This window comes from Sphingobacterium endophyticum, assembly GCF_009733535.1.
In the GTDB taxonomy this organism is placed as follows: domain Bacteria; phylum Bacteroidota; class Bacteroidia; order Sphingobacteriales; family Sphingobacteriaceae; genus Sphingobacterium; species Sphingobacterium endophyticum.
The window spans coordinates 57,672-173,014 of the sequence record NZ_SMMI01000006.1 but is presented as its reverse complement, the minus strand read 5'-3'; the positions used below and the strand labels follow the sequence as shown (position 1 = coordinate 173,014).

The 115,343-nt window shown below is 38.2% G+C and carries 95 protein-coding genes, 2 tRNA genes and 2 pseudogenes (1 of these 99 only partly in view); 40 read left to right on the top strand and 59 right to left on the bottom strand.

Annotation, left to right across the window (positions count from 1 at the left end; translation table 11 throughout):
* The 4 genes in view from E0Y80_RS09905 to E0Y80_RS09890 are tightly spaced (at most 6 nt apart) and all read left to right on the top strand, a layout consistent with a single transcriptional unit that may run on beyond the window.
* Positions 1-855 carry the 3' portion of a CPBP family intramembrane glutamic endopeptidase gene (locus E0Y80_RS09905; protein ID WP_156307510.1) on the top strand. 72 nt of this gene lie to the left of the window's left edge, so only the last 855 of its 927 coding nucleotides appear in the window; the start codon falls outside the window, past its left edge; its stop codon occupies positions 853-855.
* Positions 836-1,048, top strand: coding sequence for a putative signal transducing protein (locus tag E0Y80_RS09900; RefSeq protein ID WP_156307509.1), 213 nt, complete (start codon positions 836-838; stop codon positions 1,046-1,048). Before E0Y80_RS09905 ends, E0Y80_RS09900 begins: the two co-directional genes overlap by 20 nt.
* Positions 1,049-1,846 (top strand): phosphatidate cytidylyltransferase, encoded by a 798-nt coding sequence (locus E0Y80_RS09895; protein WP_156307508.1) that lies wholly within the window; start codon positions 1,049-1,051, stop codon positions 1,844-1,846. It abuts the gene before it with no gap.
* A 6-nt stretch (positions 1,847-1,852) separates the two neighbouring features.
* Positions 1,853-2,515, top strand: coding sequence for a DUF2461 domain-containing protein (locus E0Y80_RS09890; RefSeq protein WP_231596009.1), 663 nt, complete (start codon positions 1,853-1,855; stop codon positions 2,513-2,515).
* Here the strand turns inward: E0Y80_RS09890 and E0Y80_RS09885 are convergent.
* Positions 2,509-3,702, bottom strand: a complete 1,194-nt coding sequence (locus E0Y80_RS09885; protein WP_156307507.1) for an anhydro-N-acetylmuramic acid kinase — start codon at positions 3,700-3,702, stop codon at positions 2,509-2,511. The genes E0Y80_RS09890 and E0Y80_RS09885 overlap by 7 nt on opposite strands.
* A gap of 74 nt (positions 3,703-3,776) precedes the next feature.
* On the opposite strand from E0Y80_RS09885, the gene gcvH reads away from it, so the two are divergent.
* Positions 3,777-4,157 (top strand): glycine cleavage system protein GcvH, encoded by a 381-nt coding sequence (gene gcvH, locus E0Y80_RS09880; protein ID WP_156307506.1) that lies wholly within the window; start codon positions 3,777-3,779, stop codon positions 4,155-4,157.
* 67 nt (positions 4,158-4,224) lie between these two features.
* On the opposite strand, the gene E0Y80_RS09875 is transcribed toward gcvH, so the two are convergent.
* The 3 genes from E0Y80_RS09875 to mqnB form a co-directional block, all read right to left on the bottom strand.
* A complete protein-coding gene (locus E0Y80_RS09875; RefSeq protein WP_156307505.1) occupies positions 4,225-4,959 on the bottom strand; it encodes a DUF6263 family protein in 735 nt (244 codons plus the stop codon).
* Between the two features lie 93 nt (positions 4,960-5,052).
* Positions 5,053-6,039 carry a pyruvate dehydrogenase complex E1 component subunit beta gene (locus tag E0Y80_RS09870; RefSeq protein ID WP_156307504.1) on the bottom strand — a complete coding sequence of 329 codons (987 nt, stop codon included), beginning with the start codon at positions 6,037-6,039 and terminating at the stop codon, positions 5,053-5,055.
* Positions 6,040-6,161: 122 nt separating this feature from the next.
* Positions 6,162-6,791, bottom strand: coding sequence for a futalosine hydrolase (mqnB, locus tag E0Y80_RS09865; RefSeq protein ID WP_156307503.1), 630 nt, complete (start codon positions 6,789-6,791; stop codon positions 6,162-6,164).
* Between the two features lie 51 nt (positions 6,792-6,842).
* On the opposite strand from mqnB, the gene E0Y80_RS09860 reads away from it, so the two are divergent.
* The 8 genes from E0Y80_RS09860 (at position 6,843) to E0Y80_RS09825 (ending at position 13,013) form a co-directional block, all read left to right on the top strand.
* Positions 6,843-7,256, top strand: a complete 414-nt coding sequence (locus E0Y80_RS09860) for a 6-pyruvoyl trahydropterin synthase family protein (protein WP_156307502.1) — start codon at positions 6,843-6,845, stop codon at positions 7,254-7,256.
* Between the two features lie 23 nt (positions 7,257-7,279).
* Positions 7,280-7,912: a GTP cyclohydrolase I FolE gene (folE, locus tag E0Y80_RS09855; protein WP_156307501.1), complete on the top strand. Its 633-nt coding sequence runs from the start codon at positions 7,280-7,282 to the stop codon at positions 7,910-7,912.
* Between the two features lie 272 nt (positions 7,913-8,184).
* Positions 8,185-8,820 (top strand): O-methyltransferase, encoded by a 636-nt coding sequence (locus E0Y80_RS09850; RefSeq protein ID WP_156307500.1) that lies wholly within the window; start codon positions 8,185-8,187, stop codon positions 8,818-8,820.
* A 21-nt stretch (positions 8,821-8,841) separates the two neighbouring features.
* The gene (locus tag E0Y80_RS09845; protein ID WP_156307499.1) at positions 8,842-9,348 is read left to right on the top strand and encodes a glycoside hydrolase family 73 protein; all 507 of its coding nucleotides are present in this window, start codon (positions 8,842-8,844) and stop codon (positions 9,346-9,348) included.
* A gap of 17 nt (positions 9,349-9,365) precedes the next feature.
* Complete coding sequence (locus E0Y80_RS09840) at positions 9,366-10,208, top strand: glucosaminidase domain-containing protein (RefSeq protein ID WP_156307498.1); 843 nt, start codon at positions 9,366-9,368, stop codon at positions 10,206-10,208.
* 102 nt (positions 10,209-10,310) lie between these two features.
* Positions 10,311-11,036 (top strand): hypothetical protein, encoded by a 726-nt coding sequence (locus E0Y80_RS09835; RefSeq protein WP_156307497.1) that lies wholly within the window; start codon positions 10,311-10,313, stop codon positions 11,034-11,036.
* Position 11,037: 1 nt separating this feature from the next.
* Positions 11,038-12,081 carry a DUF3078 domain-containing protein gene (locus tag E0Y80_RS09830; RefSeq protein ID WP_156307496.1) on the top strand — a complete coding sequence of 348 codons (1,044 nt, stop codon included), beginning with the start codon at positions 11,038-11,040 and terminating at the stop codon, positions 12,079-12,081.
* Between the two features lie 5 nt (positions 12,082-12,086).
* Complete coding sequence (locus E0Y80_RS09825; protein ID WP_231596008.1) at positions 12,087-13,013, top strand: N-acetylmuramoyl-L-alanine amidase; 927 nt, start codon at positions 12,087-12,089, stop codon at positions 13,011-13,013.
* Between the two features lie 27 nt (positions 13,014-13,040).
* Here E0Y80_RS09825 and E0Y80_RS09820 read toward each other — a convergent pair whose 3' ends face one another.
* From E0Y80_RS09820 to E0Y80_RS09795, 6 genes are all read right to left on the bottom strand, one after another.
* On the bottom strand, positions 13,041-14,747 hold the full coding sequence (locus E0Y80_RS09820) for a sodium:solute symporter family protein (RefSeq protein WP_156307495.1): 1,707 nt from the start codon (positions 14,745-14,747) through the stop codon (positions 13,041-13,043).
* 105 nt (positions 14,748-14,852) lie between these two features.
* The gene (locus E0Y80_RS09815; protein WP_156307494.1) at positions 14,853-15,050 is read right to left on the bottom strand and encodes a hypothetical protein; all 198 of its coding nucleotides are present in this window, start codon (positions 15,048-15,050) and stop codon (positions 14,853-14,855) included.
* A gap of 7 nt (positions 15,051-15,057) precedes the next feature.
* Positions 15,058-17,496 (bottom strand): PIG-L family deacetylase, encoded by a 2,439-nt coding sequence (locus E0Y80_RS09810; RefSeq protein WP_156307493.1) that lies wholly within the window; start codon positions 17,494-17,496, stop codon positions 15,058-15,060.
* Positions 17,497-17,792: 296 nt separating this feature from the next.
* Positions 17,793-18,050 carry a DUF6952 family protein gene (locus E0Y80_RS09805; protein ID WP_099369797.1) on the bottom strand — a complete coding sequence of 86 codons (258 nt, stop codon included), beginning with the start codon at positions 18,048-18,050 and terminating at the stop codon, positions 17,793-17,795.
* Positions 18,031-18,345: a thioredoxin family protein gene (locus E0Y80_RS09800; RefSeq protein WP_156307492.1), complete on the bottom strand. Its 315-nt coding sequence runs from the start codon at positions 18,343-18,345 to the stop codon at positions 18,031-18,033. The genes E0Y80_RS09805 and E0Y80_RS09800 overlap by 20 nt, the downstream gene beginning before the upstream one ends.
* A 68-nt stretch (positions 18,346-18,413) precedes the next feature.
* On the bottom strand, positions 18,414-19,046 hold the full coding sequence (locus tag E0Y80_RS09795; RefSeq protein ID WP_156307491.1) for a peroxiredoxin: 633 nt from the start codon (positions 19,044-19,046) through the stop codon (positions 18,414-18,416).
* Positions 19,047-19,356: 310 nt separating this feature from the next.
* Between E0Y80_RS09795 and E0Y80_RS09790 the strand changes: the two genes are divergently transcribed.
* Positions 19,357-19,428 (top strand) — tRNA-Arg (locus E0Y80_RS09790).
* A gap of 62 nt (positions 19,429-19,490) precedes the next feature.
* Here the strand turns inward: E0Y80_RS09790 and E0Y80_RS09785 are convergent.
* Genes E0Y80_RS09785 through E0Y80_RS09775 form a run of 3 tightly spaced genes read right to left on the bottom strand, consistent with a single transcriptional unit; the run spans position 19,491 to position 25,047 of the window.
* The gene (locus E0Y80_RS09785; protein WP_197091546.1) at positions 19,491-22,982 is read right to left on the bottom strand and encodes a PVC-type heme-binding CxxCH protein; all 3,492 of its coding nucleotides are present in this window, start codon (positions 22,980-22,982) and stop codon (positions 19,491-19,493) included.
* Between the two features lie 40 nt (positions 22,983-23,022).
* Positions 23,023-24,159 (bottom strand): Gfo/Idh/MocA family oxidoreductase, encoded by a 1,137-nt coding sequence (locus tag E0Y80_RS09780; protein ID WP_156307489.1) that lies wholly within the window; start codon positions 24,157-24,159, stop codon positions 23,023-23,025.
* Between the two features lie 18 nt (positions 24,160-24,177).
* On the bottom strand, positions 24,178-25,047 hold the full coding sequence (locus tag E0Y80_RS09775; protein WP_156307488.1) for a sugar phosphate isomerase/epimerase family protein: 870 nt from the start codon (positions 25,045-25,047) through the stop codon (positions 24,178-24,180).
* Positions 25,048-25,342: 295 nt separating this feature from the next.
* Here E0Y80_RS09775 and E0Y80_RS09770 point away from each other — a divergent pair, with 295 nt between their 5' ends.
* Positions 25,343-26,227, top strand: coding sequence for an AraC family transcriptional regulator (locus E0Y80_RS09770; RefSeq protein WP_156307487.1), 885 nt, complete (start codon positions 25,343-25,345; stop codon positions 26,225-26,227).
* Between the two features lies 1 nt (position 26,228).
* On the opposite strand, the gene E0Y80_RS09765 is transcribed toward E0Y80_RS09770, so the two are convergent.
* A complete protein-coding gene (locus E0Y80_RS09765) occupies positions 26,229-29,489 on the bottom strand; it encodes a PVC-type heme-binding CxxCH protein (RefSeq protein WP_156307486.1) in 3,261 nt (1,086 codons plus the stop codon).
* 167 nt (positions 29,490-29,656) lie between these two features.
* On the opposite strand from E0Y80_RS09765, the gene E0Y80_RS09760 reads away from it, so the two are divergent.
* The gene (locus tag E0Y80_RS09760) at positions 29,657-30,262 is read left to right on the top strand and encodes a hypothetical protein (protein ID WP_156307485.1); all 606 of its coding nucleotides are present in this window, start codon (positions 29,657-29,659) and stop codon (positions 30,260-30,262) included.
* Between the two features lie 34 nt (positions 30,263-30,296).
* Here the strand turns inward: E0Y80_RS09760 and E0Y80_RS09755 are convergent, their stop codons facing one another.
* The 7 genes from E0Y80_RS09755 to E0Y80_RS09725 all read right to left on the bottom strand — a co-directional run bounded on the left by E0Y80_RS09755 (position 30,297) and on the right by E0Y80_RS09725 (position 44,811).
* The gene (locus E0Y80_RS09755) at positions 30,297-33,407 is read right to left on the bottom strand and encodes a DUF5107 domain-containing protein (RefSeq protein ID WP_156307484.1); all 3,111 of its coding nucleotides are present in this window, start codon (positions 33,405-33,407) and stop codon (positions 30,297-30,299) included.
* An 11-nt stretch (positions 33,408-33,418) separates the two neighbouring features.
* A complete protein-coding gene (locus E0Y80_RS09750) occupies positions 33,419-36,415 on the bottom strand; it encodes a glycoside hydrolase domain-containing protein (RefSeq protein WP_231596007.1) in 2,997 nt (998 codons plus the stop codon).
* 1 nt (position 36,416) lies between these two features.
* Complete coding sequence (locus E0Y80_RS09745) at positions 36,417-37,907, bottom strand: aryl-sulfate sulfotransferase (RefSeq protein WP_156307483.1); 1,491 nt, start codon at positions 37,905-37,907, stop codon at positions 36,417-36,419.
* Between the two features lie 3 nt (positions 37,908-37,910).
* Complete coding sequence (locus tag E0Y80_RS09740; protein ID WP_197091545.1) at positions 37,911-39,485, bottom strand: RagB/SusD family nutrient uptake outer membrane protein; 1,575 nt, start codon at positions 39,483-39,485, stop codon at positions 37,911-37,913.
* A 13-nt stretch (positions 39,486-39,498) separates the two neighbouring features.
* The gene (locus tag E0Y80_RS09735) at positions 39,499-42,807 is read right to left on the bottom strand and encodes a SusC/RagA family TonB-linked outer membrane protein (RefSeq protein ID WP_156307482.1); all 3,309 of its coding nucleotides are present in this window, start codon (positions 42,805-42,807) and stop codon (positions 39,499-39,501) included.
* A 221-nt stretch (positions 42,808-43,028) separates the two neighbouring features.
* Positions 43,029-44,186, bottom strand: coding sequence for a FecR family protein (locus E0Y80_RS09730; RefSeq protein WP_156307481.1), 1,158 nt, complete (start codon positions 44,184-44,186; stop codon positions 43,029-43,031).
* Positions 44,187-44,244: 58 nt separating this feature from the next.
* Positions 44,245-44,811: an RNA polymerase sigma-70 factor gene (locus E0Y80_RS09725; RefSeq protein WP_156307480.1), complete on the bottom strand. Its 567-nt coding sequence runs from the start codon at positions 44,809-44,811 to the stop codon at positions 44,245-44,247.
* Positions 44,812-44,980: 169 nt separating this feature from the next.
* On the opposite strand from E0Y80_RS09725, the gene E0Y80_RS09720 reads away from it, so the two are divergent.
* Entirely contained in the window at positions 44,981-48,319 is a 3,339-nt protein-coding gene (locus E0Y80_RS09720) for a DEAD/DEAH box helicase (RefSeq protein WP_156307479.1), read from the top strand.
* Here E0Y80_RS09720 and E0Y80_RS09715 read toward each other — a convergent pair.
* A complete protein-coding gene (locus E0Y80_RS09715; protein WP_156307478.1) occupies positions 48,314-48,556 on the bottom strand; it encodes an Ada metal-binding domain-containing protein in 243 nt (80 codons plus the stop codon). The two genes, E0Y80_RS09720 and E0Y80_RS09715, sit on opposite strands and share 6 nt — an antisense overlap.
* A 1-nt stretch (position 48,557) precedes the next feature.
* Positions 48,558-49,271: a 2OG-Fe(II) oxygenase gene (locus tag E0Y80_RS09710; protein WP_156307477.1), complete on the bottom strand. Its 714-nt coding sequence runs from the start codon at positions 49,269-49,271 to the stop codon at positions 48,558-48,560.
* A gap of 195 nt (positions 49,272-49,466) precedes the next feature.
* Here E0Y80_RS09710 and E0Y80_RS09705 point away from each other — a divergent pair, with 195 nt between their 5' ends.
* From E0Y80_RS09705 to E0Y80_RS09690, 4 genes are all read left to right on the top strand, one after another.
* Positions 49,467-51,443 carry an ATP-binding protein gene (locus E0Y80_RS09705; RefSeq protein WP_156307476.1) on the top strand — a complete coding sequence of 659 codons (1,977 nt, stop codon included), beginning with the start codon at positions 49,467-49,469 and terminating at the stop codon, positions 51,441-51,443.
* A 278-nt stretch (positions 51,444-51,721) separates the two neighbouring features.
* The gene (locus tag E0Y80_RS09700) at positions 51,722-55,021 is read left to right on the top strand and encodes a SusC/RagA family TonB-linked outer membrane protein (protein ID WP_156307475.1); all 3,300 of its coding nucleotides are present in this window, start codon (positions 51,722-51,724) and stop codon (positions 55,019-55,021) included.
* A gap of 8 nt (positions 55,022-55,029) precedes the next feature.
* Positions 55,030-56,622 (top strand): RagB/SusD family nutrient uptake outer membrane protein, encoded by a 1,593-nt coding sequence (locus E0Y80_RS09695; protein WP_156307474.1) that lies wholly within the window; start codon positions 55,030-55,032, stop codon positions 56,620-56,622.
* A 125-nt stretch (positions 56,623-56,747) separates the two neighbouring features.
* Positions 56,748-57,689, top strand: a complete 942-nt coding sequence (locus E0Y80_RS09690) for a glycoside hydrolase family 43 protein (protein WP_156307473.1) — start codon at positions 56,748-56,750, stop codon at positions 57,687-57,689.
* A 4-nt stretch (positions 57,690-57,693) separates the two neighbouring features.
* Here E0Y80_RS09690 and E0Y80_RS09685 read toward each other — a convergent pair whose 3' ends face one another.
* Entirely contained in the window at positions 57,694-58,875 is a 1,182-nt protein-coding gene (locus E0Y80_RS09685; RefSeq protein ID WP_156307472.1) for an MFS transporter, read from the bottom strand.
* A gap of 244 nt (positions 58,876-59,119) precedes the next feature.
* Between E0Y80_RS09685 and E0Y80_RS09680 the strand changes: the two genes are divergently transcribed.
* From E0Y80_RS09680 to E0Y80_RS09645, 8 genes are all read left to right on the top strand, one after another.
* Positions 59,120-62,299, top strand: a complete 3,180-nt coding sequence (locus tag E0Y80_RS09680) for a S41 family peptidase (protein WP_156307471.1) — start codon at positions 59,120-59,122, stop codon at positions 62,297-62,299.
* Between the two features lie 158 nt (positions 62,300-62,457).
* On the top strand, positions 62,458-63,033 hold the full coding sequence (locus E0Y80_RS09675; protein WP_156307470.1) for a sigma-70 family RNA polymerase sigma factor: 576 nt from the start codon (positions 62,458-62,460) through the stop codon (positions 63,031-63,033).
* Between the two features lie 12 nt (positions 63,034-63,045).
* A complete protein-coding gene (locus tag E0Y80_RS09670; RefSeq protein WP_156307469.1) occupies positions 63,046-64,053 on the top strand; it encodes a FecR family protein in 1,008 nt (335 codons plus the stop codon).
* Between the two features lie 101 nt (positions 64,054-64,154).
* Positions 64,155-67,667, top strand: a complete 3,513-nt coding sequence (locus tag E0Y80_RS09665) for a TonB-dependent receptor (protein WP_156307468.1) — start codon at positions 64,155-64,157, stop codon at positions 67,665-67,667.
* A gap of 12 nt (positions 67,668-67,679) precedes the next feature.
* Positions 67,680-69,665: a RagB/SusD family nutrient uptake outer membrane protein gene (locus E0Y80_RS09660; RefSeq protein ID WP_156307467.1), complete on the top strand. Its 1,986-nt coding sequence runs from the start codon at positions 67,680-67,682 to the stop codon at positions 69,663-69,665.
* 675 nt (positions 69,666-70,340) lie between these two features.
* On the top strand, positions 70,341-71,903 hold the full coding sequence (locus E0Y80_RS09655) for a calcineurin-like phosphoesterase C-terminal domain-containing protein (RefSeq protein ID WP_156307466.1): 1,563 nt from the start codon (positions 70,341-70,343) through the stop codon (positions 71,901-71,903).
* A 184-nt stretch (positions 71,904-72,087) separates the two neighbouring features.
* The gene (locus tag E0Y80_RS09650; RefSeq protein ID WP_156307465.1) at positions 72,088-72,282 is read left to right on the top strand and encodes a metallophosphoesterase family protein; all 195 of its coding nucleotides are present in this window, start codon (positions 72,088-72,090) and stop codon (positions 72,280-72,282) included.
* Positions 72,283-72,498: 216 nt separating this feature from the next.
* Positions 72,499-73,107 carry a hypothetical protein gene (locus E0Y80_RS09645; RefSeq protein WP_156307464.1) on the top strand — a complete coding sequence of 203 codons (609 nt, stop codon included), beginning with the start codon at positions 72,499-72,501 and terminating at the stop codon, positions 73,105-73,107.
* Between the two features lie 11 nt (positions 73,108-73,118).
* Here the strand turns inward: E0Y80_RS09645 and E0Y80_RS09640 are convergent, their stop codons facing one another.
* Complete coding sequence (locus E0Y80_RS09640; RefSeq protein WP_156307463.1) at positions 73,119-74,060, bottom strand: GT-D fold domain-containing glycosyltransferase; 942 nt, start codon at positions 74,058-74,060, stop codon at positions 73,119-73,121.
* Between the two features lie 187 nt (positions 74,061-74,247).
* Here E0Y80_RS09640 and E0Y80_RS09635 point away from each other — a divergent pair.
* Positions 74,248-74,323, top strand: a tRNA-Lys gene (locus tag E0Y80_RS09635).
* 809 nt (positions 74,324-75,132) lie between these two features.
* Here E0Y80_RS09635 and E0Y80_RS09630 read toward each other — a convergent pair.
* The 21 genes and pseudogenes from E0Y80_RS09630 to E0Y80_RS09530 form a co-directional block, all read right to left on the bottom strand.
* Positions 75,133-75,831: pseudogene (locus tag E0Y80_RS09630) on the bottom strand (RteC domain-containing protein).
* A gap of 334 nt (positions 75,832-76,165) precedes the next feature.
* On the bottom strand, positions 76,166-76,522 hold the full coding sequence (locus tag E0Y80_RS09625; protein WP_156307462.1) for a nuclear transport factor 2 family protein: 357 nt from the start codon (positions 76,520-76,522) through the stop codon (positions 76,166-76,168).
* Between the two features lie 2 nt (positions 76,523-76,524).
* Positions 76,525-77,109 (bottom strand): FMN-dependent NADH-azoreductase, encoded by a 585-nt coding sequence (locus E0Y80_RS09620; protein WP_156307461.1) that lies wholly within the window; start codon positions 77,107-77,109, stop codon positions 76,525-76,527.
* Between the two features lie 35 nt (positions 77,110-77,144).
* Positions 77,145-77,993, bottom strand: coding sequence for a sigma-70 family RNA polymerase sigma factor (locus E0Y80_RS09615; protein ID WP_156307460.1), 849 nt, complete (start codon positions 77,991-77,993; stop codon positions 77,145-77,147).
* Positions 77,994-78,031: 38 nt separating this feature from the next.
* Positions 78,032-79,054, bottom strand: coding sequence for an alpha/beta fold hydrolase (locus E0Y80_RS09610; protein ID WP_197091543.1), 1,023 nt, complete (start codon positions 79,052-79,054; stop codon positions 78,032-78,034).
* A gap of 99 nt (positions 79,055-79,153) precedes the next feature.
* Complete coding sequence (locus E0Y80_RS09605) at positions 79,154-79,519, bottom strand: nuclear transport factor 2 family protein (RefSeq protein ID WP_156307458.1); 366 nt, start codon at positions 79,517-79,519, stop codon at positions 79,154-79,156.
* 25 nt (positions 79,520-79,544) lie between these two features.
* The gene (locus E0Y80_RS09600) at positions 79,545-80,213 is read right to left on the bottom strand and encodes a flavin reductase family protein (protein ID WP_093364784.1); all 669 of its coding nucleotides are present in this window, start codon (positions 80,211-80,213) and stop codon (positions 79,545-79,547) included.
* Positions 80,214-80,396: 183 nt separating this feature from the next.
* Positions 80,397-80,789 carry an antibiotic biosynthesis monooxygenase gene (locus E0Y80_RS09595; RefSeq protein WP_156307457.1) on the bottom strand — a complete coding sequence of 131 codons (393 nt, stop codon included), beginning with the start codon at positions 80,787-80,789 and terminating at the stop codon, positions 80,397-80,399.
* A gap of 56 nt (positions 80,790-80,845) precedes the next feature.
* Positions 80,846-81,442 carry a hypothetical protein gene (locus tag E0Y80_RS09590; protein ID WP_156307456.1) on the bottom strand — a complete coding sequence of 199 codons (597 nt, stop codon included), beginning with the start codon at positions 81,440-81,442 and terminating at the stop codon, positions 80,846-80,848.
* A gap of 32 nt (positions 81,443-81,474) precedes the next feature.
* On the bottom strand, positions 81,475-81,912 hold the full coding sequence (locus E0Y80_RS09585) for a carboxymuconolactone decarboxylase family protein (protein ID WP_156307455.1): 438 nt from the start codon (positions 81,910-81,912) through the stop codon (positions 81,475-81,477).
* 19 nt (positions 81,913-81,931) lie between these two features.
* Positions 81,932-82,567, bottom strand: coding sequence for a LysE family translocator (locus tag E0Y80_RS09580; protein ID WP_156307454.1), 636 nt, complete (start codon positions 82,565-82,567; stop codon positions 81,932-81,934).
* Between the two features lie 12 nt (positions 82,568-82,579).
* Entirely contained in the window at positions 82,580-83,032 is a 453-nt protein-coding gene (locus E0Y80_RS09575) for a DoxX family protein (protein WP_156307453.1), read from the bottom strand.
* 72 nt (positions 83,033-83,104) lie between these two features.
* Positions 83,105-84,007: an NAD(P)-dependent oxidoreductase gene (locus E0Y80_RS09570; RefSeq protein WP_156307452.1), complete on the bottom strand. Its 903-nt coding sequence runs from the start codon at positions 84,005-84,007 to the stop codon at positions 83,105-83,107.
* 25 nt (positions 84,008-84,032) lie between these two features.
* Positions 84,033-84,674 (bottom strand): hypothetical protein, encoded by a 642-nt coding sequence (locus tag E0Y80_RS09565; protein WP_156307451.1) that lies wholly within the window; start codon positions 84,672-84,674, stop codon positions 84,033-84,035.
* Positions 84,675-84,964: 290 nt separating this feature from the next.
* Positions 84,965-85,840 (bottom strand): helix-turn-helix domain-containing protein, encoded by an 876-nt coding sequence (locus E0Y80_RS09560; protein WP_156307450.1) that lies wholly within the window; start codon positions 85,838-85,840, stop codon positions 84,965-84,967.
* A gap of 246 nt (positions 85,841-86,086) precedes the next feature.
* The gene (locus E0Y80_RS09555; RefSeq protein WP_156307449.1) at positions 86,087-86,494 is read right to left on the bottom strand and encodes a RidA family protein; all 408 of its coding nucleotides are present in this window, start codon (positions 86,492-86,494) and stop codon (positions 86,087-86,089) included.
* Between the two features lie 205 nt (positions 86,495-86,699).
* On the bottom strand, positions 86,700-87,815 hold the full coding sequence (locus E0Y80_RS09550; protein ID WP_156307448.1) for an oxidoreductase: 1,116 nt from the start codon (positions 87,813-87,815) through the stop codon (positions 86,700-86,702).
* A gap of 61 nt (positions 87,816-87,876) precedes the next feature.
* Positions 87,877-88,461: a Crp/Fnr family transcriptional regulator gene (locus E0Y80_RS09545; protein ID WP_156307447.1), complete on the bottom strand. Its 585-nt coding sequence runs from the start codon at positions 88,459-88,461 to the stop codon at positions 87,877-87,879.
* A gap of 33 nt (positions 88,462-88,494) precedes the next feature.
* The gene (locus tag E0Y80_RS09540) at positions 88,495-88,905 is read right to left on the bottom strand and encodes a nuclear transport factor 2 family protein (RefSeq protein WP_156307446.1); all 411 of its coding nucleotides are present in this window, start codon (positions 88,903-88,905) and stop codon (positions 88,495-88,497) included.
* An 11-nt stretch (positions 88,906-88,916) separates the two neighbouring features.
* Positions 88,917-89,441: a TetR/AcrR family transcriptional regulator gene (locus tag E0Y80_RS09535; protein WP_156307445.1), complete on the bottom strand. Its 525-nt coding sequence runs from the start codon at positions 89,439-89,441 to the stop codon at positions 88,917-88,919.
* Positions 89,442-89,535: 94 nt separating this feature from the next.
* Positions 89,536-89,757: pseudogene (locus E0Y80_RS09530) on the bottom strand (conjugal transfer protein TraG); the annotation flags it as partial.
* Positions 89,758-89,930: 173 nt separating this feature from the next.
* Here E0Y80_RS09530 and E0Y80_RS09525 point away from each other — a divergent pair.
* Positions 89,931-90,326 carry a hypothetical protein gene (locus E0Y80_RS09525; RefSeq protein ID WP_156307444.1) on the top strand — a complete coding sequence of 132 codons (396 nt, stop codon included), beginning with the start codon at positions 89,931-89,933 and terminating at the stop codon, positions 90,324-90,326.
* A gap of 60 nt (positions 90,327-90,386) precedes the next feature.
* On the opposite strand, the gene E0Y80_RS09520 is transcribed toward E0Y80_RS09525, so the two are convergent.
* Both E0Y80_RS09520 and E0Y80_RS09515 read right to left on the bottom strand, forming a co-directional pair.
* The gene (locus E0Y80_RS09520; RefSeq protein ID WP_156307443.1) at positions 90,387-90,770 is read right to left on the bottom strand and encodes a diacylglycerol kinase family protein; all 384 of its coding nucleotides are present in this window, start codon (positions 90,768-90,770) and stop codon (positions 90,387-90,389) included.
* Between the two features lie 208 nt (positions 90,771-90,978).
* On the bottom strand, positions 90,979-91,371 hold the full coding sequence (locus E0Y80_RS09515; protein ID WP_156307442.1) for an LIC_13387 family protein: 393 nt from the start codon (positions 91,369-91,371) through the stop codon (positions 90,979-90,981).
* Between the two features lie 183 nt (positions 91,372-91,554).
* Here E0Y80_RS09515 and E0Y80_RS20995 point away from each other — a divergent pair, with 183 nt between their 5' ends.
* The 3 genes from E0Y80_RS20995 (at position 91,555) to E0Y80_RS09500 (ending at position 92,921) form a co-directional block, all read left to right on the top strand.
* Positions 91,555-91,908 carry an SdpI family protein gene (locus tag E0Y80_RS20995; protein WP_156307441.1) on the top strand — a complete coding sequence of 118 codons (354 nt, stop codon included), beginning with the start codon at positions 91,555-91,557 and terminating at the stop codon, positions 91,906-91,908.
* 79 nt (positions 91,909-91,987) lie between these two features.
* Positions 91,988-92,368 (top strand): hypothetical protein, encoded by a 381-nt coding sequence (locus tag E0Y80_RS09505; protein ID WP_156307440.1) that lies wholly within the window; start codon positions 91,988-91,990, stop codon positions 92,366-92,368.
* A 58-nt stretch (positions 92,369-92,426) separates the two neighbouring features.
* Positions 92,427-92,921 carry a hypothetical protein gene (locus E0Y80_RS09500; protein WP_156307439.1) on the top strand — a complete coding sequence of 165 codons (495 nt, stop codon included), beginning with the start codon at positions 92,427-92,429 and terminating at the stop codon, positions 92,919-92,921.
* Positions 92,922-92,934: 13 nt separating this feature from the next.
* Here the strand turns inward: E0Y80_RS09500 and E0Y80_RS09495 are convergent, their stop codons facing one another.
* Genes E0Y80_RS09495 through E0Y80_RS09465 form a run of 7 tightly spaced genes read right to left on the bottom strand, consistent with a single transcriptional unit; the run spans position 92,935 to position 103,182 of the window.
* Positions 92,935-94,161 carry an MFS transporter gene (locus tag E0Y80_RS09495; RefSeq protein ID WP_156307438.1) on the bottom strand — a complete coding sequence of 409 codons (1,227 nt, stop codon included), beginning with the start codon at positions 94,159-94,161 and terminating at the stop codon, positions 92,935-92,937.
* Between the two features lie 16 nt (positions 94,162-94,177).
* The gene (locus E0Y80_RS09490) at positions 94,178-95,242 is read right to left on the bottom strand and encodes a hypothetical protein (protein WP_156307437.1); all 1,065 of its coding nucleotides are present in this window, start codon (positions 95,240-95,242) and stop codon (positions 94,178-94,180) included.
* Positions 95,218-96,162, bottom strand: a complete 945-nt coding sequence (locus E0Y80_RS09485) for a dihydrodipicolinate synthase family protein (RefSeq protein WP_156307436.1) — start codon at positions 96,160-96,162, stop codon at positions 95,218-95,220. Before E0Y80_RS09485 ends, E0Y80_RS09490 begins: the two co-directional genes overlap by 25 nt.
* Before the next feature lie 5 nt (positions 96,163-96,167).
* On the bottom strand, positions 96,168-96,866 hold the full coding sequence (locus E0Y80_RS09480) for a FadR/GntR family transcriptional regulator (RefSeq protein ID WP_156307435.1): 699 nt from the start codon (positions 96,864-96,866) through the stop codon (positions 96,168-96,170).
* A gap of 28 nt (positions 96,867-96,894) precedes the next feature.
* Positions 96,895-98,547, bottom strand: a complete 1,653-nt coding sequence (locus tag E0Y80_RS09475) for a sialidase family protein (protein WP_156307434.1) — start codon at positions 98,545-98,547, stop codon at positions 96,895-96,897.
* A gap of 11 nt (positions 98,548-98,558) precedes the next feature.
* On the bottom strand, positions 98,559-100,013 hold the full coding sequence (locus E0Y80_RS09470) for a RagB/SusD family nutrient uptake outer membrane protein (RefSeq protein ID WP_156307433.1): 1,455 nt from the start codon (positions 100,011-100,013) through the stop codon (positions 98,559-98,561).
* A gap of 10 nt (positions 100,014-100,023) precedes the next feature.
* Positions 100,024-103,182, bottom strand: a complete 3,159-nt coding sequence (locus E0Y80_RS09465; protein WP_197091540.1) for a SusC/RagA family TonB-linked outer membrane protein — start codon at positions 103,180-103,182, stop codon at positions 100,024-100,026.
* A gap of 325 nt (positions 103,183-103,507) precedes the next feature.
* Between E0Y80_RS09465 and E0Y80_RS09460 the strand changes: the two genes are divergently transcribed.
* The 5 genes from E0Y80_RS09460 to E0Y80_RS09445 all read left to right on the top strand — a co-directional run bounded on the left by E0Y80_RS09460 (position 103,508) and on the right by E0Y80_RS09445 (position 108,964).
* A complete protein-coding gene (locus E0Y80_RS09460) occupies positions 103,508-104,482 on the top strand; it encodes an ABC transporter permease (RefSeq protein WP_156307432.1) in 975 nt (324 codons plus the stop codon).
* Positions 104,483-104,485: 3 nt separating this feature from the next.
* Positions 104,486-105,874, top strand: coding sequence for an ABC transporter permease (locus tag E0Y80_RS09455; protein WP_156307431.1), 1,389 nt, complete (start codon positions 104,486-104,488; stop codon positions 105,872-105,874).
* Between the two features lie 415 nt (positions 105,875-106,289).
* Entirely contained in the window at positions 106,290-106,583 is a 294-nt protein-coding gene (locus tag E0Y80_RS20615) for a hypothetical protein (RefSeq protein ID WP_197091539.1), read from the top strand.
* A gap of 582 nt (positions 106,584-107,165) precedes the next feature.
* Positions 107,166-107,336, top strand: coding sequence for a hypothetical protein (locus E0Y80_RS09450; protein ID WP_156307430.1), 171 nt, complete (start codon positions 107,166-107,168; stop codon positions 107,334-107,336).
* Positions 107,337-107,347: 11 nt separating this feature from the next.
* Positions 107,348-108,964 carry a hypothetical protein gene (locus E0Y80_RS09445; protein WP_156307429.1) on the top strand — a complete coding sequence of 539 codons (1,617 nt, stop codon included), beginning with the start codon at positions 107,348-107,350 and terminating at the stop codon, positions 108,962-108,964.
* Positions 108,965-110,084: 1,120 nt separating this feature from the next.
* On the opposite strand, the gene E0Y80_RS09435 is transcribed toward E0Y80_RS09445, so the two are convergent.
* Both E0Y80_RS09435 and E0Y80_RS09430 read right to left on the bottom strand, forming a co-directional pair.
* Entirely contained in the window at positions 110,085-110,489 is a 405-nt protein-coding gene (locus tag E0Y80_RS09435) for a response regulator (RefSeq protein WP_156307427.1), read from the bottom strand.
* A 12-nt stretch (positions 110,490-110,501) separates the two neighbouring features.
* On the bottom strand, positions 110,502-111,977 hold the full coding sequence (locus tag E0Y80_RS09430; RefSeq protein ID WP_156307426.1) for a PAS domain-containing sensor histidine kinase: 1,476 nt from the start codon (positions 111,975-111,977) through the stop codon (positions 110,502-110,504).
* 755 nt (positions 111,978-112,732) lie between these two features.
* Here E0Y80_RS09430 and E0Y80_RS09425 point away from each other — a divergent pair.
* Positions 112,733-112,954, top strand: coding sequence for a hypothetical protein (locus tag E0Y80_RS09425; RefSeq protein WP_156307425.1), 222 nt, complete (start codon positions 112,733-112,735; stop codon positions 112,952-112,954).
* 51 nt (positions 112,955-113,005) lie between these two features.
* On the opposite strand, the gene E0Y80_RS09420 is transcribed toward E0Y80_RS09425, so the two are convergent.
* Both E0Y80_RS09420 and E0Y80_RS09415 read right to left on the bottom strand, forming a co-directional pair.
* A complete protein-coding gene (locus E0Y80_RS09420; protein WP_156307424.1) occupies positions 113,006-113,269 on the bottom strand; it encodes a hypothetical protein in 264 nt (87 codons plus the stop codon).
* 547 nt (positions 113,270-113,816) lie between these two features.
* Positions 113,817-114,272 (bottom strand): helix-turn-helix domain-containing protein, encoded by a 456-nt coding sequence (locus tag E0Y80_RS09415; protein WP_156307423.1) that lies wholly within the window; start codon positions 114,270-114,272, stop codon positions 113,817-113,819.
* Positions 114,273-115,343: the final 1,071 nt, after the last annotated feature.

Below are 115,343 nucleotides of genomic sequence, written 5' to 3'. Positions count from 1 at the left end.
TTTGTATTGCAGCTCGTTGTTGTATTGGGAATTCTAATTGGAACTGGTGATATTAATAGTCTTGTCAATTCAGGAGGTTCAATTTATCCTGAGGATACAATGATGCTTTACCTTTTATTGGGAATAAGCAGTATAGCCACTTTTCTTTTGCCAGCACTTTTCCTTCAAATAATTGAAAAAAGACAGGTTGATTATTTCCCTAATGAATCAGCTCATTTCGGAAAGTATTTAGTTCTAAGCCTATTGTTTTTATTAGCATGTAACCCCGCTATGGAATTGGTTAGCAGGTGGAATATGGATATGACCCTTCCTGAGAGTTTTCAGGGAATGGAGGTTTGGATGCGAGGTAAAGAGGATGAAATGGCAGACTTAACAGAGAAGCTTGTCATGGTGGAAAGCTTGGAATATTTGCTATTAAATCTATTTGTAATGGCAGTTATCCCGGCAATCGTCGAAGAGTTTTATTTTCGGGGGGCACTGCAGAAGATATTTATTCGACTTTTCAAAAACGCCCATGTTGCCATTTGGGTAACAGCAATTATTTTTTCTGCTATCCATGTACAATTTTATGGTTTCTTTCCAAGAATGTTATTAGGACTGATTTTCGGATATGCATTTTTGTGGTCAAGAAACATTTGGGTTCCTGTTTTTGCCCATTTTCTAAATAATGCTTCAGTTACTTTAATCGCCTATTTCTATGCAAGGGAAGGCAAAACCTATTATGATTTGCAAAACAGCAATCCATATTCATTACCTCTTTATATTGGGAGTATAATTTTGAGTATTGGTATTGCTTATTATTTTTATATGATTTCTCAAAATAAAAACAAACAAAATGGACTCGAACTGGATTAAAATAAAGGTTTATAATCAATCTTTTGAAGCAGAAATTGTAAGAAATATGCTTGTGGAAAATGGAATTCCAGCGGTAGTATTGAATAAAAAGGATTCATCCTATCTATTTGGTATTATAGAGCTGTATGTTGGAAAAGAGGATGCAGATACTGCCCTTCAATTAATAAATTCTTTTGGGGAAGAGGAAGAATAAATGAAAACAAGAGCTATTACTGGTTTTTTCTTTGTTGTGGCATTGGTTTGTGCTACAATTTTTAATCCTTTTGTATTTGCCATATTCTTTAGTATAGTTGGCATTTTAGCTTCTAGAGAATTCTTTAATATCTGTAAAACTGAGGAAACCAATCCCTTAATGGAGCTTGGAATTTTAACTTCAGTTGTTCTAGCATCTTTATCCTCAGCTTATTTTTTAGGCATTTTACCGTTAGTTTATTTAATTCTAATTATACCGTTCATTTCGCTTCTTTTTATTGCTTCCTTATACCTGAAGCGAGAAAAGCCTTTTAATGATATTGCCTATACTTTATTGGGTATCTGGTATGGCACGGTTCCTTTCTTGTTTTTTATTGGATTGGGATTTTTAGAAAGTACATTTAATCCAAATATTCCGATGGGCTTTTTGATTCTCCTGTGGGCAAATGACACAGGTGCCTATCTTACTGGTAGGGCATTTGGCAGAAAGAAACTTTTTGAGAGAATTAGTCCCAATAAAACCTGGGAAGGGTTTATCGGTGGAGTAATTCTAGCCATGGGCATTGCTTATGGACTTTCGTATTGGTTTGGTACTCTTAGTAAAGTTGAGTGGGTTCTTATGGCTTCGATAATCGGTATTTTTGGAACGCTTGGAGATTTGGTTGAATCGATGTTAAAACGAAGCTTGGGAATTAAGGATTCTGGAAACATTCTTCCAGGACATGGAGGTTTCCTGGATCGGTTTGATGGCCTTTTGATTGCCGCCCCATTAGTTTATATTTTGCTTACCTTATTTTAAATGATTATGAAAATTGAAAAGGCAACCTTTGACTTCCTGAATAATCTAAAAGAAAACAATAATCGAGAATGGTTTCAAGACCATAAATCGGAATATGATGCGGCATTGCAAAATGTGACCTCATTTATTGAACAAATTATTGTCAAGCTATCGGGTTTGGATCCGCATATCAATCAAGAAATTTCAGCAAAAAAATGTCTTTTCAGAATTTATAGGGATGTGAGGTTTTCTAAAAATAAAGATCCATATAAATCCTGGTTTGCTGCGGGAATATCAGTTGATGGGCGAAAACTCGCTGGTCCGGAGTATTATATTCATATAGAACCTAATGGAACTTTTATTGCCGTGGGTTACTGGCGACCTGAAAAAAATCATTTAGAGGCCATTCGTCAAGAAATTGACTATAGTTCAGAGGAATTTTTTAAGGCATTGAAAAAGGGAGGATGGAAAGCAGAGGATCTTTCGTCAGAGGATAAACTTCAAAGGCCACCAGCTGGGTATGCTGCCGACAACGAACATATAGAGCTTTTAAAGCATCGAAGCTTTATTTTGTCCACTAACCTTAGCAGGAAGGAAATGGAGTCTTCCAAGGCGCTAGAAACCGTTATATCAAGCTATGCTACAATGATTCCGTTTAAGGAATTTATACATCAGGCATTAGATCAATAGGGAAGACTAATCTTACCCATACATACAGCAGGTGAGTCTTGTATTCTAGAAACAGAATAGGGGTCACCTGATAAAGTTTCGTTTGCCAAAACAGCAAACAAACAAGCCTCTTTAGCATCAGGGTTCAATCCTAAATCGTTGAATGACGTTACTTGCGATGGAAATCCCTGACGTAGCTGTTCCATCAATAAAGGATTGTGCAGCCCACCTCCGCTAACATATATACGAAAATCATCAATTCCATCTGTAGCTTTCCTTATCCCATTTATCATGGTTTGTGCTGAAAAGCTATTCAATGTTGCCATAATGTCCTCTGGACTCAAATCATTTAACCCAGATTTTGAAATAGCCATATTTAAATATTCTAAATTGAATAATTCGGGACCGGTTGTTTTCGGAAAGCCTAGTGTTAGGAAATGATTGTTTTCAAGCTCCTGAAGAAGACCATTATGCAGCTTACCTTTTTTCGCTATTTCGGCATCTTTATCCATTTCCAGGTTAAACTTCATTTCCATAAACTGATTCATCATGGTATTTCCTGGGCCCAAATCAGTTGCATAAGCCTTTAATGAAGAATCGGTTTTTGGGAGAAAAGTAAAGTTTGAAATTCCACCAATATTCAGTAGGATACGGTTTTCATTAGCTGATGAAAAAAGTAAATAATCACCATAAGCAGCTAATGGAGCACCTTCTCCACCTGCTGCCAAATGTTTTTGTCGGAAGTCAGAGATACAGATGATTCCGGTTTTTACAGCGATATGGTCACCGTCACCTAATTGAAGAGTACTGTTTGGTAAAGAGATATCCCCGGTTAAAGATTGAGGAGCGTGAAATACCGTCTGGCCATGACTAGCAATTGCATCAATGGATTGAGGTTGGATTGACCATTTTTTAAGGGCTTTTATAATAAGGTCAGCATGAACCTGAGCAATATAAGGGTTAAGACCGCAAAGTATCTGTTGGTCTATTGATCTTTTGGCGAAAACCTGTCGAATCCATTGCCTGAATGCTGGTTGATACTCCATTGTATCAAATTGCAATAAGTCGAGCTGGGTTGATGTGCCGTTGCCTTTGATTTTACATAAGGCGATATCTAGGCCGTCAAGCGATGTTCCCGACATTAATCCTATGATTAATCTATCTTCTTTTTGGGCAATATCTGATAGTTTGGCGATGCTTGGATTCATAGGATAAAAATACAATAACTTTTGTATTGTCCGTTCTTAATCCTATTTTTGGGGGAAAAACAAATAGAAAAGACATGAATTTTCCTTCAGAATTAAAATACACCAAAGATCACGAATGGGTTCGTGTAGAAGGTGATGAAGCGGTTATTGGTATTACAGACTTCGCTCAAAGAGAATTAGGTGATATCGTATTTGTGGACATCAACACAGTAGGTGATGAAGTTGCTGCAAATGAGGTTTTCGGTTCAGTTGAAGCAGTAAAAACTGTTTCTGATCTTTTTATGCCAGTTACAGCGACTGTATTATCAGTAAATGATGCAATCGACGCTAACCCTGAATTGGTAAACTCTGATCCTTATGGAGAAGGATGGATTATCCGTGTTAAATTGAACAATGCTGCTGATGTTGATGGATTATTATCAGCAGAGGCATACCAAGCAGAAGTTAACGCATAATCGCGAAAATGAAATAAACAAAAAGCCCGATATCTCAGATCTCGGGCTTTTTGTTTATTTGGATAAATTATTTTGTAACGGTCATGACCATATCCGTAATCACTTTCTGGCCTTCTACTTCCATATCCATTTTAATAGTTGCGGACTTGGTGAAGAATGTTTCTGAATCAACAATATAGTTGGCAGTAAAGCTGCCTATTTTTTTGTCAGCTTCATCAAATAATTCACCTATGGTTTCAACTTGATATCCTTCAGCAACTTTACCAATATACTTGTTGTTTGCTTTGGTCTTAACTCCTTTGGAGTCAGCTTCAGAAGGCCAAGTATCTCCGGGTTTAACTTTTTTGTCAGGGTAAGTAGCTGTCATACCTAAATTGTCAAAAGCACTGTCCATGCCTTCAATTCCTTCAGAACTAATTAATTTTCCTTTATCAGTCGTTACCATGATCATCTTCTTACCGATCAATTTTTCAAATTGGGCACCCATCATAGCACTAGATGGGTCATCGGAAGGGTTTTCAGAATCATAACTCAAAGTCATCATTCCTGCATCCATATCTACTTTAACAGCATCGGTTACATTTTCAAAAGTATAATTTGGTGATTCGAATTTGGTTGCGGTAATGGAACTCTTGGTAGACATATCCATAATCATACTTTGCTGCCCATCAACATCCATTTTCATTGTAGTAACCGCTTTGTATGGTTGGTTTAAAGGTAACTTCATTTTAAACTCTACCTCTTGTGCCTTTGTCGCTAAAACTCCTGAAGAAAGTAGGAATAATACTAATAGTTTTTTCATCTTTTTGATTTTAAATTAACTAAAAATACAAATTATTTGCACAAAAAAAACCTCAGTAAACATTTACTGAGGTTTTCCTATATTTTGGTTTTCTTATTTTTTAATGTAAGAAACTTCTTTTACAGCTTTAACTACTTTTGCAACACTTGGCAAAGCAGCTTCTACCAAAGTAGGAGCATATCCAAGAGGAACGTCTGCTGAAGTTACACGTATGATAGGAGCATCTAAATAATCAAATGCATTTTTCTGAACGTGGAACGTTACTTCAGAAGAGATTGAAGCCAATGGCCATGCCTCTTCTACAATCACTAAACGGTTGGTTTTCTTAACTGACTCCAGAATAGCAGGGAAATCAATAGGACGAACTGAACGTAAGTCAATTAATTCAACGCTAATTCCTTCTTTTTCTAATTCGTCGATAGCAGGAAGGACAACACGAGAAATCATTTTACCAAATGAAACGATGGTTACATCAGTTCCTTCTTTTACAATATTTGATTTTCCGATAGGGAGGTAATATTCTTCTTCGGGCACTTCTCCTTTGTCGCCATACATTACTTCAGACTCCATGAAAATTACAGGATCTGGATCGATGATAGAAGATTTTAATAAACCTTTTGCATCATATGGGTTTGAAGGAACAACTACTTTCAATCCTGGAGTATTAGCATACCAGTTTTCAAAGTTTTGAGAGTGCTGAGCACCTAATTGTCCAGCATTACCTGTAGGACCTCTAAATACAATTGGACAAGAAAACTGACCGCCACTCATCTGACGAAGTTTAGCTGCCGCATTAATAACTTGGTCGATAGCAACCAATGAGAAGTTGAAAGTCATGAATTCAACAATTGGTTTTAAACCGTTCATTGCTGCACCAACACCGATACCAGCAAAGCCTAATTCAGCAATTGGAGTATCGATAACACGTTTAGCACCAAACTCATCAAGCATACCTTGACTCACTTTATAGGCACCATTATATTCAGCGACTTCCTCGCCCATTAAAAAGATTGTTTCGTCTTTGCGCATCTCTTCGTTCATTGCTTCGCGAAGCGCTTCTCTGAATTGTATTTCTCTCATCAGTATTACAGATAGTGAATTTTGTTTAGATAGGCAAAAATACTATTATTTCTCGAATTTACGTAGGCACATTGTACTATTTTCGATGCAACCACTTCTACACAATCGATTTACAGAGGGTTTTATCCTGCATTCAATGTACGTACATAGCTTTGTAGCCAAATATTAAGCTCTTTTAATGCCAATGGTATATTCCAATTTTCAATATTTCTTTTCTCAACAAGATTGGAAATTGACCTAATTTGGACACAAGGGATTCTTAATTTATTTGCGGCATAGAAAAAAGCAGCCCCTTCCATGCTTTCTAATAGGCTGATTCCATATTCATCCATAATCTTGGAAACACTTGAGTCAGAACCATGCACTTTATTAACTGTAATAGCATCGATGTAAGGGATGTCGTAAAATTCAGAAGGTAAGGTTGTATTGGGTAGACTTTCAAAAAAAACAGAGCTGCCGAATCCCAATGTGTCAATAGGAATAAACTCTTGGTCACTTTCTGCTCCAAATTGGTAAACTCGATCTGTTTTCACCTTGAAAATAGATCCTAATTTATGGTAAGGGTTAAACGTTCCTGCAATTCCCACATTAATCAATAAATCATAGGATTTTCCTGAAAGGTATTGCCCCATTGAAAAAGCGGTGGCGACCATACCTACTCCTGTTATTAAGTAATCTGTTTTGGTTTCAACTAAAGTAGGGATTGATTCTGCAATTTCTAATTCTGTTGCAGCAACGACAAGAGTTTTCATATATGTACCTCAAAGTACTAATTTACGGTAATTTACTTTATCTTTGTCATTATGATTTATATTACACGACGCGAACGCTTTAATGCAGCCCACAAGCTCTATCGTGAAGACTGGTCAGCTGAGGAAAATGAGCGAGTTTTTGGAAATTGCTCCAACCCAAACTGGCATGGTCACAACTATGACTTATTTGTGACGGTTAAAGGTCATATCAACCCTGAAACTGGATTTTTAATCGATCTTAAATTGATGAAAGACATCATCATCAGAGAAGTTATAGATAAGTTGGACCATAAAAATGTCAATCTTGATGTAGATTTTATGAAAGATAAAATGGCGTCAACAGAGGTTATCGCCATGGAAATATTCCACATCCTTAAGCCATTTTTCGATCAAGAAAAGGTAATTCTACATGCGGTTAGACTTCATGAAACTGAAAATAATTATGTCGAGTATTTCGGCGAATAAATCACCCAAAACGATTAGTTAGAATGAGCAAATTTCAACAATTTGAAGAAGAAGAACAGGACGGTTATTTAAAAATCGACCAATACAACGAAAAGAATGTTGAACGTATTGCAGAACATTATAAAGATATTCTTCAAGCTATAGGGGAAGATCCAAACCGGGAAGGTTTGATCAAAACCCCAGAACGTGTTGCTAAGGCACTTCAATTTTTAACTCACGGATACGATGTAAACCCATCTGAATTATTGCGTGGTGCTATGTTCGAAGAAGAATATAGTCAAATGGTTGTTGTAAAAGATATCGAAGTATATTCTATGTGCGAGCATCATATGCTTCCATTCTTTGGAAAAGCGCATATTGCTTATATTCCCAATGGTCATATTGTTGGGTTGAGCAAAATACCTCGTGTAGTTGATGTTTTCGCAAGAAGGCTTCAGGTGCAGGAACGCTTAACCAATGAAATTCGTGATTGCATACAGGAAACACTAAATCCTGCGGGTGTTGCTGTTGTTATTGAATGTAAGCATATGTGTATGGCTATGCGTGGGGTACAGAAGCAAAACTCTGTAACCACAACTTCAGCTTTTACAGGAGCATTTCAAAACGATGTAACCAGATCAGAATTCTTAAGGCTGATTACGGCTTCTTTAGATTAAGATTTTAAATAGAAATTTACAAAGGCAACATTCAATGTTGCCTTTTTTTGTCTTCTTATTTTTTCAAATCATTGAAGATTTATCTCTTGAAATTGGTCAGAAATATGACGTAAATTAAATAAAAGGAAAAAAAGTTGACATTTTTCAAACTGCATTTAAAGGCTTTAAACAGTGTTTTAAGTATCTCATGTTACGAACTAATATGCTGATTAATAGCTGTTTGTAAAATATATCTTGTTTGGTTATGTGGCTAATATTTATCTTTGCGCAGTATGTTTGAAGAGTCTAATCCATTAAACAACTATCTGGAAGATACTACGGACGAAGAAAATCCGTTGTTAAAAAAGGTCAATAGAGAGACCTATCTGAAAGAGACTATGCCTCATATGTTATCGGGGCATTATCAGGGAAGAGTACTTGCTATGTTAAGCAAAATGGTACATCCCAAGTTGGCTTTAGAGATTGGTACTTTTACAGGATATGCGACCCTGTGTTTGGCAGAGGGGTTGGAAGATACGGGTGTATTGCACACTATTGATATAAATGAGGAGCAGCAGGAGAGGGTTCAGTCATATTTTGATGAATCGCCTTATGCAAACCAGATCAAATATCATATCGGAGATGCATCAGACGTTATCCCAACGATCGAAGGGACTTTTGATTTGGTATTTATCGATGCCGATAAGAAAAGAAACCTTTACTACTTTAATACATTGATTGATCGAGTTAGGCCGGGAGGTTTAATTTTAGTAGACAATGTTTTATGGAAAGGCAAGGTTTTTGATGAGAACCCGGACAAACAAACACAGCAAGTAATTGAATTAAATCAAACCTTGGCAGGGGATAAAAGAGTTGAAAAACTTATTCTGCCAATTAGAGATGGGCTTTTTGTGCTACGCAAAAAGTAGTGTTAAACTAAAACAAGTTTTATGCTAAATTATTGTAGAAAGATTTTCGTAGTATGTATACTTACTACTCTTTCAACATTAGGGCTTCAAGCTCAAGATTATACGACAAAGTCGTACATTGAGAAACATAGCCCGGCAGCTCAAACGCTAATGCGTGAAACAGGAGTTCCGGCTTCTGTAATCCTAGCAGTAGCAATTCATGAAAGTGCCTATGGCAACAGTAGAATTGCACGCTATTTGAACAACCATTTTGGAATCAAAGGTAAAAACAATAGCATGAAAATACGTTCCGCATATAAAGGATACGGTTCTGTATTGGACTCTTACCGCGATTTTGTTGGACTTCTGCAAAGAAGAAAAGCAACAAAACCATTGTTCGAAAATCACAATTCTGATGACTATAAAGGTTGGGTAAAAGGAATAGCTAAGTCAGGTTATTCTGAAACTGGAGACTGGTCGAGAAAAGTAATCTCTACCATCGATAGATATGACCTTGAAAAGTACGACGAAAAGACTAATCTTAACTAATCGCATTTATCAAGTAGATGAAGAAGGTTTTATTGGCCAGTTTAATATTGGCCTTATTTTTTGCTGCCTGCGGATCTAAAAGATCCACTGTATTAAAACATCCAAATGGAACCTCTTCGGGGTCTGTTAATAAGCCAAACTCTTCTTCATCTGGCAATAAAGGCACATCTGTCAGCGGAATTGCATATATCGACCGATATAAGGGAATCGCTATCGAGGAAATGAACAAGTATGGTATTCCTGCAAGTATAAAATTGGCTCAAGCAATTTTAGAGTCTGGAAATGGGAATAGTTATCTTGCCACCAATGCTAACAATCACTTTGGGATAAAATGCGGAGGAACTTGGAATGGAAAATCAGTAAATCGACCTGATGATACTGATAATGACTGTTTCCGCGTATATAACGACCCTGAACAATCTTTTCGCGATCACTCACAATTCTTACTTCGTAAACGGTACGAAAACCTCTTTACATTGAGGAAAGACGACTACAAAGGATGGGCTCGTGGGTTAAAGGCTGCTGGTTATGCCACAAACCCTCGTTATCCAGAATTATTGATCGATCTTATTGAACGGTACAACCTTCAACAGTACGATCAAGCCGAAGCTCCAGTTGAAGTAGTGGCAAGAGTTGAGAAAGTAGAAGAAGTTATTGAAGAAAAAGAAGTTGAAGAACCTCAAACTCAAGTTGAGGAAATAAAAAAGCCGGTTGCTATGGCTATCTATGAAGTAAAAGCAACTGATACCATGTATTCAATCGCTAAAAAATACAGTGTCACTGTGGATGCCATCAAGCAATGGAATGGCCTTGCGACCGATACAGTTTCCCTAGGTCAATTATTGGTCGTATCAAAATAGTTACAACCCCTATTAAAAGATGTTAAATATTAGCAAGGTATTCTTCTATAATGTAGTTTTATAGAAGTGAAAAATCTTGTCATTTTTTTTCTTTTTTTATCCATGTTCTGCCCAGTTTTGTTGTTTGCCCAACAGAACCTGGAAGGGATTGTATATGATAAAGATAGTAAGCGAAGACTTGGAGAAGTGCAGATACGTAACCTAAACACTCAAAAATACATTTATAACGATGCCCGTGGTGAGTTCCGAACACCAGCAAAGTCTGGCGATGTATTAGTTTTTAAAAAGTTGGGTTATTTCCCTGACACCATCATTTATAATAATCAAACCGCATTAATCATCAATTTAAAAGAGAATGTTTCGGCAATAGAGACGGTAACTGTTATCGGCAGGAAGAACCCAGAGGATGTGTTGAATGAGATAAAAAGAGATTATGGCAAGGCTTTTGATTTAGCAAAACCCGGTGATTTGTTTTCTGTTGGTATGACCGGAGCGGGATTGAACATCAATTCCCTTTATAATATGATCAGCAAAGAAGGTAAAAATGCGCGTCGATTCACACAGTTTATCGGGAAGCTGCATGAAGAAAATATCATAGATTTTCATTTTACACCAGAATTAGTACGGAATTTGATAGGATTAGAAGGTGAGGATTTAAAGGCATTTATGCAGCTGTTTAGGCCTACATACGAATTTGTATCCACCTCTAACTATTATCAAATGGTAAATTATATAAAAAGTAAGTATGAAGTGTTTAAACTACACCCAAATTTACGACCTTTGCGAGAATTGCCTGATATAAAATTAGATGTAAAAAAAGAAAATTAATATGAATATAAAACTTTACCTATTACCTGTTTTCATTTTTATTTTCGGAATCGTTATGGTTCAAGCACAGGATTTACGGGAATTACGCGTAAAACCGGACAGCACCATTTCTGAGGAAGCCGACGCTGAAGCTCTTGCTATTAAGAATATCAATGTTCCAATTCCTAAATTGGATCTTAAAGTTAATTATTGGAAACATTGGACCCGTTTGGGAGTAAACTTTAACCAAGCTGCTTTTAGTGACAACTGGAAGCTGGGAGGGTTAAATTCCTTTGCTATTGGAGGTCTCCTTTGGCATAAATCTGAATTTAATAGGAATAACTTCAACTTTACCACTGAGGCTGATATGAAATATGGTAAAGTGAAAAATGAGGGTCAATTAGCAAAACCTAATAATGACCGTATTTTTTGGGATAACAAACTTGCTTATAAATTGACTAAATCATGGGCGGTGTATGTTTCCTTGACCTATGAAACTCAGTTTGATAATGCGTTCCATTATGCCATGGTTGATGGAGAAGAAGTTATTACGGGTTTAAAATCTTCATTTATGGCTCCTGGTTACTTCACAGAATCATTCGGTTTGGAGTTTAAGCCAGATGAAACTTTCTCTTTAAGGTTTGGTACAGGTACGGCAAGACAGACATTAATTTTAGACGATCGTTTGAAACCTTTAAATGCATCAGACTATTATAGAAAGCATGGCAGATTCTTTGACCCTAACGATGCAACCAAAGGAACCGGCCCAATCTTCGGTGTTGATGAAGGTAAAAATTTCAATAACGAACTCGCTTTTCAGTTAACAGCAAATTTAGACAGGAACATCGCTAAAAACCTTCATTTAAAGGCTCGTTATAACTTATTTGCTGATTACGAAGATATTACCGATCCAACTCATCGTTTAGATGCTACATTGACAGCTAAAGTTACTTCTTTAGTAAATGTGGCGCTAGGAGGAGTAGTTTTATATGATTCTGCCTTGGATGGCAAAGTTCAATGGAACCAAATGCTTTCTATGGGCTTGCTAGTTAATTTACCAAAATAGATTAGATGAGAAAAATTTCAGTGCGACTGATTGTTGCGGTGTGTGGGATGTTGTTTTTGGTAGGCTGTTCAACTGCCAAAAAATCGAAGGTATTGCAATCAAAAACATCTGTTATTACACCATCGGTTATAGTAGAGAATTCAGCGCCAAAGCTGGATACAATGAATAAAACTTCAACTGTTGTTGAACAAGCTAAAGTTGCTCCGGTAATTTCTGCTGAGGCAGCACTTACTCCTGAGCAAATAGCTTGGAATATGTTTCTTCAGGGAACCAATAAACAGTATGATTTTGCCAGCGCAATCCATTATGATGTAAGGAAACCTTCGTTTGTTATGATTCATCATACTTCTCAGGCAAATCTTGCTCAAACGATTCGTACCTTTCAGCTACCGCATACAAAGGTTTCCAGCCATTATGTGATTGGTAGGGACGGTCGTGTTGTTCAAATGCTGAATGATTATTTGCGAGGCTGGCATGCTGGAAGAGGAAAGTGGGGCAGCATTACGGACATGAACTCGGTATCTATCGGGATTGAGTTAGATAATAATGGTAGTGAACCTTTCCCAGACGCTCAAATAAACTCCTTGTTGGTGTTATTGGACACTTTGAAGACAAGATACAGCATTCCACAAAAAAACTTCATTGGACACGCTGATTTTGCCCCTGGAAGGAAAGACGATCCAAATGTATTCTTTCCATGGCAGGTTTTAGCAGAAAGAGGATTTGGAATATGGTATAATCCCAACTACCTAGTCGCTCCTCCAATGAACTTTAATCCTATCGATGCACTGAAGCTAATGGGATATGATATGACTAATCAGGATTATGCTATAAAATCTTTCAAAAGAAAATATGTAAAATCAGACCTTTCCCCTGTATTGACAGATCGAGATAAAGCGATTTTATATGATCTCTATCGAAAATATTATTAATTCATGGTAAGCCGTTTAGAAGAAAATCTAAACGGTTTTTATTTCACCGGTATTTTTGCCAATAAAAAACTGTAGGATTAAGCTGATTAGAATTAGCAGGGCGCAGCCAATAAGGTTTAACCATAAGAAAGCAACTACATCTAAACTCCAAATTCCTATGATTATGATTTCTGTTATTATTGCTGACCAAAAGACAGCCTTACCGCCAATTCCTTTAACATAAAAAGCGACTAAGAAAATTCCAAGAATAGTGCCGTAGAATAGGGAACCTAAGATATTAACGGCTTCCAAAAGATTGCCCAGTTGACTTGAATACAGGGCTATTCCTATTGTAAATACTCCCCAGCATAATGTTGTAATCCTAGAAACCTTTAAATAGTGTGAATCCTGGGCGGTTTTTTTAACAAAACGCTTATAAATGTCAATTACAGTAGTGGAAGACAATGAATTAATGGCGCTGGCCGTAGCTCCCATAGATGCCAAGAAAATAATGGCTATCAACAATCCAATTAAGCCCTTAGGAAACGTATCGGTCACAAATCGCAGGAAGATATAATTGTTGTCATTGGTATCTGCGGTGGGGTCGTTTTTTTCGATCAGAGCAACCAGGTCTTCGCGAAGTTTTTTATCATCCTCATTGAATTTCAACAGTTCAGCCCTTGCGGCATCAATCTTATCCTCTTCATCTGCCTTTAGAGCGTCTGTAAGTTGGTTAATATAAACCGTTTTTTCCTGGCTTAATGACTCATGTTTTTGCTTGATAACCTCATATTCCTGTCGATGTTCGCTGTTCTCAAGCTTGTTGATTACCCGTTCATTGAAAAATAAAGGTGGAGTATGGTATTGATAATAAGCAAATACTAAGATCCCGATCAATAGAATACAAAATTGCATAGGAACCTTTAAGAGTCCATTCATCAATAGTCCCAACCGACTTTCTTTTACAGATGAACCAGTTAAATATCTCCCCACCTGACTTTGGTCAGTTCCAAAATAGGAGAGTTGTAGGAAAAATCCACCGATTAACCCTGTCCATACAGTGTATTGATTGTTTAGATCAAACTTGAAGTCAATAGCGTTTGCTTTTCCTGATTTTCCGGCTATGTGAAGGGCCTCCTTGAAACCAATATCTTCTGGCAACAAATGAACGACCAAAACTCCTGCTAATAATAATCCTCCAAAGATGATGGACATCTGCAATAGTTGGGTGTATGACACTGCTTTTGTTCCTCCATAAACCGTGTAGATAACTACTAAAGTCCCTATTCCAATGGTAGTCATTACTAAATCAATGTTCAGTATGGTTGAAAGGATTATGGCAGGAGCGAAAATGGTTATCCCTGTTGAGATACCGCGTTGGATGAGAAATAGAGCCGCGGTTAATACCCTTGTATTTACATCAAACCTCTTTTCCAAAAACTCATAAGCTGTGTAAACTTTAAGTTTATGAAATATGGGGACAAAAGTAATACAGAGTACAATCATTGCCAATGGTAGCCCAAAATAGAATTGAGCGAAGCTCATTCCAGAAGAATAGGCAAGTCCAGGTGCGGAAAGAAAGGTGATAGCGCTGGCTTGTGTTGCCATTACTGATAGACCGACTGTGTACCAAGGTAAGGAACGGTCACTAAGGATATAACCGTCAATAGTTTTGACGTTCTTGCTTTTGTAAAGACCATACAAAACGATGGTCAGCAAGGTAAGGATGAGTACTATCCAATCGATACTACTCATCCAAAATATTCAGTAAAAATATACATGAGAACTATGCAAACGACTAACCAGAGTACAATTATCCAGTAAAATTGTCTCCAGCTTCGTACGAATGGCGGTAGTCCTTTATCTGTCATGCGTTTTATTTGGTAATAAAGCCGTAATGAAGATAATTGCGAAAATTAATCCACCAACTAAACCTCCTACTAAGCCCAAAAATGTTTCATTAGCAACCCAAGCTGTAAGTGCACCTAATACGGTACCTACTAATAAGATAATTCCTTTAACGTTGATTTCTTTTGAGTTTTCGATCTGATTTTCCATTATATTTTTAGTTTTTTTCGTTCTTAGCCAGCAAATTTACAAATAATCTTGTTGCTCCGGGTACTCCTGCGGGCAATTGTCTAAAAAATGCCAATGGCGCATAAACGAACTTTCCTTTTCCATAGTTTGCAACGAGTAATGACCCCTTGTTTTGCTGCTCATTTTTATCTCCCATGATCAACGGAGTGCGGTACTCTGGAGATATATTCGTTGCGAAATATAAGCCTCTTTCTTGTACCCATCCTTCAAAATCCTTTTCTGTGATTTTGTTAGGATAATTCAATATCGGGTCTCCAGGATCGGTAAAAGTTACTTTTGCATCTTCCTCCGTAACCCTCTCTCTATTTATTTCAAATGGATATGGCCCAAGTTTATTTGTGCTCATCCGCGAATTCACATTATATTGTGCTAACACGGTGCCACCATTTTCTACATAATTTAATAGAATAGGAAACCATTGGTTGGCATTTGGACTTACATTAAATGCCCTGATCCCAATAATAATTGCATCGTATTGATTTAAGTTAGTGCTTGCAAGTAAATTGCTATTTAACAGGTCTACTTGCACTCCAATGTTTTCCAATGCTGAAGGAACTAAATCTCCAGCCCCATGAATATAACCAATTTTTTTCAAAGGATTGCTAATTTCTAACGCTTTCACCTTCAAACTTACCGGAGGAAACCAAGTTATATCCGGAATATGCTGATAAGCTATCTTCTTAAAGTCGAAAATAGGTTGATTATTCAGCATAGGTTGAACTGCGCTAGCAGCCGTATTTTTTGGATTTGATAGTTCAAAAGTTTTACTGACACTTTGGTTTGGAGCAAGCTCAATGGATGTCGAATTTGGTGAAATCAATAAGCCATCGCTCTGTTTAAATGTAAGTTCTGCTTTTTGAGTTTGGTCACTATTGTTTTTAATGGTCAAGCTGATTGACTTTTTATCTCCAGTTTTTAGTAATGCCTGATTAGAACTAATACTTCCAGTTAAAATAGGTGATATGGATATAGGTTGGTATACCTCGCCACGAACAGGGTCAACAAATCTAAATTCAATAGGTCGATTGATCTGAATAGGTAACCCGGCAACTTCAAGGATAAATATTGTCTGCGGATTATCCGTGTTTTCAGGATGCCCAAAGTTTTTGTCTTCAATATCAAATTTGCCCAATGAGTTAGGTTTTTCTAACCAATAAGGCTGTGTCCAATGTTTGATTGATTTAGTTTCTGTATATTTTTTAGTTTCATTGGCAGGCAGGACTTCTGAGATGTTCTTTCCGTCTATAGAAAGAACTTTGACCTCAACATCGGCAACTCTTTTGATCACCTCATTATTTACCGGGAATGCTTGATCAATTACAAAGTTTGGCTGAGAAACTATAGACTCAGCGACAATACCTGCACAGGAAAGGATAATGTCTTCAATATCTTGGATTTTATTGTCACGGTATACAGAGGGATTTAATTTTTTAACCATTCCATGTAATTCTATTAAATTACGGATGGAATTTTCAGGATGGTTAATGTTGTATGTCGATTGAATTTCTTGAATCTTTTGCTCAATATTTTTTGTTGGTTCGGCAAGTCGTTCCCAAGTCGTGTTGACTCCATCAAAGAGATCCTCCTTAGCTTTTTCTCCAGCAACATGGTCAAAGTATTCCGTCGTTGAGCCTCTGTTGGCTGCAGATCCGAATCCCTGGCTTTTATGCTGCGATCTACTCATAGCCGATAATTCACCATAAGAATAGCCTAGAAGGGGGTTATAATCGCTTAAAACAACCTTTAGCTGGCTGTCGGAAGTATTATTCATTCCTCCAAAATTTGCGGTATTCCATACCAGGCGCTTTGCCTTCCATGGTTTTAGATCTTTAAGTTGTTCAGGGAATTTTGTGGGATCTCCAGCGGCCTCAAAAGCTTCCTTGGCAAGAATGGCTGATGCTTGGTGGTGACCGTGGCCTCCACGACTATCTGGTGGAAACCTATTGATGATGACATCAGGTTGTAATTTCCTTATTAGGAATACTGCCTCGCGGAGAATATCGTCTTTTTTCCAAAACGAAAATGTTTCCTCATGGGTTTTTGAAAATCCGAAATCATAAGCTGCAGAGAATAATTGCTCACCCTGATCAATTCGCCTTGCCGCCAAAAGTTCCTGTGTCCTTACCAATCCAAGCTCAATGCCCTGTTCTGTCCCCAAAAGATTTTGACCACCATCACCTCGTGTTAAGGATAGGTAGGCTGTTCTATATTTGCGATCATTTGCTAAGTAAGCAATCAGCCGGGTATTTTCATCATCCGGGTGTGCTGCAAAATAAAGTGCGGTACCTAAGGTGTTTAATTTATCAATCTTGAGTTTGATAAGGGCTGAAGAGTTGCTCTGCTGGGCATTAGCAACGGTTAAAAAAGAAATAAATAGGAAAAATAGGCCTAAGAATCTGTTATTCATATTTAAAAGTAATAAGATTCGACCTAAAAAAATAAAAGGAACCAAAATATTTTGATTCCTTTTACCAACAATTAAAAATCTTCGACTTGAAACCAAGGGAATTAACCATGGTTCATTTTTAGCAGGATGATGCGCTTTTTTTTGGTCTAACCTTTAATGAATATAAAAGTAATATAATTCAATCTCTTTATAGGAGGTATTTAAAAAAAACTTTTCCACAAAAACACAGTTATGCACAGGTTTTTGTGGAAAAGAATAATTGTCAACTTAATGACTTTATGAGTTGTTTATGTGAATTACTTGTCAATTGAACCTAAAACACGCTTCATAAAGGTGTTTAAGGCTTCTTTTTGCGGCATTCCTTCTTGAACCAATTTGTTGACTTCAATGGCGCCATACATATTGGAGATTAATTCACCAATAACATCTAGTTCTTCATCTTTAAGTTGCGAAACTTCAGTCAACGACTCTAGTGTTTCAATAGTTTCTAAAACGAAGTCAGCGTCGTTCTCTGCAATAAATTCTGTAAGATGTTTAATTATTGGTAACTTCATTTAATAGATCTGTTAATCCTTCGATTTTATTTGTTTGTACTTGATTTACCAATTTTCCGCCTTTAAAAGCTGCAAATGTAGGTAAGTTGTTTACGTTAGCTAATTTTCTTGATTCAGGGAATTTCTCTGCATCAACGATTACGAATTTAACATTTTCATTCTCGCCAGCTAATTTTTTGAATTTAGGCTTCATAATGCGGCAGTTACCACACCAAGAAGCAGCATATTGAACCATCACAGTATCGTTACTGTTGATGACATCCTGTAAGTTGTCTGAGCTTAATTCTTCTAACATGATATTTCTTTTTAAATGGGTAGAATAAAAAAGAGGAGGATAATCCTCCTCTTCTGTTAGGGGGAATATTAGTTGTGTGATAAGTATGAAGCAACGCCATCACGTGTAGCGCTCATCGCTTCTTTACCTTCTTCCCAGTTTGCTGGGCACACTTCTCCGTGTTTTTGAACATGTGTATATGCATCAATTAAACGGATGTATTCTTTTACGTTACGACCTAAAGGCATATCGTTTACTGACTCATGGAATACTTTACCAGTCTCATCGATCAGGTAAGTAGCACGGTATGATACTGCTGAACCTTCAACTAATGTTCCGTACTCAGGGTGCTCGATCTCTTTCATCTCTAAAATACCTAACACACTAGATAAATTACGGTTTGTGTCAGCAATGATAGGGTATTCAACACCTTCGATACCACCGTTGTCTTTCGCAGTGTTTAACCATGCAAAGTGAACCTCTGCTGAATCACATGATGCGCCGATTACGATTGTGTTTCTTTTCTCGAACTCCGCAACAGCTTCTTGGAATGCATGTAACTCTGTAGGACAAACAAAAGTGAAGTCTTTTGGATACCAAAATAAAATAATCTTCTTGTTCTCTTGTTGTGCTTTTTCAAACAAATTCAATGTGAAGTTGTCACCTAAATAGTCAATAGCATCTACTGTAATGTTCGGAAAATTTTTACCTGTAAAACTCATAATATTTTTCTTTTCTTTTTTGTGATACAAAGATACGACTTTTAACGTCCTTTTTCTATTGATATTAGCTATTAACTATTGGTTTTGTCTATTTAAAAGCAGTGTCATTTATAAATATGATTTATATCACAAAATTGATTTAATTTGATTATCAAATAGTTCTATGTTTTAGTTGAATTTTACCATTGATATCTAATATTCAATGTTCAATTCATTTGTGGCGTTATTATAGTAAGATATGACATAATTATTTTAAGCTACATTGAAAATAAATTTGCGCAAAGTCTATAAAATAATAATTTTGCAGCTCGGCCCTGTAGTTCAACGGATAGAATAGATGTTTCCTAAACATTTGATAGCAGTTCGATTCTGCTCGGGGCTACAAAAAAAGGAGAACTGACTCATTGAATCAGTTCTCCTTTTTTATTCCAAAACTTTTTTACATCACTTCGTGACCTTCATCACGCCATTCATAATTCTCCAGTGACCAGGAAATGTACAGGCAAAAGGATAATCACCAACCTGATTAGGTACTTTAATATTCAATTCGAATGTTTTACCCGGATCTACTAACGGTGTGCTGAACAAAACATCTGTGCTGTTTGGAATATATTGCAATTCTGCAGCATTTTGTTGAGTAGCTAATTCATCAGCAGCTTTTCCAACTCTTTCAAGGCTTCCCTGTTTTAAAATCAGGATGTTATGTTGCATATGATCAGGGTTTTCGAAAACAATTTTCAAAGTAGATCCTGCTTTGACAGAAAAGTTATTAACATCATATTCCATCTTGTTAATCACTGTTTTAATTTTGATTTCCTTATCTGCCAGGGTTGTTTCTGTTTGTGAAGCAGAGCTTTTATTCATGGCTACCAATCTTGCATCTTCCAGTTCACCTGTAAAATTAAAATCGTTGGAAAAATCACCGGGACTATCGGTAAAGTCCTTGTTATTCCCTCTTGAAGGACTCGCTTTACCGAACATGATAAAGCCATTAGGTTTCTCCTTGAATGTCCCTGAGCTTTGACCTTCAGCTTCCTTATTCCCGTCAATATTTATGACCATTTTACCGTCTGAGAGCAAAGAGGTCTTAACATTAAATGCGGCAGGAAGTTGTTTGGTCGTCTTAATGATGGATTGTCTGCCCATTTGGTTAACCCGGAATTGAAGATTTCCATCCTTGACAAATACAATATATCCATTTGTTTTGTTTCCATAAGACATTAATACTCCTTCTTTAGGCTTCTTATCTTTTTGTTTTACAGCAGCAGTAAAATGAATTTCTTGACCCGACAAGTCTGGAACTTGATTAGGAGGAATCACTCCAGAAAACGACGTTCCGGATGAGAAGACGGTCATATTGTTGCCCAAGATAATACGTTCCGCCAATGAACCTGAAACATTGGAAAGATCTAAATTCCCAAGTTTATTTTGGTATTCATCAACAAACGCCTGTTGATGAACCGCACCAGCAATCAATAGACTATGGAACAACCATTTATCCTTTTCATTTTCAGGCTGCTGTACGGCTTCAAAAATAGCCTTTCCGATTTGAGGACTAGGACTGGAATCTGCTAGATATAATATGGCCGCTAATCGAACCCTTAGATCCTTATCAGTAAGCATTCCTGAAGAAATAATTTTCTGAGCATTTTCAGGAGTGTTTGGCAAAGCTTGGATAGCCGCCTTTCTAACGCCTGCTGCTGGATGCCTCAAGGCTTCCAAAACTACCGTTGTGCTCGCATCATCTTCACCAGATAATAAGCCCAAACCATGAAGAGTCCAAATAGCATGAATCGCACCACCATTTACATTTACTTCATCAACATTTTTATTGCCTATTAATTTGTGAAGGCTTTTTGCCACAGATTTATCTTTTCCTTCAACTAAAAGTCGCTGAGCCGTTAAGCGCCAAAACATATTGTCGCTTTCCAAAGCATTTAGTAAATCACTAGTTTTCTTGCGATCCAGCTTATAGGTTTTTTGTTTCCCTGCATCTTCATAGACCAGTCGGTAAATTCTTCCTTTCTTGTTATCTCGCAGAGGGTCTATATAAGCATTACCCTCGCCGTTGTCAAATCCCTCGGGGGTTGGGTTATGCTGAATGATGAAATTGTACCAATCCAAAAACCACAGAGAACCATCAGGACCCACTTTCGCTTCTACAGGACCGAACCAATTATCTGAACTGGCAACCACATTCCAGCCATCGCCCTTTTCTTTAAAACCGGATCCATGTTGTTCAAGGATATGGCGGTGAATCAATCGACCTGTTGGCTCGGCAATAAATGCCACTCTGTTCCAATATTCTTTTGGAAATGCTCGCGCTGTATACAGGTTGTGCCCTGTTGCTGCGGTGAATCCACCAAAAACATCTACCTGGCGAAGCTCCTTGGTAAGTTCATGAATTTTATAATGGCCGTCAATTTTTTCAATTCCCCGCTCTCTTAAATTCGCTTTTTCATAATATCGTGCAGAAATTGCCAAAAAGTTACTGTGTTCATTGTTCGCTGTAGAAATGAAAACATCGGCATCCTCTGAAAATCCTAAACCCCATGTATTGTTGGTTGTATTTCCCAAGTATTCAAAATCCTTTACCAAAGGATCAAATTTATATGCTCCAGAACCAAATTTAAGCGGTTTGCCTGCTATTGTTCCTTCAAAACCAGAATATCCTACAGTACCCCAAATTTTATTGTCAATACCATACTTTAAATTGGATGGCCCAGCATGTGTATCAAATGTGCCCCAGCCATCAATCAAAACTTTTCGAACGTCAGCTTTATCATCTCCGTTGGTGTCTTTTAGAAAGAGAAAATGAGGTGCTTGAGCAACAATTACTCCTCCATCTGCAAAAACCAACGAGGTAGGCAGATTAAGCCCCTCAGCAAAAACAGTGAATTTATCCGCTTTGCCATCATTGTCTGTATCTTCACAGATCGTAATTCTATCTCCTCCTTTTCCCTTATCGCTTTTTACCGTATTTGGATAGTCAATCGTTTCAATAATCCATAACCTACCTCTTTCGTCCCAATCCATTGCTATGGGTTTTTTAATTTCGGGTTCGCTCGCAAAAAGCTCTAACCGAAATCCTACTGGAACCTGTACTAAAGTTTGGGATTCTTCAGGACTTAAAGGGTGTTGGTACCTAGGTGGTGGATTTCTGCGTTCGTAATTTGGCATCCGCGCTTCTTCGTATGTAGGTTTTGCGATGACGTATTTTTTCATTCTGTCCACTGCTTTTTCCCCAACTGCCCAAAGGATTCCATTTTTAACCAACTTTATAAAACCTGGATTTCTGAAAGTCCGCTCATCATGTCCGAATGCTGTATAGAACACCCGGCCTTTACCATAATCTTTAACCCATGTATACGGTTCTCTATGGGAAGTGTCCACACGTTCCATTAACACATCAATATCGTCTGCTAATAAATGGTGTACATAAGTTTCATCCCATTCGGTAACAAAGGGTGAAAGGCCTTGCATGGCAGGATGTTCCGGTTTGATGATCTCAGCGCCAAATGAGCCACCTTCATGACTTTTAAACTGACCTCCAATTAATTTCACGACTTCATCCGAATTCCGAAAACAGAAGGATGCCGAATGTATCGGGATAAATCCTTTTCCAGAAGCAACATAATCCAATAGTGCCTTTGCCTGCGATGAACTGATCGTATCATGGTTCGCATACAAGATTAAACCATCAAACTTCTCTAGATCTGGACGTAAAAGATCCTCCGGATCATTTGAATATGTTATATTGATACCATCTTCAAAATATTCTTTTGACAAGATATCGGCCAACAATTCCGAATCATGATGTTTGCTATCATGGCCTAAGAAGAACAATTCAAGTCTTCTCGGTTTATTATCTTCGTTGCATCCCCAAGCTGTCAATGCAATGAGAAAAATGAGCAACAATTTAAATATCCTATTCATTTTTATTCAAATAAATTTATCTATGACCTATTCAAAATGATTATTGAACTTCCCATGTAAATGATGGCAAATAAATGATTTCACCACCTTTAAGAGCGGATTCATGGGCTAATATACCTACGCAAGTAATATTGGCAGACTGCCTCGCATTTGGAAATGGTTGACGACCTGTTTTCAAAGCGTCTATGAATTCATGGACTAAATGCGGATGTGAACCCCCATGGCCAGCTCCCTGACTGAAAGATAAATGTTGGTTCTCGTCTTCATCATAGACCCCAGCCTGCGTAAAATGCTGAATGGGTTGAGGTAGTAAATGCGCATAGTCAGGACATTTCACCTCCTCAGGAATTTCAGGTTCCGGTCTTTTAGCGACATGTAATACCAAAGGTTCTCCTTCTATCAACGGCCATTCTACCGAACTTTTCGATCCATAAACCTCGAAACTTTCCCTATACTGTCGTGCTGTATCAAACAAGGAACGATAAACATGTGCACTTAAATCAGAATCCTTAAACTTGATATGTGCCGTTTCAACTGCAAATGGAGAATTGTATTGTCCAATCAAATCTTCCCTGATCGTCCCTGAACCAAAGCAGGAGACATATTCAGCTTCGCTTCTTGTCAATCCCAATACCGGACCTACGCAGTGTGTTGCATAGTGCATGGGCGGTAATCCCGGCCAATAATTTGGCCATCCATCCATATCCTGCTGGTGACTCGCTTTCAAAAACTGAATCTTCCCTAAATCACCCTTCTCATAAAGTTCTTTCATAAAAAGAAATTCGCGGGCATAAACTACAGTTTCCATCATCATGTAAGTTAGGCCAGTTTCTTCTACGGCCTCGACGATTTGCCTACATTCCTCAACAGTAGTCGCCATAGGAACTGTACAGGCCACATGCTTTCCTGCCCTCAATGCCTTAATTGATTGTTCTGCATGATTAGGGATCGGGGTATTGATATGAACCGCATCGATCAGTTCATCTTTCAACATTTCATCAAAATCTGTATATCTTTTTTCTACGCCAAAAGCGTCCCCAATCTCATTAAGCTTTTCTACATTCCGTTGGCAAATTGCATACATGTTTGCATCGGGATGCTGTTGGTATATAGGTATAAATTCTGCTCCAAACCCTAATCCAACTATTGCTACATTAATTTTTTCATTGCTACTCATAAAATATCGGTTTTGTGGTTATACATTATTTTCTTTCCAATTCTTTAAGAAGGAATATCCTTCTCGGGCAAAAGTGTCCTGATCCTCTGCTAGCTTCCGCCAGATGCATACGGCTCCTGCCAGCTCTTTATTTGCTGGCGTAAAACTTTCAATTGAAATGGCCCCTTTGTAATCGATTGATGCTAATGCTTGATGATATTTATCCCAACTTGCATTACCTGTTCCTGGGATTCCTCGGTAATTCTCAGAAACTTGAAGATGTAAAAGTTTATCTCCTGCTTTTTGAATGGCTAATGCTGGGTCCCATTCTTCAATATTCATATGGAACATATCTAGACAGATTTTTGCCGCTGGATGATCAATCTGTTCAATCAATCGCAGTACATCATCCACATTATTCACCAAGTCGGATTCAAACCTATTTAATGGCTCCAAAGCTATTTCTAAACCTTTAGATGAGGCCATTTCACAAACTGTCTTTAGGTTTTTTACAGCACGATTCCATTCTATTTCCCTTTGTGCATCTGGAACCATCCTTGCCTTCCCAACAGCTGAATACATCGGGCCTGCAAAAAATTTGGCCCCTAAAAGCTTCGTTATATTTAAACATTCTTCTATGTATTCGAGTGAGTTTCTTTGAAGTTCGGGATCATCACTGGTTAAATCCCGGGTACTACCAAACGCTCCACAAACGATGGCACTTAATCCGTTACGCTCTAATTCAGCGGAGATTTTTTGCGTATCTATCAATTTTGGATCTTCTACCGCTATTTCGACTATTTCGTACCCTAATGCTGCAATCTTTTCAAATAAGGCTGTAGCCTCCTCAGTCTGGAATGGTGAGGTCCATATCCAGGTGCTTATGCCCAATTTTACATGTAATCCCATATTTTTTATAATATATTTTTGATGTGGTATGGAACGTTGAGTCGTTCATCATAACCTGTTTTTAATTGATTAAGGAAATCCTTAGACCCTAAATTAGTAGATGTAAACTTTTTTCAATACCTATGAATAACCCAAAACTGACTGTATTTTGTCAAATTTGTCCCTTTGAAGCTTAAACTTTGGAAAATAATCAAGCATTTTTTAATAAATTGCTTGAAAATTGTCTTTTGAACACTTAATTTAGATAACCAATATTTGATAAACCTTATTCAGGTATGCAACTAATCAATCGACTATGGATATAAACTTTAAAAAACCCGCAGTCCAGAAAACCAGAATCCCGGCTTCCCGAATTTTTGCCATCAGAAAACTCAATGACAAACACTTTGATACAACCTGGCATGCACACCTTGAATATCAACTATTCTTGGTGATTGAAGGTTCAGGAACAAAATTTATTGGTAATACCATGAAAGCGTTTGATTGTGGTGACCTAACGTTTGTTGGACCTAATATCCCACATCTTTGGCGTAGCGAAGATTGTTATTTTGACCCAAAGTCAAATAAATCCAGCATGGGATTGGTTATTTATTTTAATGGATCAGCACTTGAAAAGTTTATTGAAAAAGATGAATTTAATCAGCTAAAAATACTCTTGGGAAAGGTGCGGCGTGGAATGGAAATTCATGGAGATACTGCCGCAGAAACCATCAAACTAATGCACGGACTTTTACATCTCCATGGAATGGATAGTATCATTCAATTATTGAAGATCTTAGGCGTCCTTGCAAAGAGTAATGAATACAGCTTGCTCAACTACGGTGAGATATTGGAAGAACCGAAAGAAGTTGAAACCAATCGTATAAACATTGTTTATAATTATGCATTCACAAATTTCAGAAAGAAGATCACACTTGATGAGGTATCAGCCTTGCTGAGCATGACTTCAACATCTTTTAGCCGGTATTTTACTGCTAAAACCAGTAAGACCTTTTCTTATTTTCTTGCAGAACTACGTTTAAGTCATGCTTGTAAATTGCTTTCAAACTCAGAAAATATGAGTATTGCACAAATATGTTATGATTCAGGATTCAATACCCTGTCTAATTTTAATAAACAATTCAAAACATTTATTGGAGTAACCCCAAAAGAATATCGAGAAAAGTATTTAACCTTCTAAACTACCTCACTTTCATAATACCATGCATAATTTGCCAATGGCCTGGAAAAGTACATACAAAAGGATAATCACCTTTTTCTTTTGGAGCGGTAAACTGCAGTTGATAACTCTGTCCGGCCTGCACCAATACTGTTGCAAATAGAACTTCTGGAATTTTTGGAACAAAGTTCTGTTCATAGGCATCGGGTTCAATGGACATCTTATCTGCTGCCTGCCCAACTTTTTCTCGTGACCCTGGTTTTGTAAACACAATATTATGAGGCATCTGATCATTGTTGTCAAACTCCAATACGATTTTTTCACCTGCATTAACTTCAAAGGCTTCTAAATCAAATGCCATTTTCCCAGGAAGAGTCTTAATGATATGAGTTGGTTTTAAACCCTTCGATTTTGAAGTTTGAGATTCTGAATCTGGCTTCTGAGCCGTATTTTCATCCATCAAGATTTCCTTATTCTCCTTCATAAATTTCTGAACTGCAAATGAACCTTTCATCTGTTCATATTCAGAAGCCGAAAGCTTTGGCTCGCTATATTTTGCAACTGTAGGATCTTCTGCTACAAAACCAATATAAAGAGATTCACGCTTCGTGGCCACAGAACCCAACAGTCGATCTGCCCTCTCGGGTTCATGCTCTAAATATTTGCTATCCTTCTCAAACATTCCAACCCACACTGGCCGTAAATGACGGAAGGACTCATTTAAAGCATAGTTAATATAATCATCGGTAGGTAACTCCGCCGCATCTAACAATGCATTAACGGCTTTCTCATCCTTTTGGTAACTTAATGATATGATCGCTTCAAGCCGAACTTTCTCAGATGTGTCTTTTGACATCTTAATGATCTGCTCCATAGCATTGGGAATCCGATCAAACCAATAATGAAGTACTCGTGTAGCTGCCGCACGAACCGCCGATTGCTTGCTGTTTAAAAGTTCTTTAAGCAGCTGCTCATTTGGCTTGTTAAACTGTTGATAGATCCAAAGTCCTTCCATTCTATGCTGCTCAATTTCAGGATCAGAAACTTCTAAACCCTTTAGCCATTTGTCAACCTCTGGCAATACCTCCTTTGATGAATATTCGCGCAACATTCGGCGTGCCCTATATCGAGCTCGGTCTTCATGTAGTTTTAACTGATCTAAAACTTCGGCAATACTCAACTTTGTCAGGTCGACAGGTTTTAAGGTGGATTTGTCCTTATGCGTAATCTTCCAAATTCTTCCCTTCGTATGATCTCGTTTTTCATCACGGAAATTCTGTTCTCCGTGTTGAATAATAGGATTATACCAATCAACAACATATAGCGCAGCGTCTGGTCCGAACTGTAAATCTACAGGCCTAAAGTTTGGATCTTTAGATTGTAGGAGAGGGGTAGTCTCCGTTCCAACAATGCCACTGCCTTCCGCCGTAATCTTATGCTGCCTAATTCCTTGGAAACCTATAAACGTATTGAAAAGCACATTTCCCTGTAAGCTATCTGGAAACGCTCGGCTCGATATAATTTCCAAACCACAAGTTTTGGGTTTTGAACCAGAGGTTAAGAAGTCTTTCATCTCCAAATGCTTTTTGGGGTAATCTATAGCCACTGTAAGAGGGGGTGCAAAATAGTTTAATCCGGTAGATACATCTGCAATCAACTGCGTACCGTCGCGCATAAACACATCCCCCCAAGGATTAGCAAAGAGATAGGATATATGCTGATCAAACTTCCTGGTTCGTGGTTCATATCGCCATACCATTCCGTAGTCACCTCTTCTAGGTCCATAAGCAGTTTCAACCTGGGTATGTAAAAAAGTACCCATATTCATATAAAGGGCTCCGTCTGGCCCCCAGGTATAGGTGTTTAAGGTATGGTGCGAATCCTCCGTACCAAAACCCGACAGTAATACCTCACGGTAATCTGCCTTGCCGTCCCCATCAGTATCTTTTAGATAAACAAAATCTGGTGCCTGGGTGACATAAACGCCGCCATCTCCTAATTCGAACCCTAAAGGCAGATATAAGCTATCTGCAAATACCGTATGTTTATCAGCTTTGCCATCCCCGTCGCTGTCCTCCAAGATTAGTATTTTGTCGTTCGGAGGGTTGCCTGGAGTATAATTAGGGTATGAAGGCATCGACGCCACCCATAATCTTCCTTGACTATCAAAGCGAGCAGCAACTGGGTTTGCCATCGGAAAATCCTTCTCAGATGCAAACAGGTTAATCTCAAATCCTTCAGGTAATACAAATTGAGATTTTGCCAATGCCAAATCTGCTTCTGTCGTTGGGACTATCTTCTCCTCTTCAACCTTAGCCTTTCCGGATTGAATGATGGCTGAAGCAAGGCTTAAATCAACCTCTTTCCCCGGTTTTGCACTTTCCCAAACAAGGCTATCCAATTGTTCTACAATCTGGTCTATTTTCGTTAATTCCAATGGCAATGCCTGACCTCCCGCCCATTCACGTCGACGGCCATAGATGTATTCCCCATTCTGAGACCTGTAACGGTAGAAATAATGTTGGTTCTTAATTTGAATAAGCTTCCTTAATTGTTCAAGTTTTGAATCATTCGACCAACTATTTAATGGGAGATCCAGTGTCTTCGCCATGATTTCACTGACGAATTTATAGCCAGCATCGTTAAGATGGATCCCATCTGTGGTTAATGGTTTTTTTGACCGATTCATCTCTTCTTTTGTAGATTCATATAGGTCAATAAAAGGTATCTGAAGCTCTTTCGCGATTCTGGACATCCCTTCGCTGTACAATTTTAGGTTTTTGTTATGTGTAGCAGGATCAGGAAGTTCCCCATCAATCTTTTCGTGGGCTATAGGTGATACTAAAATAATCTTGGGAATATCTTTTCCATTAGGCTTAAGCTGCTGAAGGTTTTCTAATAGCGATTTAAGATCCCTATTAAAAGTTTCAAGACTATCTAGACCTTTAAAGGATTCATTCATTCCAAAGCAAGCAAAGATAACGTCCGCTTGCTGAGCTTTTAGATGTTCTTGAATAGTTCCGAAGTTCAACGGTCTGGGCCTTAGATTCACTTCATCTGCGTCCCAACCAAGGTTCCGCACATGAAGCTTTAACTCTGGAAAACTTCCATGAAGCAAGGTCTCAAAGTAATTGTTTCGTTGCATGCGTTCCGCAAATGAATTTCCAAGGATGACGATGCTGCTATTCGCTGTAGGCTTGAATGGAAATACCTCATGTTTTTTCTGACATGATATGAGCAGAAATAGTATTAAAATTAAACTCAAATAGGAATAACTTTTCATATGCAACGAATTTAACCTGGCTGAGGTTGATAAATAATGGTTATCTAAAGGAAAGAAATAAATTGTGCATTCCCGTCCTGTACTTGCCTGTAATATATTTGCTCGATTTTTGAAACGAAAATTAAAAATTATCAACCTCGAGTTTAAAAGTTTAAACGTCAATTTCTATGAAAAGAATTTCAATTCAACCTTTAATTATTTTTTTATTTGTTCTTTTTGGTTCTTGCAGCAAAGATTCAGAGAATAATCCTGATATAGATCAACCTGAAAAATTGATTGCTCCTTATATCACGATGAAAATTGATGGTAAATTATGGACATCTGAAAGGTCTAAAGAAGCTGGATTCTTTTATTTTGATTTAAATACTGATAAATATGGCAATGTAAAGAAATTCCTAGTCAACATCAGAGGCACTAGTACCAATGAATTTACTCAGGACCAAGATTTTTTTGCTATTAATTTTGATCTTTTGAGTCCGACAGAAATAAAGCAGTATGAATTGCCCTTACTGGATGGAACGGAGAGTCTGAATTACTTCGTGCAATTAGGCCATTGGAAAAAGGAAAGTGATAATTCTTCAAGCTTAATCCCATATGCCGTAAATCAATATCACAAACCCGCAGGACCTTTTAAAGTAAATATTACAGCATTGACTCCAGATGCTAAAACGCAAAACCTTAAATATTTATCAGGGACTTTTGAAGGCGACCTGAAAAAAGAAGATGGTACTTTGATTAAAATAACCGAAGGAAAATTCGTTTGGGAAGAATAAAAAAAGAGCCTGTGTTAACAGGCTCTTGCATATACTAAAAAATTCTTTGGTCTTCTTGATTATAGACCATTGCCAATAATTTAGGCCAATAATCTTGAATTTTTCCGTTTTTTATTTCCGCCTGCAGTGCACTTAATTGTGTTGCGAGCTCAGGTGATCTTGCAATCAGAGCCGAACGCTCCTTATTGGCTGATTCTTGATTGCCTAATTGATCATTGGCCTCCGCCTTTAATAAAATATAAGCCACCGATCTGCCCGACTCAGATTCACTGATTTTCTTCAATAATTCTTTTGACTTTGTCGCATCTTCGTTCTTATATAATTGTGCTTCTAACCAATCAGCTAAAAACTCTTGTTTTTCATCTTGATATGGTTCACCAACCCCCAATTCTTTTGGCCAAAGCCGACTCTCATCTATTTTCTGTTTAGCTAGTTTGGAATTGTTTTTTATCAAGGCATCATAAGCCATCATTAATTTTGCTTGCTCATAATAACGATGACCATCTGTTGCCCCTTCAAAAGGAAGGATATGTAATTTTGACAAAATGTTATCTGCCTCTTGATAATTTTTGTTTAACAACAACATTCTACTATAGTTCATACCTAAGATGTAATTCGTCGGATCTGCCTTAAAATATTTCGATGCAATTTCAAGAGCCTTCTTATAATCCTTTTGAATACGATACTGATTGGACAGGAGCTTACCATAACGCCATTCTTTTGGATCCAATTTCGAGGCTAAGATTAAATCCTCAATTGATTCACTCGGATTCGCCTTGGATTCAAGTTCGCTCCGAACTGCAAAATAGGGTGCAAAATCTACGCTTCCGGAATTGTTTTTTGAAAGTAAACTTAATGCTTTTTCGCCCTGATTTCGATATCTATATAACAAAGCCTGTAAGTAATCAGACCTCCAATTTTTACTGCTTTGGGAAGCCCATTCAAATATAGGTTGACTTTCCTCTCTAAATGGAAAAACATATTCAGGACTAGATTGCTCGGCCTTATTTAACCAGTTTTTCCCACTATTATTTTCTTTGTTCAGCCATGTTAACCAATATAGTGTTTCCGTATTTTGAGGGGCAACTTCCAATACTTTTATGGCCCTATCCTGTAATTGCATAGAATGATACCAAATAGCCAATTCTAAAAATGCCTCCGTTCTCAATTCCTGTTTCACGGAACTCAAAAACTGTTTCTCTGCTTCAGCAGTTTTGTTAAGCCATAGGCTTTCAAAATTTAAGAAAGGGTTCAGCGGATCGATACTTTCAAGCGCTAATTGACTGCTTTTAATCGCTGATTCATTATTTAGTATTTTCCCTGCTAAGTATTGAATTTGAAGAGCGTCAATATTTTCCGCACCCATTTTTAAGGCCTTCTGCGCATAGCTTATCGCTTCAGCATAATCTTTTACCTTGAAATGCATCCGTGAAAGCGCCGTAAATGCCGATGCCCGCCAAGCCGCATCCATACTCGCAACTTGGTAGCCATCTCTAGCATCATATTCCCTGCCCAACTTTTCATTGATCAAACCATAATAATAGTTTGCTTCAGCGTTGTAAGTGTCCAGCTCTAATGCTTTCGATGCATATTCTAAAGCCTTCTCATACTCCATCCTGAACCATGAAAGCTTGATCATGGAACTCAGGATTGATGTGTTATTTGGATCTAGATCATATCCTTTTCGAATCAAAGGTTCTGCCTGACTAAACAATCGAAACCTTAATAGATCTCTACCAAGAAATGCTAATGAATCGACTTCATTTAGTTTAACCTTAATTTCAACAGGTCTTTTTAATTCATATTTATCTTGTTCCAAGTCTAAACGGTTTCCATGGAGGACAATCGAATGAACCTCTTCATCATTTTTTAAAGCCAAATTGACCTTTACCGCTGTTCCAATCTTCGCCGAAACTAGTGTTGCTCCAATTCGTTCGCAAGCGGCATTATAGACAATCAATGAGTCGTTGAAACTTTGTTTAGGATCAATTAGGATCTCTAAATTTTGACCATTTTGGTTCAATTTAAAGGCTCCTACAAGATTAATTGCCGTTGCTTTACCGATGCCATGATATGGAAGCCAATTTTCTTCCCATCGGTCGGTTTGATAGGGTTGAAATCCAATCTGTTTAAAAGGAGTTTCACTGCTTGTGCCCATATTTTGATTGAAGAGGCGACCACTTTGAATCTCCACATATTGACCGCTGTTGTCTGTCAATAGGTCTTCCCAGATCTGTCCAGAGCCCGATTGTGCCCACAGAAAAATTTTCTTTCCCAGTTTGTCTTCGCGGTTCGCATAACGCGCCATTCCATAATCCGAATCTGACCAGTACGCTCCAAACGTATTGCTGGCAGCACCAAGGACATGGTACGATTTTGAATCCCCAAATGCATTGCCAGTATAAGTGGAAAGGTCCCTGCCCTCCGAATCGATTGGCCAATTGTGCTGTTCTCCTCCATGACCGATATACTTATGTCCAGGATAAACAAATTGGAGGTCATTTCCGGCAGGTATGCCAAGATTCATCCAGGTATAGTAAGGCTGCTCAATTGGATTGCTATTTGACCAAAAAGACTTCGTTGTAAAGTAACCTTTATCTTTTTCTAGTCGGATCTCTAATGTCCATTGTGTTCTTGATAGTAAATCCAATGTGTGGATAATACAGCTGGCGCTTCCGTCAGCATTCGTTCGTATCAAATAATCAACCGGTGTTGAAGTGTTCGGTGTGTGCCCAATTACGCCATAATTGGCCTCAATTCCGCCACTAGTCCATGGGCCACGCATAGCAATGTCCCGAAATTTGACTACAGCATTATTATATAGATAGTCCCTTTTATTAACCTTATCATAGGCTGTCCAGATTTTTCCGCCAATCTCTGGCATGATCTGAACTTTTATATAATCATTCTCCAAATTGACAACATTCCATTTCTTTTGGATAGGAGTATTGGAGAAACCATCAAACCGAAAGTAGGGATATAGCTTTTGGTTTGATGCAATAGGATCCGGATCTGAAAAAGGATAGGTCGTCATACTCACTATCTCTTCCGTTACCTTTGATGGCTGCTGAGCATATCCCTGCCCAGCAAAGAACAAAGTTATTGCAATGCCTAATAGGCTCTTTTTGACATTGTTTTTTACCATAGTTTAGATCTTTATTCGATGATTAGTAACCAGCCTTGATTCTTCTTAACTGCTATGCTTGATTGCGGATCAAAAGTCTTTTCTTCTTGAAAATCCTTAATAAATGGACTTCTAATTTTTACCTTTTTAGGGTCCAATCCAAGTTTCTCCCAATCTATTTTTAATTTAAAATCTGTATCATTTGGAGCCCAGCTTGCTATGGCAACCATGGTCTTTCCATTTTTCTGGAATACCGTCGTTAAAACATCCGCTCTGTCTGTTTTAACCGGGTTATTTGGAGACCAATATCCTATCATTTTTGAACCTACTATTCCAAAATCATCCCATACTTTCCATAATCCCTGTGGTCCGCTTTTCTGGTACGGCAAACGATTTGTCATCCCGTAGATCATGCCACGATAGGGATTACCTCCGTCCTGTAGCATTTCCCCCATTAAACCGAAAGGAATTCCACTGACCTCAGTTAAAAAGAAATCTGGATTATTTTTCTCATAATCAAAGTATTCCCCAAACCATAATCTATTAATATAAGGAAAATGTTCCATATATAGATTGGCACTGTTGTTAAAACCATCGCGTTCATTATACTGATTTGCTGAGTGCAGGTCAATTAATCCCGGGTGTCCATTCTTGGTCATGACGCGTTTAATCCGTTTCATGGTGATGCGGTCAAAAGCTACGTCATCAAGGTAAATACCATCGATCCCAATCTTGTCAACCAGCCAATTCATACCTTCAACATAATAGTTGTGCCACCTGTTCATGCCGCTATTGATTAAAGCAGCATCTTGATATTTTGGAACATACCATGCTGCAATATAATCCTCGCCAACATGCTCCTGAAGCCATGAATAACCCTTACCTGGTCCCGCAGAAAAGACCTCGTGACCCAAACTTCGTAGTGGATAAAGTTCATAAACTCGGTTGGAAACCTCCCTTACCGTATTGTAGATTTTTACCTTTAAACCCTCCTGATGCGCTGAATCAATGTAGTTTTTCATTTCTTTCGTCGCAATAAAAGGATAATTGATATATGGGTTCAAATCATTTGCATGATGGATGTTGATTACATTTGCACCCCCTTTCTTTACAGAGTCAACAGGGTGATAGGCATGATAATAACGCTCATTCCATTGCTCATCTGTTTGAATAGGATGGAATGGTGTAATCAGCAAGTTAAAATTGTAATAAAGAACATCGCCCTTTTTAAGAGTTCTGGCACCACTATATCCCTTAACCAACACTCTTTTATTAATATCCTTAATAGTTATTCCGCCTTTGTTCTCATTTCCCCATGAGGTCGGCAACTTTAATGGTTTCTGTAGGTAGAAGTTGGTGTTTAATGGACGTTCATAATGTTCATCTCTAAGTGAAAATTGTAATCCTGCATTCACAGCTCCAATCCATGCGCCATCTTGATTTTTATGAGCAACATCCCATTTCCAATCAATATTCGAAGGTCTATAACCACCTTTTTGGCCCAACCCCATTAAATATGCTGCTTGATCTTTTTGAAAAGGAATTTCCAAGCTGATGTCTGATAGGTCAATATCCTGTAGAGCTTGTACCTTGACAACATAATGCATATAACCATCAAACTCTAAAGTTCCATCCAAATCAACTTGAAGGTTCTGGTTTTTAAGCTGAGATTTCCAGCCATATAAGCCCTCTTCTTTTTGTGTGAATTGAAATCCTTGGCCTGAAAGCTGTTCATCCTTCCCGTTTACACCTGTAAACTTGAAATGCATCGCTTGCTCCAAAATTGAATTGGCTTGATCGGATATTTCCGTCATTTCAGGAGTAAAATAGGTCCGTATTTGTTTAGGAAGTCCCGACGAATTCAGTACTACTTCACGACCAAGAATGGATAAAATAGAATCCTGTTTGACCTGAACTGCCGTATAGGGAGGAAGAATGGTATTTGCATGCGCTAAAGTAGAATTCAACCATGGCAGTCGCGTCATTTTCCACGGCTCATCATAACCTTTGTTTGTCAACTTAGTTGCACCAACTTCAATTTCCAGTTCAATTGTTTTTGGCTTGCCATTGTCAGCAGTTAGGGTAACTATACCTTTATATGTGCCTGGCTTTGTATCTTCAGGAATAGTAAATCCACACCACAATGACTGAACCTGACCTTTTGTTACATTCACCTTGTTGATTAATGGTAAACCAGTATAGGCAATTCCTTCTTGGTTGATACAATCAAAATTCGATTTAGAAATTGTCTGTCCGCTCTCATTTTTTAAGTCACTTGCCGCTACATGTAAATTCTTTAAATCCGTTTTTATAGGATAAACAGCAACCTGAAAAGCATGATATCCGCCCAATTCAGCACGATCTCTTAAAAGGCGATTGTTAAAATTCTTTTCTGTCCATCGTTTCGGGAGATAATCCCGCATTTTTACTGGATTATCGCGAGTTTCAGGAAATACTAAATAGTCCTCGTTCTTATGTAAATTCAATAGAAAATTTACCTCTTGCTCGGAGGCAATGGTTTCCATTGCAGTATTTGCGTTAAAATTATCAACGGATTCAAGTCTGAGAAACTTTGCCTTTGGGTTTTTTGTCTTAATCTCAGTATTGGAAGCTGAAGATGTATTTTTTAAATAGGTTGCCGTGGGGTAGTTAGTCCGACCGTCCAATTCGTAAGGTAGATAGTAGATGTAATAGATTCCTTTGCCAGATTGTGGCTGAAAACTTATTCCTCCAGAGACATTGTTAATCCATAGATAGGAGGAAGGATCATAACTTTTATTTGTAGCACTATCAACGATGATTATTTTCTGATCTGCTTTAACCCAGCGATTTCTCCAGGGAATTGTAGCTTCTACTAATTTGTCGTCTTTTTCAACTTTCAGCACCGCTCGTTGGTTTCCTAATTGATCCGGATTCCATTTTAATGGTTGCGGGGGGAAGGGTTGTTGTTGTGAATATGCTGTTTGAGCCGCAATGCTGCTTGCGGAAAATAAAATAATATGTAGGTACTTTTTTAGGTTGATTTTCATGTTAATTAGATTTTATTCTAAAATTTGCCCAAAAACTTTCAGGCACTTCTACAGCTCGATAAGGTATGAAATGACTATTTAATTCCCAGAGAACTTTTCCCTGCTTATCGGTAACTATGGCACTTCCTGTTTTGGAGCTCGTCTGTAGGATATTTCCTTTGCCGATTAAAAATGCACTCCCCATTCTGGCAGTGTATTGTTTGATGGGCAATGGTGCTTGGTAAGTTCTTTTTGCTACCATGTTTTTGCTATCCAGGCTAAAGGCAATTGCCCTAGATCTTTTCTGAAGCTTCGCTGTATCCTGTGGGGCATAATCTCCATTGTCAAATAAGAGCAAATCCCCGTCCTTCGTTATATGAGGGGCATGTTGGAAATAAAAATAATCTTTAGGGTCCATTTTAAAATCCCCGTTTTTACCTAATTTCCAAACAATCTTTCCCGTAGTCGGATTAATCTTCCAAACCTGGTTTTCAATAGGCGAGGAGGTCAGGTAATTTCCATCTTTATCAAATGAAATGGTATTAAAATGGAAGCGATCATGTTTGAAACTATCCAATCGGGCATCCTTTTGAATATCCCAATCTGTCCAGGGTGTCCATTTATGTTGAATGTTTCCTAAACTGTCAATTCTTACAATAGCGTCACCCCAAAGTGTATCTTTCTTGGAATTGGGACGATCATCTATTCTAAAATCTCTAACGACCGCATATATTTCATTCAGATTGTTCATCTGAACATCATGATGCATGATGATCCCTTTTTCTTGTAGGTTGCATCGCCAAAGTACTTTCCCTGTCTGTGAGATTTCCACTAATTCAGTTCCGCCCATAAAACCAAGTCTTCCGCTCCGTAAGTAATATCTTTGTGGAAGGGCTTTCCCTTCTTTCTTGGTAGGTTCCTTCTTAAATTCATCTTTGTTTGCCGGAGCTAACAGTGCAAGAATGGTACCTCGAGGAGTTAAAGATGCTAATCTAACACCCATCTTATCGTCTTGCCAATACCATCTCACTGTACCCTTTCCGTCTACAATCGAAATATTTCCCGGATAACCTCGAAAGCAAAGCATGATCAGGTCATCTCCCAATGCTTTTGCATCATGAGGGTGTTTTTCCTTAATCCAGTTATGGACCATCCATGGCGATTGCTCTCTAGTTTCAAAACTCATTTGTTTGGACTTAACTGGAAACCATTTATCGATAACAACTTGATAATTGTATTTTGTAGAAGGTTCGAGTAATAGTAAATTAATCAGATGGATATCACTTGATTTAGTTAGGGGAGTTCTGAACCTTTCAGTTTCTCCTTCTTTCCAGTATTCTAGGTACAAAGGTGCCGATGTATTAAGTTTTATCCTGACATCTTCCTTGATCGATTGATTATCTGGTGAACTTAAAGATATTTCTTGAATTTCAACACGTTGGCTAAAATAGTAGTAACCGCCTAAAACGGCTACTACCAATATAATTAGGAAAACAATAATTTTAATTCTCATCGATTATTTAGGAATTCTACTTGCGTTAGCACTAGACATTTCTTGGTGTTGACGGGCCTCATCCAATGGGTAAGGGAAATAACGCAATGCTGCAGTAGCAACTGGTTTTAATCCTCTTGACTGCAAATATTCATTGGTTACTTTCTCATACCTTCCTAATCGGATTAAATCTTGACGACGTTTGTATTCAAATACAAATTCAAATCCTCGCTCATCAACCAAAGCATCGATCATCGCTTCTTTCGATCCTGGAACAGGGAAGCTGGCGTGCTTTCCATATTCTGGTGCTCCTGCACGCGCTCTAACTTCATTGATATATGGCAATGCCGCCTGAGGTCCATTCAATGCATTCTCTATCTCTGCCTTACAAAGGATAACGTCTGCAATTCTGAATACCTGTATAGTTCTTCCGTCCAGATAAGAATTGTTCGTCATATCGTAAGAGTACTTCTTCGTCGCTACGTTTTGTAATAACTTAACGGTGTCGCTTGGTGGGGCAGTTTGACCTAATTTAGGCATCATATAAAAGAATCCATGCGTTGTATTCTTGTCCCTAGGTGCCAGTCCTTCATAATCATAATAAAAGAATTTCTTGCGAGGGTCCAAATCACTGTATTTCCTCCAGAACTGAAGAGATACCCCATAATATTGCCATCTGTCAGGAACCTCCCTGTTGTCTGATGGACCAAAGTGGTTGGTAATTTCTCCTCCGTTCAAAGTCGGTTCATGTAGAATACCGAAGATTAAGCCCATATCAACTTTATTGTTATCGGACCACTCATTCTTGAAATCAGGATTCAAACGATACACACCTTTTGATCGTAACGCTAATACCTCATCGATTAATGGTTTTGCCTTGTCATACTTATGCGATCGCATATACATTTTGCCAAGTAAGGTTAAGGCTGCTCCTTTGGTAGCACGACCAATACCTAAATCTGCTGACCATTTCTCTGGTAAGTTGTCAATTGCATATTGACAATCCTGTGTGATTAAGTTTTCTACCTCTTCAACTGGAGCCAATGGAAGATTATGGCTCTCCGAAGGATTCTGAACTTCTGTAATTAAGGGAACGGGACCAAATGCATCTGTAAGATCCATATAGGACAACGCTCTTAAAAATCGAGCTTGTGCTATCACCTGTTTTTTCTTTGCATCTCCAATCGCTACATTTTCGATATTCGAAAGAAGCATATTCGAATTACTGATAACCTGATACATGTTCTGGTAATTAAATTTAAAATACCGATTGTTATCATCATAGGTCAAATTGCTCATTTTCGTAGGATCTCCTGCAGCAGTAGAAAAACCCATGTCTGTAGAATAGTCCGTAATCATGACTAAATAACCCGCATAATACAGATATGCATCTCCTGGATATGGAGATAAACTTGCATAAACGCCTGTCAATGCAGCGTCAATGTCACTCTCCGAGGAATACGCATTCTTGGTAGTTAAGTCGCTATAAAGTTTAGGCTCCAATTTGGTGCAGCTAATTGTGCTGCTCAAACACATAGATGCAATGGCAATTGCACCTAAGGATTTATATATATTTTTTGAAAGATATTTCATTTTCATAATTGTATTTAGATTAGAAATTGGCACTTACTCCAAACGTAAATGAACGCATCGATGGATAAGAGTTGAAGTCTAGACCGGCACCTGCATTTGCTGTCTGCGGATTTCCACTGTATTTCACCAAACCATCATTCTCGTAGGCTTTCGTATCTACTTCCGGATCCCATCCGCTATACTTGCTTATGGTAAATAAATTTTCTCCCATGACATAAACCCTTAATGATCGGATTGCCTTCGTCTTAAATGGAACCGTGTAACCTAGGGTAACATTTCTTAAACGAAGAAAGGATGCATTTTCAATAAAGTGATCATTGATATAACCGCCATATTTGGAATAAAAGAAACCATTTCTCGGTAAGTCAGTATCCTGATTCTGAGGCGTCCAACGGTTCAATGCCTCCTCGGTACGCTTCCACTCCATGTTCATCCGGGTCATATTCAATAAGTCACTGCCGATATTTCCATAAATAAATGCAGTCAAATCAAAGTTTTTGTAGGATAGGTTATTCGTTAAACCAAACGTCATCTTTGGATATGCCGAACCAATAATGGCACGATCCGCAGAACTGATTGTTCCATCATTATTCATATCCTTGAACTTAGGATCTCCAGCTTTTGAATTTGGCTGGGGAGCATAATTTTCCCCCTCTTGGATAACACCTAAATAGGTATAACCAAATAATGATCCCAACGGTTGACCTTCCCGAATAATAGCATAGGCCTCCTCAGATACCGTACCGATTGGTTTTGAAGACGTCAAAAGGATGTCGTTCTGCCCGCCAAGTGACAAAACCTTATTACGGTTCATCGAAATATTTAATTTGGTATCCCAGGTAAAGTCACCCACAAAGTTTTTACTGTTTAAGGCGAATTCTAAACCTTTATTCTCAACCGACCCAACATTACTCTGACCAGAACTATATCCTGTATAGTAAGGCAATGTAACTTTAATCAATAAGTCAGAAGTTTTCTTGTAATATGCATCTACCGTAAGGGAAAGGCGGTCATTTAAAAACGCCATATCTAATCCAGCATTGAATTGGGACGTAGTTTCCCAACGTAGTTTTGTGTTCTCCGGAGAATTTGGATTTAATGTGGTTCCGGAGTTATTGGTCTTGCCATCAAATGTATAGTGTGAATTGCTTACCAAGCCATAGGATGCATAATCCGCAATTCGTTCATTACCAGTTCGACCATATCCTAAACGTAACTTAAAGTCAGTAAAGAATGTTTGATCCTGCATAAAGGATTCATTGATCGCCTTCCATGCAAACGCCGCAGATGGAAATGTTCCCCATTGGTTCTCTGAACCAAATCGAGATGAACCATCACGACGAACTGTTGCAGTTAATAAATATCTATCATCGTATGAATAATTTACACGACCAAAAACGGATGCCATCATGTTTTCAGATCGATAGGAGTTAACTCCTGTAATCGTTGAGGCAGCACCTAAATTATAATATTTAAATAAGTCCGTGGAAAATCCGTAAACATCAATACCTTTTCGATTGTTCGTGAATTTTTCGTAAGCATAACCTCCCATTGCACTAAAATTGTGCTTTTCGTTAAACGTTTTGTTATAGGTTACGAATAAATCAAATAGATTATGTGTTAGGCTGTAATCGGCAACGCGTGCAACACCATCATCGATACTTCCTTGGTATGATTCCCGACTTAGGTATGACCCCAATTCATCCTTGGTTATCTCAGTTCCTGCGTCCATACGAATCGTAATATCTTGGATTGGTTTTACTTCTAAGAATAGGTTTCCATTCAATTTATCACGTTGTACATCATTGGTTCTTGACATTAAGTTCGCTAAAGGGTTGTCTCCTTTACCTCCCGGAGGACGACCAAAGGTTCCGTCTGGATTATAAACTGGAACAGTTGGATCATATGTCAAAATCCCATAAAGTACATTCGAGTTTAATATGTTTCCATCATAAACCTGAATGTTTGAGTTCTCCCGCTGTGCGAAAATGGTAGCGCCTGCCTTGATATAGTCATTTACAGTTTGGTCAACATTTACTCGGCCAGAAATCCTTGAAAAATCAGTGTTTTTCAAAATACCTGCTTGGTCAAAATATCCTATACTACTTAATACCTTGGTTTTCTCACCTCCTCCGGTAAATTGTAAATTATGACTTTGTAAGATTCCTCGCCTGGTAGTTGCAGTAACCCAATCCGTATTCACATCTGACTCTAACTGTGATTTTGTATAGGCTCCAAACTCCTGGCTCTCCTGACCATCAATTTCCTTATATAGCGCATTTGCCAATAACATATAATTTTGTCCATTCAACATTTTAAAAGGACTATATGGCTTTTGGGTACCGACATAACCTGTATAGGCAATGTTATTCTCCCCAGCTTTACCTCTTTTTGTAGTAATTAAAACCACCCCATTGGCACCACGTGAACCATAAATTGCAGTAGCCGAAGCGTCCTTTAATATCTCCATAGAGGCGATATCATCTGGATTAATGTTTACACCATTATTACTTGGGAAACCATCAATGACATAAAGCGGCTCATTGGTACTACTGATTGAGTTGACACCACGGATACGAATCGAAATACTTCCACCTGGTGCCTTGGAGTTCTGTGTGACCACAACCCCTGCGGCCTTCCCTTGAAGTGCTTGACCGACATTGCTAACCGCTCCGCCCTTTGTTAATTCATCACCCTTTAAGGAAGTTATCGAACCTGTCAAATCCCCCCGTCGTTGCTGTCCATATCCAACCACCACAACCTCTTCTAAGTCAGATTCCGAAAATTCTAACTTAATTTCAATGGCAGAGGATGAATAAGCAACTTCCGCAGGACTATATCCCAACATTCGAATTGTAAATATGGCCGAGCTATTGGACACGGTTAAACTAAAATTACCTTGAGCATCCGTTTGTGCTGCATTTGAGGTACCCTTTTCTGTAACCGTGGCCCCTGCAATGGCTGCACCAAATTGACTGTCAATAACTTTTCCCCGCATGGTCAATTGTTGACCCTCTACATTTGTATTCGTTATTGTTGGATTTCCATTTCTTACGACAACAGTATTTTCATGAATCGTGAAGTCAAAATTGTTGTCCCTCAAAAGTTTATTTAGAGAAGTCTTTAGCGTGACATTTTTAAAGTCAACATCTGAAATAACATTCTTTAAAAGTCCTTCTTGATATATAAAACGATAGCCGGTCTGTTCGGTGATGGTCTTCAATGCCTGCTCTACCTTCACATTTTTTCCTTTTAATGTGATCTGAGCATGGGTGGATCCATATGAAACCATGAAAGATGCTGCAAGTAATAGTCCAGTGAGTTTCATTTTAATTAGATTGTTCAAAAGCCGATCCTTGTCCTTGAAGCATAGAACCCCTTTTGAATAAAAAGATTTATTCATAATTTGCTGAAGATTTAATGGTTTTTAATTAAACTATGTAAACTGAGCAGGGGTATTGCCGTACCTCTGCTTCATTTTTATAATAATATGCTACGCTGTTTCTTTTTGGCCTCCTTATTTTAGGTTTTTATCGGAGAATAAGGATATTATTCTATGTACAAATCATCATTCTCAATTCTGAAATTATAATTAGTTAGATCCTTAAGTACATTGCAAACTTCTGCTAATGAGGTATGCTTTGATATGCTACCGAAGTATCGTGTTTGGTTTATTTTCTTATTGTAATTGATGTTCACCCCATACCAACGTTTTACCTCTTCCAAAATCTGATTTAAGTTTTTGTTGTCGAAATAGAAGTATCCGTTTTTCCATGCTAAGGCTTCTTCCATATTCAGAATTGGGCCAACTTTCATCATTTGGCCTGTAATTTCAACCTCTTCTCCTGCATTTAAGTCTATTTCACCATCTTTCGCAGAAACTTTCACCTTCCCCTCAATTAACTTTACGTTAAAATCCTTTGAATATGAATTAACATCAAACTCGGTCCCTACAGCTTGGACTGAAACTCCGTTACTCTCTACTATAAATGGACGGTTCTTATCCTTTGCAACATCAAAATACGCCTGTCCCTCTAAAATAACCCGACGCTCATCTTTAGAAAAGTTGGCCAAATACTTAATTTTTGATTCTGCATTCACCCATACTTTTGTTCCATCACTTAGAATTACCTCATAGGTTGCCCTAATCGGTATTCTAAGTGTATGAAAAGGGTTCAGGGTATGATTAATATTTTTGTAAATCAATGTATTACTGCTCGCAATAAGTCCATTTTTTAACATTAAACTGCCTTTGATGTCGTTTAAGGAGACCGACTCTTCGCCCTCTATCTCTAAAACAGCCCCAGATTTGCCCGGTAGGATATCATTCTTCTGTCCATAAACTTTATCCTCAACGATATAGTCCTTAGTCGGACCTTGTTGCCGAATAATAAAAAATGCAATCAATAAAATGGCTGCTGCGGTTCCTAACCACCAGCTGTACTTGTAAATGCCAGAACGCTTTTTGCTGTAAAGTTCTGGGTTGTTGGCTTGAAATTTAGATAACTCTTGGTCAACGTCAATACGACCAATTGCATAAGGAACTTCTAATATTCCATCTTGGATAGTTTTCTCTATAACTGCCTTTGAATCGGGATACTTTTCTAATAATTCTTGGAAAATAAGCTCCTGTTTGGCAGTGAGCTCATTGCCTTTAACTATTTCTGCAGCCAATTCTGCCAAAAGAATTTTGTCTTCTGATATCATAATTCGTCTATAAGTAACTTAAAAAGAAAAAAAGGGTGACTAAAAAAGATGATTTTTATTAAAAAAGACGTAAGTGGCTGTAAATCAACCATAATATTTTAATAAAAAATATAAAGGTGAGGACTGCCAAAAATTTTGATTTAAGGTATTTCAGGGCTCGTTGTCTTTGGGTTTTTACGGTATTTATGCTGAGATCCATTTCGTCGGCAACTTCTTCGTAACTCTTTTCCTCCAAATAAATCAATTCGCAAATCCGTTTACATTGTTTGGGTAAACGAGATAGTTCTTTGTGAAGTTCTCCGAAAATCTCCGCCTTAATCAGTTCATTTAAATAATCCGAATGCTCCAAACCATCCGAAACGGACTCATTCTGTATTCTATGGCCTATATTTCTATGCCTGACATGGTTCAAGCAAATATTCCTAACAGATCCATATAGAAAACTCTTAATTGATATTTCGGGTTTCTCTAAAACCTCCTTATTTTGTGACAGGACAATAAAAGCCTCTTGTACCATATCCTCTGCAACACCCTCGCTTCCTATTATCGAATGTGCATATGAACATAGCCGAACAAAATAGTCCTTAAAAATCCTGTCAAATTGGTCCATTATTCTGATGAACAAATAATTTAATTAGTTCGTGTAGTAATCTTGAGATACTAATTTAACATACATTTTTGGTATTTTTATAGTTGCTTAAATTCTTGTATCAATTTATCCCCGAGAATCTTGTCCGAGATCGAAATTTTATTAATCTATTTTTCGTATCCTTACTTCTCAATAAACACAATGCATGGGGCATCAAGGGGATTATGTAATTCAGCATTCCAATATCAGTAAACTTTCTTTGTTTGAATTACTCAAGCATGTAGATCATGCTGGTTTTATGGAGAATCGAAACTTTAAAAACGTTTACCCCATAACACTCAATTTGAACTTAGGTGTTTTTTCAAAATCAGATCCAGGTAAACCCTATCCCTCCGTGGTTGTACGCCAAGTTGGAGATTCAATTGTTGCATCTTGTACCTGTAACCACGCAGCCAAAAAAATGTGTGAACATCAAGGGGAGATTATTTATAGTATTATTGAAGAAAAAAACTTCCGTATCTTCTTTGATGACCAACTGAGACATTCAATCCTTGAACAGCATGCCAAACCCTATGGTCTTGAAAATGAAAAAAAACTAGATGATTATTTTGAAATTAAATATCATGAGAGATCGCTTGTTATTGAACCCAAAATAAAAGGCTTAATCCCTGCCGCTAAACCTGAGTTAAGGAATGATTTAATCCCTAGGCAACAATCCAAATTTAAGAGACTTGCTCATCAGGAATCTGCAAAAAAGAGAATATTACTGATCAGTAAACATAGATATTATAATCAGCTCAATTTTCTGCTGATGGAAGCGGAAACAACAAAGGCAGGAAAGGTCAAAAATCCTATCGATAATCTGGATCCAATACCTTTAATTTGGAGCAGTGAAGATCCCAATGTGCTTAAATTTTATACCGCTATATACAATTTCCAAAACAAGTTTACGGATGATCAATTAGAGTCGGATATCGATGCATTAAATCTAATCGTGAAAAACCCTCTGAATCTTGAGGTTTTCCTCCATGACAGAAATATCTCTGAGAATGTAACCCTGAAATCAATCAGCCCAGTTAATTTAAAATTTTTAAGACCTGAAGTAATTCTTAACGTATTCAAAAAGGAACCTTATTATGAAATCACTGCTGACCTTTTAGTAAATGATAAATCAATTTCCTTCAATGATTTGACCATAAAAAATGATTACTTTTTGTTCTTCAAAAAAACAATGTATTTAATCGATAACCTTGATTTAATGCGTGTTATCAAATATTTCAGGTCGAATAATGAAATTATGTTGTTGCATCCTTCAAAGTATGATCAATTTCTGGAAACCGTCCTAGCTCCTTTAGAGCAAATTCTGAAAATTAATTACACCTTCATCAAAGCAGCGACTCCTGTACAGTTAAAGGAAAAAGACTATACACTATCTAAGATAATTTATTTACAACAGGAAGGTAGTTATGTTTCCATTACACCTGTAATGGCTTACGGTGAAATTGAAGTTCCCTTATATTCTCATAAACAGATTTTTGACAAAGACCTTAATGGAAATGTGTTCAAATTGAAAAGAAATCTTGATGCTGAAGAGCGCTTTATTTCATCTATTATAGACAAACATCCTGAATTTAGGGAACAATTAAATGAACCGCAATACTTCTACCTGCATAAAAATAAATTCTTGGATGCAGATTGGTTTATTGAAACTTTCGAACATTGGCGAAACGACAATATCACTATTTTAGGTTTTAATGAACTGAATAAAAACAATATTAACCCCAATAAGGCAAAAATTACTGTGGAGATTATTTCTGGAATAGATTGGTACAATGCGAAACTGAAAGTGAATTTTGGAGAGCATCAAGCATCATTGAAGCAGATTCACCGATCTATCCGTAATAAAAGCAAATTTGTCCTCCTGGATGACGGTAGCCATGGTATTATACCTGATGAATGGCTCGCCAAAATCGTGCAATATTTTAGAATAGGGGAGATGAATCAGGACTTTATTACCATTCCAAAGATCAATTTCTCCGAAGTGGAAGAATTGTTTGGCAATGAACTGTTGAGTACAGAAGTACAACATGAAATAGAATTGTTAAAAAGAGAGTTTGCAGATGATTATCGGATCCCTCATATTGAAGTGCCTATAGGATTAAATACAAAGCTTCGTAATTACCAACATCAGGGATTGAATTGGATGAACTTTCTTGATGACCATAACTTTGGCGGTTGTTTGGCAGATGATATGGGGCTTGGAAAAACAATTCAGGTTATTGCATTTATACTTTCCCAAAAAGAGAAACATGGCCCTCAACCAAATCTGATCGTGGTCCCTACTTCTTTGCTGTTTAATTGGACAGAGGAAATAGAAAAATTTGCCCCATCCTTAAAGATTTGGAAACATTATGGACCCGACAGGAATAAAAGCACTAAAGCATTTGAAAACCACGATGTGATTTTAACTACATATGGGATGTTGCTTTCAGATATTCGCTTTCTCAAAGAGTTTAAATTCAACTATATCTTCCTGGATGAATCGCAAGCGATAAAAAACCCTAACTCTGAACGATATAAGGCAGCCCGACTCCTAAATGCAAGAAACAGAATCGTCTTGACAGGTACTCCTGTTGAAAATAATACCTTCGACATCTATGGTCAGCTTTCTTTTGCTTGTCCGGGCCTTCTTGGAAGTAAGCAATTCTTTAAGGACACTTATGCGATCCCAATAGATCAATTCCAATACAGCAAAAGAGCAGTCGAACTACAAGAAAAGATTCAACCTTTTGTCCTTCGAAGAACCAAAAAGCAAGTGGTTAAGGAACTTCCTGAAAAAACGGAAATGCTTATTTACTGTGAAATGGATAGTGAACAGCGAAAGATCTATGAATCTTATGAAGCACAATTGCGGGAGTTTATTGCTGCAAATGAAGAAAATGATATCCAGGATAACAGTATGCACGTCCTTGCTGGATTAACGAAATTAAGGCAGATATGTAATTCGCCAATTCTGTTAGGAGATGGTCATTCGGGTGATAATGCCGTAAAGATAAAGGTGCTACTTGAACAAATTGAAAATAAGTCTCAGGATCATAAAATTCTGGTTTTCTCTCAATTTGTTGGGATGTTGGACTTGATCAAAATAGAATTAGAATCTAAGGGTATACCTTTTGAATACCTTACCGGTCAAACAAAAAATCGTGGCAACAAAGTGCATAATTTTCAGAATAATCAAGAAGTACGGGTATTTTTGATAAGCCTAAAAGCAGGAGGGGTGGGACTCAATCTAACTGCAGCAGATTATGTCTATTTAGTGGATCCATGGTGGAATCCTGCCGCTGAAAATCAGGCAATAGATCGTTCCTATAGAATCGGACAAAACAAAAATGTTGTTGCTGTTCGATTGATTTGTTCCAACAGTATCGAAGAAAAAATAATGAAACTCCAAGATAGGAAAAGTAAGCTTGCTCAGGATTTGGTACAGACCGAAAACTCATTTTTCAATAATTTAAGTAAGGATGAATTATTAGGATTGCTATAGACATTTCGTCCATTCCAAATATTTCTTGTGCATACAGCTCCCACAAGGACGAAAACCATGTTCAAGAGCATCTTCCTCCGTTTCAAAAAATACTCGGTTTACTCTTTTCATCCTTTTCCCTGATTTACAGTCCAGTGTGCCATATATCTTTAAATGCTGATTGCCTCCAGATTTTATTGCCCCAGATCTAATTAAGGTTCTGAGCTTTTCGTCCGAAATGTTTTGATGTTCGATCATATTAACTTAATGCATCATGAAAGATAATTCCCAATGTATGTCTAATTCCAGTCTTGACCTCACTGACACCATGTTTCATATTTACCCGATAATATCCCTTACTTCCCCTTTCAGGCTTGAAATTCGTCGTAAATATTAATGCATCTCCTTGCTTGGGTTTTAGTACAATCGCCTTGGATTGGGCGCGAGGAACCTGCTGTGTTATCACAAATTCACCACCCGTATAATCTTCTTCAGGCTTATTTAAACATAAAACCATTTGGAGCGGAAAAAAAACCTCTCCATATAAATCTTGATGCAAAGTGTTGAATCCCCCTTCAGAATATCGAAGAATTAATACAGTCGCCTCATGTTGACCATTGGCTTTACATTCATTTATTAACTCCGAATGTTCCATGGGAAACATTTTATTGAGCTTCAATGCGCTAAACCATTCATTTGCTATTGGTGCAAGGTATGGGTAGACCCCCTTTCGCAAATTATCAATGATGGACGGAAGCGGATAGTTAAAGTATTTGTACTCCCCTAAACCAAATCGATATCGTGCCATCACTACCGTTTTTCTGTATAATTCCTCCTGTTGATATAGATTGATTATGTCTTTACATTCTGACTCTGTTAATAGTTGCTCAATGACTGCATACCCTTTTTGATGCATCGAATCCCTAATTAAATTCCAATCTAAATCCGCTATTTTTTGTGACAGTTCAATCATCTTAATCCTTATAATTTCTCAAAACTAAATTTCTGAATTTCTCAACCCATAAAAAATCCGAATGTTGCTGTGTTTTCTCTAAATTTTAATTCCTTCTAAAATTTATAAGACCTGATTCCCTTGAACATTTCGTCCTAATTCAATATCTTAGTTATGACACAACTATGTATAAGTAAAAACTGACTGTTCTCTTTTATGAAATACCTAATCCTACTTTGCTGTCTTCTTTGTTCTGGAATCAAATCTAATGCACAGCTACCTGTCAAACTGGTGGAGGATGGCCCTTATCTGCAGAAGTTGGAACAAAGACTTATGGAGGGAAAAACGGACAGCGCCAAGGCCATGACCGCTTTTCGGCTCGCTAATTTCTATAAAAAGTACGGAAATATGGATTTGGCAAAACAACGCCTTCAACAGGGTATATCCCTCGCAAAAGGGGATAACTTTCTCGTGGGGGCATCAAAATACTTTGAAGCTTATCTTGAGTTGGGGGTTGTAGATTTTCCAACCATTGAGACCAAGATAAATCTTGGAGATAGTCTTTTAAAAACCGTAAACCATTTTGAATCAAAAAAAGCGCAATCCGGAATATGGTTAATCAGGGGTATTATCCAACAATTGACCGGAAACGAAAAAGGTGGGTTAGAGGCCTATATCAATCATGCTCTTCCACTGGCCATCGAATCTAAAGATAAATTTACAGAAGGAAATGCCAATAAGTTTGTCGCTACCAGCTTGATTAATGCTAAGGAGCGCAAAAGAGCAAATGAATACCTGAAAAAAGCCCTTCACCTTTTTAAAGAAGCGCCTTCAGAAAGTGAAATAACAAAATTGGAAGGTATTCTTGAGGTTACCCTGATCCTCGCCGAAAATAATATATATCTCGAGGAATATCCCGAAAGTAAAATGTATTTAGATGCTGCACATTCTGTCCTCAGAGATTATCCGAAATCCAATGTTTTCTTAATTTATTATTATCCTGAAGGTGTTTATTATGAAAAAATAGGTGATTACGAGCAGGCATTAAAAAGCTTTAACAAAGCAATAGCATTTCAAGGTGGAATACAGGAGAACTTTTATATCAATCGCTCCAAATTCGCGAAGTTCCACACCTTAAGGTTAATGGGAAGGAACAATGAAGCTATAGATGTAATGCAAGACCTGCTTAAAAGTACAATCCTCCTACCGGCCGATCGCAACTCTTATGCAAACCTATTGGCCGAAGCCTATGCGCAGGTGGGTAACATGCAGGCAGCTTATGAATGGTCTCAAAAATATATTGCCATTAGTGACAGCCTGCATACTGCAGGATATAAAAAGGATATGTTGGATATGGAAACCAAATATCAAACTGCAGAAAAAGAACAGAAGATAAACCAATTACAGGCAGAAAATAAAGCCGCTGAACTGGTTCAAAAGAACCAAAGTCTTTGGGTTTGGCTCCTAGCTGTAGGCGCCGCAGTTTTTTTATTGGCCATTCTTTATCTGAATGATATCCTTAAAAATCAAAAACGTGCCAATGCATTTAAGCTTAAGGAAGTGGAACAGCAGCAGGAACTCCGGGTGACTAAAGCGTTCTTGGAAGGCGAGGATAAAGAAAGGCAACGCATTGCACAGGATTTGCATGACGGACTTGGAGGCGCCTTATCGGGTATCAGGATGAAGTTGTCAGGGGTTCAGGCACAAGTGGGAAGCTCGGAAATTGAAAACTCGGTTGACCAACTCGACCGATCCATTGTCGAACTCCGAAGAATTGCCCACAATATGATGCCAGCGAATCTGCTCCGCAACGGGCTGGCGGTTGCTCTTAGAGACCTGTGCACGGCCCTTTCAAACCATAAAACCAGAATAGAACTCCAGACAGACGGTTTGGATCAAAGATTAAATCAACATTATCAAATTAATATTTATCGAATTATTCAAGAGCTCCTCGGAAATGCCCTGAAACATGCCGATGCCGATCATATTCTGGTACAATGCCTGCAAAATGAAAATCAAATCCTGATAACCGTTGAAGATAATGGTAAAGGATTTGATCTCAAGCTAGCTCAGAAATCAAATGGAATGGGATTAGGTAATATTCAAAATCGTGTAAATCTTATGAGAGGGACCTTAGATTATGACGTGATGCCGGGTGAAGGTACCATTGTGAACATTGAACTTGCCGTTTAGGGATAAAATAATTTCAAATGTTACATTAAATACATGTAATTACGACTATTTGTGTTTTATTGACTTGTAATAAATCCGATTTTACAATCAAATTTTAATTTTTATTGCTTTTTTATTCTGTTGTTATTCAAATACTTGCCTCTTAAAGGCCTAGTAGCCTTACTTTGTTCCAATTTCTTAACGATAATTTAACATTATTTGACAAATTCTGTTGAAACCTCAGAAAAATTAATAGTTTTGCACCCGAATAACAAAATTCAACCTAACAACATACTTCAATGACAAACAAAACTGCTTTAATCAAGTATTTGATTATGGCTGCAACCTTGGGAAGTGCAAGTTCATCATTTGCTCATGCAAATAATGTACACAGTCCTTGGTTACAGTCTAAACTTGAGGGGACTATCCGTGATGATAACGGGCCGGTTGCTGGTGCTTCGATCACGGTGAAGGGAACGGGGATTTCTACTTTTTCTGATGCTAACGGTCATTTTAGCTTATCAGACGTTAAAAGCGGATCTACCTTAGTAATTAGCTTCATTGGCTACAAAACACAAGAGGTAGTCATCAACAATCAAACAAACCTAAACATTAGCCTAGAATCAACGATGGCTGACCTTGATGAGGTGGTCGTAGTTGCTTATGGAACAACTAAAAAGTCTACCTTTACTGGTTCTGCATCAGTTGTGAAATCAGAACAGATTGAAAAAATCTCAGGATCTGGTTTTGCGGAAGCTCTGCAGGGTGCTAGTGCCGGTGTGAATGTAACAAACAACGAAGGTAATCCGGGTGGTGATACGCGTATCCAAATCCGTGGTATTTCCTCCATGTCGGGATCTTCAAATCCACTTTATGTTGTCGATGGAATGCCTTTCGATGGTCAATTAAACTCAATCGCTCAAAATGATATTGAGTCAATTACTGTATTGAAAGATGCAGCGGCGTCTTCTCTTTATGGTTCTCGTGCAGCAAATGGTGTTGTCGTAATTACAACTAAAAAAGGAAAATCTAGCAAGCCTCAAATCAATTTTAGATCGACTTGGGGAACAGCTGATAATGCCGTGGTAAACCCTACAAAGGCTAATCCTTATGAGCAATTGCTGAATACTTGGGAAGGTATGTACAATGACCAATTCTATAAGTATGGACTTAGCGAACAAGCCGCCGGAGACTGGGCTTCAACAAACCTTTTAGGTAAATTATTGAAGGCAGTAAAAACTACGGATGGTCAAAATTCATATGTTTCTCCATTCCAGAACATTAATGAAAACTACGTATTGCATGATGGTAAAGGTAACCCTTTCGTAAATCCAAACCTGAAAATGATCTGGAATGAAAGTGATTACGATTTCTATGGTGCTGTTTTCTCAAGAAAATTAAGACAGGATTATACCGTTGATTTAAGCGGTACAGCAAATGAAGGAAAAACAAACTATTTCCTTTCCGCAGGATACCTGGATGATAATGGTTTTGCAAGCCGCCAATACTTTAAACGTCATAATTTTAGAGCTAATGTAACTTCTCAAATTACAGATTGGTTACAGGTTGGTGGTAACTTATCCTATTCAGGTTCCAAACAGAACTTATCCGGTGCATCAAGAGCATTGGTATTTACCAATACCTTACAATCGCCTTGGTTGAGAAATGTGGATAATACGGATTGGGTTTATTCTCAAAAAACCGGTGAAAGAATGTTCGACTATGGTTCTTATACCAACAACTTCTTTGGAATTCAGGTATTGAACAATGGTGGTGATTATTGGGACAATCCTAATGATGAGTCCTTCAATAATAACATGAGAAATATGATTTCCTCAAGATTCTTTGCGGATTTCACTCTTCCATTCAATTTGAAGTTCAAAACCTCCTTGGGTATTGATAACAATATTTATAAATTCTTCGGTTATGGATCAGCGATACATGACGCGTCACAACAGGCACCTTATGGCATTACAGTTATCACCAATGGCGGTAATGCAACTAGATCCAATTCTGATACGAAGTCTGTTACTTTCAATAATATCTTAAGTTGGGAACAAAGCTTTGGACTGCATAATTTCTCAGCATTAGCAGGTCAGGAATCATACTCTAAAAACTATTATTATGATACGGCCTATGGTGAAGGTATTATGCAAATGGGGCAGTTTGAGTTAGGTTCTACAACTAGGAACTGGAGCAACAGCTCTTTGAGAGACCGTTATGCCCTATTATCTTACTTAGGTAAAATCGACTATAACTATAATAACAAGTATTTCGTGTCGGGATCTGTTCGTCGTGATGGTTCTTCAAGGTTCAGTCCGGATAACCGTTGGGGTAACTTTTTCTCAGGTGGTTTGTCCTGGAGAATCAGCCAAGAGGATTTCTTGAAAGATGCTACTTGGTTAAACAACTTATCATTACGCGCTAGTTATGGTACAACTGGTAATGATAAATTGATTATGCGTAATTCCGCGGGTATTTCTGGTGGAGAGATTCTTTATGCTTACCAAGGTGTATATTCTTCCGATGACCTGTATACTGTTGCTGGTTTAAGACCTTCGGCGGTTGCTACTCCAAATTTAATCTGGGAAAAAAACCAACAATATAACGTCGGCCTTGACTTTGGTCTATTCAACAGAATCAATGGTACAATCGAATATTACCACCGGAATGCGTTAGACTTATTGTTCTATAAGGATTTCCCATTATCGGCGCAAGTAGGTTCTGCAATTGGTCAGAACACCAACCTTGGTAACTTGACGAATAGAGGAATTGAATTTACCCTTTCCGCAGATGTAATTCGTAAAGAAAACTTCAACTGGAAAGCAGATTTCAATATTTCAACATTGAAAAACGAAATCACTTACTTGCCTACAGGAGCATTTACTTACGAAAACAGAACAGCGGGATATAAAGTAGAAGAAGGTAAATCACTTTTTGAATTCTATATGGTTAAAAATGCTGGTGTGAATACCGAAACAGGTAATATGCAGTACTATATCAAGGGAGATAATAACAATTGGGATATTACTGAAGACTATAGTTTAGTAACAACTGATGATTATCAATATGTAGGTTCTGCTCTTCCAAAGGCATTCGGTGCCTTGACAAATAGCTTCAGCTATAAAGGTCTAGACCTTTCGTTCATGCTTTACTATTCAATCGGAGGTCATATGTATGACTATGGTTATATTGAGCGTACCGCATTGCGAGGAGGGGTTGGTGTAATCCAAGACCTGGTGGAAGACAGATGGAAAAAACCCGGTGACAATGCATTATTGCCCAAATGGTCTAACGACGATTATTCAAGCACAAGAAAAGCTTCTGATTTCTATGTATTCAAAAATGATTACTTGAGATTGAGAAACGTGACTTTAGGATATAACCTTCCAAAAACATTATTGGAAAGAATGTCATTGTCCAATGTTAGAGTCTTTGTTTCAGGAGACAACCTATTAACCTTCGGTGCCGCGAAAAATAGATATTCGGATCCTGAAACTGGTTTATCCGGTAACAATTACAATGGTAGTGCAGATACTGATAATGGTATTCAAGGTTCTAGAAGAGTTTATACAGGTGGTTTACAGATCTCATTTTAATTCGAGTCATGAAAAAAGTATTTAAGAAAATTCAAATATTAGCGCTTGCCGCAGCTCTAGGATTAAATAGCGGTTGTAGTGACTTTTTGGAGACTAGTTCTTCAGTTGACACTTCGGATGAAGTTGCCTTATCCAACACTTCTGGATTACAAATGATCCTGACATCGGCTTACAAACAATTATATTTCAATAGCCAAGGGGCGGACCGTGTGTACGCGGGTCTTCCTGGCCTTCAAATGTATGTAGATTTAGGTGGTTCAGATGTACTTAGCCATACCAATATGGGCGGTAACCAATTGACGGCCTATCGTTATGAGCCCCTGAAAACGCAAGCTAATGGCCTTTCCGATGCCATTTGGTCTATGATGTATAAAGTCATCAACCAGGTGAATATCGTGATCGACAATGTGGAAACAGCACAAGGTGACCAAGCAACAAAGGATGCTATCCTGGGTCAAGCAAAAGCAATCCGTGGAATCTGTTATTTCCACCTGATCCAAAACTACCAGCAAACTTATGCCATCGCCAAACAAAAACCCGGCGTAATTTTGAGACTTTCATCTACTGAAGATCAAAACCTTCCTCGTGCAACCGTACAGGCTACTTACGACCAAATCGTGAAGGATCTGACAGAGGCGAAATCTTTGCTTAATACATTCGATCGCGAAGGTAAATGGTTCATTAATCAAGATGTCGTTACAGGTCAGTTAGCACGTGTTTATTTGGTTATGAATGATTGGTCAAAAGCACTAGCTGAATCTACTGCGCTTTACAATAAGTACCCTACATTAATGACAAAAGAACAATACCGCGGAGGTTTTGACGATGTAATCAGCAAAAACTACCCTGAAGTCGTTTGGGCAGTTAAATTTACAGATCAAAATAACCTAGGTGGTGGTACTCAGTTCAACTTTTGGTACAATCAAGATGCTAGTTATGGCGAAGGTTTTACGGATGGTCCAATCTATGCTTTCTTAGATTTCTTCGCAGACGGTAAATATGAACAACTATTCGAGAAAACTGAAGATAGATACCAATTCTGGAAAAGAACAAACAATGCAAGTGCTGAGTGGTCTACGAAATGGGCTTATGATAAGTATAAGCATTATGGAGATGGAAATGGCGCTAAACAAAGTAATACACGTCCTGAAATCTCTTTAATGAGAAGTTCTGAAATGTTGTTAATTATGGCGGAAGCATCAGCTCAGTTGAACAACGGACAGGGGTTGGCCCATTTAACAAAACTTCAAAAAGCTAGAGGTGTTAAAAATCTAACAACGGCAGCAGCTGGTACAAACTTGCTTGAAGCTATCTATGTCGAGAGAAGGAAAGAACTTCTATGTGAGGGTGTAACGGGTCTTTATGACCTGCTAAGACTGCAGAAACCTTTAATTAGGTATCAAGAAACCGCTTCTTACAAAGAAGGTCACTATACTTGGGGGGTATCTTACCTGAATGGATACGTTGCGAACTCTGCAAATCCAACTGGAACTTTCCCTTCCAATGACTATAGATTATTGTGTCAAATTCCTCAGCTGGAAATTGTTAACAATGATGCTCTATCTGAATCAGATCAGAATCCTTACAGTGGAACAAAATAATTTTTTGTTATCATGATTTTTGTAAACCCCGATTGTCTGACAATCGGGGTTTGTTTTTTGTGATTCAGAACACATATAATTTAGCTAATCTTGATTATATTTGGTTAAATCAACAAACCCAAACCATGCTTAATAAACTTTTTCCTATTATCGTATTAATTTGCTTTGCTTTTTCCACCCATGCCCAAAACCAGGATTCTGCCTATATATTCTCCTATTTTAGAGGTAATGGTGAAGATGGACTCCATTTAGCCTATAGTGAGGATGGATTAAAATGGGCGCCTTTAAAAAATGACCAATCTTTCCTGAGCCCAAAGCTAAGTCCGGATAAACTGATGCGCGATCCCTGTATCATCAAAGGTCCAGATGGATTATATCATATGGTCTGGACAGTCAGTTGGACGCAAAAGGGAATAGGCTATGCTTCTTCTAAGGACCTTATCAATTGGTCGGAACAGCTATATGTCCCGGTAATGGAACATGAAGAAAATGCAAGGAATACTTGGGCTCCCGAAATAACTTATGACCCGGTTACCAAACAATATATGATCTATTGGGCAACCACAATTACCGGAGAATTTCCGGAAACGCAAGTGGAAGCCGATAATGGTTATAACCACCGCATGTATTACACCTTAACCAAGGATTTCAAATCCTTCACCGAAACAATGCTCCTCTACGAACCCGGATTTAATTGCATCGATGCGACAATCCAAAAAAATGCAGATAAATGGATGATGGTAATCAAGGATGAAACCAGGGAACCCGCTGAAAAGAATTTGAAATTAGCTTTTGCTGACCATCTAGAAGGGCCATATTCTGAAGCGAGTGAAAAGATTACCGGTGACTATTGGGCCGAAGGTCCAACTATGATAAAAATCAATGATGAATGGCATGTTTATTTTGATCGGTACATTGACAATCATTTTGGACTCATTAAATCCAAAGACCTTAAAACCTGGACGGACGTGACTGATCAATTGGACTTCCCCAAAGGTATCAGGCATGGTACAATTTTGAAAATCTCTCAAAAGGAACTAAACAAGCTTAAAGCTGTCAAGCCTTAAAATCTTATTTTTCCCGGAAGACACTAAGGCGGCTGGTCATGATAAACATCAAAAAGCCAAATAGTGAAAAGATTGCAAAGGAATAACGCAAACTGAATAATTCAGCAATATATCCGATTAAAGGCGGACCCATCAGAAATCCAAGATAAGAAATACTCGAGACCATCGCCAATGCAACACCTGCTGGGATGGTCTTGTGTTTTCCAGTAACACTATATACTGTCGGTACGTTGCATGCAACCCCCAATCCAACGAGCATAAAAGCAAAGGTACAAACCCATAAATTAGGGAAAATTACCGATGCAAGCATACCTACAAACATCAGAATTCCACTTACCTGTAAGGTTCTCTGCCTTCCAAAGCGGGAAATTACAGCATCCCCTATAAATCGACCTAATGCCATCATAATCATAAAAGATGCATAGCCTAGGATAACCAGTTTTTCTGGTGCTTTTACAACATCACTAAAATAAACTCCGCTCCAATCAAACATGGCGCCTTCTGTGGCCATACTGAAAAAGCCAATAATTCCCAGCTGAACAATCAATGAATCAGGTTTGAATTTGCTCTTTTCCTTAGTTTCTTTTTTGCTGCCTTCTTCAGGAACTAGATAGTTTTTATTCAACAAAATATTGATAACCAACAATACAATGATACCCACGAAATGGCCAATGGTGTTGATGTTGAAATTTAATGTTAACAAGCCTATTAATGCTCCTGTGAATCCTGCTAATGACCATGCACCATGGAAGGAGGACATAATGGACCTGCCATAAAGCTCCTCGGCTAAAACGCCCTGGGTATTGACGGAGATATTACATAAGTTACCCGTAACCCCAAATAGAAATAACGAGGCACCCAACATCCAGGCATTTCCCGAAAAACCAATTAATAGTAAAACCAAAGCATAGAAAAACGCAGCCCATGACAGCACTTTATGGCTTCCATAACGATTTACCAATGCTGCTGAGATAGGCATTGTAACCAATTGGCCAATAGGTAGCATCAATAAGATCGTTCCCAATTGTGCCTCTGATAGCTCTAATGCGTTCTTAATTGTTGGAATTCTACTTGCCCAACTCGCAAAGGCTAATCCCTGTCCAAAATAAAATAATGTTACAGCTACTCGGATTCTGCTTTTCACGGATTGAGAGACACTGCTGCTTGCCTCACCTAATGATGTCATTCTTGATCTGATTTGATGCAAATGTAGAACAATTTTAGCATTTCATAATAACATAAGTGTAAAAAATACACACTTATAACTATTTATTAATCTTTATGTTATAAAACATAATTTTATTTTCTTTAGAATAGTTAAAATATGTTTAGCCTGACTTTATTTACCCTTTTAATTAGCAAAATCATTGCTGGATAATAAATCTGAATTGTACATTTGTTCTGTATCAATTTTAAATTGACCTTTATTTATGAACAAATCATTATTAACCCTTGCATTAATGCTGGCTGGTTCCATGTCATTGATGGCTCAGGTTCAGCCGACCTTTTTATCCAATCCTACAATTAGCCCCGATGCTCAGACCGTGGTCTTTAGCTTTGAAGGCGATTTATGGAAAGTACCAACTGCTGGTGGACCTGCCCTGCGCATGACTGCCATGGAAGGAAATGAAATTATGCCGCGTATTTCTCCGGATGGACAATGGATCGCTTTTTCCTCCAATCAAAATGGAAATATGGATGTGTACGTTATGCCAATGACAGGTGGAAATATAAAACAGATTACTTTCCATGAATCTACGGACGAAGTAGACTCCTGGAGCTGGGATAGCAAACAAATCTATTTTACTTCCGGACGTGCTAATCGACTTTCCAGTTATAAAGTAAGTAAAGATGGCGGAACTGCAGAACGTATTTTCCCTCATTTCTTCAACTATATCCATAATATGGTAGAAACTCCTGCCGGTGAATTGTTGTACACGGATTCTTGGGAAAGTTATTCAGCGGCCAATAGAAAAAGATATAAAGGGGCCTTTAATCCCGATATCAAAGGATATAACCCTAAAACAAATGTTTATAAAGATTATACGACCTATGAAGGGAAAGATCTTTGGCCGACCGTAGATAAAAACGGAACCATATATTTTGCTTCCGATGAAGCTAATGATGAATATAATCTTTATAGCATCAATAATGGAAATAAGACTTCTTTAACGCAGTTCAATGAGTCGATACGTAATCCTCAAGCGGCCGCAAATGGAACTGCCGTTGTATTTGAGAAGGGGTATCAACTTTTTGTCTATGATGTCGCCAGTAAGAAAACTACTCAACCTGCAATTAGCCTAAGTCGCAATCAAATCCTTGGAAAGTCCAAAGAATTTGACGTGAAAGGAACGATTAGCAACTTCGATATTTCACCGGATGCTAAAAAAATGGCCTTCATTTCCAGAGGCGAACTTTTCGTAAGTGATATTGATGGTAAATTCATTCGCCAAATGCCTACCCGGGGGGAAAGAATTACTGAAGTCAAATGGTTAAAGGACAACAAAACCATTGTGTACAATCAAACATTAGATGGTTATCTGAATTGGTATTCGCGCTCCGGAGACGGTAAAGGTGAAGCAAAGCAACTTACTCAAGACAAAAGGAATAATCGCGATATTACATTCAACAAGGACCTTAGCAAGGCTGTTTATTTAAGTGGTAGGGATGAAGTAAGATTGTTAGATCTCAGCAGTTTGAAGAGCGAAACAATTGTAAAGGATGAACTTTGGGCTTTCCAAAATTCTTCACCTTCATTTTCCCCTGATGGAAAGTATGTGCTATTCACGGCAATCCGCAATTTCGAACAGGATATTTTTGTCTATCATATCGCTGATAAAAAAGCCATAAATTTAACGAATACAGGAGTAACTGAAGCAACGCCGGTCTGGTCCCCTGATGGTAAGTATATCTTCTTCTCCAGCAACCGAACTAAGCCTTCCTATCCTACCGGTATGGAAAATGCAAGCCTATATCGCATGGCCCTGGAAAACTTTGATGAACCATATAGAATTTCTAAGTTCGATGATTTGTTTAAAGATCCCGAAAAGGATAAAGAGAAAAAAGATTCTACAGTTACCAAAGACAATAAGAACGTAAAAGAAAAAGATAAAAAAGAAAAAGCTGCCGAGAAAGACGATAAAAAGAAAATGCTGGTAACTATTGATGTGCAAGGCCTTTCGGACCGGATCACACAAGTCAGCCCTAATGCAGGAACACAATATAACCCACAGGTATTTGCAAAAGGTGAGAAAACTTATCTGTTCTATATGTCAAACCATGAAGGGAAATGGGCAACCTATAGAATTACCTTTGAACCTTTTACAAATTCTAAAACCGACAAGGTATTTGACGGTGGGATGTCGGGATTGATGGAGGTTGACGCTAAGTTTTTTGCTTTGGTCAATGGAAACATTCAAAAATATAACCTCGATCAAAATAAATTGGATGCCATTGATGCCAACTTCAAATTTACCCGCGATCTGGATAAAGAATTTAAGCAGATGTTCTATGAAACCTGGGCAAATGTGGAAGAGAACTATTACGATGAAAAGTTCCATGGTGTGGATTGGGAAGGAATGAAAAAGAAATATGGAAATTACCTCTCTGGAATCAATAATAGAATGGACCTCCGAATCTTATTGAACGATATGTTAGGCGAATTGAATTCCTCCCATATGGGCTTTAGCACTTTTGGAACGGATGAACGTAAGCAATATAACTTTGTAACCAATGAATTGGGTGTTGTTTATGATAATAAGGATCCATATAAAATTGCGCAGATCGTTGCGAACGGACCGGCTTCAAGAAAAGATGTCAACCTGAAGGTAGGCGATGTGTTGGTAGCTGTGAATGGAAATAAAATCGATAAAAACCTAGACCGTGATTCCTATTTTACCTGGCCATCCCTAGCTAATGAAATTCAACTCACGGTTAGCCGTGGAGGAAAGGACGAAATTATCAATATCAGACCTCAAAGCAATGCTGCCTTTAAAGATTTGCTATATGATGAATGGATCAAGGGTAATAAATCCAAAGTCAATCAATTGAGCAACAACCGCATTGCCTATTCACACATGAAGAATATGGGCGGGGATGAACTGCAATCTTTTTTAATTGATATGGCCGAACAGGAAAACAATAAGGATGCGGTTATTCTCGACCTTCGCTATAATACAGGTGGAAATGTACATGATGAAGTTTTACGCTTCTTATCGCAAAGACCCTACTTGAAGTGGCAATACCGGGGTGGACAACTTTCTCCTCAAAGTAGTTTTGCTCCTGCAGGAAAGCCGATCGTTCTTTTAATTAATGAACAGTCCTTAAGTGATGCCGAAATGACGGCCGCAGGATTTAAAGCCCTCAAGCTCGGAAAGATCATCGGTACTGAAACCTACCGTTGGATTATCTTTACCTCCGGAAAAGGATTGGTGGACGGTTCATTCTATCGCCTACCATCTTGGGGCTGTTATACGCTTGATGGAAAGGACTTGGAATTAACTGGAGTGGCGCCTGATATTGCTGTGAAAAATACAGTTGCCGATCGCGTCGCCGACAAGGATCCACAGCTGGAAAGAGCGGTCCAGGAAATTCTGAAAGATTTAAAATAGAGATTTCAAGGGGTGGGTATAATTATTCACCCTTTTTTATTGTCTTTCAATACACAGATCAATTATTTTTTAAAAAAGTAATAATAAAGTTGCAAAAATGATTTTAACCCCTATTTTTACAATAAATTATACATAATACCTAAATCCTACTTAACCAGATGAATCCTTTGCCATTAGTTTATGAACTTTCTTGGGAAGATTTTGACCTCATCTCGAGGCTAAAAAACAACGATAACTCCGCGTTTTCAGAGATTTACTTCAAACATTGGGAGCAATTTTATGATTTTTGTCTAGGATTCTTAAAGGATGATGACCTTGCAAAGGATGTTGTGCATGATGTGTTCTTGGACTTCTGGAAAATCCGACATAAACTAGCTATTCGCTATTCAATTAAAGCATACCTTAGTGTTTGTATTAAAAACAAATGTATTTTTGTCATGAAGGAAAGAAAGAAAGTTGAGATGACGAACATTGAAAACTTGGAAATCATGACTTCGGAATACGACCAATTGGCTATCAAGGATATTGAACAGCAGCTAAATTATGTTCTGAAAAACAAGATAAACCATAAGAGCAGAACAATTTTTGAACTGAACCGTTACGAAGACCTCAGTTATAAAGAGATTGCCAGCCGAATGAATCTGAGTGTAAAGTCCGTTGAATATCATATGTCCAAGGTCTTAACTTTGCTGAGAAAGTCAATTTTAGTGATAACCTCAATTTTATTCTTCTAAGAACTGGAGAATATGCATGAAAAGAACAAAGAAGATTTAGGGTTAGAAATCCACGACAGAATTATTAAGTCCATTAGGAAGGAGAACAGGAAGAGAAATAGGAAGAATTTCTCTATGCTCTCGATCTTAGTGCTGATTTTGCTATGCGGCAGCTTTTACTTTTCATACCGTGATGAAATCCTTTCCTTTGTCCAAAAAAACAATGGCCGTGAAATTACCGCCGATTTCCTAACAGGAACCATTACTGAAAAAGAAGCATCTAAATCCACTACCGAAAACCTACAGATTGGTAAAGATAATACCCAAGCCATCTATCGGGATGAAAAGGACAATAAGATGGTTCTGAATGTCGCCAAATTAGATCTTGCCGATGACGATGTACTCAACATCAAAACCGGTATCGGGGGTTTCTATCGTGTGGAACTACCCGACGGATCCATCGTAAATCTAAATGCCAACTCCAACCTGCATTATACAGCATCATACCTGAAAGACAGAAAACTAACGCTTTCGGGAGAAGCCTATTTTGAAGTTAAGAAATTGCTTGCAGGAAAGAAAAGAGTACCATTTGAAGTCAAAACAAACCAACAGTCCATTAAAGTTTTGGGAACGGAATTCAATGTTAAAACCTCCGGAGAATTTGATGAAACCCTGTTGTTTGAAGGAAAGTTAAATGTCAAAGGGGTAAACTCCGGAAAGGAAAATCTCCTTGCTCCTGGGGATCTAATCCGAGTGGGTTCCAACGGTTCCGTAGTAAAAGAATTATCTGAGGGTGAAATCGAGGAACTTCTGGCCTGGAAAGAGGGATTCCTTTATTATGAAAACCGTAGCCTTGCGCATATTCTATCCGATTTACAGAAATACTATGACTTTGATTTCGACAGGAAACTAGTCCCAAAGGAAAATTTCACTATTTACCTGGCTCGTGAAAATAACCTCGGTGAATTGATTGCTATGCTCGATGCTTCTAGTTTGGCAGGCTTGAAACTCAATAATAAGTCCCTGATTTTTAGTAAATAAAATTTATTTTATTTTTTTTTAGGGTAGCCCCCAATTTTATACTCTATATAGGTGAGAAGATCATAAAAGAACCATTTTATAATCCTAACACCTAAATATGTATGAATAAAAAATTCTTTACTCATTTACAGAGCTATGGAAAGTTTGGAAGCTTATCAATCCCTAGGATACATAGAGCATCTAAATTAGCTGTAATCATTTCCTGTTTAGCTCTAAATGGTTTTGCACTGGGCTTTAGCCAAACCATTTCATTAAACCTGAAAAACGCTTCAACAAAAGAAGCGCTGACAGAAATCCGCAAAAAAAGTGGATACCAAATCGTTTACAACGAATCATTATTGTCAAATAGTGCGAAGGTAACCATCGTAGATTCCAAAATAAGCCTTCAAGCTGCCCTCAACAAAATATTGGCCAATCAAGATGTCACGTTTGAAGTTAAGGATAAAGTTATCCTGATCAAGCCTGCGATCCGAAATGCTGTTGTCGAAGCACATGCCAATACCGGTCGTGAAGCATTGCAAGCTACTGTGAGGGGACGTGTGGTAAACAAAGAAGGACAGCCGATTCCAATGGTAACTGTTACTGAAAAGGGAACCAGCAATAAAACCTCTACCAATGAAGATGGCGAGTTTACTTTGAATGTTGCAAAACCAGATGTGGTATTGGAAGTTACTTCAATTGGTTATTCCCCGCAAACTGCCGCAGCTACAGGACAAACCCTGACCATAACCTTGGTGGAGCAGGAAAACCAAATGGATGAAGTTATTGTCGTTGGTTACGGTCAACAAAAGAAAGTCAACCTAACAGGGGCCGTTTCGACCGTAAGCGCGAAAGAACTGGAAGCACGACCTGTTCAAAATGCCGCACAGGCGCTTCAGGGATTGGTCCCGGGATTAAATGTTCAGACCTCTGGATTAGGTGGTGAATTAAATCAAACGATGAACATCAATATCCGTGGTGCGGGTACAATCGGTGTAGGATCTAGTTCTGCCGTCTTGGTATTGATTGATGGAATGGAGGGTGATATCAATGCCCTGAATCCTAATGATATCGAAAATATTACCGTTTTGAAAGATGCTGCTGCGTCCTCCATCTATGGCTCTCGGGCTCCTTTTGGGGTAATCCTGGTAACAACAAAATCAGGTAAATCCGGTAAAACATTAGTTAATTATAATAATAACTTCCGCTTTAGCAAACCTCGTGGATTACCGACCATGCTCGATTCTAAAACATTTGCCTATTACTTTAATGAGGTTAAAGCAAATGATGGTGAACAGGCCGTGTTCTCCCAGGAGGCTCTGGAAAGAATTATTGCTTATCAAAAGGGTGAAATAACATCGGTAAGTCAGCCGGATGCCAATGGTAAATGGCAATATTACGGCGGATCCAATGGAAATACGAACTGGTTCGATGAAGTCTATCGCGACTATTCGCCCTCTCATGAGCATACCCTAAGCGCCAATGGCGGGACGGATAAGGTAAATTTCTATAGTTCCTTAAACCTGATGGACCAAACCGGGTTGAATAAATATGCCGATGATAAGTTCAAACGCTACTCATTCTCGAATAAGGTGAATGTCAAGCTTCATGAAAAAATTGACCTCATGTCAAACACAAGGTTCGTACGTGAAGACTATGGTAAAGCCGGTCACATGAATGACCTCTATTATCATAACATTGCTAGACGCTGGCCAACAGTTCCTGTGAGGGATGATAACGGTCATTTTTCGGACCCTAGTGAACTTGCCCAAATGACTGAAGGTGGACGGTCCAAATTGGTAAAGGACTACCTATACCAACAATTGCAGCTACAGGTAAAACCTACGCAAAATTGGAACATCACGGGTAATGTCAACTATAGGACGATCAACCATAATGGCCATAATGAAGTATTAAAAGCCTTTGCCTATGACAAGGACAACAATCCATATCCAGTGGCCGTTGGCTGGAATTCCGCTGGATATACCAGTGTTTCAGAAAGCAACCGTAAGGACGAATACTTTAGCACAAACTTATTTACAGATTATTCTTTGAATGTTGCCGATGACCATAACTTTAAATTCCTACTGGGATTCAACTCGGAGCTTAACAAATACAGCACCCTGAATGGAAGTATGAGTGATCTGATCTCTGACAATGTTCCTACCTTAAATACAGCAACCCTGAACCCATTGACATCCGGTCAATATCAACATTGGGCAACTGCGGGTTTCTTCGGCCGTATCAACTATAACTACAAAGAGAAATACCTGTTTGAAGCGAATGGTCGGTACGATGGTTCATCCCGTTTCCCTCAAGATTTGAGATGGAATCTTTTCCCTTCATTCTCCGCAGGATGGAACGTCGCAAATGAAGATTTCTGGACTTTGGATGATGCAATCTCCGTATTCAAACTGAGAGGATCTTACGGTGAATTGGGGAACCAATATACCGATAACTGGTATCCATTCTATCCAACATTACCGTTTACCGTAAATGGAAATACTTGGTTGTTGAACGGTCAGAAACAGAACCTTGCCGGTGCGCCAGGTTTGATCGCCTCATCGTTAACTTGGGAAAGGGTTTCAAGCTGGAACGTTGGGTTTGACCTACAGGCATTGAACAATAGATTGGGAATTGGCTTTGAACTCTATCAAAGAAATACCTATAACATGATCGGTCCTGCTCCGGAACTGCCCGTAATCTTGGGAACTGCAGTTCCTCGCCTCAACAATGCTGAAATGAATTCTAAAGGAGTTGAGCTGGAGGTGAACTGGAAAGATAACATCGGCAATTTCAACTATGCAGTAAGAGGTGTATTCTCAGATGATAGACAAACAGTAACAGAGTATCCTAATCTTACAGGTACCCTTGATACTTGGTACAACGGTCAACGAGTAGGCGAAATTTGGGGGTATACAACCGTTGGCCTCGCTAAAACGCAGGAAGAAATGGATGCTCACTTAGCACATACCAAGCAAAACTTTGCAAGTCAATGGCTGGCTGGAGATATCATGTACCAGGATTTGAATGGTGACGGAATGGTTTCGGCAGGCTCCAATACAATCACGGAACATGGTGACTTGAGCATTATTGGAAACAGAATGCCTAGATACCGCTATAGCTTGGATTTGAGCGGGTCTTATAAAGGATTTGATTTTCGTATGTTCTTCCAGGGTGTAGGAAAACGTGACCATATGCCGAATGGACCTTACTTCTGGGGAGCAAACGGAGGAATGTGGCAGTCCGCTGGATTTGAGGAAAACCTTGATTTCTTCCGTGATGAAAATTCAGTTATGGTTCAGAATGGTGTGCTAGGTGTCAACCTGGATTCTTACCTGCCTCGACCTTACTTCAATACAGGAAAGAACCAGAATACTCAAACTAGATATTTACAGAACGCAGCTTATTTAAGATTAAAGAATGCGCAGATTGGTTATACCTTCAATTCAGCTCGGTTGAGCAGTATCGGGGTGTCGAAAATTCGACTATACCTTTCCGGTGAGAACCTATTGACCTTTACTAAAATGGCAAAGGTATTCGATCCTGAAACAGTGGGCCTTGGGGGATGGAATGATGGTAAAACCTACCCATTCTCTACTGTTTATTCGTTCGGTCTAAACATTAATTTTTAATCCAATTGCTTTATGAAAACAACATTCAAACATATATTATTCATGGGCCTGGCAGTTGGCAGTTTGCTTAGCAGCAGCTGTAACAAATACTTGGACCGTGCGCCTTTATCCAATGTTACTCCAGGAGATTATCTAAACACAGAACCTGATCTAGCAACTTATACACTTTCTCGATATGCCTTTCCATCCCATGGGGGATGGGGACTGGGTACCTTTGCAAATGATAACCACACAGACAACCAGTTGACGAGTTCTTATGCAACCCGTTGGGTTCCCGGTGAATGGAAAGTACCTACCTCTGGTGGTGATTATTCTTTTTCCGCAATCCGTGAGATGAATTATTTCTTTGAGCAGGTCCTTCCAAAATGGAAAGAAAATAAGATCTCAGGGGCAACCAATAATATTGAACATTATATCGGCGAAGCCTATTTCCTACGTGCCTATGAATATTTTAATAAGGTTCAGACGCTAGGGGACTTTCCGATAGTGAAAACAACCCTAAAGGATGAATTAGGCCAATTAGTCGAAGCTTCGGTCAGACAACCTAGAAATCAAGTGGCGAGATTCATTCTTTCTGACCTTGACTCGGCAATCATGCTATTGAAAACTCCGTCTCCTAATCAACAGAACCGTATTTCTAAAAATGTAGCTTTACTGTTTAAATCGCGTGTCGCTTTACATGAAGCAACCTGGCTAACCTACCATAAGAACACAGCGTTGGTTCCGGGAACTTCCAATTGGCCAGGAAAGAAATCTCACCCTTCTTTTACCTTGCAGATCGACAGCGAAATCGACTTCTTCTTAACTCAGGCAATGTCTGCTGCAGAACAGGTTGCCGATGTCGTTCCTCTTGTTGAAAACAGAATGGATAATGGCTATAACTCTTCGGCAAATCCATACTTTGCCATGTTCGCAGATCTTGATTTGAACAAATACAGTGAAGTTCTGTTATGGAGAAGCTATAACGCATCATTAAGTGTAAACCATAACGTGAGCAACTATATGAATGGAGGTGGCGGTAACTCAGGCTATTCACGCGGCTTGGTGGAAACCTTCCCTATGGCAAATGGATTGCCTATTTATGCCCCAGGTTCGGGGTATAAGGGTGACGACTCCGTTTCAATGGTAAAAGCTGGCCGTGATAATCGCCTGCAATTATTCATGAAAAACCCGGGAGAGCTTAGATTTACAGATCGTAATAATACGAACGGAAGACCGATGCTCGAAGGATATCCCGATATCACCGGACTCGCTGAAACTCGTTATGTTACAGGATACGCTTTGAAAAAGGGAATGAGCTATCTAGCAGCACAGTCTGAAGGTTCAGCAGGAACGACGGGTTCCATCATTTTCAGGGCGACAGAAGCTTATTTGAACTATATCGAGGCCAGCTACCTGAAGAACAAATCCATCAACAGCAAAGCCGCTGATTATTGGAGAAGGATCCGTACGCGTGCTGGTGTCAATCCAGACTTCAATATTACCATCAATAGCACCAACATGACCGAAGAAGCCAAACGTGACTTGGGAGCGTATAGTGCCGGTGAAGTCTTAACGGATAAAATCCTTTACAACATCCGTAGGGAAAGAAGGCTTGAATTTATGGCCGAGGGTTTCCGTTATGCTGACTTGAAGCGTTGGAGATCTTTAGATCAGTTAAAAACGAATCCTTTAATCCTTGAAGGTATTAAAGTGTGGGGACCTATGGAAAAATGGTTTGTTCGTGAGGGTAAGACCCTATTGATCCAACCCAATACTTCTGGAGCAACAGCGAATGTATCTGCAAAATCGGAGAGTCCATATTTGAGACCATACCGCATCAACCTAAGCGGTAATAATTTGGTGTTGAATGGTTACAGATGGACCGAAGCACACTACTTGAGTCCGATTGCCTTCAACCATTTTTCGATTACCTCACCTGATGGAACAGCACAGAATTCATCATTATATCAGAACCCAGGCTGGCCTTTGGTCGCAGATCAAGGTGCCATTCAATAAGTTTTAGGTTTTTTGTTAGTTAGGGGGAAGGTGACCGTACGGTCACCTTCTTTTGTTTCAATCTAGATTTCTTTGTGCCCTAGCCGTCCCTTTTTCGGACGAGCAGTGGATAGGGTCATAACAAGATGTGGATGCATGCAGAACAGGACTCGAAGTAAACATGAAAGATGGAAAAATAATGGACAATACGCTGTTATGTAGATAAAATGCTGGTGTTCAATAGATCTTCGTACAGTTATTTAGGAATGTATTAACAAGAACTTATTGAAAGAGGGTAGGATTTTGGCCCGGTTGTAATTCGGAGAAATAGAAAAGGCATCGAAATGACTGACTCACCAATGGGTTTGAAGGAGAAAGTTTAAACACATTAATTATCCTGAAATAGACCCCTGAGCATCGTGTACGAGCAAATGGAATGCAAAGAATGCCAAAAGATGAAGGAGATAGCCCCCTTACTTCTTTATTGAAGCGATGCTGTAAAAAATTTCAATAGATCCTATTGGGACGAAATAATGTCAATTGTTGTAAATGTTAATTAATGAGAGATAACTCATTTTAAGTATAGGTTGAGAATCTAAATGTTTAGAACTCCAGGTCATAAATTCTTAACTTAACATTCCCTTAATCCTATATTAAACCTCAACACCTATGTTTGGCACAAACAACCCCATAAACATGAAAAAATTATATTGGTCTTTGCTTGCTTGTTTGTTTACAGGAACTGCCATTGGTCAGGAGCTTGCAATAGGAACGGTTTACATCGATGCAAATTCAAACGGCAAACAGGATAGCAAGGAAATTGGTCTTGCTGGAGTAAGTGTTAGTAACGGAAGACAGGTTGTCCAAACCGATAAGAATGGTCGGTATGAACTTCCTGTTCAAAATGATAATATAATTTTTGTGATCAAGCCATCTGGCTATGAGTTGGTATTGGACACCGATAATCATCCAAAATTCTATTATATTCATAAACCTCATGGTGCTCCGGCGTTGAAATATCCGGGTGTGGCCGCAACAGGACCATTGCCTAAACAGATTGATTTTGCATTGAAAGTTAAGGAAGAGCCTAAATCCTTTTCTGCATTTGTATTTGGTGATCCGCAGGCCTACACGCCAGAGGAGATGGAATTTTTCAAAAATGGCGTCGTAGCAGAGGCAAAAACCAAAGCTGGACCTCTCTTTGGAATTAGTTTGGGGGATTTGGTGGGAGATGATCTATCCTTGCACCCAAGTTATAAACAAACGATCGCTCAGATGGGATTGCCATGGTATAATGTTATGGGTAATCATGACATGAATTACGATGTTACCCAAGATTCTCTTGCTGATGAAGGGTTTGAGAAAGTTTTTGGTCCGGCAAATTACTCATTCAATGTGGGGGATGCACATTTTATAATCTTGGATAACATTATCTATCCGCATCCTGAAACAGGCAAGGGATACCAAGGTGGATTCAGAAAGGATCAGGTTGAGTTTGTAGCGAATGATTTAAAGTTTGTTCCTAAGGAAAAACTGATTGTATTGGCTTTTCACATTCCATTAAATCCAGAAAATAGCAAATCATTCCGGAACGATGATCGTCAGCAATTGTTTGATATCCTTGGCGAGTATCCAAATTTACTGGGGCTTTCGGCACACACGCATTATCAGCAACAAAATATTTATGGACCTGAACATGGATGGAATGGAGCCAAACCTTTTCATGAATACAATGTAGGAACCACATCGGGAGACTGGTATTCAGGATTGCCGAATGAGAAAGGTATTCCGACCTCAACGATGCGAGATGGTACACCCAAAGGATATGCAACGCTTATGATCGACGGAAATCAGTATAAGTTTGATTATAAAGTTGTCGGTAAGGATGAAAATTATACGATTAATTTGTTTGGCCCTTCAGTGGTTAAAGAGAAATACACGGGACGGTATAATCTATATGCAAACTTTTTCCTAGGTTCTGCAAACGATCAGGTACGATATAGGATTGGACAAGCGGATTGGACAATGATGGAAAAAGTTGAGGGTGAGGATCCTGAATATATGAAGGGATTATTGGCATATGAGGGTGCAACTACTTTGGTTGCTGGAAGAAAGCCGAGCGATCCTGTAAAATCGGCCCATCTTTGGAAGTTGAAATTACCTAAATTGAAGCCAGGCAAACACATTGTTGAGGTTGAAGCAGTGGATATGTTTGGCCGAAATCATGCCGCACAGAAGGAGATCGAAGTTGTTCAATAAAGAATCAAAAATCATGAAGTTGCCAATTTGAAATTTATTCCTTCTTATATAACATTCATTGCGGGAACTATAGGTTTGAAAGCATAGCGCCTTTCCATTAAATTGGGAAAGTTTAAGGTTGTTCAGTTTTCGGATATCCACCTTGTGTCGAATGCTGAGGTTTCAAAGAAGTCTATTGCCGGCCATGCAGTCGACGTTAGATGCGGAAAGGCCAGATCTTGTTGTGGAAGCGCCAAGTAAGCAAGGTGTGGATGAAGTGCTTGAAGTGGTGATATCTCGAAAGATTCCCTGTATGGTGCCTTTGGGAAACCATTATGATGAGAGTGAAATGACACGTCAAGGTGCCTATTATTTAGTAAATACCTTTGATATTGAATAAGTAGAAAGTAAATAGTTTTAAAGTTGAGGGCCATATCCTCACATCGGTCCCTGAGCTCCTCGAAGGGCGATGTTAGGATAAAGGCCTTTTGCAACCCATTGACAAGATCAGGGCGTGGATCAAGGGTACCGGCTCAGTGCCCGATTATTCTTTTGTCTGAATAGTTCGATAAAATTTTTAATTTTAGCCAAACGAGTTCAACCAATTAATCATTATATGAGGAAAGCCATATTAATTATCCTAGGTTCTGTTTCCATTTTGATTTTTATTTCAAGTTTATACCACATTAGTGTTGTTAAAAGGAGAAAAAAGATGATGGATAGAGCACAATTTTATGAGACGAGGGACCTTTATAATAAACTAGAAAATGGCCAAAATATCAGCAGAGAAGAAATCTATCCGTTTGTAGAAGATAAGTGGACAAGAGTAAACGCTTACAGACTTTTGGCTAAATATGGGATTTTGGAACTTTTCCCATCTGAATATCTAAGTTTTCAGAAAGCTGCTGAAGCGAACTTATGCTGGTGGTTAAGATTTCCTTCTGAGTTAGATGCAATTCCTGATGAAATCGAACACGTGAAACAAGTATCTTTTGATAGTGATGGGAAGCAAAATTTTGTCTATTACGAGGTTTTTAAATTCAGGACAGATTCACCTCATTGGGCCTCTGAAAAAGGTTGGATGATAGGAGTAGTTGGGCCATATTACGATTATAGCAAACCTTATGATTTTCCAGGGGCTACGTATAGTAGGTTGAAAAAGATTACGGATATTACCCCGGAGGAGGAAGTAAAATGGGCTTATGAGAATAGGTCGAAATTTTAGTTGGCCTACTTCTATTTTTCTAATATCCTAAAGATTACTTCCTTATTCTCTATATAATTTTCCGATCTTGGAAAAGGGTCGTTTTGGATCGTTTCGACCTCACCGATTTTTATTCCATTGATTGTTGTTTCAGCTGTAGCTTTTGTTAGGAAGAAATGATATTCCAGTTCTAAGTATCCAGTGTCAATTGCTCGGAAACCATCCTTTGCTAAATCATAGGCCAATACAGCTGCGGTAGGACCCAATGAAATGAGGATAAGTTTATCTTTACCGAATTTTCTTGCTGCATCAAGAATCTCATTATAATATTGGAAGGTATTGTAATTTGGACATTCAATTCTTTGAATGCACGAGGCATGTTCATAAAGTCTGCTGTCCTTTCCTAAATTGCTGCCTACACTTTCGATAATAAGTAGGTCTTGATCTTTCCAAAGCTGTTTCCACTTATTTACATTGTTCTCGATAACCGCCTGATTTTTATTCCTGTCATCTAAATAAAACCTACTAATTTGAGAGCTTAGATAGGTATAATCCTTTCTCAAGAGCTTATAAACTTTATAGAATAATTCATGTAGATAGTTCTGCCAAAATCCAATTGAAGTATCTACAAGATTATTACGGTCAATTTCAACTAAGGTTCTTGGAATAGCAATTTTTAAATTATACTGATCGACAGATCTATCCTTTAGTATGTTTTTTAATCTATTTTTTAAATGCGGATCTGCTTGCTGGAATTTTAGTGAGTTGTTCCTTGGAGAAAGGAATTCTCCGTTCAACATTAGTGTAAACTCTCCATCCCCAAATCTTGATAGTGAACATTTTGAATCTATTAAATAATCTAGGCTATCCTTATAGTTTAGGACAAGGAGTTTGTTGTTTTTGAGCTCCTTTTGGGATCTTGAAACATTGATTTTCCAGTCTATTTTATTCAATATTTTGTGAAAAATGTTCATGTTAATAATTGTGGGGTATGGATATTAATAGTATGTGTTATAAATGTATATTAATTATTAGGCTTAATGAATGAATAATTAAGCGATTTTAATTATTGTAGATTTTTTTCGAATTATCAGGTAAATGAAATAATCAAATTAATTATTTGATTTTTTTGTGATGTCTTGTACCTTTGACTCAACAAAAGACTTCGTAGCTCAGTTGGTAGAGCAACAGACTCTTAATCTGTGGGTCCTGAGTTCGAGCCTCAGCGGGGTCACCACTTGGGACAAGTTCAAAAATAGCGAACTTGTCCCTTTTTTATTTCCTTATAATTTACTGATATTCTGATAGATATACGTTGACTTGAAAATCATCTTCGGGGTTCGATGTTGTGTCTCATAAAATCACCTAAATTTAGGGGAGATCGAACCCGTTTTTAATTTTTCTTTTGTAATACTATTGTTTATCAGCTATTTAATGAATTTTATCACAAGTCGGTATGCTATTCGTTCCATTTTCAAGGGCAAAGGTAAATCAGTGTCCTTTACGCTTTACAAGGTCGAGCCTTCGGTTTGCTAAAAAATCTCCAACCTGCGGATAGTATTTTTCAGTCAAAACCTTGTTTCAGCTAAACACTGACCTTTTTAGCCCATGAAACGAAACATAGCATACTCCGACCTTTGAACGAATAAATGGTAGTGATAGAGAAACAAAACAGCACCTCCTCTCATTACCGAATAAATCAAAAGAAGTTAATTAGGTCAGACTGATATATTGAAAGCCGTCATGCCCTCCTGCAATATTGCCCTCTATCTATCAAGGCAGTCGTATGGCTTGAACGCAAGCAGGCTCGGCTGATGGCCGTCTTAAAAACTCAGAAACTTTCTGTTCGCCTAAACAGAGCAAGTTATGTTTTGAGGTGCTCGAAATATATACTGCACCTCAAAAAATGTTCACCTGAACAGAGCAAGTTGTGTTTTGAGGCACTCGAAACTCATTCTGTGCCTCAAAACTACTTGCCCTTGCAGGTGATATTAACACCCTCCGAAGTCGGTCGCATAACTATTTTAGAACCTATTAAATTGAACTTTACTTTTCGTCCTGCTCGTCCATTCTTCGTATAAGTTCCTCCCGAAGCGCATCAAGGAATTTTGTACGGTTCATCTTCCGGTTTCTCAACTCCAAATAAGTCTGATAAAAGTTGCCTAAATCAATACCAAAGGTACTTTCAAAATATTGGGCTACTTCCCTTATGTCATTGTTCCCGTTGTCAAACACGCCTTGATAGTGCAGGGCATAAATCAGTTCTATCAATGCCACTTTGCTACCTGTCCATTTCAGCTTCTTTTGGGCTTTCGATTTGTCTTTTTGGAATTTGTTATATAACTGGTCTTCGATGTAAACCTGTATCAAATCATTGGCCATTATCTTGGCGACTTTATAATCATGTGAGGTGGAAAAGGTTTGGTCAGACTGGAAATAATAAGTGTCCAATCACAGCTTTATATCATGCTTGCCCCGTAAAAACATTTTTTCGTCAAGGAACGAATTATTGCTCCGGTAATACTTATAAAAATCGAGATTATTGTCAAAGAATCTTTTTAGCTTTTTCAGTTCTTTGTTGAGGTATTTCCTTATAGGTTTTGCGCCATACGGCTTTTTTGTCTCGATTTTGTAAATGGCATTGTAGTAGATGAGTTTAGCTACAATGGCAGGTTTCTGATATTTGAAAAAGCGGATTTCTTCATCAGTATTCTTAAACCCTCTTTTCAGGACATACCCTTTCATTTCGGACAGGCATTCAAGAATATGGTGTATAACGGTTTCTATCCGTTGTATGGAACAATCTGCTTCAATCTCGAAGTCATTGATGACTGTTTCCAGTTTGTGTAACTTATCATTGTAAAATTTATCCATTTACTCGCATTTATTCTCCTATTGAGTTCCGACCGGAGCGTGCCGATCCGCTCTTACGTTAGTATTTGTTAACCCATTAGCATAATTTTAGACGGTTCCCTATTGGTTGGAGAATAATTGTTTAGAATGCAGAAATAAGGCATTAAAAAAATTATTCTTCAAGATGATTTAAGATGGCTGAATTTTATTCAGCCATCATTGAAAACTACTTCACATGGATTGTGGGTGTGTTATTTATTATTTTCCAATGCTCATTATCCCGAATACATATTATCAATGAATGAAAGATAAGAAACTCACTTTCCAACGTCGTGTGTGCAATAGCCATATGGTCTGATTGCTTTATGTTGTTTATCACCAAGCTCCTTGGGCTTCCTCCGAATCGCTTGGTACGGATGAGTTCGATATAGTCAGATTTCGAGAATACAAAAATCCCCTTCTCATCGAAAAACCCGTCCTGTATATTCTGAAAGCCGGGATGTAAGATACTTTCCAATGCTGCTACATCACGATTGTCGCCAGCTTTTACAAATGCTTCGATTGCTTTTTCTGCCTGTTCCATTTTTATTTGTTTAAGATGTTCGTAAATAATTCTTTTTGATGGTTTAGTTGTTGTTTGACAGATTCTTTATCATCCGTACCGTCCAATGAATAATAGTAAATTTCACTAATGCCAATAAAGTTCAATATCTGCTGCAGGTGCATTTCCACTAGATTGGGCAAAGCTGAATCCAGTTCCCCCATAGCGGAGAGAACGTATGCTTTTTTATTCTGAAGCAATCCGATTGCTTTGTCCTCGTCGTATCTGAAAGTTTTACCTGTCCGCAGCACAAGGTCGAAATACGCTTTCAGCGAAGAGGGTATGCCAAAATTATACATAGGCACTGTGATAAGGATTTCATCACACCCGAATAGTTCTGCTATCAACTGGTCAGACAATTTTAGGCGGTCTGAAGTATCCCCGGCAGTATAAAATTTCTCAAGTACTTCCTGCTCAAGATGAGGAATGTGGGAGGTGCCTACTTCCCGTATACTGATGCTCCCTTCCGGATTCAGTTCTTTCCATGCCCGTACAAAATTGTCTCCCGCATTGCGGGAATAGGAGTTTTTTAAACGTAAGCTACTGTCAATTCTCAATAATGTCTTCATCTTTTTTACTCTTTCTATGGAAGACCATTTGAGTACTAAATATGTGACAGCTTGGTAATATTTTTTAGCTTATCCGGGTCTACAATGGAATATATTTCCTGGATCAATCCATCTTCACTTAATTGGAGTATATGACAGTTATGGAGCTTTTCATGCTCCCAAAAGCAGACAGCAGGTTGATGATTGAAAAATTGAAAGGTAAATGTTTTTCCCATAAGAAAATGCTGCTGTACATAAACCAATAAAGTGGCCGTAGCTGTTTTCCCTATTTCCGAACCGCTCACTACCTGCACCTTCGTACCTCCGTCAGCACTGAGTTTTATGTCGTCTACCAATAAGTTCTGCAATTCCACGATGTCAGCCTGAGCCAACGCTTTCTGATACCTGCCTACAGTCTCAAATGAGTGACCCAAATGTGGGCTATAACTTGAGTATTTACTGTCTTTCAATTGTTTGTTGGCCCTGCTCAATAGCTGGCGTGAATTTTCGGTGCTTATTTCAAGCAGTTCGGCTATCTCAGCATGTGAATAATTGAAGCCCTCTTTCAATATGAAAGCCGCTCTTTCTTTTGGGTTCAGGTACTCGAACAGCACGAGCATGGTATAGCTTGCCGTTTCGTCCCTAATAAGTTTTGCATCGGCATTATCAAATGAAACAGGTTCGGGGAGCCATTCGCCGAAAACTTCTTTTTTGCTTTGGCGGGTTTTAAAATTTATAGCATGATTAATCGTGGTTTTAATCAGAAAGTTGGATTCGTGGCGGATGCTCGATTTATCCAATGTAATGTATTTTTCCAGTATATCCTGTACCAGATCTTTCGCATCTTCATAAGAACCGACAATATTGTAGGCATAGGTCAATAACTTATTATAATGTTTCTCCATCTTTTTATTCTATTTTTGATATTAGCAAATTTCAGGCTTTATGTTCCTTTATCGGCCAGAACTTCCTGCACCATAATCCTATTAAATTTTTCCGGTTCTACAAAAGCTGCATAATGCCCTGAGTTTTCAAACCAGATGAATTGTTTTTGAGGCGCTTTTAGTTTCCTGAAAAATTTATAAGCAAGTGTGGAGGGGGTATTATAGTCACACCGCCCTGCGATAAAGTAAACGGGGACTTTTACTTCCCGAACCGTTTTAAATAAATCTACCTGCATTACTTCATCCCACATGGCATTCATTGTGAAGGCTTGTCCCTTAGCTATCAGGCTATCTTTGTAATATTGCCTGGCAAAGGAATCCATATTTTTATAGAGCTGGCCAACATTGGTACCTTCACAAAAATCACCATGAAAGTGCCGGAGCCATTTTCTTGATAAATACAGGTATGATATTTCATTTTTTGAGCGGGACGGGTAATGCTTACGGAGTTTTTGCAATTGAGCCATTGCTACGCTGTCTTTTTTTAACCTGGCCTGTTGAATTGAATAATCGAGCGAAACCTTTTCATTCAAATACATACTGGTAACCTGTCCCACGCCAATATAAGCCTGAAATAGCGATGGATACTTTTGAATCAGATGCATACCCATAATAGAACCAAAAGAATAACCAACCAAATATATTTTCTCTTTCTTAAAACGCTCTTTAAGAATATGTATTAAACTTAGCGCATCATCTTCCAGCTGTTCAATAGTGATGCTTCCGGGAGGCAGGGTATCGTTGTAGGATAAACCCGTTCCCCTTTGGTCGTAGGTAACCACCGTGAAGTGCTGTTCCAGTTCCTTATTGTGTGTTTGCCAAAAATAAAAATCAGAAAACCCAGGGCCACCGTGCAATATGAGCAAAACAGGGTTCAGGGCATTTTCCCCTTTAATAAATACGCTGTGCCTGGCACCATTTAATTTAATACGGTTGTATTCATTGATGGAATTAATTTGGGCTGTACAAAACTGCCAGCTGATTGAGGTAATTATCAAGGTTATGAGGAACTTTTCTTTCATCTTATTTATATACAATGCAAATAGAAGCATAATCGCATCGTCCTGTTTTGTAAATCTTTACTGTTTTGCCGATTTCCTGTGTCTTATACAGGCTTTTGATTAAATAGCCATTCCGCTTCCGCCAACTACTTTTATGCCTTCGGGAAACTTTTTCCAAAAACGGATATATTTATATTTAGCTTCAAAAGGCTCGTTATTATAATTCCCTTTTAACTCCATCTGCAAAGTAATAACTGCCAGATCCGCTATGATATGCAGTTCTTCTACTTTGGGAGTGATTTCGTTTACTTTTAAGTTTCCCTCACGATACGTTTGCAAATCCATTTCTTTGGTTATCGTCTGACCGCCGGGAATTATAAAAAGCAGATCAGTATGCAATAGGTTGTCGAGCACTTCCGTATCCCTATTTTGGATGGCTCCGTAAAGTGTGTTCTCGAGATTTAAAATTTCGTCCTTTGTTATCATTTCTTAGTCATTATTTTTGTTTTCACTAAACTTCCTCCTGTGCTGATTTTCTATCGTTGGTATTGTATAAAATTTCAGGAATTTCTGCGAGCGTCGATTCATGTGCTTTATCGCCAAGTGTATAAAACTCCTGGAAACTCATAATGAGAGGTTTCCACTTATCGGGATCAACCCGGTTTGTATAATTATCCATAATAATTGATTGATCGAGATATACCCTGTTTATCTTTAGTTCAAATGTGATGATCTTGCCCTGCTCTAATGGTTCATCCTCTGCCAATTTATGAATGGCCATGACAACAGCTTCCATTTGTACAGGGCATTCGTTCACCCGGCAGGCATTGATGGTTTCGGAAGGGGTTCCCGTCAATCCTGCTATTTCAAATTTATTTTCTTCGAAACGATACCCCTTTAACATTTTAGATTGGGGCACTGGATTAGAACCCGTGGTTCTGGCCAGTAGGTTCACTGCCTTTGCCTCGTTTACCGAAGGCAGGTTTAATACGATCTCTTTGGTTACCAAAAGGTTTTTGGCAGTTTGGGAGGAAGCCCCAAGACCAATGATACAACGCCACCCCAACCAGAAAATCGAAGATATCGGTGCAAGATTATCTGTACCATTAGGGTTTTTGGTACTGATAAGTACTACCGGAGTGCCGAAGTACAGAATGGAAGGATAACTTTTAATGTGCATGTTAGAATACCTTTTATGATTTCATTACTCAGCTTTGCTGTTTCTTTTAAAATTAACGATACCATGCATCTATTGAAATCCGTTTCTTGCGGAATCCGGTCAAGTTCTCTTATAGACATTAAGACATCACTGTTTTATACTTTCTTGAAGATAATTATCAAGTCTGGTATAAATCTATAAGACTCACTCCTCGACCATCTGATAGATACCCCTTTCCATCGTAATACCATGTTGTTCTAAAAAGGCGGGCATTTTAATCCCTGCTTTTTGCATTGCCTCCCGTATGACCACTCTGGCATCGTCCATCCGCTGTCGGTCTGCCCAAGTGGCAACCGTAATGACCCGAAGGTCTCCACTATCGCCTGTCTGTTGAAAGATTTCATATTTTACAAAGCCGGGCTGCTGCCGAAGTGTATTTCTGATGAAAAGCGATTTTTGGGAATACTCCGCGATAGCTTTTTTGGGAATGCTGATTTTATCGATGACGGCGACATGTTCCGTAACAGTACGTTCTTCTCTGTTATTCTGTTCCATTTTTAATCGATTTTGATGTTGACCAAAAGTATTCACCGCCATAAGAATGGGGATGATAAGGATGATGGTTTTTAATGTCTATTTCATAAGACTTGAGTTTATTGTTTCCAGTTCAGCTTACCATCTTTGTCAAACATTTCGATGGACGGGTTACCCACACTATCAACCTTTAGAATAATTCTCGGTATTTCATTGTGATCCTTCATTACCAAAGCCGCATTCCCGTTTTCCGTTATCAGGTTGATACGGTTGATATTATGTCCGGGTTTCCCCGACAGGTCTTTGTCATTTATCACCAGCCCAGCCCTGAAATAATTGTCGCTTTTATTATCCTGTGCGAGAATTCCAATGGCATCTGCATTCTGGTAATCGAATGATAGGGCATTTAAGTTAGTCTGCTCATTATCGGTAATAGCAAGACCGCCTCTTTCGTCGCCGTTCTTGTCATAGAATATAAGACCTGCTGGGGCGTAAGCTCTTTTATACGTTTTTCCATCAATAATGGGCTCGGGAATGTGTTCTGTGTTTGCAATAACGACACGATTTTTTCCCGAAGCATCATTGATATTTATTCTTTCTGCATTAAAGTTTGGCCTGTTATTTAAATGTAGGTAGACAATACAAATCATCAACACGACATTGGAAACTACAAGGACAGATACCAGGATTTTGAATGGTTTAGGAATTGTTTGCATAATTGAGTATCTTTTTTAGTTCATTATTCTTTTTATACTACCGTTTTCTTGGTGCTGATTACAATCCTGTTCCATGCATTTATCGTAACAACCGCCATTATGATCTGTGCAATTTGATTTCCATCAAAAAGTTGTTCGGCCTGTCTGTACGTTTCATCGCTTAACCCGTTTTGGCTGATTAAGGTTACTTCCTCGGTTATGGCTAAAATTGTTTTCTCTTCCTCGGTAAATAATCCGGTTTCTTTCCAGGCGTTGAGCAGGAAAATTCGCTGTGCGGTTTCACCCTGCTTTAATGCATCCGTAGTGTGCATGTTGATACAAAAAGCGCAACCGTTGATTTGCGAAGCACGAATTTTAATCAGATAGAAATGCGCTTTAGAAAGTCCTGAATTGTGTAGGTAATTTTCCAGAGCGAACATTGCCTTGAATGCATCCGGCTCAAGCTGCTGTATGTCTATTCTGTTTTCCATATTTATTTTTTGTTTGTCATTATTTAGCTTTTGAAAGCACCATTTTTATGGCTAAAAAAGTCAGTACACTGGCCATAAACCATTTTTGCGTCCTTACCCAAAGTGGATTTCTTGTAAGGAAAGAAGCCATTTTTGCAGCGGTCATTACAATAATAAAATTGATAGTGAAGCTGATAGAAATCTGTGTAATACCCAATGCCATACTCTGACCTAATATAGAGCCATATTCCGGTTTGATAAATTGAGGAAAAAAAGACAGGTAAAATACAGCCATTTTAGGATTCAACAGGTTGGTAAAAAAGCCCATCAGGAACAGTTTTCGAGGCTTGTCTTTGGCAATATGCTCATTCACTTCAAAAAATGTTTTGCCATTGGGTTTAATGGCCTGATACGCCAAATACAACAAGTAAATAGCGCCCGAAATTTTCAGTATTCCGTAAGCAAACGGAACAGCCAGTAATATAGCCGTCAATCCAAATCCCGCCAGGACGATATGAAATAAAAAACCACAGATAACGCCAACTAATGAAACAAGCCCGGCTGTTTTACCCTGCGTAATGCTTCTTGAAATAAGATAAATCATATTCGGCCCCGGGCTGATAACCATCAGGAAGGCAGCCAAAGCAAACCACAAAAGTTCATGAATCGGGATCATCGTTGTTTAAATTTAAGCTGTGAGTTTTTTGGATATCAAATTGTCCAGTGAATATTTTCCACTTCCCTGAATGAACAGTGCCAGACATAAGCCGAGCATCAGCAAATGATATTCGAATCCTTCACCTTCCTTATCGCCAAACCAGTTCATGAAAAAGCCATGCTCGAGATGTCCGCCAAATAAAATTATTCCGATAAAAAGTCCACCCAATGCAATTGCCCAAAAACGGGAGGCAAAGCCCATTATTATAAAAATGGGTGCAAAGAACTCTATTAATATAACTAATAGCCCCACCAGCCATGGGTGTCCCATCTGTTGCAGCCCCTCCAAAGTTTGGGTAAACCCAAAGCCACCAAACCAGCCCAACATAGCCCGCGCTCCGTGTGGAAACATAACGATACCGATTGTCAGTCGAATGATCAGACCTGTATAATCATTGTGCGTATTAAAAATTTTCTGTTTCATTATTTTCCTTTTTTATTCTAGTTATATCTTGTTTGTATCCCCTTTAAATATTGTGGTCAATGCTGGTAGTTGCTATTGTTTCCCTAGTAGTTCGAATAAACTCGAAAATCCCTGCGCTCCATGCCCATCAGCTATTCTACGGTCCATGAGGTTTTTGATTTCTTGCATGCGCAGAGTTTCCACATTTTTTGATTTTCGATGATTGATGAGGTCATCAAACATCGCGGCTTGAACCTGAAGCGGCCCCAAGTCGGGCTGGTATGTACCCAACTTAATTTCATTGACCATTAGGGACAGCAGCGGGCCATAGCCCTGTAGCGTGCCCGCAACCCGATGTGCAAAAGCGGCCAAATCCACTCCTTCCTGATGCACCAATTGAAGGGTATGCAAAAAACCTATTAAAAATTCATAGCCAATAGCTACCTGCGCTAAAAAATCTACAGCCGCGGCTCCTGCGTCTTCTCCGTAGTAAGTAATGGCACCTAGCTTTTCCAACAGCGGATACTGCGCATCAAAAACGGTTGGCTTACCACTGAATAATAACTGTGCTTTGGCGGTTCCGATGTCTATTGGGTCAGCCAATATTTTGCCATCGATATAGGAAGCGTTCTGTTTTTCAGCCCACTCAGCAAAATCACGAGCCTGAGCAGGTGTGCCGCTCGTTAAATTGATGAATACTTTTCCGGCAACCGCACCAGCTACCTGTTTGAGTACTTCATCCACAGCCGTATTGTTTAACAAGCAGATCACAATCTGATTACTGGCAACAACTGCCTCACTAAGTATTTCTATACCCGCTGCACCTGCTTGAACTAGTGGTTTACATTTTTCCGCATTACGGTTCCACACAACCGTATCATAACCTTGATTGATAAATGTATAGGCTATCGCGGCTCCCATATTACCCAATCCAAGTACCGTTACGCTCTTCCTTTTGTTGTGAGGTATTTCAGTTTTGATGTTATCTATATTCATATTTAATTGTATTTTAAAAGTTCTGTTAGAATACTCTTCGCACAAAAAGTCCAAAGTTGCTGTAGTGTTCCGTATTTGGCCCGTATTGGTCAAAGTTTACACCCAAACCATATTGTACACCTTTATTGTCCACTCCTAATCTTGCATATTGAACACTCTTTAAGTGCCCGTTCCAATGCATTGAAGTAATATATTGAAGCTGCAAACGCGCATAAAGATTGAAATTCTGATTTTTGCTACCTTGATATTCCACAGAACCGAACAGCTCAAGACTGGGGTTAGACCAAACATCCATTCTCGTAAAAATGAGATACGATAAGTCATTTTTTTTATTGAAATACCAAACAAAAGCCGAAGGCACAAACCGATTTCCCGGTGCATAGATAGAACCCAAACCGGTTGCCCAGCGATTATTTATTTCGTAAGTAAGATACGACTGGCTCATCACTTCAATCCCCCGCTTTTTGTCGTAAGGAAGCAAAATAGAAGACGTGTTAAAAAATCCAAACGGCTTTTCCGCAATGATTTTGCCGGAAAACATATGCTGATAATAGTAACTCGAATGCCCTGCAGTGATTTCCACAGGGACTTGCGCCTCGCTGTGCAAGCACCACATGCAGAAAAACAGGCAGGCCAGCAAGTTTTTTATTTTCGTTGTTTCTTTCATCGTTCCCTTCAAATTTCTTTTTGTTAGGCTGTGGTCGGATAATTATTACAGTCAACCACTGTTTAAAATATGGACACATGAAGTGCTGAAAACGTGACAACCTATTCAGGATATTTTCTTCCGTTGGTGATTTGTCTTGTCTTTTCGTAACGAAAGAAATGCATCTTATCTAAACTTCATTGTACGTTTTCTGTAATACCATACGAAGATATGAAGGAGCCTAGCCGTCAATACTGTAAGTATGACGGCAAAAAATGTAGTTTTTTCTGTTTTTGATGTAGAACCCGCGATTATGCAGGAATTTCAATTGTATTTTTGAACTCAGTGGGGAGCTGACCTTCGTAGCTTCTGAATGCCCGGGAAAAATGAGAAGAGTCTGTGTAGCCAAGTTGAAACGACACCTCTTTGACAGACATATTCCAAAAGCTCAACAGGTACTTGGCCTCCTGCATGATATGAAACTCAATCCATTTTTTCGCCGAAAGCCCGGTGTATTCTACTAATATTTCGCTCAGGTATTTTGGTGATATATGCAACTGTTCCGCATAAAAAGCAACATCTTTATACTGCGAGAAATTCTTTGAAACTAATTCTCTAAACTTTACAACGGTATGTTCTTTACCGTTGAGTTCCTTTTTATTGCCCCGGTACAGGTTCCAGAAATATTTCTGTGAAATAATCAGGATTGAATATAGTATGCCCGATACTGCTTCGGGCTTATCAGCTATTGCCCGAAGTGTGCTGAAAAGCTGTTGCATTTCCTCGAATTGCCTATCGGTGAGTTGCATCACACTCTTTTCATCGGGGCAAAAAAATTCGAGAGAATAGAAAAACGACCTGCTGAAATTATTTACAAAAATATCATCATAAAAAAATAACGTGTCATTTGAGGGAAAACTGGTATTGAGCCATTGACAGGTCATTCCGGGGCCAATCGTCAACAGGCTTCCTCGTGTTAAATCATAATCGGTAGTGCCTATCCTGATGCGCGCTCCCTCACCATAATACAGACCGATAGTATAAAAGTAGTTTTTAAAGGGATTGGTGATTTTCAAGTCTTCAAGACACGTTTTTGATGCCAGATAATAAGGCGCTATATGGCCATCATTTTTTTGAGACCTTAAATATCTGAGCAGATCAAAGTTATCTGAATGTTTTTGTATCATAAGGAAGATGTCTAAAAATTAGTATAATCCTGGGAATGCTTTTCCGTCCAGATTGAAAAATAATAATTATGAAATGTGAAGTTTATTCTCATGTCAAACTTAGTATATCAGAAAATACTAAAATACGCAATTATTATCATTTGATGATGTATGGTTATTTATACTTCGTTGTATATAAATGTCCAAAATAAACAAGGAGTAGATACTACTTATCCACTCCTTACTGTGACTGGTTTTATTTTCGTATTACTTTTCCCAATCTGCCAGCGCATCCGCCACAGCAATGGCTTCAATCTCAATCAATGCATCCGGCGAAAACAATGACGATACTTCAAAAATAGTATCTGCCGGATATGGGGGAGTAAAGTATTTGCCTCTCAATTCGACAATCTTCTCAAAGTTCTTCATGTCACGGAGCATGATAGTGACCTTAACCACGTTTTTCAAACTTGAACCTCCAGCACTCAATACCTTGTCCAGATTTTCAAAAGCCATTTTTGCCTGTGCATCAAAGTCACCTATGCCTATAAGCTTTCCATCCTTGCCAATAGCGGTCTGTCCCGAAATAAACAACAGATCGCCTACACGATGTCCCTGAGCCAGACGGAATGGTTCATAAGCGTCCGGCGTAATTTTAATTTGTGAAATTTTCATGATAATAATTTGTTTTTTAATGGCAATGAAGCTTGCTTGAGTTGATTTTTATATATCCTTTTTTCGATGGTGACACAAGCAGGTTTCATTTTTTATTTATTTGATTTATAGATGTGTTCCTTTGTGCGAACGTTTTTCCTGTGATGTCTATACTGAAAGTAAAGTCCCAATTATCAAGAATCTGTTCATTTTCATTGTTCTCTTTCTAACTATTTTCAAGATTTAATTCTTTGACGATTTTCCGGGTATGGCTAAGGGTTGCCTCCGGCCATAACATTTCACGGTGAAAAGGAATCAAGGGTAACCCGTTCATGGTTTTCATTACCCAATGGGGATCTGCTAAGGCTGCTTTTCCGATAGCAACCAGCGTTGCGTGGGTGTCCTTCAAGGCAACTTCCGCCTTTTCAACATTATGGAAACCACCGTTGGCAATGACAGGAATGCCCGTTGCCTGCCGGATAACCAATGCCAATGATATTCCGTCTCCAAAAAAGCTGTCCCGTTCCCATTCGCCCGTCTGCACCGCTACGTGAACAAAATCGGGTTTGCTCACCTTTATTTCTTCTGCCAGTTCTTTAGCTGTTTCAATACCATGTTTCCAACGGTAGGTAAGGTCATTTACTTTCCCCTCTGAAACCCGTAAACCGACAATGAAACTCTGTGGCACGGAAGCCTTTATACCAGCAATAATTTCAGCAATAACACGGAAACGGTTCTGCATAGTGCCACCATATTGGTCGTTTCTGTGGTTCAGTTCCGGTGTGAGGAACTGGTCTAACAAATAACCATTTGCCCCATGAATTTCTACGCCGTCAAAGCCTGCCTTATAAGCGTTTACAGCTCCATTGATAAAGCCCTGTTTCATTCTTTCAATATCCGTCAAGTCCATTTCTTTAGGGGTAGGAAATGTCCCCTCGCCACCGTAGGAAGACATCTTTGTGCCAACAGGTTTTAGGGCAGACGGAGCTAAGGTGTTCTCACTATATTGCGATAAAGCACCTGCGTGCATCAACTGAGCGAAAATAAGGGAGGGAGATTGATGGACAGCACGGGTTACCTTTTCCCAAGAAGCGCTTTGCGCTTCGTTTACAAGTGCAGGTTGGTTGTTATAACTCTGGCTACCGTATACATCAGTGTAGATACCCTCGGTAATGATAACTGCAAATCCTCCAATTGCAAATGCGGAATAATAGTCCTTCATTTCGTGCGTAGCCAAGCCGTCCGCCGTAGCGCTCACGCGTGACATGGGGGCAACTACCGTCCGGTTGATCAATTCTCTTTGCCATGTAATGGCGTTCTGAAAAATAGGATGATGTTTCATTTGCTTCTTAATATTATGAAGCAAAGTTGACGGTAAATGATGGAGAAAAAATTGATCTAGGTCAAGACGGTTTATTTTTTTTCTTAATGCGGCTTATAAATTCAGCTGATACACCCAAATACGATGCAATCAGATATTGGGGTACTTTGGATGCTATGTTTGGGTAGTTTTCCAAAAAGGCATAATATCTGCTTTCGGCATCCTGAACATTGTTATAGATAATTCTTTTTTGCAATGCGCCCAGATAACTTTCTAATATTATCCGAAAGTACCGCTCCAAACGGGGAAGTTCAGCCAGTAACTGCTGAAAAGAATAGTGGCTAATCTGTAAAACGGTCGTTCTTTCTATGGCTTGTATGTTGTATATTGAGGGCTTCTGTTTGGAAAAGCTATCTAAGTCAGAAGCCCACCAGTCGTCGATAGCGAAAAACAAGATTTCCTCATTGCCATTGTCAGCGTTGATGTAAAATGCTTTTAATGCTCCCGAAACGACATAACTATCATAACGACAGGTATCGCCATTATGCAAAAGATAGTCCCCCTTTTCCAATGTTTTCTCCGTCCAAAAACGCTCGAAAGTTGAAATTTCATCCTGCGTAAGATCTATATATTTCGAGATGTTTTTTAATAAAGTATTTTCGACCATATAAGTATTCCGTTTTCGTTCACAATTTAGTAATTATAAATACCTGTCAGCCTCTTTTATTTCGAGGTCATTGATACTAGCGTACCGTTTTTTCATTAAGCCGTTTTCATCAAACTCCCAATTCTCGTTTCCGTAGGCTCTAAACCATTTACCCTCTTTGTTTCTGTACTCATATTCAAACCTAACGGCAATTCTATTATCGGTATGCGCCCAATACTCTTTTTTGAGCTTGTAATCCAATTCTTTTTCCCATTTCTCGGTCAAAAATCTTACAATTTCTTCCCGACCATTGATAAACAGGTTTCGATTTCGCCATTCACTATCAATGGTATAAGCCATTGATATCTTTTCGGGATTTTTGGTATTCCAAGCATCTTCTGCCATTTGGATTTTTTGCTTGGCTGTCTCCAAAGTAAATGGAGGTAAAGGATGTTTCTGTTCCATTGTTTTAAGCCTTAAATTAAGCTGTTTACGATTTTTTTTGATTTCTTGACCAACTCATTTGATTTAAAGAGTTGGCTTTCTATAATTGAACTTTCAAATAACAGGTAGATGTGAGCGGATAGCAATTCCTCTCCAAGTTCTTTTTCAAAGAATTTTCTAAGGTCGTTTTTGTGTGCCTGTATAACTGAAAGTATAGTACCTTGTTCTTTTGATATTTCCGACAGGATGTTCAAAAAACTGCACCCCCTAAAACCTTCCTTTTCGTTCATATAAACAATGAAATCAAAGGCTTTCAATATTCTTTTTTTGGTGCTTTTCGATTTTGATACGTATGTTATCAATTCAGAAAACCAATATCCATGTCTTGCATTTAAAAACGCAACACATAGGTCATCTTTTGATTTAAAGTGTTGGTAAAAACTTGCTTTGGCAACATTGGCTTCACTGATAATCTGATTAATTCCAGTGCTATTATATCCCTGTTGATGGAACAGTAGTGAAGCGGTATCAATAATTCTTTCTCTTGGGGTATCCATGTTTATATCCTTTATGAAAGCAAATGTATAGAATAATAAATGAACAGACAAGTCTGTCTATTTACTTTTTTTAGAATACCCATTATTTTAGCCGTTATCCATCTTGCTGTATCAAATGTTGTAAATCGGGGTCATTCTTAATCCGCTCCATTTCGCTTTCCACAATATGTACAACGTCCGCTTTGACCTGCCTGTAATTGGCTTCGATGACCTGCTTCATATTGTCGTTGCCGTCTTCATCGGTAAAAGATAATATCTGCGGTATCTTTTTGTAGGCTTTGGTTTCGGCAGACACCTTTTCGTTATCCACCACGATAAATAATCTTTCAGTACGTTTAATAACTATTAATCTTCCAAAAAAGAGTTCGAGTTTCGTACCAGTAAGTTCACTGGAAAGCTTCTCTAGAATTAGGGGAGCTTTTTTGTTTTATTTGTAGCGCAAAGAAATTATTAAGCGTTTATATAAATTATTAACCAAGCATTCACCCTATGAAACAATTAATCTTAACATTTTCAGCATTATTTATAGTATTATTTACTTTTAATTCTTGTAAAAAAGATCAAATACATGTAAATGAACTTTCTGGAAGATGGATGGTAAAATCTAAAGCAGCGCCTGAAGCCGTTGATGGACTTGCATATTATACATTTAATGATAATGGGTCATATACCTTAGAGGTTATAGATTATTTGGAAGATAATAGCGGAACCTATACTGGTACATATAAACTAACTGATAATAATACTATTATCACTTTGTATAGGGATGATATGGAACCCATCAAAAACAAAATTTTAATCTTTAATAAGAACTATATTAAATGGACATGGTTAGATGAACAAAATAAAACTTCTGAATATACTGAATTAAATAAAATGAATTAAAATATAGGACTGCCATCACAATTTAGGGTTTGGAAATTAATAGAGTTTCAATTCTCCAACTCAATATCCTGAAAATATCCGTGGTCCAAAAATAAAGGCCGCGACTATTAATGCAATGAGGGCAGTCACTAGGACGGCTGCTGCTGCCAGGTCTTTTATGATCTTGATCCTTTGGTGATATTCCGGAGAGATATGATCACAGATGTTCTCAATGGATGTGTTGAATATTTCGGCAGATAAAACCATTCCAATGCACATTAGGACGGCAATCCACTCCATTCTGTCAATGTCGAAATACCATGAAGCAAGTAAAACAAAGATAGTGGCCAACAAATGTATCCGCGCATTTGGTTCTTGAAGAAAAAGGGACCGTAGGCCATGGATAGCATGCTTAAAGCTCTCGATCCGCTTTGATGGACTGAATGTTTCTTTTGGTTTTGCCATAGTTTTTTGATTTAGGTAACTTCACACTTCTAGAATTGGAGAGCAAAGAACTTACAGTAAACCTACGAAACATTTCTGCTCATTTTATCTGTCATATTTAGGATTGCTGGGAAATTTTAAATCGAATGAATTTGCTTCTAAAAGGAAATTCAAAGAATGATCGTTTAAGCTTTTGTTTTGAGGATATTTTGATTGAATAAAGTTCGTTTTACTTATATTTCAAATAGGCTAATATAAAGGATAACGCAGCTATAGTAGAAAAAATTTGACCCGGTAGGGCAAAATAATACCACATCAATCCGCAAATAAGGGTACTTCCAATTGTTAATATGAGCAATGTTTGCTTATTTATTTCCTTTAATGTAAGAAGCAGCAGAGCTATGAATATGATCAATAACCCCATCATAACACTATAGCCCTGATGGAATTTATATAAACTAAATGCAGAGCCAAAAAGTTTAAAATCAAACTTATCTAAATGAGCCTCTATTGAGCCATCTTTACTCATTTGCATTTCTCCATATAGATGGCCAATTCCAAGTATTAAGAAGAAGATAATGCCTATTCTTAGGTAAGTTTTGTAGGAGAATTTGGTCTTCATAAATCCTGATCGTTATAAATTTTCCCTATCTGAGGGACCTTAAGTATTTAAGGATTTATCTTTTGATTGACAATAAATATATAGAAAAACATTTAGGGATTGGCTCTTTCATTTATAACTGTTTTTTTGGTGAAAATAAGTCTTATGATTTAGTTTCTAACTTTACTATTCTTAAATTAAAATATGAACTTGGTTTTTCTAATGGACTATTCTGGAATATTAATTTGCGATATAATCATTATAACAATTCCCATTCTGATGTATTTGTTTCCAAAGAGGGATATTAATTTTTTTATTGGATACAGAACCCCTAGATCAATGAAAAATCAAAAGACTTGGGATTTTTCACAGAGATTTTACTTTAAAAAATGGTTAATGGTAATTCCGCTAGTGATTATTTTCCAATTCATAATGATTGGCATTTTGGAGTTCAAAAACTATGATCTAATTGAATCTCTTTCTATGGGGATTTTCTTGATTTATTCAATCATATTGATATTTATTACAGAAAGAAGGTTAATAAAGCTCAAAGAATAACCTCTCCATTCATTAAATACCTGAAGATTAAGATTAGTTTTTGCATATATTTAAATGAAAAATATACATTTTGATTTATATGAAATGGAAGACCATCTTAATAATAATTACGATTTTAAATATATCGAATTTACCGATTATCAATAAAAACATATTATTGGTAGCTGATGGTCAAAATCCATTTAGGTATTCAAATTCAAATGCTTCCTATACTAAAGAAGACACATTTGGTTTCAAAGATTTATTTATCAATGATTGGTCCATCAATCGTTTTATTGAAGAGGCTCGTCCATCCAAGGAAAACCAACAAATCTTTCGATTATATAAAATAAACCCTCTGTGCTTTTGGCGGTGGTCCTATTATATATCTATTAGTAGAAAATTTCCATATAAATCTTGGGATGAAATTGAGCCCAAACGGGTTCCTTTTGATGCAGAAAATATGTGGCAGGAATTTTAATAGGGCAGGGAATTTAAGTCTTAATTTTCATATTATTACAAATAATTTAAATCTAGGAATGGGACACTATAGGGCAAATTCAACAGATTCTTACAAATTTAATGTGAAGTCCGACAACATTAAGGTAGGAGATCTAGTTTATAAAAAATGGTATTCATTTGAGGCAGATATTCTGATGCCTGATGGCAGTAAATTTCAGCTTAGACCCAAAGGGTTTTGGGATTCGAAAGTAGAATTGACAGATGGTTCTATAACCTTATTGGAAATTAAAATGGGATGGAAAGGAATCGTTATTAAGACTTATTTTGATCAACAAGAAAAGCACTACTTATTAAAACTTAAAGGTCTCTTAGGTGACAAGTTTATTCTCATTGACGATTCGAATCAAGAATTAATGAGGGCAAAAACCGATTTTAAATGGAGAACCTTAAACTATGAATATTCGATTGAAACAACAGAAAGTTTTGACCATTTAGGGTATAGAAATTTACTGTTGCTAGCCCTGTTGCATAGTATGAATTATTATATGACCTTAATAAGTTCAGCCTCATAATCGGAAGAGCTGATTAATCTTTATTCTGAATTTTAATAAACCTAAGAGACAAGGTAGCTAGAAGCAATAAAACTGCAACAACTTGAAAAGTGATTGCAAGACTTACATTTGCATCCTTCAATGCGCCACCTACATAGACCATTATTCCTCCGACAATTGTACTTAGGAAGTTTAGAAATCCATATCCTGTTGCGATGTATTTAGGATTGATTACTTGACGCAGCAAAGGCATCAGATTGGCGTCATTGAAACCTCTTGCTAAACCAAAAATAATCATTCCACAAATTGCTAAACCAAAAACTGTGGTTGAAGATAACAGGAACAAAAATGGGGTTCCAATACAAAAGCCAAGTAAAATAACATTCATCCTGCCCTTTGGATTCTTTTGTACCCACTTATCTGCTAGGATTCCTCCAATAATTACTCCAATGAATGACCCAACTTGCATATATCCCGTGGCAGAAATTCCAGCACTCCCTAAACCAAGATGAAATTGTTCCTTAATGAAGGTAGGTAACCAGCCATTAATTAACCAATTTGCCATCCCTAAGACCGAAAAGAAAATTAAAATAATATAATATGAGGGTATTTTAAATAATGATCCCAAAGCTTCTTTCAAACTAAAAGAATCTTTGATATCTTCTTGTAAGTTAAGTCTTTCTTCTTTCTTTTTATCCTTCAATAAAAACAGTAGCAGGAATGAATAGAGAACCCCAAAGGCGCCAAATACATGAAACCCATATCTCCAACCCCATAATTCAGCAATATATCCCCCTAGACCTCCTAATGCTAAACCTGTATATAATCCGCACATATGAAGGCCAGTTGCAAGAGATCGTGTTCTACCTGAATGGTAATCAGTAATTAAAGCTAAAGCAGCAGGAATATAACATGCCTCACTAATCCCCATAAGTACACGAGTAAAGAGCATTTCTGAAAATGATTGTGTGTATCCAGTCCAAAGAGTAACAGCTGACCAAACTCCAACGGAAAAAATTATGACCATCTTTCGAGAGTACTTATCAGCCAAATAGCCTCCAAATGGACTAACCAAACCGTAAGACCAAAGAAATACAGACGTTAATAAACCAAATTGAGCATCGTTAATGTGAAAATCTGCAACTATTGGATCTCGCATTGAGGTTATCAATAACCTATCAAAGTAATTTAAGAAAGCAACTACCCACAATAAGGCAACCACCAACCATGGATAATATGATTTGTTCAATTGGGTTTTCATAATTTATTTTGATTTATTACTTAAATTTTAGTACCTGATTAGTTCTAACCGATGGCTTAGCTTCTCCTCCAATAATAACAACACTATTATTCCAATGAATAGCTGTCGCAGTCACCGGTGCAATTATCTTTTTTAGTTCTCCTCTTTCTGTTTTTATTTGAGAAGGTATTTCATAAGTGATTTCCCAAGTATTTTTTTCGGCGTTATAGGTAAATACTTTTCTTGAAAATCCAGGATGATTTTCTCTTAATTCTGAATCAACTAATTCTCCATTATCTCCAGAAAGAAATGTAAATTGATTTTTTTGAAGTTCAACTCCAGGATTGGAGACAGCAGTAATAGCTTCTGGGCAACCTTCAATCTCAACCCACTTTACCCCATTGAACTTGAAACCATCTTTTAAATATTTTCTTTTCCCATCATTTAATGAAGCCCCAGAAAAAACAAATAAACCTAATTCATTTACAGCAGAAGCAGAAAGTATCCTTCCATTGTCGGGTAATGGAGGCAACTCAACCCAACCTGACTTAACATCTTCAAGATCAAGTTTAAAAACTCTATTTAAAGCAGTCTTTGAATCAACATTTTCTTGTCCACCTAACACAAACCAATTACTACCGTATTGCGAAAAGGAACAGTTTGCTAGGGAAATTGGCAACTTTGGTAATTCTACAAAATTAATTTGCTGATTATCAATTGAAATCTCAAATACCTTGTTAAAGTGCACCTTCTGATTGCTTCCTCCAGCAATATAGAATTTACCATTAAAGCTAGCTGAAGCTCCATATCCAACTTTAAATGGCAGCTTACCTAATTCTACCCATGTAGATTTTTCATTTTCAAGGTAAAACAGCTTATCTGTCCAGATTTTTACACCCGAATCCCAAGGCGGGACACCATCTTTGAATTGTGCCCCTCCTGCGCTGACAATTCCATTACCTAATTTCCCGCCAAAAGATCCAGCAAAACCTAATTTATCAGGAATAGTATCTAATAATTCCAAATGCTTTTCCTGGCCTTTGGATGTTAAATAAATCATCATAATTGATATAGTGATTAGGCTTTTCCAGAGGTTCTGCATAACTCCAATGTTTTAAAGAAACCAATACCGTCTAACTCCTCTTTCAATTCATGATATTGCTCGTTTGCCAAAGTTAGCAATGGTAATCTTGAGGAACCCATTTCAAAACCTATCATTTGCATAATTGCCCTCTGTGCAGGAATTGGTCCATATTTAACAATTAACTTGATCATTTTCACCGCTTCATATTGCAGTTGCTGTGCAGATTCAATCTGACCGGATGAAAACAGGTCTATGACTTTTAAGTAAATGGGCGCAGCATAATTATAGGTGCTTCCGATAGCTCCTTTTGCACCAACTGATAATGCTGGTAACAATAACTCATCAAACCCAAAGAGCATATCGAAATCTTCTCCACAAATTTGAATTCCATCTTGATACTCATGAATGGCAGATGAAGTAAATTTTATACCTGCAAAATTATCTACCAACTTAGAAAAGTTTGTAATAAAATTTTCAAGATTGATGTTGACACCCGTAATATGCGGTATATGATAATAGTAAAATGGTAATTTAGGTGCAGCATTTGCAATTTCCGCCAAACTATGCATTAACACTGTTTCATTAGCAGGTTTAAAATAAAATGCACAAACTGAAGAGAAACCGTCAGCATTGATCTCTTGGGCATGAATAGCTAAATGTTTAGCTTCCTCTATTGAACTATGTCCAACATGGATAATAATTTTAACTCTCCCCTGAGCTACTCGGACAAATTCAGATGCAATTTTTTTCCGTTCTGCAATAGTAAGGCTCAAGCCTTCCCCATTTGTACCACAAACAAAGACTCCTGAAATCCCAATATCAATTAAATGATCAACTAACTTTGGAATGTATTCATAATTAACTTCTCCTGTGGGATAATATGCGGTAAAAGCAGCGGCTAATAATCCTTTTACTTTATTGGTAGATTGAAATCTCATGTTTTTTATTTATTTATATTGGCAAGAGCATCTAAATGTGGTCTTAAATGTTCTTCCATTCCCTTTTTAAATTCGTCAATATTTCCTTTTCGAATCAGTTCAACCAAATCAGCATGACTTACTTTAGGTGCAACCACTCTCTTCTCAGTCTTTAGCACAAAATCAAACAAAGGCATGAGCATAGATTGAAACCTTTTTAAGGTTTGATTACCTGTAATTTCATATAACTTCCCATGGAAGGCTATCTCATTTTTTATACGAAATGATGGATTGGTGGAATCATCGTTTTTAACAATCTTATCTAACTCTTCCAAATGTTGCTCCTCTATTCTCATAAAAAGTAAATCGGCCATTCCCAATTCTAATACAAGTCTAAGTTCAAAAATGTCATGTAGCGTATTTTTATCTACAAGCTGAGGCTGCAAAACTTTTTCTAGACTTCCTAATACATCTGGATGCGTAAGAACCATTCCTCTTTTCTTTTTGGAAGTTATTATTCCAAGCATTCTCAATCGACTTAAGGCTTCTCTAAGAATATTTCTACTTACCCCTAAAGCCTCAGCAATCTCCATTTCAGTTGGGAGACTATCTCCAGCCTTAAGTTTTTTCTCCTGAAGAAAATCTCTCAGTTTAAGTTCTACTAAATCTGTTAAAGATGTAGCCTCAATGGGCTTAAATCCCATGCTTGTTTCTTTTGTGCTCATTTATTTCAATTAGTGCAATAATTTCTATTTAATCTTTCATTACCTCTTCTATAGGAATCCTCTGAAAAACCATATCTGATTGACTACCTTCATACAAGACCCCTAAACTTTTGTCATCAACAGAAGTAATACAAGAATATCCTCTTCCGCTCCATTCATCTAGCAAAATTTGTTTTTCAATAGGCCAAGTTTTTCCATAATCAAAACTGGTTTGCAAGGTAATATGATCTCTTTTTGCAATAGAATGTGGATTACAAAAGAATAAAATTTCCTTCATTTTGCCACTTTTTTTAACTTGATGCTTGTGTAAACTGGCCATACAAGTCGGCTCAATTAAGGTATTTAGTGATGTCGCATGTGTTTCCCAGGTTTTTCCAAAGTCGGATGTAATAGCAACTGCCCTACCATTATTTGGTGTTGCGGTCCCTCTATTCCGATTCGCTCGCATATTTAACATCAATACGCCAGGTTCTAATTCAACTACAGCACATTCAGTGGTTCCCTTTTCTATTAATACGGCTTCGGAAGAACTATGCCATGTTTTTCCAGAATCCTTACTATAAGTTATATTTGAAAATGGATTACCATCTTTATCTCTACCTTGGGTAGGAAAAACCAATGTTCCATCCTTCATAGTTATTCCTTGGCCAGGTGCAGGGGCCCATAGCCACCATTCTTCCTTTTTCCCTTGTTTAGTAATATTCACAGGTTCCGACCATGTTTTACCATCATCAGTACTCTTTGTAATTAAAAATTGGGCCGTCTGTTTGACATCGAATCCAGGTTGAGAACCTTTCGTTAGCCATTGATGATTCCAAATCTTACTTGTGTCCGTTAATCCTTCAACCCACTCTCCATCTTTATTTTTCACACCATACATCCATAAACCTGCAATATAAATATCACCAGATTTTTGATCCACTAAAATACAGGCGTCTGATACTCCATTGAACTTTTCAGGTAAATTACCCCAAGTTTTCATATCTAAAGCTATTTGGATTGGTTCCCAAGTTTGTCCTTTATCAAAACTTCGTTGGACAGCAATATCCATGTGCCCTTGCAGATCCCTTGAACTTTCATATCTCGCATCATAGATCGCTAACAAGGTGCCTTCCTTGGATGTCGCTAATCCGGGAATTCTTGAGGTATTTACCCCATCTTGCATATGTTCGCGAACTGAAAACGCAGGTCTAAAAACCTTTTTTTCTTTATAATTTCCTATAATTTTATTATTAGTTGAAATTGAATTAACCTGAACTACTATTTTATTTAACAAATCAACATCCTTTCTTAAACCTAAGCTAATCCAAAAATATTGTTTACCTTCCATTTGGATTTTATAATTTAATGGAATAATAATTTTAGGACTTGAAGGCTCCATACTAGTAATCAGATCCAATTTATCTAAGTCTGGTTGAATCGTAGAATCTATCTTGGAAGCGTATAAACTAATAGATGTTAAATCTTTGAAGTTTGTACTCCCTTCAAATGAAATTGATAGATTTCCAATTTCTTTTCCAACATCCTCCTTCTTTGCTTCTATTGTAATTCTGGCAATCGGATTATTTTTCTTTCCCAATAATAGTGGGAGTTGATAATATCGTATTTCAATAACTGATGCTTGTACAAATACTGAACTGCAAACAAATATTAATAACATAAAAATGCCTAACCTTTTCATATTGTTTTTTATTAATTGTAACCTTCTGTTTGTTTGATGTTTGGATTAGTATTGATTGAACTATCATGGACCGGCCAAAAAAGAACATTAGGTTTGTCTTTTTGGGATTTCAAAGATTCCACCTCTGTAAACACAACACCCATACGAATAAAATCCCACCATAATTTACCTTCCGCTACAAACTCTCTTTTTCTTTCTAAAAGTATGGACTGATCAATTTGTAATTTATTTAATCCAATGTATTTATTGTCAATTCCATATGCTCTTTTAGCGATAAGATTCAGGTTCTGCAGAGCCAATGTAGGATTATTTAAGGCATTTTCTATTTCCGCACTCAATAATAGTGCATCAGCGTAACGGTAAACAACTAAATCAGAATCAAAAATCCTAGTTCCATTTTCCCATGTTCCAGAATACTTATTAATCCATTGAAATGAAGACTGTTTTCCAACATCAAAATACGATTCATAGCTAACTTTTGTCCGTTGATCTGTAGGTTCAACAGCCAGGAATTCCTTATATTCATTTGTTAGAAAAACCCATTGTTGATGGGATCCAACCTTAATCGGATTCTCAATGACAGATGCAGAAACATATTGAAGTGGGACCAAATAATCACTTGGATATCCACCCGTTGCTTCATCCATAATCATTCTCCAACAAAAGATAATCTCTGGATTCAATTCTGTCTTAAATACATTTGCAAAATTTGGTAACAGTGAAAACTTCCCACTACTGATAACCTTATCAATTGCTACCTTTGCTTTATTCAAAGCGTCCTGACCAGCATTATTTACTTTAGACATCCATAGATAGTAATCTGCCTGAAGAATTTGTACTGCCGATTTTGTTGCTACTTGGGGTTTATTATTACCCGCTGGAATCAATTGTTCTGCAAGTATTAAATCTTTCTCCACTTGACTAAACACCTCTTTCATTGGACTTCTTGTTGGGTACAAATCTTCTTGGGTACTTGATTCGAATCCACTCAATACAATAGGAGCGTCTCCCCAAATTCGAGCAATCCAATAGTAACAAAACGCTCTGATATAATGAGCTTGTCCAATAACATTGTTTTTTTCTTCATCAGAGGTAAATGTAATTTCAGGAACATACTTCAATATTAAATTACAATCATTAATCGTTGTATACAAATCCTTCCAGTTTGCCTGAGCATGGGTACTGTTAATTTGATTTGAGAAAGCGTTACTATATCCTGCACTGGTCTCTAAACCTTTACCCCATAAGCCCGTTCTATATTCTCCCCAAAATATATAAGCCGTTGAAAAGGTCGAACGCATCCTAACATAAGCACCATAAATTGCTGCTTTTGCATCACTTTCGTCTTTCCACATTGAATTTGCTGTAATAGCGCTCTCCAAGTCCACTTCTAATTTATCTGAACAACCAGGCATAAATAAACTAGTTGTTAGAAATAATATGCTGTAAAAAAATCTTTTTTTCATAATCATTCAATTAAAGGGTTAGTTTAATTCCAAGAGAATATCTGCGGATAGCTGGATAGTTAAAATAGGAAGCGCTGTAGGTTGAACTTGTACCTACCTCTGGCGAAATTCCTTTACCCGCACCTTCCCAGAAATACATTAAATTTTGGCCTGACAAAGCTATTTGTAGATTTGATGCCCCAATTTTCTTTGTCAAGTTTTCTGGCAGGTTATAAAGGAAAGTGACCTCTCTAATGGCCAAATAATCTCCTTTATAATTAAAGGCTGATGAGGTCCTTGAAAAATTTGAATTTCCGACATCAGGATCATTTGCAAAGAATCTAGCATACTGAGCATTATCACCAGGCTGTTTCCATGTGTTTTTCACATCATTTACTAGGGTGTAATTATCCGCGAATGTGTTCATGAAATAGCGCATGTAAGCATTGTGATTTATACTATGGCCAAGTGCCCAATCAACAAATACATTTAAACTAAAAGATTTATAAGTAAAGGTATTCTGAAGCCCTCCTGTACTATGTGGAACAGTCATTCCAAGTTCAAATTGATCCTTACTGGTTATGACTCCATCGCCATCTCGATCTACCCATTCATAATCACCGGGCATTTTTCTTCCTTTAATACTTTTACCATCTTCTGGGTCCCAACCCCTAGCTGATTCATCATATAGAGCATTGGCTGCCTCCTCTTTCGTTTGGATGATATGATCGACTTGATAGCCATAATATCTGTATAAAGATTCACCTTCAGCTGTCCCGCCAAACGCCGATCCATCTGCCAATTGAATTCCTCCAATTCTGTTATTTTCGCGACCATTGGTTGGTAACTTAAGTACTTTATTTTTAACAAAACTCCAGGTCAACTTAGAGTCCCAACTAAAATTCTCCTTCTTTATATTTTGGGAACCAACCTCAAAATCAAAACCATGAAACTTCACCTTACCAACATTCGTTTGCACGGTTGAATACCCAGATGTATTGGGTAAATCCATACTGAACAACAAGTTCTCTGTTATTTTGTTGAAGTAATCTACTTGGAAACTTAATCTGTTATTCCAAACATTAAAATCTATTCCTGCGTCGAATTGGGTAGAGGTTTCCCATGTTAGATCTCGGTTTGGCATAATTGAAGGCATTATTCCTGCATTACCATCATATCGAGTATCAGCTACATATCTACCTAATGCATCATACAGACCGATGGAATTATTTCCTGTTTGACCAAAACTACTTCTTAGTTTCATGTAATTTATGGCATTTTGGTTCTTGAAAAAATCCTCCTCAGATACTATCCATCCAGCTGATACCCCGGGAAAGAACCCCCATCTATTTTGTTCGGCAAACAAAGATGAACCATCATATCGAAATGTACCCATTAATAAATAACGTTGCTTATAACTGTAGTTTGCTCTTCCAAAATAACCGATCAATACCTGCCTCCATTTATCACTATCAGCATCTGTTTTATTTGGGCCTGCTGATAATGAAGGGACTTTATCTGAACTAGCTCCATTAACTGCTGCGGAAAAATTGGAATTATCAGTTTGTTGGTAGGAATAACCAACCATAGCTGACAAATCATGATTTTGAGCAAAATTTTTGGAATAATTCAATAATCCATCAAACTTCAATCGATCTAATTGGCCATTACTTTGTCTGGTTGTTCTTAAGCCACTAAATTCATGGGCTTTTTCAAAATAGCTATAGTTGTTGGTATGTGAAAAGTTTGAAACCACAACCTGTGCTTTTAACGATTCCAAAACCTGATAATCCAGTCCTCCAGACAAAGAAAACCTTTTGTCTTTATTGCCAATATCCCTTGTAGCCTCCCACCACACGGGGTTTGGCGAGCTTGCATTATATCCTGGGGTTGGTTTTCCATTGTCATAGTATATTTTTTGTGTTGGTGGGGTTGCTAAACCCCTCGCGATAACATTCATTTGATTTTCGAATGCTGATGACAGGGTATTTGAATAATCAAACATGGTGTTAAAGGTCAACTTTTTATTGATACTGACATCTACCTTTCCGCGTGCAGTAAAGCGGTCAAAATTTGTCCCTAATGCAACCCCGTCATCTTTGGTGTAACCTGTACTTCCAGCATATCGAACAGTCTGATTACCTCCATCTAAGCCAATGTAATAGTTTTGCCAATTTGTATTTCTAAACAATAAAGATTGAAAATCATTATCTTGGAAAATTATAGTTTTGCTAGGGTCCAATGGATCAGCCATACTTTGATAACCAGCAGGAACACTTTCTCCGTTTTTTAAATATCGAGTGGAATAAATGGAAGTAAGATCATTCCCAGAACTTGCTGAATAACCAGAATTGAAATTATAATTCTTGTTTGGGCTTAATGCAACAGCCGGTCTTACTGTGGAAATATAATCTCGAGAATTCATGAAATCTATCAATGATTCTGGTGTCTGATATGCGTAATTCGCATCAAATGTAATTCTAGCAGAGCCGGTATCTTTTCCCTTCTTGGTTGTAATTAAAACAACCCCATTAGAAGCCCGAGAACCATAAATAGCTGTAGATGCCGCATCTTTTAAAACCTCTATTGATTCAACATCATTTGGGTTTATTCCTGAAAAAGCTCGTTCAACTCCATCTACTAATACTAATGGATCATTAGTTTTATTGATAGACGATCCCCCGCGGATTCTAAAAACCGCATCTGCTCCAGGGGTATTATTAGATTGATAAATTCGAGCTCCAGCAACTTTACCTCGAAGTCCTTCTCCAATTGTGCTGATTGGTATATTCTCTAAGACTTTCCCGTCCACTTTGGAAATAGCTGTCGTTAAAGTTCTCCTGCTTTGGGTTCCATATCCCACAACTACAATCTCATCAATATTAGTATCTGAAGGCTTTAATTGAATCGATAAATAATTTTGACCTGCAAAGACTTGCTGTTCAAGTGTTTCATATCCAACACTGCTAAATATTATTGTACTTGGAAATGAATTAATTTCAATTTCAAACTGTCCTAAATCATTGGAGGTAACTTGAGTTTGGCTACCTTTTATCCCAATCGTCACTCCCATCAATGCTTGATTCTTATCATCCAAAATTTTCCCGGTAATTTTTGATTGAGAATAAGATGGATAACCAACAAGAAGCAAAAGAAAGCAGCTTAAGCAACTGATTAACATGGTTTTCATAATAATTGAGTTTATATTGATTAGTATTTATGTACTACATAAAGACAAATATAAAATTTTTATATTATCTGCCAATTATTTTTATAATTTTTTTAATAAAAAATATAACTTCTCTCTAAAAATGCAATCAATAGTAATGTTCAATTTCAAACAGTTAGTGTTCAGTATCGAACAATTACAAAATATGTAACAATCTTATTATTAGATATTTACTTGTTTGGCAATGCTATTGTTATTTTCATGCTGAGCTAGATTTATCAAAATATTATATACATATTTTGATTGCCTACCTCATCATTTACATTTCCACCATTCATGTTGAGATATGATACTTAATCACTTGAAAATTGCAATTCGGAGTTTGCTGAAGAACAAAGGTTTTTCTGCGATAAATATTATTGGATTGGCCATTGGTCTAGCCTCGGTTTTATTGATAGCCTTATGGGTTCAAAATCAATTTCTATATGATAATTTCTATAAGAATAAGGAGAATATCTATAAGTTGATGAACAGGACCGATAAGAACAATGTTGTTAATATTCATGGAATAACCATGCCAGCAGCGGCTCCCGCGCTTGAATCTGAGTTTCCTGAGGTAGAGCATGCTGCAAGGATGCTTTGGACAGAGGACCAGCTTTTAACTTATGGGGAATTGAACTTAAAGGCAAAGGGAAATTCTGTCGATCCAGGCTTCATAGAACTCTTTGATTTTCATATTATAGAAGGAGCAAAAGATCACGCCCTTAGTGAGCCGAATAGTATCGTGATCACTGAGGGATTGGCGAAAAGTATTTTTGGAAATGACAATCCTATCGGAAAGATGGTTTTGATCAAGAACGAGACACCGTATAAGGTGACTGCAGTTATGGAAGACCTACCAATCTATACGGACTTTGATTTTAAGTATTTGAAGCCAATTGATTTAGAACGATCAAAAAGTCTAAATACCTGGAACAATAACTCTTTGATAACCTATGTATCGCTTAAACCCCAAACAGACGTTGATGCTTTTAATGAGAAAATAAAATCATTGGTAACGAAGAATGAAGGATATTTGAAATGGACTTCTGTATTTCTATATCCCATGTCCAAGGTGCATCTGTATTCAGAGTTTGAAAATGGAGTTGTAGCAGGAGGAAGGATTGACAGGGTGCGTTTGGTAGGAGGGATAGGGTTATTGATTCTATTGATTGCCTGTATCAATTTCATGAACCTAAGTACTGCTCGCAGTCAGAAAAGAAGTAAAGAGGTGGGTGTAAGAAAAGTTATAGGGGCAAAGAAAAAGACATTAATCAGTTAATTTTTGTTTGAGTCCATTTTATTGGCGTTGAGCGCGGGATTAGTGGCTATAGCTTTGACTATTGTGTTTTTGCCGATCTTTAATAGCATATTGGACAAACCTTTACAAGTTGCATGGACCAATCCTTTGATTTGGATTACCGGTTTAAGTTTTATTTTGCTCACCGGCTTTCTAGCGGGTGTCTATCCAGCTTTTGTACTGTCTTCCTTTAAACCGATCAAGGTCTTGAAAGGTGATGCCCTTCGACCCAAGGGTTTATTCAATCTACGTGAAAGTTTAGTGGTTATACAGTTTGCCATTGCTATATTTCTGATTGTGGCGACCATGGTCATTCGGATGCAGATAAAATTTGGTGGTGAACGTACTGTTGGCTATGAATCATCGCAGTTGATCGAGGTTCCGGCAGAAGGAGACTTGGAGAAGAATTTTGAGTCCTTCAAAAATGAATTGGTCAGTCAGGGATATGCTGAGAGTGTTGCCCGAACGGTAGGCTGGACCATTGCAGAGAGATCGGGTTCCGCTGGAGGAAATTTCTCCTGGGAAGGTGCGACTCCAGATCAGGTTAGCAATAGTTTTTTTGGTTTGATTTCTACAGAAAGTGATTTTGTAAAGACCCTTGGTCTGGACTTGATAGCTGGCCGGGACATTGATTATGCTCGAATAAAAGCTGATAGTGCTTCAATTTTGATCAATGAAAGTGCTGTTAAGCAAATGGGTATTAAGGATCCGGTAGGAAAGATAATTAAATGGGGGGATGATCCATTGACTATTGTTGGAGTGATTTCAGATTATATTTTAGGATCTCCCTATGAAGAGGTACAGCCTTTAATGGTACTTGCTAGAGATAAGTATCTTTATAATATTGTAATCCGCACTAAGGCCAAAGCTTCTATGTCTGAAACAGTCGCCGGAATAGAGAAAATCACTAAGAAATTCAACCCATCATATCCATTCTATTATAAATTTGTTGACCAGCAGTTTGCCAAGAAATTCAATGATGAGGAACAGATGGGCCGTTTAGCCTTTATATTCTCGTTGTTGGCCATTTTTATTTCATGCCTAGGTCTATTTGGCCTAGCTTCATATATTGCAGAGACCAGGGTTAAAGAAATTGGCATACGTAAAGTCCTTGGTGCTTCAGTTGCAGGAATCTGTGCCATGCTCTCGAAAGAGTTTGTCAAATTGGTCATTATCGGCTTACTTATAGCCTCACCAATAGCTTGGATATCAATGAATAAATGGCTTGATGGATTTACCTATCATATCGAGTTACAATGGTGGATGTTGGCCGTTGCTGGTGGAGTTGCTATATTAATTGCTTTGGTTACCGTCAGTTCCCAATCTATCAAAGCTGCTTGGAGAAATCCGGTAGATAGCCTCAAGAACGAGTGATTCTAGAGGGATGCTTTTCTAGCTCCTTCATAGTGAGATTATTTCTGATGCCAAAATGTGCATATTTGAATCCAGTGAAATTATAGGGCTCAATGATTATAGAACTCCTATAACCGGTGAGATGGATCGGGGAAAATAACAGGGTCCAGAACATATCAGGTTGGTCAGATCGGATTTTAGCCTGATTTCCGTGTTGATAGTTTTTCTGAATTAATCAAAACCCTAACCATACACTTTGAAGTCAAAGCTGGCAAAGGGCGGAGGATAGACTGATAGTATAGGATGAACAATACGGCCGCACAGAAAATGTTTCTATTTAATGCTTTTATATCAACCTTCAACTGAGAATTCAATAATATACGCACCCCCGAATCTTACAGCAGTACTTTGTGACCCCAAAAAACGTTACGATTCGATGGTTTATAACAAGGGTGATGGAACTTTTAAGTGTACGATATTGCCACGCATTTGGCAAGAGTACCTCCTTTCCCTTCAAGACTTAGTATATCTTGAAGGGCTTTTCCAATTTATTTCAATGGTTAATGCATTATGGGAAGGACAGGCCCAACCTCCGGACTCTATATCTAATTATCTTAAACAAAGGGAGGTTGCGTCAGTTTTTTTAGCTAAATCAAAAAAGAATGAATTTGTAAAAGATAAGTTTCTTAAGGAATGTTTTATGGTTCTGAGAAGAGACTCTAAATCCTGAGGTGGGTTCTAGCCGGAAAGGTAGTCCTTGTAGGTGAATCTTACTGGGTTCCCTTTTGTCCAAAATCTTATTTAAAAGGCCTTCTAGTATATTTGCTGCGTTTTCCATATCCCCAGTCGTTAATCAACAGGTCAAATATAAGCGAGTCTCCTGATAAAGTTCGGTGCATGTGCGGTTTTTTAGTCAGTATTTTAACTTAAAGCCCAACTTTTGATTTGAGGTAGATTCGTGGATATAAATTAGCCAAGGCATCTTTGGGTCGTTATCTTCTGCAATTTTTTCCGGGAAAAGTCTTGGAGACATAACTTAATTGTAAACATTCTTCGTTTGGTTGTCGTCTGGCCCGCATCGATTTCGATGTAACCTGAATACCAATATGGTTAGTTTTATTTTTTTCTCCCTTTTAGTTAACGGCGCTGATGTCGGCTATTTGCTACAAAAAAAAATTAACAGGGGTTTAAAATCCTGTCGGTAAAATTTATTTTTCACCAAAAGATTACCTTTGCCGGCGTAGATAAATTAATAGAGAAAGATAACCGACTTTCCAGTTTGGTCAGTTGGTAGATTTTAAAGGTAATTAAAATGAAAAAATGTTACAGTCGTCCTTCTATCGTATTTGTTAATATTCAATTAGAGGAGGGAATAGCGGCAGGGTCAGCTTCGGTAAAACCCTACAACAGTTCTGGTCAGGTAATGGAGCAATGGTATGAAGAGGACAACCAGACCAAGGAATTTGATTGGAATGAAATATAATTAATAAGGAATTGAGTAAAATGAACGATAAATCAAGATTATTTAGGAGTTTCAGCTACGCATTTAAAGCCATGGTTTTATTCCTAGTGCTTACATCCTGCCAGAAATCCCAAGAGGATACGGTAGGAAATGCGGATGCCATGTTAAAGGTAAACCTTACAGTCGGGGAGCCTGAGGAAGAAAAGATTCTTGTTGCAGGGAAGAGTACTACACGCAGAATTAATTACGATATCCAAAAGTCTGAGATTCAACTTAACGGTGGGGTTTCCATGGAAGTTTCGGTCGTTAGGGGAGCCGTTAATGGGGATTCCGGATCTAGCGGTGCTTCTGCAGAGGCGGGATTGAAAGCCGCGGCACAGCCTGTGGTTAAAACCTTGGAAAAAGGGGTTAAGTACAAACTTGTCGCCTATACTGAAGGTGGGCAATATGTAAGTTCTGTCGATTATACCTATGGTAGCGAATCCTCTGTACCGGGCTTACAGCTGGATGCAGGAAAGACCTACACCTTTATTGTCTATTCGGTCAATAGCAAGCTGGAATTACCTTCGGTTTACAACAAGGACTTAATTTCCACGGCAGGCCTTAAGGATATATCTGGCGACTTGATGTTTTTCAAGAAGACCATGAAGCTGAATTTTGGTGACAACAACCTGAACGCTGTTCTACAGCATAAGTTCAGCCAGATAACCACCTACATAGAAATGGACGACAGCATGACCGGATCGATCGAGGCAATTTCAGGTACTCAATTCAACCCTACAAAGGTTACCGGTTCGATCAATTTCTCGGATGGTGCCCTATCTTTTCCAAATGTGGACGGTTCGACGAACGTTTCCTTTCCCGCTGTTATACCGGGATCACGTTCTTTAGTCAGTACGCCCTCATTTCTGATAAGCCCAGGGACGGAATCAGCCAGCTTTAAGATCGGCTCTATAAGGATCGATTCCGAGACTAAGACCAATATTAGCGTTCCTAATATTAAGATTATGCCCGGACAGCGATATAACCTAATCATCAAGTTCAGGTCGTGTTCTGAAGACGTCACTGCCGAAGGGATGAACTGGAGCTATCCACAGACTTCTTGGAAGGAGGGATGGACGACCTATACAGGTATATACAAAACCGACGAAAAAAGATATTATAAGAATAATGAAGTCATACAGAACACCTTCATAGCGCCACAGGCTAATTATGGATTCCAATTTGACATAACGGAACTCGACAACGCCTTCAATATGAAGGTGAACGGGAAGCATATATTCAAGGCCTCCGATTTGGAGCAGATCCAGTTCGAGACGGCAAGTTCTCTGGGTATAGTGCGTAACATTCAGTTTGCCGATGGATCTGATTATGCTACCAATGGCATCGACCAGATATACAATATGAAAGGCTCCCTTGCGACACCTTTGGTCAGGATCCTGATAAGTAGAAACGGCGAGGTGACCATGCTGGGTAGCAAGGTGAATAACGGACCGTTGTTTCCGCTGAAGCTAAAAAATAACCTGACCTTTAATAAGGTAACCTGGAACTCAACTGGAGACAATACGGTGGTAGTTACCCAAAAGGTAGCGGGAAGAACGATCATAATCGGTAAAGGCTCTGGAAAGAAAAGGATTACATGTAAGTAGGGATAGTTGGGAATTTGCGAAAGGGTTACCTACAGGTGGCCCTTTCTCTATTGGCCCGGAACCTAAGTTAGTACAGGAAACCTTCATTCTATCGCCTTATGCTGGAAGGATGGAAAATCCGGCAGCGAGCGGGGGCCGGATGAATGAAATTGAGAGGCTTTTCTATGTTGGCTGAGTTTAGGTGCCCAAGGTCCCTAGGTCTTGGGCCGGCAATCTGCGATGGTCGGTCCTTATATATTTACTGCATTTTAAGTTTAAGCATAGAGTTCATACGCCATAAAAAAATAAAATGGCAGAAAATGCAGCGTCCTCCTTTTTTCATCCGGGTATGGAGGTTCTTGAGTGCCATCAGAATACTTCCCCTGGAAACCGAGGAAATAGCAGTTCGCCCTTCGGATTCAAGGAATTTTCTCATTATAACTCGATTATTTGCTCCTTTATGGCACGCTTGCCGGCTTTCGATAAATCCGATGTTCCACCCTGCGTAAACGGCCTCTTGGGATCAAACAGTTCAGAGATTCCAAAAACTTCAGGATATTATATATCTTTGTCAACAGATTACCTGAATCGCCATGGACCATGAATATATTAAAAGCCGACTCGCCGAAAGGCTCAGTTCCCTTTTCGACACTTTCGAGATATTTCATACGTTACAAGATAATTCGGTTGGCCAAACCTCAGACGGAACGGAACTCTTTATAGTCATTGGGCTTATAGAAATGGACCGGTATTCAAGGCCTCTCTATATTGCTAAGGACGCAGAGAGGTGGGTCATAGACCAAGAAATTGAGTTGATGGCGGAGAAATTGAGTCAGGATGTCTTAAGGATGCCATAAGGCCAACCGGCCTACCGTTCAATGTGAAGTTCTTCCGAATTACAGGTCATGGGTGGGATGGAATAATTCAGATAGAACATCGGATCCTATGAAGATTACGATAGTAACGGACATCATGGAGTTCCATTTTGGCTCTTTATCGATAGAGGATGGATTCCAGGAAATGTCCTTTTTCTTTTGTTTTTGGTCTTGTCGGGACTATTTTCTTCTTTATTGGTCGGAACTTTTACTTGTTTTTCTTTCTGCGCTTAAAATTTGGTGAAGCTTCATATCCTGGTTCAATCCTATTTTGACAGGATGTTAAAAAGCTCTTTCTGGCTGATAGGTTTGGTAAGGATTCCTCTTAAAATACGTACCCTTGTGGCCGTGGTCCTCTCTCGCTCTCTGATTGATGAGCTGATAATGTAGATGGGAGTCAGCGCGGGATCCAGGAGACCCTCCTGCTGAATATGTTCCAGTAGCTCCCAACCGTCCATAATGGGCATATTGATGTCCACAAATACAACTAGGTTTTCTTTGTTACTATATTCTTTGTTGGCCCTGAAAAATCTGAGTGCTTCACTACCGTTCGGAAACGTCCTAAGGAAGATGTCTCTTTCTGGGAAATTTCGAGAAATCAGCCTTATTACGGTACAGAAGATCTGGTCATCGTCCACTAATATAAATTCTAATTTATCTATATCTGCCATCTAATCATAGTATTATGTCTTGGGAATCGAAATGAGAAGGATTGCTTTAGCATCTCTATCAGGATTGAACTTTACAGAGCCTCCAAAGGAAGTGATCTGATGTTCAGAAATGTATTCGTCCATGATGAGTTCGTCACTAATCTTTATGGAGGGAGTCTGATCGCGGGTTCGGTTGATGGGTGGTGGTATCTCTAGCCAATTAAGCTGGATTTCGACAGCAGAATCAGTAGCCTTTGAGCTAAGCCTGAATCTGTGGACAGGACCTAATTGCCTGTAGGTAAGTGATTGAAGCACTGCAAAGATCAAGATCTTCCTAACGTAGTAGGCGGGGAAATAGATCTTCTTTTCATAGGTTTCCGTCACGGGAATTGCCCTGACCGTATGTCCGATTAATCTGGTAATCTCAGTGAAGGCATCTTTAATGATTTTGTTGATATCGTTGTCCCTGAAGCTTAAGTCCTTATCTTCAGTTCTCTCCAAAAAACCTATTAGATTGTCGAAAAGCTTAAGGTATTTTGAATTGTTAATTTTTAGAAGGCCCACCATTTCTTGCAGGTCCGTTCCTTTGACGTGCATCTGGTCTATGATCATTGCGTTGTTTGCAATTGGTGCACGTAATGTATGGGAGAGTACCTGATTGAAAATTTCAAGCTGCCGGAGCCGGACATTGAGTTCGAAGTTGGACTTTTCGAGCATCTCCTTTTGGATCTTTAGCCTCCTGCTGTTCTCCTTCACAAGGGATAGATCCTGGAGTTGGCAGATAAGGTAGAGCACATCCTTTTTGGATGACCTTACTGCCGATAGGCTGAGCAAGCACCATATGGGGATTCCGTTCAGTCCAATAAATTCACATTCCAGTCTAAATTTGTCCTGCTGGCCACTAAAAATTTTCTTAATCCCATTCTCCAGCCCCTTTCTATAGCTGGGAGAGATAAGAGGCAAGATAGCCTGTCGGTGTTCACAGATGTCGAAGTTTGTTCCTAAGATCCGATAGAACTCACTGTTGCATTCGGTAATAAGCAGCTCCCTGTCCAACAGAAGCATTCCTACGGAGGAATCCATAAAGGCATGGTTAAATTTTTCCTCCTTGATCTTTACCAGGGATTCCAGGTTTATTTGGGGGGTTATATCCCTGACAATGATTGCAAGGCTCTGATCGTTCCCTTTTAGGATCTTGGTCTGGAGCTCGTACCATCTTCCAGTTTGATTTTCGAAAGGAGAGCTGTACTTCAATCTGTACGATCGAGTATTGCGGAATGAACTGTCGATGAGTTCCTGGACCTTCTCTGCAAATAATCTGGGAAAGATCTCATGAATGGAGCTATTAAGAAACCGAAGGGAATCCATAAAAAGCTTTTCAGGGTCGGAGGTCCAGCAGTTTAGGATGGAACCATCTGATTTTACTTCAAAGATAATATCCTCCAAAGACTCGATTAAGGTGTCATGTTCCTGTTTCAATCTGTTTGGATCGAAATCGTCATTTTTCATAGATTCAGTCTTGTTTTGTATAGTCCTGGCTATTTTTAGATGGTCCAGTGAACCTAAATTAGCTCAACTGACCGATATTTCCTATGAAATTTTCCTATTTTATATCGGCGGTCATAAATCGCGTATCTCAGGACGATTCCTTCCGCACATTATCCTAATGGGCCGATAATTGAAAATTAAGTGTTTTAATCTAAATCCAAAAGTATAAAAAGCTAATATTCAGGACCCAACCAAAGGTAGGGAAAAATATCAGGTTTGATTCTATTATTCAGCAAATGCATCGGCCGAATAAATAGCTTAATGTATAATTGGTAAATAAGTCCCTTTTGCCGGGGAGGCCAAAAGGGACACCAAACCAATTATTAACCTAAATATTTATTTAGTATTTGCCTAAGTGCAATTTATATGCCGAAAAACCATGAAATGGCTGTGATGTATTTGATTCCGGGAAAGTTTGTAGGGCGATCGGCTTGAGAGTTTGTATTTTAAAGGGCAAGTTTTTTTAATAGGTAAGGATTGGGCTATGCGGCCGGGAAATCTGGACGGAAGATCTATGCAGTTTAACTATCCTTCATCCAGTCAAACATCATATATTATTATTTTGGCCGAATCTCTAGAGATTAAATAGCCAAATACGCTTAGGAATGTTTTTTTTTATCAGATATTTATATTTTTGTTAACCTAGCCGCGATATAATCTATTTTTTTTCTGAAATTTAGCCCTACATTACCAACAAATGTTATGCAATCCGGATCATGAGTCATAAAATACCTACAAGTTTCAGTTCAGGAATCGGATCAGGAGCTATTCGGTTCCCTTCATCACAGTTTCTGGAAAATTTGCGGGCCGAGGCAATAAGCATGTCCCGAGCGCTTCCCATTGAAACTGCGGAGCAATACATTAGGTTGTCCCTATTGGAATGGCCGGATATAATCGATTCCGAGGTTAAGAAATTTAGGGAGGAACTAAAAAAATAAGGTTGGTCAATGTTTTAGAGTTCCTATTTGGCTGCTGTGAGAATAGAATGGTTAATAGTATGGTTGCCTGTAGATTCTCTGGGAAGGCTCTAACATCTCCGGATTCGGAAACTTCCCCTTAGGGAACTGGTTTTCCCTTCTGCGAGCAAGCTGTGTCTTTTGTTTTCCAGGTGCCATAATAGGGACCAAACTCCAGTAGTTGGCTTCTGCGATTAACAACGTCCAAAGCTGGGCATCATCCTTCGGAAGTTCTGAACCCGTGGATGTCCTGTCTGCCTGAATACGCTTGATTACTAACCGAACAACAGAGGTCACAATTTATACTGGAGTGGGGCTCATGAACAAAGTTTGGGGTGCAATTTCAATTGAATCGAAAACATGACAAAGTGTTTCCAGGCTTTTAAAGCCTGGAATAATTAACTAAACGATTGGCATTGGGAATGCCATTATTGTATGACAATAGACCATGAATATAAATAAAGATATTTATAGATCGGCCTGGTTTGAAAAAAAAGCTTAGCAAATGGAAATTGGGAACTTCGTTTCAAAAGATTTGTTGGGATCGTTTAGGGTAAAAATTAAAATCTGGTTGAATTGAAGGTTGGGAAATGTTGGAACTTCTTTTCCCAGAAATCATTTAATAGGCACGGATTGGAGCTGATATTCACTTCCCTGAATACCCAAATCAGGTCCTAATTAATTGAAATAATTTTTACCTCCGTCATATGTGTAAAATTTTTGATACGGACTCGGGGGCGGTGGATGGGTGATTTCTTTAAAAATGCCTATCCTCTATTTCTGCTGTCAACTTAGCTGGGCTTTGGGAAAACTCCGGTCTAAATTTGATTATCGATGGGGGTTACTACTCCTTGGTCCCTTTGGATATGAAATAATCTCTTGGGCTCCTTCCGAATGTGTTTTTTACATAGTGCGAAAATTTAAAATAGCTTGAGAATCCCGATAGTCTTGCCAAGGAAGTTAGGTTCAGATCAGACACTGAGTTTAGATCGTTAATTATTTCCTGCATAAACTGTATCCGGAGATTATTAACATAGCCAGAAAAGTTTACCCCGAAATGATCGTTTATCACGCTGGAAAGGTATTTCCTGTTAATCCCTAGATCCTTAGAAAATCTGTCTATATTATAGTTCTGATCCTTGTAGAGCCTTTTTCTTTCCCATTCTTTGATAGATCTTAGGATCTTTTTCTCAGCATTGGCGGAGATATTCAATGACCTGGTCTTAGTGTGTTTTTCAATTGGTTTCATCTTGATTGAATAATTGTTGGTGCCATGTCCAAATCTACGATTTTCAGACATTTTTCCTCATTTAATATGAAGTTGTTCATCTCCAAACCTTACTTGGCCTATCATTGTAATATGTATTCCGCGGTTTGATTTAACCCCTTGAGTTTCCTATTTGTTCTTTTTGACCAGATCCCTGAGAATGCTCAAAAAGAAAAGGATAAGAAGTGCAGCCAGGATTTTTTCAGAGAAGTTTTCCTTGAAAGTGTCCACTATCGAAAATATAATATTTATGGTCATGAAGGTCATTGAAAATACGAAATCATAAATTTATCCCTACCCTGTCCTCTTCTACAATTTGTTCTTCATATTAAACAATTTACCGGTTCTAATGTTTTCTCTCCATTCAATGACTGAGTAAGAATGGTCCGGATGACAAACCACAATTAGGTTTTAGCCTTCAATACAATCCATTCCGAGTTTCAAGTATTTTGGGGCCCTTCCAACCGTCTCCCACTTTATATTTCCTTTTATTGTAACCTAATGATAATGGTAGCTTCTTGTGAATTGACCTACTGTCCAGCCCTGCTCTGAGTTATGTTCCTGAAATGAAATGACCTTAATCAGGAAATGAAAAAAATTCCAGTAATTGAAGTTGAGGTGAAGATGCCGAATTGCTGATTCAGGGGTTTGAAGGAGACTGGCTCTGGATAGGGAGAACATGGAATACGATCTGTCGTTGGTATTGCTGGGCAGCAAGTAATTCGATTCAGTATGGTGGCCCTTCTCCCTAAATGAATAGCTTAGGAATGTGTAAGGGAACATGGAGCCCAAAGGAATGAACCCAATCAGTTTAAAAGCAGAGTTCAGCGCATTAAAGGTAATAGCTTAGGATACCCAATACAAAAAGGAATGTTCCAATAAACAGTAAAACCGTTCTAATGTGCTTAAAAAAAATAGTTTTCATTAGTAAACGTGCGTAAAACACTTAATAACTGGCTAAGGTATAAAAAAAATTAAATAAAAAACACTTTGGTTCTCCAGCTAATCTACTGGGATTTATACATTTTAGCTATGGAGATATTGAAAGCGTTGAGAACATGGGCTGGAACTAAAAAAGATGACCTTCGAAAGGAAGGTACTGAA

Excerpts from the sequence above, each read along its gene's own strand:
- E0Y80_RS09665 (WP_156307468.1), top strand. The coding sequence starts at position 64,155 with ATGAATAAAAAATTCTTTACTCATTTACAGAGCTATGGAAAGTTTGGA.
- E0Y80_RS09600 (WP_093364784.1), bottom strand. The coding sequence starts at position 80,213 with ATGCACATTAAAAGTTATCCTTCCATTCTGTACTTCGGCACTCCGGTA.
- E0Y80_RS09595 (WP_156307457.1), bottom strand. The coding sequence starts at position 80,789 with ATGGCGGTGAATACTTTTGGTCAACATCAAAATCGATTAAAAATGGAA.
- E0Y80_RS09890 (WP_231596009.1), top strand. The coding sequence starts at position 1,853 with ATGAAAATTGAAAAGGCAACCTTTGACTTCCTGAATAATCTAAAAGAA.
- E0Y80_RS09430 (WP_156307426.1), bottom strand. The coding sequence starts at position 111,977 with ATGAAAAATGACGATTTCGATCCAAACAGATTGAAACAGGAACATGAC.
- E0Y80_RS09895 (WP_156307508.1), top strand. The coding sequence starts at position 1,049 with ATGAAAACAAGAGCTATTACTGGTTTTTTCTTTGTTGTGGCATTGGTT.
- E0Y80_RS09870 (WP_156307504.1), bottom strand. The coding sequence starts at position 6,039 with ATGAGAGAAATACAATTCAGAGAAGCGCTTCGCGAAGCAATGAACGAA.
- E0Y80_RS09450 (WP_156307430.1), top strand. The coding sequence starts at position 107,166 with ATGAAAAAATGTTACAGTCGTCCTTCTATCGTATTTGTTAATATTCAA.
- E0Y80_RS09605 (WP_156307458.1), bottom strand. The coding sequence starts at position 79,519 with ATGATAACAAAGGACGAAATTTTAAATCTCGAGAACACACTTTACGGA.
- E0Y80_RS09770 (WP_156307487.1), top strand. The coding sequence starts at position 25,343 with ATGGATATAAACTTTAAAAAACCCGCAGTCCAGAAAACCAGAATCCCG.
- E0Y80_RS09690 (WP_156307473.1), top strand. The coding sequence starts at position 56,748 with ATGCTTAATAAACTTTTTCCTATTATCGTATTAATTTGCTTTGCTTTT.
- E0Y80_RS09640 (WP_156307463.1), bottom strand. The coding sequence starts at position 74,060 with ATGAACATTTTTCACAAAATATTGAATAAAATAGACTGGAAAATCAAT.
- E0Y80_RS09585 (WP_156307455.1), bottom strand. The coding sequence starts at position 81,912 with ATGGAAAACAGAATAGACATACAGCAGCTTGAGCCGGATGCATTCAAG.
- E0Y80_RS09835 (WP_156307497.1), top strand. The coding sequence starts at position 10,311 with ATGTTCTGCCCAGTTTTGTTGTTTGCCCAACAGAACCTGGAAGGGATT.
- E0Y80_RS09475 (WP_156307434.1), bottom strand. The coding sequence starts at position 98,547 with ATGAAAAGGTTAGGCATTTTTATGTTATTAATATTTGTTTGCAGTTCA.
- E0Y80_RS09795 (WP_156307491.1), bottom strand. The coding sequence starts at position 19,046 with ATGAGTTTTACAGGTAAAAATTTTCCGAACATTACAGTAGATGCTATT.
- E0Y80_RS09515 (WP_156307442.1), bottom strand. The coding sequence starts at position 91,371 with ATGAAGACCAAATTCTCCTACAAAACTTACCTAAGAATAGGCATTATC.
- E0Y80_RS09495 (WP_156307438.1), bottom strand. The coding sequence starts at position 94,161 with ATGAAAACCCAATTGAACAAATCATATTATCCATGGTTGGTGGTTGCC.
- E0Y80_RS09800 (WP_156307492.1), bottom strand. The coding sequence starts at position 18,345 with ATGTTAGAAGAATTAAGCTCAGACAACTTACAGGATGTCATCAACAGT.
- gcvH (WP_156307506.1), top strand. The coding sequence starts at position 3,777 with ATGAATTTTCCTTCAGAATTAAAATACACCAAAGATCACGAATGGGTT.
- E0Y80_RS09540 (WP_156307446.1), bottom strand. The coding sequence starts at position 88,905 with ATGGAACAGAAACATCCTTTACCTCCATTTACTTTGGAGACAGCCAAG.
- E0Y80_RS09415 (WP_156307423.1), bottom strand. The coding sequence starts at position 114,272 with ATGTCTGAAAATCGTAGATTTGGACATGGCACCAACAATTATTCAATC.
- E0Y80_RS09775 (WP_156307488.1), bottom strand. The coding sequence starts at position 25,047 with ATGGGATTACATGTAAAATTGGGCATAAGCACCTGGATATGGACCTCA.
- E0Y80_RS09730 (WP_156307481.1), bottom strand. The coding sequence starts at position 44,186 with ATGATATCAGAAGACAAAATTCTTTTGGCAGAATTGGCTGCAGAAATA.
- E0Y80_RS09555 (WP_156307449.1), bottom strand. The coding sequence starts at position 86,494 with ATGAAAATTTCACAAATTAAAATTACGCCGGACGCTTATGAACCATTC.
- E0Y80_RS09710 (WP_156307477.1), bottom strand. The coding sequence starts at position 49,271 with ATGATTGAACTGTCACAAAAAATAGCGGATTTAGATTGGAATTTAATT.
- E0Y80_RS09810 (WP_156307493.1), bottom strand. The coding sequence starts at position 17,496 with ATGAATAACAGATTCTTAGGCCTATTTTTCCTATTTATTTCTTTTTTA.
- E0Y80_RS09695 (WP_156307474.1), top strand. The coding sequence starts at position 55,030 with ATGAAAAAAGTATTTAAGAAAATTCAAATATTAGCGCTTGCCGCAGCT.
- E0Y80_RS09625 (WP_156307462.1), bottom strand. The coding sequence starts at position 76,522 with ATGGAACAGGCAGAAAAAGCAATCGAAGCATTTGTAAAAGCTGGCGAC.
- E0Y80_RS09715 (WP_156307478.1), bottom strand. The coding sequence starts at position 48,556 with ATGATCGAACATCAAAACATTTCGGACGAAAAGCTCAGAACCTTAATT.
- E0Y80_RS09745 (WP_156307483.1), bottom strand. The coding sequence starts at position 37,907 with ATGAGAATTAAAATTATTGTTTTCCTAATTATATTGGTAGTAGCCGTT.
- mqnB (WP_156307503.1), bottom strand. The coding sequence starts at position 6,791 with ATGAAAACTCTTGTCGTTGCTGCAACAGAATTAGAAATTGCAGAATCA.
- E0Y80_RS09670 (WP_156307469.1), top strand. The coding sequence starts at position 63,046 with ATGCATGAAAAGAACAAAGAAGATTTAGGGTTAGAAATCCACGACAGA.
- E0Y80_RS09520 (WP_156307443.1), bottom strand. The coding sequence starts at position 90,770 with ATGGCAAAACCAAAAGAAACATTCAGTCCATCAAAGCGGATCGAGAGC.
- E0Y80_RS09480 (WP_156307435.1), bottom strand. The coding sequence starts at position 96,866 with ATGAGCACAAAAGAAACAAGCATGGGATTTAAGCCCATTGAGGCTACA.
- E0Y80_RS09565 (WP_156307451.1), bottom strand. The coding sequence starts at position 84,674 with ATGAAAGAAACAACGAAAATAAAAAACTTGCTGGCCTGCCTGTTTTTC.
- E0Y80_RS09740 (WP_197091545.1), bottom strand. The coding sequence starts at position 39,485 with ATGAAAATGAAATATCTTTCAAAAAATATATATAAATCCTTAGGTGCA.
- E0Y80_RS09830 (WP_156307496.1), top strand. The coding sequence starts at position 11,038 with ATGAATATAAAACTTTACCTATTACCTGTTTTCATTTTTATTTTCGGA.
- folE (WP_156307501.1), top strand. The coding sequence starts at position 7,280 with ATGAGCAAATTTCAACAATTTGAAGAAGAAGAACAGGACGGTTATTTA.
- E0Y80_RS09735 (WP_156307482.1), bottom strand. The coding sequence starts at position 42,807 with ATGAAACTCACTGGACTATTACTTGCAGCATCTTTCATGGTTTCATAT.
- E0Y80_RS09785 (WP_197091546.1), bottom strand. The coding sequence starts at position 22,982 with ATGAATAGGATATTTAAATTGTTGCTCATTTTTCTCATTGCATTGACA.
- E0Y80_RS09815 (WP_156307494.1), bottom strand. The coding sequence starts at position 15,050 with ATGGAAAATCAGATCGAAAACTCAAAAGAAATCAACGTTAAAGGAATT.
- E0Y80_RS09425 (WP_156307425.1), top strand. The coding sequence starts at position 112,733 with ATGAGTCATAAAATACCTACAAGTTTCAGTTCAGGAATCGGATCAGGA.
- E0Y80_RS09610 (WP_197091543.1), bottom strand. The coding sequence starts at position 79,054 with ATGAAAGAAAAGTTCCTCATAACCTTGATAATTACCTCAATCAGCTGG.
- E0Y80_RS09720 (WP_156307479.1), top strand. The coding sequence starts at position 44,981 with ATGGGGCATCAAGGGGATTATGTAATTCAGCATTCCAATATCAGTAAA.
- E0Y80_RS09755 (WP_156307484.1), bottom strand. The coding sequence starts at position 33,407 with ATGGTAAAAAACAATGTCAAAAAGAGCCTATTAGGCATTGCAATAACT.
- E0Y80_RS20995 (WP_156307441.1), top strand. The coding sequence starts at position 91,555 with ATGAACTTGGTTTTTCTAATGGACTATTCTGGAATATTAATTTGCGAT.
- E0Y80_RS09660 (WP_156307467.1), top strand. The coding sequence starts at position 67,680 with ATGAAAACAACATTCAAACATATATTATTCATGGGCCTGGCAGTTGGC.
- E0Y80_RS09465 (WP_197091540.1), bottom strand. The coding sequence starts at position 103,182 with ATGAAAACCATGTTAATCAGTTGCTTAAGCTGCTTTCTTTTGCTTCTT.
- E0Y80_RS09760 (WP_156307485.1), top strand. The coding sequence starts at position 29,657 with ATGAAAAGAATTTCAATTCAACCTTTAATTATTTTTTTATTTGTTCTT.
- E0Y80_RS09525 (WP_156307444.1), top strand. The coding sequence starts at position 89,931 with ATGAAACAATTAATCTTAACATTTTCAGCATTATTTATAGTATTATTT.
- E0Y80_RS09505 (WP_156307440.1), top strand. The coding sequence starts at position 91,988 with ATGAAATGGAAGACCATCTTAATAATAATTACGATTTTAAATATATCG.
- E0Y80_RS09620 (WP_156307461.1), bottom strand. The coding sequence starts at position 77,109 with ATGAAGACATTATTGAGAATTGACAGTAGCTTACGTTTAAAAAACTCC.
- E0Y80_RS09820 (WP_156307495.1), bottom strand. The coding sequence starts at position 14,747 with ATGAGTAGTATCGATTGGATAGTACTCATCCTTACCTTGCTGACCATC.
- E0Y80_RS09490 (WP_156307437.1), bottom strand. The coding sequence starts at position 95,242 with ATGCAGAACCTCTGGAAAAGCCTAATCACTATATCAATTATGATGATT.
- E0Y80_RS09545 (WP_156307447.1), bottom strand. The coding sequence starts at position 88,461 with ATGGTCGAAAATACTTTATTAAAAAACATCTCGAAATATATAGATCTT.
- E0Y80_RS09435 (WP_156307427.1), bottom strand. The coding sequence starts at position 110,489 with ATGGCAGATATAGATAAATTAGAATTTATATTAGTGGACGATGACCAG.
- E0Y80_RS09615 (WP_156307460.1), bottom strand. The coding sequence starts at position 77,993 with ATGGAGAAACATTATAATAAGTTATTGACCTATGCCTACAATATTGTC.
- E0Y80_RS09850 (WP_156307500.1), top strand. The coding sequence starts at position 8,185 with ATGTTTGAAGAGTCTAATCCATTAAACAACTATCTGGAAGATACTACG.
- E0Y80_RS09700 (WP_156307475.1), top strand. The coding sequence starts at position 51,722 with ATGACAAACAAAACTGCTTTAATCAAGTATTTGATTATGGCTGCAACC.
- E0Y80_RS09750 (WP_231596007.1), bottom strand. The coding sequence starts at position 36,415 with ATGAAAATCAACCTAAAAAAGTACCTACATATTATTTTATTTTCCGCA.
- E0Y80_RS09805 (WP_099369797.1), bottom strand. The coding sequence starts at position 18,050 with ATGAAGTTACCAATAATTAAACATCTTACAGAATTTATTGCAGAGAAC.
- E0Y80_RS09550 (WP_156307448.1), bottom strand. The coding sequence starts at position 87,815 with ATGAAACATCATCCTATTTTTCAGAACGCCATTACATGGCAAAGAGAA.
- E0Y80_RS09500 (WP_156307439.1), top strand. The coding sequence starts at position 92,427 with ATGGGACACTATAGGGCAAATTCAACAGATTCTTACAAATTTAATGTG.
- E0Y80_RS09580 (WP_156307454.1), bottom strand. The coding sequence starts at position 82,567 with ATGATCCCGATTCATGAACTTTTGTGGTTTGCTTTGGCTGCCTTCCTG.
- E0Y80_RS09650 (WP_156307465.1), top strand. The coding sequence starts at position 72,088 with ATGCAGTCGACGTTAGATGCGGAAAGGCCAGATCTTGTTGTGGAAGCG.
- E0Y80_RS09765 (WP_156307486.1), bottom strand. The coding sequence starts at position 29,489 with ATGAAAAGTTATTCCTATTTGAGTTTAATTTTAATACTATTTCTGCTC.
- E0Y80_RS09655 (WP_156307466.1), top strand. The coding sequence starts at position 70,341 with ATGAAAAAATTATATTGGTCTTTGCTTGCTTGTTTGTTTACAGGAACT.
- E0Y80_RS09840 (WP_156307498.1), top strand. The coding sequence starts at position 9,366 with ATGAAGAAGGTTTTATTGGCCAGTTTAATATTGGCCTTATTTTTTGCT.
- E0Y80_RS09590 (WP_156307456.1), bottom strand. The coding sequence starts at position 81,442 with ATGCAAACAATTCCTAAACCATTCAAAATCCTGGTATCTGTCCTTGTA.
- E0Y80_RS09535 (WP_156307445.1), bottom strand. The coding sequence starts at position 89,441 with ATGGATACCCCAAGAGAAAGAATTATTGATACCGCTTCACTACTGTTC.
- E0Y80_RS09675 (WP_156307470.1), top strand. The coding sequence starts at position 62,458 with ATGAATCCTTTGCCATTAGTTTATGAACTTTCTTGGGAAGATTTTGAC.
- E0Y80_RS09705 (WP_156307476.1), top strand. The coding sequence starts at position 49,467 with ATGAAATACCTAATCCTACTTTGCTGTCTTCTTTGTTCTGGAATCAAA.
- E0Y80_RS09780 (WP_156307489.1), bottom strand. The coding sequence starts at position 24,159 with ATGAGTAGCAATGAAAAAATTAATGTAGCAATAGTTGGATTAGGGTTT.
- E0Y80_RS09825 (WP_231596008.1), top strand. The coding sequence starts at position 12,087 with ATGAGAAAAATTTCAGTGCGACTGATTGTTGCGGTGTGTGGGATGTTG.
- E0Y80_RS09560 (WP_156307450.1), bottom strand. The coding sequence starts at position 85,840 with ATGATACAAAAACATTCAGATAACTTTGATCTGCTCAGATATTTAAGG.
- E0Y80_RS09645 (WP_156307464.1), top strand. The coding sequence starts at position 72,499 with ATGAGGAAAGCCATATTAATTATCCTAGGTTCTGTTTCCATTTTGATT.
- E0Y80_RS09575 (WP_156307453.1), bottom strand. The coding sequence starts at position 83,032 with ATGAAACAGAAAATTTTTAATACGCACAATGATTATACAGGTCTGATC.
- E0Y80_RS09845 (WP_156307499.1), top strand. The coding sequence starts at position 8,842 with ATGCTAAATTATTGTAGAAAGATTTTCGTAGTATGTATACTTACTACT.
- E0Y80_RS09900 (WP_156307509.1), top strand. The coding sequence starts at position 836 with ATGGACTCGAACTGGATTAAAATAAAGGTTTATAATCAATCTTTTGAA.
- E0Y80_RS09460 (WP_156307432.1), top strand. The coding sequence starts at position 103,508 with ATGATACTTAATCACTTGAAAATTGCAATTCGGAGTTTGCTGAAGAAC.
- E0Y80_RS09685 (WP_156307472.1), bottom strand. The coding sequence starts at position 58,875 with ATGACATCATTAGGTGAGGCAAGCAGCAGTGTCTCTCAATCCGTGAAA.
- E0Y80_RS20615 (WP_197091539.1), top strand. The coding sequence starts at position 106,290 with ATGGTTTATAACAAGGGTGATGGAACTTTTAAGTGTACGATATTGCCA.
- E0Y80_RS09570 (WP_156307452.1), bottom strand. The coding sequence starts at position 84,007 with ATGAATATAGATAACATCAAAACTGAAATACCTCACAACAAAAGGAAG.
- E0Y80_RS09485 (WP_156307436.1), bottom strand. The coding sequence starts at position 96,162 with ATGAGATTTCAATCTACCAATAAAGTAAAAGGATTATTAGCCGCTGCT.
- E0Y80_RS09860 (WP_156307502.1), top strand. The coding sequence starts at position 6,843 with ATGATTTATATTACACGACGCGAACGCTTTAATGCAGCCCACAAGCTC.
- E0Y80_RS09875 (WP_156307505.1), bottom strand. The coding sequence starts at position 4,959 with ATGAAAAAACTATTAGTATTATTCCTACTTTCTTCAGGAGTTTTAGCG.
- E0Y80_RS09885 (WP_156307507.1), bottom strand. The coding sequence starts at position 3,702 with ATGAATCCAAGCATCGCCAAACTATCAGATATTGCCCAAAAAGAAGAT.
- E0Y80_RS09680 (WP_156307471.1), top strand. The coding sequence starts at position 59,120 with ATGAACAAATCATTATTAACCCTTGCATTAATGCTGGCTGGTTCCATG.
- E0Y80_RS09470 (WP_156307433.1), bottom strand. The coding sequence starts at position 100,013 with ATGAAAAAAAGATTTTTTTACAGCATATTATTTCTAACAACTAGTTTA.